Source organism: Shewanella seohaensis (assembly GCF_023283775.1).
Taxonomy (GTDB): Bacteria; Pseudomonadota; Gammaproteobacteria; order Enterobacterales; family Shewanellaceae; genus Shewanella; species Shewanella seohaensis.
This window is the reverse complement of the sequence record NZ_JAKILE010000010.1, coordinates 57672-173014: the sequence shown is the minus strand read 5'-3', so window position 1 is coordinate 173014 and position 115343 is coordinate 57672. Positions and strand designations below refer to the sequence as shown.

Sequence of the window (115343 nt, the reverse complement as noted above, 5' to 3'; positions counted from 1 at the left end):
TAGGCGTCCAAACGATATGATATTTACAACGCCAGTAAACATGTGATGAACTTCTGTAATCGCCCATGTTTCTCGTTTCCTCTTACTTGTGGTGAATAAGAAGGTCTCTTTTAACATGGGCGTTATTCAGGCTATAGCCTTAAGGGACAATCACCACCGCCAGAGGCGGTGGTTTTGGGATGACAATAAAAAACGCCATCGAACGATGGCGTTTTTGTTTAAGATAAGTCAGCAACCGCCTTAATTCATTAGGCTTTTTTCGCGTTGGTGCTCTCAAAAATCTTATCGGCTGATGCGGCCACGAATCCAGTGTACAGCTCGCCATTCGCCTTGGGGTAACGCAGGGCAAATTCATAGAAGCAGCTTGGGATCTCAACTGTTGCATCGCTAAATTCTACGGCGATTTTATCGGCCATGGTCGATGACTGTTCCAGTAACACCTCTGGCGAACCTTTGATTTCGCCACCTGAACTATTGAGCACAAAGCCCGCTTGCTTTAGCGCCTCATTCACAGACTCTAATGTATCGAAGCCCTCGAGGTGATTGATAGAGACTGTAAAATGGTTGGCGCGGTAACCAAAGGCCGCCACCCAAGCCGCATATTCACTCTCTTCGAGCAGCGTCTCATAGGTCTTAGCATCCAGTGACCAATGGCGACCCGAATAGATAAAGTTATCCGCTTTAGTTGCTTGCTCATCCACTTGGGCAATTAAGCCTTGGATAGTGCTTTGCAGTGATGGACTAAATTCTTCCACCAATAACTCAGAAATAAACACCTTAGGTTGAGTCGCATCTGGGTGCTCAAAATGCTTAGCCACCAGCTTTTTCTGTTCAAACTTATAATCACCACAAGCCACATAACCTAAAGAGGTAAAGTGCTCGGCCAATACGGCTAAATTCACCTTAGCGATGTTAAAAGTACGCAGGGCGATATGGTCGTTGATAATCGGCTTACCGTGACCGAGTAGCTCGTGCACCTTGGCCGCAGATGGGGTCATTTTAATATAGTCTTGCCAAAGGGCGGCAAATAACGCATTGATATCTGTGTGCATAAAAACTCCTTTTATTGTGCTGCGACTATAGTGCGTATTGTTTTGCCGCTCGCACTCAATGTAACGACCCTAGCCACTTGCTGCACAACGGCGCTCAGTAGCAGCCCAAGTAACGTTACTGCTTGTGATGAAAAAGGAAGAACCTAGGTTCTTCCTCAATGATGTCACTCTAAACTTAACCCTGGACTTAAACTTGCGGGTAGGCTCACCACATCCGCCTCAACGGAGGCAACGGGATACGCACAGTAATCGGCGGCATAAAATGCACTCGCCCTGTGGTTACCCGAAGCGCCTACGCCACCAAAGGGCGCAGCACCCGAAGCACCAGTGATCTGCTTGTTCCAGTTCACAATCCCCGCACGAATGCGGGCGAGGAAATACTCATAATCCTCACGGCTATCGGCCAAGATACCTGCGGATAAGCCATAACGGGTTTGGTTAGCAAGCTTAATCGCCTGGTCAAAATCGCTGTAGCGCACTAATTGCAGCAATGGCCCGAAGTATTCCTCATCGGGTAACTCGCTCACCGCAGTCACATCGATAAGCCCGGGTGAGACTAAACCCGTTCCCGCCTGCAAATGAGTGAGTTCAACCAGCGACACGCCGCCTAAGCTCTGCAAGTTAGCCTGCGCCGCGACCATACCTTTCGCTGCGCCTTCGGAAATCATTGAGCCCATAAATGGCTGTGGCTGCGCGTTCCAAGGACCGACTTTAATCTGCTTCACCGCTTCAACCAGCTTGGCGACTAAGGCATCGCCCTGCTCGCCTTGCTCAACATAAAGCCTGCGGGCACAGGTACAACGCTGGCCAGAAGATATATAAGCCGATTGCAGAATATCGTGCACTGCCGCTTTAATATCGGCGACGCCTTTAATAATCAGCGGGTTATTACCGCCCATTTCTAAGGCGAGGATCTTACCCGGATGACCCGCATATTGCTGATGCAACAGGTGACCGGTGCGAGAGCTGCCGGTAAAGAATAAGCCGTCAAGTTGTGGGTGCGACGCCAGCGCCTTACCCGTATCGACTTCACCTTGCACTAAATTGATAACGCCCGCGGGCAGACCCGCTTTTTCCCACAGAGAGACCATTAACTCGGCCACTTTTGGGGTTAATTCTGAGGGCTTAAACACCACGGTATTGCCCGCAAGCAGCGCTGGCACTATATGACCATTGGGTAAATGTCCAGGGAAGTTATAAGGCCCAAACACAGCAACCACACCGTGCGGCTTATGGCGCAGTACCGCACGCCCTGCTGGCGTGTCATTGGCCTCAGTGCCGGTACGCTTGTTGTAAGCTGTGGCCGACAGGCCAATCTTACCAATCATGGCAGCGACTTCAGTTGCCGTTTCCCATTGAGGTTTACCGGTTTCTTGAGCGATCGTTTCGGCTAATTCGGCTTTGTTCGCTTCAAGTTGGCTGCGATAGGCTTCGACTATCTTTAAACGCGCATCAAAACCTAACATAAACCAATCGAACTGAGCTTCACGGGCGGCATCGACGGCGGCGTTGACTTGCTCAGCCGTTGCCGTTTGGCCGCGCCAAATGATTTCGCTATTTGCTGGGTTGCTAGAGGTCACATCATGACCCTTGCCAGCTTGCCACTGGCCTTTAATAAAATGTGTCATTTGCTATTCCTACATTGCCAAAATACGGATTTGATCGCCTTTTGCGAGTAACAAACCCTCGGCGAGTTCTGGACTAATTACCACCTGCTCAGTTTTGTCATCGACAGCAAGACAAGCGGAGGTCGCACGGTAATTGGCTAATTGAGTGTTAGAGACAATAAATTGCTTATCGGATTCAGGCATTTCACCAATATCTACGGTCAGCAGACGGCTCTCTCGCACGGCGCGGATATCCGTGAGACGGCACTCCACCGTTGGACCGCCATCGAAAATATCCACATAACCACGGCATCTAAAGCCTTCCGCCTGCAACAAACTTAGGGCCGGACGCGTATTGGTGTGTACTTCGCCAATCACTTTTTGCGCTTCTTCGGGCAGCAGGCAAACATACACAGGGTTGCGGGGCATCATCTCCGCCATAAAGGCTTTTTTGCCTAGACCCGACAAGTAATCTGCCTGAATAAAATCAATGCCTAAGAAGTTTTTCTGCAACCAGCAGTAGAAGGGAGAATTGCCATCGGAATCACTCACGCCACGCATTTCGGCAATCACTGTCTCACCAAAGCGTTTAGCGTGTTGTGCCAAAAACAGAAAACGACTGCGGGACAACATCCGGCCATTGTTCCCTTTGCGATAACCCTCACGCAAAAACAGGGTACAAAGTTCGGCGGCGCCAGTGTAATCGTGGCACAGGGTTAAGGTTTCCACCTCGTTGCGAACTTCGATTTGCTCAGAATGATAGACCTCTGTCCCGAGGCGATAGTGGTAGAAGGCATCTTCCATACCCACGGCGGCTTCAATGGCACAGGTACCGACCACTTCACGGGTCGCGGTATTCTCGAGCACCATCAAATAGCCTTCATCGAAGGGCTTATCAATCACCTTAACGAATGAGGCTTCTGCGCGGGCAATTTTATGCCTAAGCAAATCGGCATTGACTGGCAATGAGGTAAAGCCATGGCCAGATTCTTCGGCGATTTGATATAGAGATTCAAAATCGCCTGCCTGAATAGGACGTATGATTAACATCTTAGTGTCTCCTCACTTAAGCTTGCTGTGCAACAAGGCGCCTATCTTGAAAAAGACAGGATGGATGCACGCAAGTATTCCCTGACAAAAAAGGAGTGCGAATAAGATTCAGCACTCCTTTGGTCGCTTAGGCAGCAGCGATGCTCGCCACAGCACGCTCAAAACGTGCTAGGCCTTCTGCAATATCTGCCTCAGGGATCACCAGTGAAGGAGCAAAACGTACCACGTTAGCACCCGCCATCAGGCTCATTAAGCCTTCAGCAACAGACGCTACTAAAAAGTCACGTGAACGACCTTGGTACTGTTCGTTTAGAACCGCCCCTAACAGCAAGCCTTTACCGCGAATTTCAGAGAAAACATGATATTTTTCATTAATTTTGTTCAGACCATCGCGTAATAACTGCTCGCGATGTTTCACACCATTCAAGACTTCTGGTGTGTTAACCACGTCTAATACCGCGTTACCGATAGCACAAGCTAATGGGTTACCACCGTAGGTTGAACCGTGAGTACCCACTTTCAGGTGCTCAGCAATTTCAGCGGTAGTCAGCATAGCAGCGATAGGGAAACCGCCGCCCAGCGCTTTAGCAGTGGTCAGGATATCCGGCACTATGTCGGTGCCCATGTAAGCGTAGAGTTCACCAGTACGGCCGACACCAGTTTGTACTTCGTCGAAAATCACCAGTGCGTTGTGCTTGTTGGCCAGTTCGCGAACCGCTTTTAAGAATGCAGGATCGGCATCGATAATACCACCCTCACCCTGCAGTGGCTCAAGCATAATGGCGCAGGTTTTATCCGACACGGCCGCTTCTAATACCGCAACATCGTTATAAGGTAAGTGGGTGATGCTTTGTGGTTTTGGACCAAAACCATCTGAATAGGCCGCTTGACCGCCAACGCTCACGGTGAAGAAAGTACGACCGTGGAAGGCTTTATCGAAGGCGATGATTTCATCTTTCTCTACGCCGAATTTTTCTAAGGCGTAACGACGGGCTAATTTCAGTGCCGCTTCGTTGGCTTCGGCACCAGAGTTAGCAAAATACACACGCTCAGCAAACGTGCTGTTAACCAACTTAGTTGCAAGCTCAAGCGCTGGCTCGTTGGTCATCACGTTAGACAGGTGCCATAATTTTTCGCCTTGCGTTTTTAAGGCATTCACTAAGGCGGGATGACAGTGACCTAAGCAATTTACCGCGATACCACCGGCAAAATCGATAAACTCGTTACCCTCTTGATCCCATACTCGGCTTCCTTCGCCACGTACAGGGATCACGGCAGCAGGCGCATAGTTAGGCACCATAACCGCATCAAACTGGGCACGATTCAACTTCATATCAACGCTCATTCTTCTTCATCCTTTGTTTAAATGTAACGGCCTCGGGAGCCGTCTGAGTCCCCAACGTATCTTTATCTTGAGTTAGTGATACAGGGTATGCTTGTGTCTATTAATAGCCATTATTAGCGAAATTGTGATCAAAATACCAGTTTTTCACAAACAACATTCGCCATGCTTTGGGTCAAAGTGCATAAAGATTGTAGTTTAAGAACTATACAAGCGTTTACGCCAGAGGCCTTTAGCATATTTAGTCAGAAAAAAAGTTATTTACCCCTATTTTTGCTAGCTATTCACTGAATATGAATAACTACACAATTTTAACGAATCAGCTGTGAAAGCACAAAATCTGCAATTTGCTCCCTCGCCTCAATCGCTTCTGGCAACAGATGGAACAGGGGAAAAACATGGGGCATGTTGTGATAAAAACGCGATTCTACCGTGCCACCACAGGCCTTAATTTGCATAACCAGTCGTTCTGAGTCCTGTAAAAGCAACTCGCGCGTACCGGCAATCACTAAGAGTGGTGGCAAGTCAGCCAAGTTCCCCTGCAAAGGCGAAACCCGTTCAGACATAGGATCCGCCCCAGCAAGATAAGCACCGCGCAGCCGCAAAAGCGACTCAATGGTAAAGAACGGATCATCCGCCCCTAAAATCAGCTCGGTATCGCCGGTAATGGCTAAATCGAGCGCGGGTGACAACAATACACAGGCTTTAGGCATGGGCAGATGGCGCTTTTTCAGTTCGAGCAACAGACTCAAGGCTAAATTACCGCCGGCAGAATCGCCCATCAACACCAGATTATCGCTGCCTTTCAACTCAATTAAGTGCAGGTAAGCCTCGAGCACATCGTCACAGGGCGCGGGATACGGATGCTCCGGCGCTAAACGATAATCTGGGATAAACGTATCGAGGCGACAACGCTCACTGATATCGGCCACCAGTCTCGCGTGGGCATGGGGAGTTTTAAAACAAAATCCGCCGCCACGAATGTAAAACAGATTGCCCAAACGCGGCGTGTCATTCAGCAGCACATAATGCAACAGCGTGGAATGTTGTAAGGGAATCGAGGCCGTAACGAGTTTTTCAGGCCACGGCAACCAGCGCTTATCCAGTTCTAATAAGCGTTGTCGCACTTGATTTAGGGGGAGTTTAGCCTTACCGCGGCTAATGGATGGCCGTGCCACATAGGATAAAATAGTATTTAATACAGATGCTTGCCAGCTTGGCATTTCCCGTCCTCCACATCAGTGCCGCAATAGGACACCGATGGGGACGGCGTGCAGATCACAGCAGATCCAACTTCCGATAATTCTGTGCTTTTAGGCGCAGCACTTCCTGTTCGCTCAACTCGTAATAATCGAACATTAAGCGTTTTTCCTGCGGCTCGATTTGGCGCATCTCCTCGAGCAACAGCACCTTAGCATAACAATTCGCCCGTGCCACTATAGCGGCAGGCATCGAGAGTTCGCGGTAAGTTAAGGTTTGGTCTAGTTCCTTTAACAACAGGGTTAAGGGGCTATGCTCAAATTTCAGTAACTCTAACAACTGCCAATTGAGTTTGTGCCCGTGAGCCAGCACTTGCTCAAATACCGCATTGGCCGGAAACTCAGTGGCAATCACCGCATCGTACACTTCTTTATCGCGACTCGAGCTGGCCTCACGGATCCAATTGCCCCAAGTTTTATCAAATAAACGCGCACTCAAGCTAAGCACAACCGACGTGCCTAACTGATTCATTAATGCACCACTATAAACTAAGGCTGAGTCAGTATTATGAAGCTGCGCTAACGCATTCGCTGCTATTCCGCTGACGATGCTATAGCGCCACAGCTTGCGGGTGGTCCAGAGTAACTTAGCGTTGCCACTGGGCAGCCAATTACGTAGGCAAAAATAAGGAATAATGGTGCGCAGGTTTTCGATGCCAATGTAATTCATCACTAATTTGATATCAGTGACGCGCACATCTGAACTTTGCGGACGCCGTGCCCGAAATGCCGGGCTATTGACCATATTGGTTAAATCGCGGCATAACCAGCTCAAATTACTGATTAAAGGTCTTAACCGCGTCGCATCTAGGTTTTTGGCCAGCAAAAGCTCGAGCAACAGGATCTGTGACTCGTTAATCTCCGACTTAGCCAGCACTAACTCTGGGGATGCCAGTTGATGCTCAATGGCATTATTGACTGTTTCGGTGAGTTGATTTGAGATGGCCTCAAAGACTTCACGGGCCTGAATTTGTTTGAGTAGCCGCGACAGAATCGCCTCTCGCTCGACATCGAGCTTATTGGCATCGGCTTCAAGCTCTCGGTCTAAATCATCCAATAAGGTAGGGCCGGCCTTTTGCTTACCGAGAATAAGTTGCTGATAGAGCCTATGCTCTATCTCTATAATTTTGCCGGGTCTAACGCCGCCCGCTACCGATATCGCCACAGTTTATCTTTCCTATCTCGCCCGTGCTAAGTGGCGCGCATACGCTAAAATCGTTAAAAACATGACAATTTCAGCATATAGGTTAAATCTTGGCAATAAGCAAACCGCTTACTATTTTACAGTCCAGATTGGATTCACAGACGCTGAAATCCACACAACAAAAAGGCCTCATATTGAGGCCTTCATATTGTCACGAGATTTACTTAAGCTCTTGTTCAAAGAGCTTATAAATACGGCGATATTCGTCCAACCAGCTCGATGGCTGACGGAAACCATGGGGCTCAACCGGATAAATAGCCGTTTCGAACATCGGTTTTTCCAGCTCGATAAGGTGCTGCACCATGCGCACGCTATCTTGGAAGAACACGTTGTCATCCATCACGCCACTCATGATCAGTAGCGGCTTAGTCAGACCTTGGGCATGCTCGATAGGCGAGCTACGCTCATAGGCGATAGGGTCAACATCCGGTGTGTTTAAAATGTTGGAGGTGTATGGCGCGTTGTAATGCGCCCAATCCGCCACAGGGCGCAGTGCTGCACCTGCTTGGAATAATTCCGGCTCAGTAAACAAGGACATAAAGGTTAAGAAGCCGCCGTAAGAACCGCCATAAGTACCAACGCGCTTAATATCCACGTTGGCATTTTGGCCCATCCAAGTCACGCCGTCTTTTATGTCTTCAACTTCAGGGTGACCCATGTTGCGATAAATCGCCGTGCGCCAGTCGCGGCCATAGCCTTTCGAACCACGGTAATCCATGTCCATCACCACATAACCTTGTTGAGTCAGTAGGTTGTGGAACATAAACTCACGGAAGTAACCACTGAAACCATAATCGGCATTCTGTAAGTAGCCCGCACCATGGTTAAAGATAACGGCGGGGTATTTCTCGGCGCGGGATTTGTCGTAACCCTGCGGCAAATAAACCCGCGCATACACTTGGCCAGCACCATGGTTAGAAGGTACGGCGACCACTTCGGGCGCTTGCCATGGATATTGCTTAAAAGCATCGCTGGTGTATGACGTGAGTTGTTTTAACTCACCGCCAATAGGTTGAACATACAGCTCATTCGGCTGAGTACGGCGAGAGGCATTCAGCAGCAACTTAGTGCCATCGGGGCTTAAGCTGTAATCTAAGTTACCGTCCCACTGGGTTAATTGCTCATTTTTGCCCGAGGCGATATTCACACGATGAACGTTGTAAATACCTGGGTGACTTTGGTTAGCCTTGTAGTAGATGTAGTTTGCATCGGGCGAGAGAGTAATATCGCTCACCACAAACTTACCTTGAGTCAAAGTGCGGGGCTTTTCGCCGCGGGCTTTGATATAAAGCTGGGAATAACCTGTTTCTTCAGAGAGATAGTACAGGGTGTCTGTTCCTGGTAACCAGCCGAATTGGTTATAGTCGTAGTTCACCCAGGCATCATCATGCAGGCGATGCTCGGTGATAAACTTACCCTTTGCCAGATCGACGCTGGCAATCCAGCGGTCTTTGTTATCGGTCGCTTCGACCATCACCGCCAGCTTGTCCTCAGACTCATGCCATTGAATCGCGCTTTGAGTCCAGCCCCAATCCTGCATCAGCTGGATTTTACGGGGAGCCTTAGTACTTTGATACGATTCACCTTTTGCCTTAGCATTTTCACTCTTAACCTTAGCTAAAACGTCCTCATCGAAGCCGGTTAAACCTTCGATAGTCACATCAATCTGTTTATGCTCATTGAGATCGAGTACCACAAAGCGTTGGCCAGGCGGCGTATCTTCTGCAACACGGGCGCGGACTGGCACAGGATCGATATAGCCTTCACTACCGAGGTAGTTTGGCATGATGTCGTGTTCACTGCTGCCGGTGTAATTTTTATCGGTTAGGGCCACAAACAAATAACGCCCGTCTGGCGACAAACTTAGCTCAGATACCACCTCGGCATCCCCTAGATACCAAGTGTTAGCGGCGAGGGTTGGATCGCTCTTTTGCAGATCGTTCTTAAACTGTTCTTTGGCTTTGGCATTTTCTTGCTGCAACGCCACATATTGAATAAGTCTGTGCTGCTGCTTGGCTAAGTAGCTGCTTGGCTCTTTCACGCCCTCGGGTGCTTTCGCCATTTTGATTTCAGCCAGCTGCTCCACTAATCCACTGTCTTGATGGATTTGGAAAACATTATCCCCTTGCCAATAGGCGATATCGCCATTGTTCAGGTAACGCAGGCCACTGATGGCAGTGCGCTGACGGGTAAGCTGGGTGATTTTGCCAGAGCTTAAATGCTTAACAAAAATATTGCCTTGGTAGAGATACGCCTTATTGGCCTTAGCACTGTCTAACACACCAAACTGTTGGTCCGCCGCGTGTAGTTTATCTATGGCCAGTTCAACGGCGCGGCTGTCATTAATACCCTGCTGATAATAATTGCGTAGCGGCGATGCGCTAGGTTGGCGGGCGAAGAAAACGCTCTGGCTGTCATCGCTCCAGTAGGCTTCCTTAGCGAAAATCCCCATCCAATCGGGGTTCGCCATAATTTGATTCAGCGTAAGGGGTTGTGAAACTTGGGGAGGCTGAGCTAAAGGGACTTGATAAGCCTGTGGTGTGGTCGCGGGAGTCGCCGTTTCAGTTGAGGTTGCGGCGCAACTCGTCAATACCGCAACGGCTAACGCACTTAAACCCAAATTTCGCATTACGCTGTTCATTCGTCCTTCCTTTTATTGTTATCGCAATCCTGCAAACGCAGCGGACTATCCCCACAACGCTCGCAGCTAGACGTAGTTTGGCGGCATTTATATCACACTTAGGCGACATGTTTGCTTAAAAGGAGGAGAAATCTTGTAACAAAGCTTAGGGCGTGTTGACGTTTCGAAATTAAATTTTGTTCGCTCAGGCAAGCTCGTGCTCGCGAAACGAGGAATGATATGTAGTTATTCTACTCAAATGACGAGCTGCTCTAATTACCGCAAGTAAGAGCAAGGGCTTGCCAGACAAACCCTTCGGGCAGCGTTTGGCGGGCGTTTCTGCCGCGTTATCGTCCGTTTATGTAGAATAACTACACTACACGGACTTTGCCTTGCATAAACGCACGCCACATAGCTGCAAAAATAACCCTGAAACGTAAACACGCCCTAGAACTGAATGGATCTTTTCGATTAAGCCAAAGCCGATTGCGACAAGAAGTTTGCCAACAATTCATGGCCTTGCTCGGTCAAAATTGACTCGGGGTGAAATTGCACACCAAAGAGTGGCAGCTGCTTATGGCTCATGGCCATAATTTCGCGCCCATGGGTTGGGTCGTCAAACCAAGCATCTAACACAAATCCCTCAGGGACAGCATCGACCAACAATGAATGGTAGCGTGTTACAGTTAATGGTTGATTTAACCCTTTGAATAAGCGCTCGCCTGTATGGCCAATCGCACTGACTTTGCCATGCATCACTCGTTGCGCTCGCACAACCTTAGCACCAAACACCTGCGCCATGGCTTGATGCCCTAAACACACACCTAGGATAGGTAAACGCGTAGCAAAATGCTCAATCGCCACGAGGGAAATCCCCGCTTCATTGGGCGAACAAGGCCCGGGAGAGATAACTAAATGGCTCGGTGCCAGCGCCTCGATTTCCGCTAAGCTGATTTCATCATTGCGTTTAACCACGATCTCTTGCCCTAACTGCTGAAAATACTGCACTAAGTTAAAGGTGAAAGAGTCGTAATTGTCGATCATTAGCAACATACAAAATCCATTGGCTCAAATGGTAAGTCGATGCATTCCACGGCTGAAATGCGGCGCAAATGCTATCACAGGCCTTTGCGCGGATTAAACCTTTATCCAATAAAAAAGCCAGTCAACAGACTGGCTTTCAAGAGTATAGAACAGGGCGTAATTAACCTATTTAACTAAGGTTAAATGACTGCGACGTTTAGGAGGCTCATCCGTAGGTTCGGTTGGCTTCTCGTTTGTCTCGATAACAGACAAAGTCGATTCGGCTTCCTCTTCGACTAAGTACGCGTCTTCAATATCGAAGACAGTCCCTGCACCATTTTCACGGGCGTAAATGGCCACAATCGAGGCCATTGGCAATAATACCTGTTGAGGTACACCACCGAAACGCGCATTGAACTCCACAAATTCATTACCAATTTGCAAATTGCCCACCGCGCTGGCCGCGATATTTAATACGATCTGGCCATCCTTCACGTACTGCTGTGGTACTTGGGTGCCTTTCACAAAGGCATCCACGACAACGTGAGGCGTTAATTGGTTGTCCATCAACCAATCGTAGTAAGCCCTGAGTAAATAAGGACGATTTGGAGTCAACGCTTTCATTACATTCCCATGCGCATTTCGCGTTCAGCTTCAGTCAACGAAGCTTTAAATGATTCACGCTCGAAAATACGTGTCATGTAGGCTTTGATGTCTTTCGCTACGCGGCTGTCTAACTCGATACCTAATACAGGTAAACGCCATAATAATGGGCCGAGGTAGCAATCCGCTAAACCGAATTCTTCGCTCATAAAGTAAGGCATTTCACCAAATACTGGTGCGATTGAAAGTAAACTTTCAGTCAGTTCTTTACGGGCCGCTTCAGCGCGATCGCCTTTGCGAATACGGTCAACGAGTGAGTACCAGTCAGTATCGATGCGGTGCATCATCAAACGGCTTTGGCCGCGAGATACTGGGTAAACAGGCATCAACGGTGGATGAGGGAAACGCTCATCCAAGTATTCCATGATGATACGTGATTCATACAGAACGAGCTCACGATCTAACAAGGTTGGCACTGAGTTATAAGGATTTACTTCAAGTAAATCTTCAGGCATTTCGTTTGGGTCGACCTGTAAAACATCAACAGTAACCCCTTTCTCAGCTAACACGATACGCACTTGATGGCTATACAGATCATCAGCACCTGAAAACAGTGTCATGACAGAGCGTTTGTTGGCAGCAACAGCCATTGATACCCTCCAGAGTCGAAATAAAACAAAAGTAAACGAGGGGCAAAGCCCCCCGTTTACACTATGCGGATACTATATTTTACCCGTTATTGGTGCCTAGTGTACATCTTTCCAGTACTCTTTCTTCAAGAGGTAGGCCACAATAAAGAAGATAAACAGGAATCCAAGTACCCACCAACCTAGCGCTTTACGCTCTAACTTAACAGGTTCAGCCGAATAGACTAAGAAGCCAGTGATATCACGAACTGCTTGGTCGTACTCTTCTGCATTTAACTTACCACCAGAGACCACAATAGTGCCATCTTCTTGCTTAACAGGAGTGCCTTGCAGTTCTTCAAGAACGTGTGGCATGCCCACAGATGGGAAGACAGTGTTGTTTACGCCGAATGGACGGCTTGGGTCTTTGTAGAAGCCTTTGAGGTATGAATACACCCAATCTTCGCCACGAACACGTGCTACTAAGGTTAAGTCTGGTGGAGTTGCACCGAACCACTTAGCCGCATCTTTGTGTGGAATCGCGTTTTGCATCAGCTCACCGATTTTGGCATCGGTAAACATATACTTGCTACGCATATCATCGGCAGAAATACCGATATCGTTCGCCACACGCTCATAGCGTTGATACTGAGTGCTGTGACAACCAGAGCAATAGTGTTGGAACATATCCAGACCACGCTCTAAAGAAGCCTTATCATGCAGATCAACATTGGCTTTTTCTAAATGTACATTGTGTCCACTCGCGGCCATTGCCAGCGTCGGGATCAATGTAACTAATGCAATCAGTAATTTTTTCATTAGTGTGTCAACCTCGCTGGAACAGGCTTAGTTTTCTCATTTTTGCTGTATAACCACAGTAATAAGAAGTAGCCGAAATACGTCACAGTGAAGATACGTGCAACAATAGTCAGCTCTGGTGTTGCAGGTACAGCGCCTAAGTAACCTAAGACGATGAACGATACAGCGAACTGAGCGATGTTCAACTTGTGCAGCGTGCTGCGGTAGCGAATTGACTTCACTTTACAACGGTCTAACCAAGGCAACACGAACAGTACTGCAATCGACAGACCCATCATTACCACACCGCCCAATTTATCGGGAACAGCACGTAAGATGGCGTAGAACGGAGTGAAGTACCATACAGGTGCAATGTGCTCTGGTGTCTTCATTGGGTTAGCCGCTTCAAAGTTTGGCTTCTCAAGGAAGTAACCGCCGCCTTCAGGGATGAAGAACAGCACGTAACAGAACACGATCAGGAAGCCCGCAACACCCATAATGTCTTTAACTGTGTAGTATGGGTGGAATGGAATACCATCAACTGGCCAGCCATTCTCGTCTTTGTTCTTCTTGATTTCGATACCGTCTGGGTTGTTTGAACCCACTTCGTGCAGAGCGATTAAGTGTAAGAACACTAAAACCACTAACACTAATGGCAGTGCGATAACGTGCAGAGCGAAGAAACGGTTCAGTGTCGCGCCAGAGATCACGTAGTCACCACGGATCCACAGGGTTAAGTCATCACCGATAACAGGGATAGCACCGAACAGAGAAATAATTACCTGCGCGCCCCAGTAAGACATTTGTCCCCATGGCAGCAAGTAACCCATAAAGGCTTCAGCCATCAGCACGAGGAAAATCAACATACCGAATAGCCACAGTAGCTCTCTAGGCTTTTGATATGAACCGTAAATCAGACCACGGAACATATGTAAGTAGATCACCACGAAGAATGCAGACGCACCAGTTGAGTGCATATAACGCAATAACCAGCCGTACTCTACGTCACGCATGATGTATTCAACAGAGGCGAACGCACCTTCTGCTGTTGGTACATAGTTCATGGTCAACCAGATACCCGTCAGTAATTGGTTAACCAATACCAACATGGCTAATGAACCGAAGAAGTACCAGAAGTTAAAGTTAGTTGGCGTCGCATACTGACCCACGTGACGGTTATAAGTCGCCGTCATTGGGATACGCGCATCGATCCAATTAATTAAATTCTTAACCATTACGCCACTCCTTTATCTACACCGATGATAACGGTGCCATCATCAACGTATTGATGTGGAGGGATAACTAGGTTCAATGGAGCTGGAACGCCTTGGAATACGCGGCCCGCCATATCGAACTTAGAACCATGACATGGACAGAAGAAACCAGAAGTCACGCCTTGAACTTGCTCACCAAATGAATCTGGTAAATAAGTTGGTGAACATCCTAGGTGGGTACAAATACCGACGGCAATAAAATACTCTGGCTTAATAGAACGCAGAGGATTTGTTGCATATTCAGGTTGTTGCATTTCTGCAGACGCTGGATCTCTTAGCTTATCGTCGTGTGTTGGCAGTTCATTAATCACTGCTTCTGTGCGACGGACAACCCATACAGGTTTTCCACGCCATTCAACACGGATCAGCTGACCTGGCTCAATTTTACTGATATTTACTTCTACCGGTGCACCTGCAGCTTTCGCCTTGGCACTCGGATTCCATGACTTGATGAAAGGAACCGCTACAGCGACGGCACCAGCACCACCTACTACGGCGGTTGCGGCTGTCAGGAATCTGCGACGTCCGGTATCGACTGGCGCATTGCTCATCCACTTATCTCCCAGAGGGTGTTGGAATTTTTGTTTTTCAAAGACTTTCTGCCCCCTAGTTATCACCATGGGCAAAAATCGAAGTTTGAAGCGGGGCTCATTATAGCTAAAAATTAGAAGCAGATCATAGTGAAAACACTCAACTAAGTTAGGGAGATTGCGTGTTTTTTATAAAATGGACAAAAAAGCACAACTATTAAGCGATTTTAATCGTTTTGATATACTTTTTGAGCAAATGGTCTGTGAGGTCGGCATAATCCATGCATCGCTAATATAACTCCAACTCTCATTTTGCAACTTTACGTTTTCCTGCAGATAAAAAAATGGGCCCTGTTTTCAGGACCCATTTCAATACATTTCTGATTGCTTACTTCTTAGGTGAAGTGCTCTTCATATATTTGAAGAACTCGCTATCTGGTTCTAACACCATCACATCAGAGTTACCTGAGAAACTCGCACGGTATGCATCTAAGCTACGTAAGAAGCTGAAAAACTCAGGATCTTTACTGTAAGCGTCAGAATAAATCTTCGCGGCTTGCGCATCACCTTCACCGCGGATGGTTAAGGCTTTACGCTCGGCTTCTGCAATCTTCACGGTCACGTTGGCATCAATCGTGGCGCGAATGATTTCAGACTGCTCTTTACCCTGTGCTCTATGTTCTTTGGCAACCGCTTGACGCTCGGCACGCATACGTTGGTAAATACTGTTACTCACGTTTGCGGGTAGGTTGATTTGCTTCACGCGCACGTCAACCACTTCAATACCTAGGTCTTTAGCGCTTTCAGAAGCATTTTCTAACGCATCATTTTGCAGCTCATCGCGTTTACCAGAAACGATTTCCTTGATAGTGCGACGACCAAACTCGGTACGTAAGTCGTTGTTGATCTTACGTTGCAGTAAGGTCTCTGCATTCGACTTAATCCCGCCGTTAGTGGAGAGGTAGTATTTTTCGAAGTCTAAAATACGCCACTTCACATAGGAGTCGACCATCAAATCTTTTTTCTCAGAGGTGACGAAACGATCGGCCGCACCATCTAAGGTTTGGATACGCGCATCGAGTAACTTCACTTTATCGATCACAGGCACTTTAAAGTGTATGCCTGGGGCGAAAACGCGGGTCACTGGTTTGCCATCAACGTTGTCTTTAACGATTTCACCGAAACGCGCCACAATCGCACGCTCGCCTTCGTTAACGACCATCACAGATGACAGACCTATGCCTAATACGATGGCAATCAGAACAATACCTAATCTACCCATGGATTACTCCCTCCCTTGGCGAGCACGGTCCTCGCGAGAAGGGCGTCCACTCAATGGCTCACCAATGCGAGTCGTTGACATAGATGAAGAATTGACGTTCTGCTGAGCCTTATGCTCAACCTCTGGCGTAGTCACAGGCTTCTCTTTCATTAACTTGTCTAAAGGCAAATACATTAAATTGCCATTGTTCTTGGCGTCGATAAGCACCTTGTTGGTATCTGTCATCACCTGCTGCATTGCATCGAGATACAAACGCTTGCGGGTCACTTCAGGTGCCGCTTGGTACTCAGGTAACAGCAACTCGAAACGAGCCACTTTACCGCGAGCTTCAAGAATTTCACGCTCTTTATAGGCATTCGCTTGTTGCGCCATACGCTCAACTTCACCGCGCGCTTTAGGCTCGACTTCACGGGCATAAGCTTCGGCTTCACGGATAAAGCGTTGTTCGTCTTCTTGCGCCGCAATCGCATCGTCGAAAGCATCTTTCACTTCTTCAGGTGGACGAGCTGGCAAAAAGTTAACGTCAACAATGGCTAAGCCTAATTTGTACGGCTCAATGATGCGCTCGAGTTCTTTCCAAGTATCGCGACGAATAGCATCACGACCTGTGGTCAGAATATCGTCCATCTTGTTGTGGCCAATGACATAACGCAGCGCACTGTCTGTGGCTTCACGTAAGCTGGCATTCGCATCAACGGCACTGAACAGATAAGAGTACGCATCTAAAATACGATACTGTACGTCCAACTCGACCTTCACGACGTTTTCATCTGAGGTCAACATGCTGCCAGAAGCAGGAATGGAGCGAACAGACTGCACATCAACGGGATAAATCTGGTCGATAAACGTAGCCTTCCAATGCAGACCAGGTCCCACCTCACCAATGTGCTGACCAAAACGCAGCGCAACACCACGCTCAGCTTCTTTAATGGTGTAAAAACCCGAGAGTCCCCAAACAACAAAAGCGATGGCAAGAATGATGATTAAGCTGAACGAACTAAAGCTCTGGCCTGATGAGCCATTGCCTTTGCCGCCAAAGCGTTTTGAAAGATTACGAAAAACCTCATCAAGGTCCGGTGGTCCTTTGTCGTTACCACCTTTATTTCCCCAAGGATCATTACCCTTGTTACCGGGCTCGTTCCAAGCCATTTAGCACTCCATAAGTGGATGAAATAAATTAGATTATTAACAAACAGCCTTTTCTGTCGACGGATCGAAGATAAAGGTTTCTAACTCACCCTGACTCTGTTTAGCTAATCGGCGCCAATCGGCATCCGATAAACGAACAGACAAAATACAGTTCCCCAGATCGTCGTACTCTTTCTGCTGTATCGCATCCAGTCGATAAAACTGGCCAAGATAATGTCCAGCAGTTGCTGGAATCTTAAGTGTAAACTCATGAATAACTTCACCAATCAACTCGGTGATCGCCTTCAGGAGCAGATCAAATCCCAAACGTTTTTGTGCCGAAAGCCAGACGCGTACCGGCTTACCACGTTCATCGTATTCAATGCGCGGCGCGACATCCTCAAGCAGGTCGATTTTATTACAAACGACCAACTGCATCACTTCGGCAGCATCGATATCTTCGAGCACGTTTTGCACCTGCTCGAAGTTATCCGCCATGTTTTCATCAGCACAATCAACAATATGAAGCAGCAATTCCGCTTGACGCGTTTCCTGCAATGTTGCCTTAAACGCGGCAACCAGATCGTGTGGTAAATGGCGAATAAAACCTACAGTATCCGCTAAAATCACGGCACCGTCGGGCAGATCTAACTTTCTCAATGTGGGATCGAGTGTGGCAAATAGCTGGTCGGCTGCATAAACATCAGATGAGGTTAAGGCATTAAACAGCGTTGACTTGCCCGCGTTGGTATAACCCACTAATGAGACTGTTGGCATGTCACTACGCTTACGGGCGCGGCGACTCTGCTCACGTTGTTTATCAACACGCTCTAAGCGTTTATTGATATTTTTAATGCGGCCCCTGAGCAAACGTCTATCGGTTTCGAGCTGGGTTTCACCCGGACCACGTAAACCGATACCGCCTTTTTGGCGCTCAAGGTGAGTCCAACCACGCACAAGACGCGTCGACATGTGGCGCAATTGCGCTAGCTCCACCTGTAACTTACCTTCATGGGTCCGAGCACGTTGAGCGAAAATATCCAAGATCAGCGTGGTTCGGTCCAATACTCGGCACTGACACACCTGTTCAAGGTTTCGCTCTTGAGCAGGACTCAAGGCGTGATTGAAAATAACCACATTAGCCTCGGTTGCAGCTACTAATGCAGCTAACTCCTCGGCTTTACCAGAACCAATAAAAAACTTACGGTCTGGTGAGCGTCGACTTCCAGTAATGACCCCGACTGAGCGTGCTCCAGCTGACTCGACTAATAGCTGTAACTCGACTAAGTCTTCTCGGCGTTCCTCATCGGAAAAGTCGATATGGACAAGAACCGCTGTTTCTCCCGCCTCATAACGATCAAACAAGAAGCAAACTCCTCAAACTAAAACTTATTCGCCACTTGGCATATCGTCTTGCGCGCCATAACCGCCCTGGGCATTTTGATGGCCAGCAACGTTAAATGGACGAGCAGGTACTACGGTAGAAATAGCGTGTTTGTAAACCATTTGGCTCACTGTGTTTTTCAACAGAATGACAAACTGATCAAACGACTCTACCTGTCCTTGGAGTTTAATGCCGTTTACCAAGTAAATTGATACAGGAACGCGCTCGCGGCGTAGTGCGTTCAAAAATGGGTCTTGTAAAGATTGCCCCTTAGCCATTTTATTATTTCCTTTTTAATTTATATAAAAATAAATCGTTATCAGTGAAGTTTTTTGTTTAGTTTTAGTATTATACAGCAAGGGCTAATAAGCTAGCGGCATTGACGCATAAGTGTAACTAAATTCCCCTCAGCACCACTTTCAAGCCAATTCAACTCTGGCCAACTACGCAACCATGTTAATTGACGCTTGGCTAATTGCCTAGTAGCGGCAACGGCTTTTTCGACCATAGTATCATAGTCAAATTCACCATCGAGATACTGCCAACATTGTCGATATCCCACGCAACGCATTGAGGGCAAATCTAAATGTAGGTCACCTCTCGCTTTCAGCTGGGCGACTTCATCAATAAAACCTTGCTCTAACATTATCCGAAAACGCTGCCCGATTAACTCATGCAGCACTTTGCGCTCACGGGGCGCAATGGCAAATTGCACCACATCGTAGGGTAAAGGAGCCGACTTGGTTTGAGTTAACTCGGTCAGACTCTTACCGCTTATTCTATATACTTCTATCGCTCTTGAAAGCCTTTGTGGATCATTAGGATGAATTCTTTCTGCCGATACGGGATCTATCTCCCTTAATTGCGCGTGCAGTGCTTCCCATCCGTTTGCGTCCGCTTCGGCTTGGATCTCGGTCCGAATCGCCTCATCGGCACTCGGTAACGGCGATAATCCTTCTAATAGCGCCTTAAAGTACATCATGGTGCCGCCCACTAATACGGGGGTCTTTCCCATGCTAATAATCTGTTCAATCTCGCGCAGCGCATCGGCTCTAAAATCGGCGGCGGAGTAGCTCTCTGCCGGATCGCGGATGTCGATCAGTCGATGCGGACCTCGTACTAATTCCTCGGCAGAGGGCTTAGCACTGCCAATGTCCATGCCACGATAGATCAATGCTGAATCAACCGAGATAATCTCGCAATTATGCTTTTCGGCTAATTCGAGTGCTAAAGCGGTTTTTCCGGACGCCGTTGGTCCCATCAAAAAAACCACTTTTGGCTGTAATTCTTTATTCAATTGCTTGCTCTTCTAGCCACGATTGCCAAGGTAAGGATACTGCTTTATCGGCAATTTGCTGTCTTTTCTCTTCAGTTAACTGACTATAGGCCGCCCAAATATCCGCGGCCGAGGTAAATCCAGTTAAACTCTGCTCTGCCAGCCACACAGCCAATGCATTAGGTGCTGGCGCTTCAAAACGTAGCGATTGCAACCACTCGGGGATCACCTTCGCTAACTGGCTATCCCTGAGATATGGGGGCACTTTTTTGATTATCAACTGCTGATAGCGAATTGTTAGTTCTAATCCTAATTGCCGGATAAGTGTTTCATGTTCTTCGAGTAATGCTGGCCAATCCGTATCGGCGGCTATCGACACTGGCATCAATAATGGCTGACCTATCAAACCAGTTGCCAGCTTTGTTTCTATCTCATGGCTACGTGTCGCTAACGCCACAGATTGAATTGGCAACAGACTCAGGTTTTGCCCTTGCGCTAATACCCAATATTGACCATTGAGTATGGCGGGCATTGCAAGCACGGGTTGATACGGCTTGTCCTGCACGCTATAGGATGGCGTTTGCAATAATTCGCCGTAACTGGCGATAGCCGCCTTAGAAGGAAGCTCGGCTCGGGCACGATTTTCCCCAGCCGAACCACTACGTGACTCCCGCGGAACCGCCATACTGCCGTAGGTATTGCTCTGCACGCCAGCGTACGGACGCGTGCTAGCAATATCCCGAGTAAGCTCAGCTAGCTGAGAATCCCGTGATATCTCGGCGCGAGAAGTATCAGCACGCGAAGCTGCATCCCAATTTGAATGCGTTTTAGATTCAGGCGATTGCAGCTCGAAGGCATGATGCTCAGTTTGTGCCTGCACCCTAGATTCGGAGAGAGAGACCTCATCCCTAACCTGTGGCGAACTTGGCTCGAAAGGACGCTCAAAACCCAGCTCGCTCGCTTCTTCGAGCGCCGATTGCAGTGCCTGCAGAATATAATCATGCACATAACGGCTCTGATGAAAGCGCACTTCGTGTTTCGCCGGATGCACGTTTACATCTACCTGATGGGGATCGATATCCAGCATCAACACATAACCCGGCTGTTCGACCTCGGCTTTTTGGGCAAATGCTTGGCGCACCGCATGATTGACTAAACGGTCGCGCACTAAGCGGCCATTCACATAAAAGTAATGGGTGTCGGTTAACACCGTTGACCAAGGCGACTGTAAATAACCACTTAAACGTAGGTCATCGTGTTGGCATTCGACCCGCAACGCCTCATCGGCAAATTGACGTCCAGCAACCTGAGTCAATCGCTGCAAATACTGCGGCTCATTCATCGCCGGACGATAGTTACGTACGGTTTTGCCATTGTGGGTCAAAGTAAAGTGGATATCCCCACGCACTAACGCAATGCGTTTTAACCATTCATCGATATGGGTAAATTCGGTTTTATCGCTTTTAAGAAAACGTCTACGGGCGGGCGTATTAAAGAACAGGTCGACAACTTCGATAGTTGAACCAACAGGATGCGCGGCCGGCATGACCTTAACCGCCATGTCGACGCCTTCGGCATAAGCCTGCCAGGCTTCCGTTTGCTCAGCGGTACGCGAGGTCAAGGTTAAGCGGGACACTGAGCTGATACTCGCCAATGCCTCGCCGCGAAAACCAAAGCTGAGGATGGCTTCAAGGTCGTCAAGAGAGTGCAGTTTCGAGGTGGCATGCCGCGACAAGGCCAAGGCCAGCTCATCCTTTGGGATCCCCGAACCATTGTCGCGGATCTTAATCAGCTTGCTGCCGCCCTTATCGATTTCGATATCGATACGCGTCGCCCCAGCATCTAGGCTGTTCTCGACAAGTTCCTTCACCACAGAAGCCGGCCGTTCGACCACCTCGCCGGCGGCGATTTGGTTGGCTAGTTGCGGCGGAAGGATCTGAATCCCCATAGACTTCATCCTATTAACTCTCAGGAATGACGAGTGTTTGCCCGAGTTGTACCACATCCGTCTTCATGCCATTGGCGCGCTTAATGCTGGCCATAGGCACTTGATAACGTTGAGCAATAGCCGAAAGTGACTCGCCGCGGCTCACCTTGTGTTTAATATTTCCAGAGGATGATTTCGCGCTCGTGCTGGCCGTTGTGCCACCGCTATTACGCTTCGCGAGCAAGGTGTCAGCTGGCGGGTTATTGTGGAAATAACGGCTAACGCCCTTATGGATAGCGGTTGCGATACTTTCCTGATGGCGACTGCTGTTGAGCAAGCGCTCTTCCTTCGGATTCGAGATAAATCCTGTCTCCACCAGAATGGAGGGAATATCGGGGGATTTTAATACCGCAAGGCTCGCAGACTCAGGGCGACTCTTATGCAGCTCAGTCACAGAGCCGAGATCCTTCAAAATATCCCCAGCAACAGAGTGACCTATGGCCATCGAACTGTTCATAGACATGTCGAGCAGAGTCATTGCAAGATACTGTTCATTATCGGTATTTTGGATAATTTCCCCGGCACCACCCAAGAGTTCTGAGTGTTTCTCTTTTTGCTCTAACCAACGACCAATTTCACTGTTCGCGCGGCGCATCGACAATACCCACACTGACGCCCCCTTTGGCTGGGGCGAGGTAAAAGCATCGGCGTGGATAGAAATCAGTAAATCGGCCTTACTGTTACGGGCGAGCTCGGAGCGCTTGTTCAAATTCACAAAGTAATCGCCAGTACGGATCATCACGGCGCGCATACCCGGCGTGTCGTTGATCTTACTGGCCACTCTTTTTGCTATTTCCAGTGCGACTTTTTTCTCGTAAACACCTGAAGGCCCAATAGAACCAGGATCATCACCACCATGACCCGCATCAATGGCCACCACAATATCACGGGACGATTGCGCCGATTGAGTAACCGTTTTAACGGGAGTTGAGCTAACGACAGCTGTCGCCGTGGTTAAGGTTTTATCCTCGAGATCGACCACCAGACGATTACCATAGGGCGCCGTCACAGGTAGAGAAAACAGGTTAGCATTTAATGGCTTAACCAGATCGATCACCAAACGTAAATCACCTTTAGTGGGTGATTTGCTGACGCGAACCCCTTTAACCAATTTACTGTTGTTATCGATATTTTTCAGGCTCAGTTTTGTCGAAGCCTTTTTAAGATCGACCACTAAACGATTGGGTCCATCGAGGGAAAAATAAGTGTAATTAGGCGCTTCGCTCAAATCGAACACCACCCGGGTCGACTCGGGGGCAGCCCAAATACGCACGCCCTCAAGCTGGTTAGCCGCGTGGGCTGCTACAGCAAAAAAAGCGCACAGAAAAAAAGTAATAGTTTGAAAGTAATGCTTATTTTTAGTCATCTTTGTTTTTATTTTATTGCGGCTAATAGCTTTTTACCTGATTCTGTTAAGGCTCGAATTTGGATTTCACGTCCTTGGTTAACATAATTTAAATGCAGGTGAATATCGGCATCGGGCAAGAGTCCATGACCTTTGTCGGGCCATTCCACAATGCACAGGCTGCTATCGGTAAAGTAATCACGGATCCCCATGAACTCGAGTTCTTCAGGATCGTTTAAACGATACAAATCAAAATGATAAACTTCGACACCGTCTAGCTCATAAGGTTCAACTAAAGTGTAGGTCGGGCTCTTTACCGCTCCTTTATGCCCTAATCCTTGGATTAAACCGCGGCTCAGAGTGGTTTTACCCGCCCCTAAATCCCCCGTCAAATACAGAGTCAAAGGCGCTTGAATATGGCGGGCCAGTTTTTGCCCAACCGCAATAGTCTCGTCTTCGTTATTTAATTGAAAGGTTAACTCTGTCATTTCCGCTTTTATCACTGCTGTTATGGATGGAGGAGGCAACTTAAGCGCGGAAATGTCCTGCGCTTAAGTTTTACAGCGCCTAGAGTAAATCACTATTTACTAATTGGCGAATAAAAGGCATCAAATCGCTGGCTAACATACCCCGTTCACCCTGCACTGCAGCCAGATCCGCCGCGCAGCCATGAACGACAACCCCAACAACGGTCGCCTGCATGTTATCCATTCCTTGAGCCATAAGTGCGCCTATAATACCAGATAACACATCGCCGCACCCACCACTCGCAAGCCCAGGATTACCAACAGGTGCCACGACCATCTGTTTTCCATCAAAAATGACAGTGCCCGCGCCTTTGAGCAGCACCACGCCACCATATTTTTGCTGCAGAGCACGCACGGCAGCAAATCTATCCTGCTCAATGTCGGCGACACTGCATCCCAAGAGCCGCGCAGCTTCCCCGGGATGAGGCGTGAGTACCCAGTTAGTTTGCCTGCGCGGTTCTTGGCTGAGCAGATTCAGGGCATCGGCATCGAGCACACAGGGTTTATCGCTTAAGCCCGCGGCTTTAAACAAGTTATAACCCCAGTCGTGTTTTCCTAAACCGGGGCCAAGTACCACCACCTGTGCCCAACCTAGGCGCAGATAGACTTCCATATCGACCAGTTCACAGCCCCAAAACATCAATTCGGGGCGCGAGACGTTTACTGTCAGTTGATGCTCAGGCCTGCTGATCACAGTCACCAATCCGGCGCCCGCACGTAAACAAGCTTCACTGGCGAGGCGAATGGCTCCAGCCATACCAAAGTCACCACCGATCAGCGTTACCTTACCCGATTGCCCCTTGTGGCTGTCCCGTGCTCTTGCGGCAAAATGGCTTTTTAACATTTCACCGCCGACTCGCGTTGCACTCTCAGTATCGAAGAAAGGCGTTAATCCCAGATCGGCAAAGGCTAAATGGCCGCAGTGGTGTCTCGCCTTGCTGGTCAAAAGCCCCTGTTTTAATCCACCAAAGCACAGAGTGACATCCGCCATCACGGCGACCTGAGCGACAACGCCAGTATCGGCAACGATCCCCGAGGGCAGATCTAAACTCAGCACCCAAGCCTCACTCTGATTGACGGCATGGATCAGTGCAGCAATATCCTCACGCACGGCGCCCTTAACTCCCGTGCCCAGTAAACCATCGATAATGACTGGCGCCTGCAGTATCGCTTCGATATTTGGGGAATCGATAACACCGCCCTGGTTTAGATAGGCAGAAAGTGCCTGCTCGAATTCAGCAGTGCCTTGGGTCTTGAGCAAGTACACCTTGACCTGATGCCCTGCTTCTAAGGCTAGGCGCGCGCAGACTAGCGCATCGGCGCCATTATTGCCGCTGCCCGCCAATACCAGTAAAGGCATTCCTTCAAGCTGAGGATGCCGTTCACGCTGCTGAGTAAAGCACTCAAATGCTGCTCGACCAGCACGTTCAACTAATTGATATAAAGTGGTTTCCCCTTCTGAAACAGCGAGCAATTCGGCGGCTCTCACCTGCTGCTGCGTATAAAGCGCCGTGGGTAAACTCGATAAATCTTGTGCCATAGAGGATCTCCTGCGCGACAAATAATCAAAAGGACAGCTCACCTAACACCCCCCTGTGATTGGTGAGAACCAAGCATTACAAGGTCAAATCAACCAATGAGATCAAGAAAGTAGCAAAAAACGCCCCAAAAAATTATGACGTAAATCAGTTGCCATGCAAAAAGCGTCCAAAGTGAAAAATACTCATCCGGTAGAGACAACAAAGCCAGCATTACGCTGGCTTTGAAAGGTCATTCTGAATCGGATTAGATATCGTCCATCCGAATTGTGCTATGCACTAGGCGTTGCTGCTGAGTTTTCTCCACTCGGATCAGGCCCTCTAATGCGGTGCGGGCATCCTCGGCAGTAGTTGAGTTAACGGTTTTTTCCAATAAGCCAATCAGTCGATTTTCTAAATCGAGGTGCAGATTCAGCACATCATCTTCGTTCATATTGGCGGGCAGCATAGTGTCTTGGCAGCGTTTGGTAAAGTCTTCAAATACAAAGTCTTTATACCAAGTATCTAATACTCTAACGGGCGCCTCATCCATATAATCACGCAATTTTTCAGCCACATGTTTTTGGTGAGACTCAAAATATTCCAGCATCATCTTCACGCGGGCAGAATCGGCCTGATTGTTCAGTCGGCCATAGAGTTGCGCCATATCTAAGCGGCAGTTCGCCACATACTCAAGTAAATCACGCAATTGTTGAATACGCATATAATGCACTCCAGTGTTAAGCCAACTACTTGGCGCTATTAACTTTGTCTGGATTCATTATGTAAGTAAAAGCGTTGCGAATATTTGAACAAGGTCATAATTTAACTTTCGCAACGCCATCTAATTTAGGAAATCTTGAAGAAACAAGGCGCAGATCACGCATTAACCTTGCTGTTTTATTTTTTACAAAATAGAAAACATCAGCGACAACAGCCGCAGAACAGGCAAAGTTTGCCCATACTTCACCGCATTAGCATTAAAAATAACCGTGCAAACAAAGGTTAATAAATTGCAGCGAGGGGAAATAGCTAAAAAGCGCTTGGAGTAATCAAGAACGAAACAGACATGCTAAGCAAACAGAAAAGCAAAATAGCACTGCGTAAGTTGCGATATATCTGTTTGAAATGAAGAAGATTCTATGAGGGAATGACGAGAAAAATTGGAGCGACATATCGGGTTCGAACCGATGACCTATACCTTGGCAAGGTATCGCTCTACCAACTGAGCTAATGTCGCATAATTATCGCTGTCACATCCGCCTTCAAGATTCACAAAGGTATCGTCTATCAACCTTTATCAACTGAGCTAATGTCGCATAATTTTGTATTTAATGACTTGGTGAATCACTAAATTTGTATTTGGAGCGACATATCGGGTTCGAACCGATGACCTATACCTTGGCAAGGTATCGCTCTACCAACTGAGCTAATGTCGCATAATTATCGCTGTCACATCCGCCTTCAAGATTCACAAAGGTATCGTCTATCAACCTTTATCAACTGAGCTAATGTCGCATAATTCTGTATTTAATGACTTGGTGAATCACTAAATTTGTATTTGGAGCGACATATCGGGTTCGAACCGATGACCTATACCTTGGCAAGGTATCGCTCTACCAACTGAGCTAATGTCGCATAATTATCGCTGTCACATCCGCCTTCAAGATTCACAAAGGTATCGTCTATCAACCTTTATCAACTGAGCTAATGTCGCATAATTCTGTATTTAATGACTTGGTGAATCACTAAATTTGTATTTGGAGCGACATATCGGGTTCGAACCGATGACCTATACCTTGGCAAGGTATCGCTCTACCAACTGAGCTAATGTCGCATTTACATTTTAAGACTGTAACCGTCTGAAATTTGGAGCGACATATCGGGTTCGAACCGATGACCTATACCTTGGCAAGGTATCGCTCTACCAACTGAGCTAATGTCGCCTTTTGTATCGCTGCCACATTTGCCTTCAACATTCACAAAGGTATCGTCTCCTAACCTTTATCAACTGAGCTAATGTCGCAATCACTTATATGAGCAGCGCTTCGTGTCCGCATCAAAAAGTTGAGGCCGCATTATATGAAAAATTTATGCGGCTGCAACCCCTTCTTGCAGATTTATCTGCTGATCGGTCAAATTTTAAATACTTTGCTGCGGTAATACTGTAATTCCGCGATCGACTCTTGGATATCTTGCAGCGCTTGGTGGGTATTTTGCTTTTTGAAACCCGCCATGGTTTCAGGGCTCCAACGCTTCACTAACTCTTTTACCGTGCTCACGTCGAGATTACGATAATGGAAGTAGTCCTCCAGTTCACGCATATAACGATTTAAGAAACGACGGTCCTGACCCACGCTGTTACCACACATAGGTGAGGCACCCTTAGGCACATATTGCTCTAAAAATGCGATGGTTTGTGCAACAGCCTGTGCTTCATTCACTTGGCTGGCACGCACTCTATCGATCAGACCCGATTCACCGTGGTGTTTTTGGTTCCAATCATCCATGGCCGCCAGCACATCATCCGATTGATGAATAGCAATCACAGGCCCCTGACCGATAATATTGAGTTCTTGGTCTGTTACTAAGGTAGCAATTTCAATGACTCTATCGACATCGGGTTCTAACCCTGTCATTTCGAGATCGATCCAAATGAGATTATTCGCGTCCGCCGCCATAATTCAGCCTTATCATGTCAGTTAGCCTAAATTCAGGCTTTTTTATTCAAGAGCGTGTATCATACTGCTTTTTTCAGACACAAAAAATCATCTAATTGACGAAGACAAATCAGTGAGTAAAAAGAAACCCCTAAGCCAAGGCCAATTACGCCGTATGCGCGCCAATCACGAGAAACGCCTCAATCGTGACAATGGTGATAAAAATGCGCCTGAGTTACAGGATAGCTCACTCGGCCCAGAACAGAGCGGAACCGTGATCTCCCGCTTTGGCCAACATGCCGATATTGAAACCGAAGATGGCCAAATCGTGCGCTGCAATATTCGCCGCACGATTAAGAGCTTAGTCACCGGCGATAAAGTGATTGTTCGCCTCGCCATTGAAACCCAAGCCAACAGTGGCATTGCTGGCATTGTAGAAGCGGTACACCCAAGACGCTCTTCCCTCTCGCGTCCCGACTTATACGATGGGGTGAAAATTATCGCCTCGAATATCGACCAAATTTTGATTGTGTCGTCCGTACTGCCTAGCTTTACCACCCAGATTATCGACCGCTACTTAGTGGCAGCCGAAGACACGGATATTCCGCCGATCATCATTTTGAATAAAATTGATCTGCTAACGCCAGAAGAAGCCCCCGCCATCGAAGCCGCCTTAAAGCGTTACGAAGATATCGGTTATCCCGTGTATAAGGTCAGCAGTAAATTAGGCGAGGGTTTAGATATCATTAAAGCCCTGCTGAAAGATAAAGTGAGCGTATTTGCAGGCCAGTCCGGTGTAGGTAAATCTTCACTGGTCAATGCCTTACTGCCCGAAGCCGAATTATTGGTGGGCGATGTCTCCGACAACTCGGGGCTGGGTCAACACACGACCACCACGGCTAAGTTGCTGCATTTACCTAGCGGTGGTGATTTAATAGACTCTCCCGGAGTGCGCGAATTTGCTCTTTGGCACTTACCCGCCCAACGTGTCGGTTGGTGTTTTATCGAATTTAGAGACTTTTTAGGTGGCTGCAAATTCCGCGATTGTAAGCATGGCGATGACCCGGGCTGCGCCTTAAAAGCCGCTGTCGATGCGGGTAAAATTAGCGAAGATCGCTTTAATAACTACCATCGTATTATCGCAAGCCTTGATGAACAGCGTCACGCTCGGCAATTTCGCGCCCAAAGCGATGAATAAACAAACCATCGCCTCGCACAAAATTAACGTAAAACAAGTCTCAACCTAAGTTGAGCAACATAAAGGAAAGGAACATAAATTGGATAAAGTTAAAATTGCGCTGCAGTACATGCTGCCAAAGCACCTGTTATCTCGCTTAGTCGGTAAACTTGCCGCTTCCGAAGCTGGCGCATTAACGACTGCCGCGATTAAATGGTTTATCAAGCAATATAAAATCGATATGAGCGAAGCGGCTCAGAGCGAACCCGAAGCCTATAAAAGCTTCAACGACTTTTTTACCCGCGCACTTAAGCCTGGCATTCGCCCAATTAATACTGCGGCCAACATCATGGTGCATCCTGTTGATGGCGCCGTCAGCCAACTCGGCCCCATCAAGGATGGCCGTATTTTCCAAGCTAAAGGGCATCACTATTCTTCACTCACTTTGCTTGGCTACCAAGCCGAAGATGCCAAACGCTTCGAAGGTGGGGATTTTGCGACGATTTATCTGGCTCCCAAGGATTATCACCGCATCCACATGCCGATTAAGGGCACGCTGTCGAAGATGACCTATGTACCGGGCGAGTTGTTTTCCGTTAACCCCTTAACGGCGCGCCATGTACCTGGCCTGTTTGCTCGCAACGAACGTGTTGTGGCAATTTTTGAAACCGAGCTTGGCCCGCTAGCTATGGTATTAGTGGGCGCAACCATTGTGGCCAGTATCGAAACCGTGTGGGCAGGCACAATTACGCCGCCAACGGGTAAGCAAGTGTTCACATGGGAATACCCAACAGTAGGTCCAGACGCCATTACCTTAGATAAAGGCGAAGAAATGGGCCGCTTCAAGCTTGGCAGTACCGTCGTCATGCTGTTTGCTAAAGATGCTATCGACACCTTCGCCGAAGGCGTTGAACCCGAAGCCGTAACGCGTATGGGTCAAGCCTTTGCTAATCTCAAAAATCAGGCGTTAGCCGACTAACTACGGCGACCCAATTGAGCCAGACCGCTAAACCTTCGGGATTAATCGAATTACACTTAGCTGTGCTGATGTTTGGCGGCACAGCTTTGTTTTCAAAATTAATCCCCTTAAGCGCACTCGATATCACCTTCCTACGATGTGTTGTCGCGGCCTTGGTCTTGGCATTACTCATCAAATTCCGTGGTAAATACTTAAGCCTTGCCAGCAAACAGGATTATCTGGTTGCTATCGGCTTAGGTGTGATAGTCAGCTTGCACTGGGTCACCTACTTTGCCGCGATGCAACTCTCATCGGTCGCCATCGGCATGATTGCCTTCTTCACCTATCCAGTGATGACAGTCATTGCCGAGCCGTTATTAACAGGCAATAAAATCAAGCTGATGGATATTATCAGCGGTGTTTTAGTGCTGATAGGCGTAGTGCTATTGATCCCCGAAGCCAATCTTGGCAACGATACAACCTTAGGGATTGCGGTCGGGATTGTCTCGGCGATGCTATTTACCGCCCGTAACTTACTGCAAAAACGCTATTTTTCCCAATATAGCGGCCCCCATGCCATGTTTTATCAGACCTTAGTGGCGGCAGTGTTTCTTATGCCTTGGCATCAAACCGAGTTACAGACTATCTCCCTCGAGACTTGGGGCTTGATTGTGCTGCTCGGAGTGGTATTTACCGCCGCGCCCCATGCACTCTTCACCTCAGCATTGCGCCAATTAAGCGCTAAAACCGTCGGGTTAGTCTCCTGCCTACAGCCCTTCTACGGGGCCATGTTGGCATTAGTGATCTTAGGCGAAGCGCTGAATCTCAACACCCTGATAGGCGGAACCATCATAGTCGCCACCGCCATCTTCGAAACCCATCAATCCCACCAGTCACAACGGCGAAAAAAGAACGTCTGAAACATACCAATCTTGGCCTAAGTTGGCTAAGATGAGTGCGTCTTTCGCCCCTAATTGCTTTTGCTTATATGCCACGTATTTTATTGTTCGTTATTGCTTTTTTCTCTTTTTCTCTCAATGCCAATTCGCCACTGCAATTGGATAAGCGACTTGGCCTAAACAACCAAAATCAGCAACAAAATATTAGCATTGACGATCAAATTGTTGAGCTTAAAAACAACATTGATAGATTGGCAGCGAATGCGAGCAGTTTTCAGCAGGCTCAGCTCGATTTTGAAGAAAACAAAAAGGTCATCGACCACGGCTTAAAAGAAGCCGCCAAGCCCTTAAAGCTGGATAAAGCCACAGATCTTAACCAGCAAGCCTCGATGGCTTATTTACGACTGTCGGAATTAAAAGAGAGCGAAACGGCCCTTGGCAATCAAGTCAGCGAACTGTTGCAACGCCACAATCAGCTGCCCTCCGTCATCGCCAACGCAAGACAGAATGTGCTGCAAAATAAGAAAACCGACTTGGCCCCACTGGATACGCCAACGGGCGAGTTACAGCAAACACAGCGGATTTTCTTCGAACAAAGCCTCGCCACTAACGAGGCCGAGCTTGCCAGCAGCCAAAAGCGCATCGAACTCACCCAGCTACAGTTACAGTTGGTTCGCCAGCAATTGAGCCAACAGGAAGCCTTTATTGAAACCATCAATAAGGCGATGAATAAACAGCGTCAACAACAAACCGATGCAACCTTGGCGAAAAATTTAGTGGATACCGCCAAGGTCGTGGATCCTGTGACCCGCAATATTGCCGACACAAACCAGATCTACGGCCAAAAACTCCAAACCTTAACCTTGCAAATCAACAATGTGGTTGAACAGCAAGAGCAGGCCGAACTGCAATATCAATCCCAAGCCAAACAGCTGGCGAATATCCAAGAGCAAATCACTTGGGTCAAAATGAATTCCGCCTTTGGCGAGCGTTTTTTGCAGATGTTGCAATCTCTGCCTAAACCGCCAAACCATGAGAAGCTACAAACTCTGATCGCCGATGCTCGCCTCGATAGGTACCACCTCGAGCAACAACAGGCACTCAACGAACAAGAGTTAGAACAAACCAACCTCTACAACGAGGGACAAATTAAGCTATTGCGCTCACAACAAGCGCTGCTGACGCAGTTGATGCAGAGTTATGATCAATATTTGAGTGAGCTTGGCAAACTCAAAGTCAATTATCAGCAACTTAGCCAACAACACCTGACCTTAAAAAACACCCTCAACGAGCACTTGTTTTGGGTACCCAACGCCGCCAGCATGAACAAACTCTGGCTCACCGATGTGCAGCGCAGCGCTCTATGGCTCATCCAAGAGGCGCAGTGGGGACAATTGGGCAAAGCCTGGCAGGAGCAAAATGACTACTGGTCCTGGTGGATCATTCTGTTAGTGCTTTGCTTGGTCATCCAAGATTTAATCCGGCCTAAGTTCAAACGCTTACTCAGCCACTATGTCACCTACGTGGGCAATGTGACGCAGGATAAATTTATCTACACCTTTAAATCCTTAGTCCTGAGCCTTGGTTATGCCCTGATCAAACCGCTACCCATAGTGGCGGCGGGATGGATTTTCTATCAATCCGAACGTAACTTTGTGCAGGCCGTCGGCATGGGGATTTTGGCGATAGGATTAGTTTACCTATTGTATCGCTTGATATTTATTCTCGCCCTCGACAAAGGGGTCTTGGTTGGCCATTTCAAACGCCCTTCTAAACTTATCCAAGCAGGTCAGCTCAGACTCAAACACTTTGTGTTTGTCGCCAGCCCCCTGCTCGGCATTATGGGCTTTACCGAAGTCCTCGACGCATCCCTAATCCGCAATAGCATTGGCCGTGGTGCATTTATCTGTTTTTGTGTGGTTTTATTCTTGTTATACAAGGATATCTTGGTGCTAAGCCGCCAAAATAGCGACACTCAAAAGGATGGCAAAAACAAACGACTGCTGCAAAAAATGCTCTGGGCCCTATTGATCTCTGTGCCTCTGCTCAGTGCCGGACTCGCCTTCAGGGGCTACTACTTCACCGCCTTCCAAATGCTGTTGCAGTTACAGCTTTCCATCGTATTGGGATTAAGTTTCTTACTGCTTTATCAATTGATTAAGCGTTGGATGTTGATCGAGCGCCGCCGTATTGCCTTCGATCGTGCCAAGGCCAAACGGGCCGAACGGTTAGCGCAGCGGGAAAAGGGCGAGACTCACCATGTTTCTAGCGATGGCCTCGATACCTACGAAGAGCCAGTCGTCGACCTCGAAACCATTTCGAGTCAGTCCCTCGGGTTAGTGCGCTCCCTATTGCTATTGGCGTTTTTGGCGAGCTTGATTGGCCTGTGGACGCAAACCCATACCGCGCTATTTTCCTTCTTGGATGGCATCACCCTCTGGACGACAAATACCAGCGTCAATGGTGTCGAGCAGCAGCTGCCTATCACCATGAAATCGCTGTTATTGGGCTTAGTTATTGTTGGCTTCTCACTGATGATTGCGACCAATTTACCCGGTCTGCTCGAGCTGATGATCCTACAACGGCTCGATCTGACACCCGGTACCGGCTTTGCCATCACCACGGTAAGCCGTTATTTAGTGGTGTTTTTAGGACTGCTGATTGGTTTTTCGAATCTCGGGATGGAATGGTCAAAACTGCAATGGTTGATTGCCGCCTTGTCACTGGGTCTAGGTTTTGGTTTGCAGGAGATTTTTGCCAACTTTATCTCGGGCCTGATTATTCTGTTTGAAAAGCCAGTACGGATTGGCGATACGGTGACGATCCGCGATCTGACGGGAACCGTGAGTAAAATTCAGATCCGCGCCACCACCATTATCGACTGGGACAGAAAGGAAATTATCATTCCAAACAAGGCCTTTATTACCGAGCAATTGATTAACTGGTCACTATCAGACCCCATCACACGGGTGATAGTGCATGTGTCGGTTGCCCGCGACTCAGATCCAGCTAAAGTCGAGGCCACCCTGTATCAAGCGGTGCAGGAATGCGAAGATGCGCTGCCGAATCCAGAGCCTGAAGTCTGGTTTGCAGGCTTTGGTAAACATACCCAAGATTACGAAGTTCGTGCCTATGCAAAAGAGATGTCGGCCCGTTGGCCGCTACGCCACGATCTGCATAAACGCATCACCCGTAAGCTTAAAGAAAACAACTTAGAACTCGCCTATCCGCAAATGGAAATCCATCTTAAAAATGGCCAGAATCGCGATCAGGTCGGCATTATCCGCAGTTAATAGGACGAAAATCAGATGCTTATTTTTGCTCACCGTGGTGCCAGCGGTTATGTGGCGGAAAATACCTTAGCCGCCATGGCCAAAGCCATTGAGTTAGGTGCCACAGCCATTGAGCTGGATGTGCATAATGTCGAAGGGGAGTTAGTGGTATTTCACGACCGCAGACTCGACAGTAAGAGCTCGGGCCAAGGTATCATCCACTTAGTCAACAAAGAGTATTTGGGCAAGATCACTGTCAAAGGTGAACCGATTCCCACACTCTGGCAAGTGCTCGAACTGGTTGCTGGCCGCGCCACAATCAACATCGAACTTAAAGGGGTGAATACGGTAGCGCCGCTACTCGAGCTTTATCCTAAGGCGATTGCCGAGCTGGGATTCAGCGCGGAGCAATTGCTGATCTCATCCTTTAATCATCCCTATTTACAGCAAGTCAAACAGGCGTTGCCACAGGCATTAGTGGCGCCCTTACTGGCCAGTATTCCCCTCGATGGTGCGGCGGTGGTGAGCGAGTTAGCCGCCTATTCCCTGCATTTAGACGTGAGTTTTATCAGCAAGTCCCTAGTGGATGACGCCCACCAGAGGGGCGCTAAGGTGTATGTTTACACTGTCGATCATGGTGATGATATCCATGCCCTTAAGCAGTTAGGGGTCGATGGTATCTTTAGCAATTACCCCGACCGTGCCATGCAGGCGCTGTTACAACCCACCAATACCAATTATTGCGGCTACTTCGAATAACCCCATGGCGTGGATTTAGCGGTTTAGGCTTGGCTATTTCGCTGCGCCCAATAACCGATAAAAATGAACATGGCGACGATCAGCAAAAACATCCAATGGGATGGCATGGCAACGATTTGCCTTGCCACCCAAGGCGTAGCTTTAACGATAAGCAGCCCATAGCCAAAGGCATTCACAATAATAAAAACAAAGGTTCGCAGGATAAACGAATGGCCCAGTAAATGCCGTCTGAGGATACGATTCACATCGGCTGAAAACACTAAAATCAAACACACGACCATGGCCGTGGCGATATCGAAGGACCAAGGGCGAAGCATATTTCCTAAATGGCCAATAATGGCGACTAACTGATCAAACATAATCACTCAACCTAAAATGACGCTGCAAAATCAAAATAACTACAGCAGCGTATTGAAAAATAACGACAACCAAGCATAAAGGGAGACGACATGGGGCACAAGTTACTCTTACTGACCAAAGCGAATGAGCAGTATCGCCAGCTCATTGAGGCGCAGCAGTTACCAGGGCTTGAGTTGCTCGATGATAATCCCGCGAATATTGCACAGGCCAATATTTGGCTTGCCGAACCTAAACTTGCCGCGCCGCTGCTGCCCCATGCCAAACAGCTAAAATGGCTGCAATCCAGTTTTGCAGGCATTGATGCCCTGATGGGCCCAAGAGCAAGAAAAGATTATCAACTCACTAACATTAAAGGTATTTTCGGCCCCTTAATGAGTGAGTATTTGTTTGGTTATCTGCTTGCCCACGTGCGAGGACACCAGTTCTACCAAGCGCAGCAAAGGCAAAAATCTTGGCAAGTGCAAAGTGCTACGCACAGCAGCTTGCAAGGGATGCGATTATTACTCTTAGGCACAGGTTCTATCGCCCAGCATGTGGCCAAGACAGCTAAGCACTTCGGCATGCATGTTACTGGGATAAACCGCAGCGGCCGTGAGGTCGAAGGCTTTGATGCGATCCAGCCGCTCTCGCAGCTCGGGCAATGCTTAAGCCAAAGCGATGTGGTAACCAATTTACTGCCCAGCACCCCTGAGACACGTTTGCTGTTAAATGCAGACATGCTCGCCACGCTCAAAGCCGATGCCATTTTAGTGAATGTGGGCCGTGGTGATGTGCTCGATCTCGATGCCCTCAATACCCAGTTGATTGCGCATCCTGAACAACAGGCCGTTCTCGATGTGTTCACGCAGGAGCCACTCCCTGCGAGTCATCCGATTTGGGAAAGACCCAACGCCATCATCACGCCCCATATCTCGGCGCCGAGTCATCCTGAACAAATCGTGCGTATTTTTAGCGACAACTATCGCCGCTATATCGCTGCTGAGCCGCTGCAGAATCAGGTCGATTTTATTCAGGGTTATTAATTTTGGAACGAGTTTGGCGGTTGAATGAAAAGCGGAAAACCCCAACTCTCACAGGAAAAAAACAAAAGGCAATCAGACGACTGATTGCCTTTGGATTAAGGATTCTTGCGATAAAAGTTAGACTTTAAAACTGCGCTTTAAAAACTGCCCAACCAGCACAGTATGGGAGTCCATTTCACCTATCACTTCATCGTTGAGACTCACCATTTCGCAACCGAGTTGATGACTGGAATGGGTAAATTGCGACACATTCACTACGCTGCGATTCATCTCATTCGCCACGCTCGATTGTTCCTCCACCGCACTGGCAATATGGTGGGTCATATCCGTGATGGTAGTGATCGCTTCACGTATGGTACGTAGCGCCGCGCCCGCAAGATCCGCCGTGGTAATACATTCGCCAGCCGCATCAACGCCCTCCTGCATACTACGCACGGCCTTGTGAGTGCCCTGCTGCAACAGATTGATCATTGTGTGGATTTCTTTGGTGGCATCATGGGTGCGCTGCGCTAATGCCCGCACCTCATCGGCAACCACGGCAAAGCCTCGTCCTTGCTCGCCCGCCCGCGCCGCTTCAATCGCCGCGTTCAGCGCCAATAAATTCGTTTGCTCGGCAATGCCTTGGATCACATCCAGCACTGTGCCTATGTCTCGGCTGTGCCCTTCTAACTCAGTGATCACCTGCGAGGTTTCCTGCAACTGCTGCGCCATGGTCTGAATCGACTGAATGGTGGTGACGACGGTTTTATCGCCGTTGATTGTCTGCTGCGACGCCATTTGCGAAGCATTCGCCGCATCGGCGCAGTTTGAGGACATATCCCCAAGCGTCGCCGTCATCTGTTGCATAGCTGTGGCAACCTGTTCAATCTCAGCGAGTTGTGACTGACTTGTTCCTTGAATTTCTTCGCCTTTTGCCGCGGAAATCTTGGCTTGTTTACTCACCTTATCGCAGGAGTCACGGGCGCGGCCCAACACGGACTTTAACTCTGAGGTTTGCATTTGCAGCGCCAGATCGACAGCGCCTAAATCGTCGGATTGCCCCGTATAGATATGTGCCATCAAAGGGTTATCGTAAATTTTCTTCGCCTTAGCAACCAGCGCCCGATAACGCCCTAAGATCAGATTACCGCCGATAAACAGCACGAGGGCACTGATGGCAAACGCCACAAATCCCACCGCCCCAATCTGCAACGCCAAATACAACATGGGCAACAGGGCGACGAAGGCGAGCAGCATCAACTTAGTCGGCATATCTAAGGTGTGTTTTAACGCTTTAACATTACCGCTTTTATTCAATTCGGCGTAGGCGGCTTCTGCTCTGTTGATCTGGTCACGGCTGGGTTTAGTGCGTACCGATTGAAATTCGGCCACCTGACCATTGACCATAATCGGCGACACATAAGCGTCGACCCAATAGTGGTCGCCATTGGCGCAGCGATTTTTGACTATGCCCTTCCAAGGCTCGCCTTTACGGATGGTTTTCCAAAGATCTTCAAATGCTTGGGGAGGCATATCGGGATGGCGCACCATATTATGGGGCTGTCCCAACATGGCACTCAGCTCGTATCCCGCCACGGTGCAAAACGATGGATTGGCGTAGGTGATATGACTCTTAGTGTCCGTAGTAGACAGTAAAATCCAATCGGCTGGATAGTCATATTCCCGCTGTGTCACTGGCAAATTCTTTCTCATGATAACCCTTGGATCTATTGTAAATTTATTATTCCATCGTCCATGAGTTATCCATCCTTGATCGCGTCCAATGACCCGTAATCGCTAAATCATCCCTCTTTTTCTTGTCTTCTGAGCACTGAGCATAGACTAGAAAATGTGCGATGTGTAACAAAACAGGAAACCAGCACAACAAGTTTACTACTAGGATTGCATTTGATAAGCGTTTTCATTTAGAATTAGCTCAATTCGTTTTGGAGTCCAAAAAATGTACGTTTGTCTCTGCCATGCCATCACAGATACGCAAATCAAAAACGCGGTAAGTCAGGGTGACTCTAGCCTTGCTGACGTTAAAAAGCGTTTAGGCGTTGCCGATCAATGCGGCAAGTGCGCAAGAATGGCCGTACAAATTATTCAGAACCAATTAGAAATTGAACCTAATTACTACGAAGTGGCTTAACTTCGAGCCTCCAGCTCCTTTTCTGTCAAACTAAACCTGTATTTCAATGCCTGTTCCTTGAGCGATGCCATCGCCTTAAAGGGGTTGTCGCAAATCTCAGCGCAGATGCCTATTTTGCGATAATTGTATGACCCCTTAATGACACATCCCACGTCCCCAAAAGCATTAATTCTTTGAGTTCAATGGGATGCATATTTTTACCGGCGAATTATCTGCGTGTTAATAAATACGCGGCTTCATTCAGCCAAGGGACTTCTTTCTTAACGAATCTCGGATTGTCCGCAAGCACATCCTGACAATCCAAGAGCTGGATTTCAAAATCGTCACTTATATGTGTTTCGACCCAAGTTGGCGACACCGCAAATGGCGGCCCACTTAAAGCGTCCTGCGGGTAATCTAAAGTCACCAATAAACCCACACTGCCCGAAGGCAATAACTGCGCTAATTGCTTGGCGTATTGCGCCCGCATACTCTCAGGCCAAGCAATCAAGGCGGCGCGATCATAAAAACCACTTACCTTGGCCGTAATCGACTGGGGTAAAGTGAAGATATCCCCTTGATATAAACTGACCTGCTCAGTGTAGTAATGCTGATGATCGCCCAGCGCACTTTGCTGCATAGGTAATTGGTTATCTTCGAAAAACTGCTGCACTGCGAGTTCATTTAACTCACAACCAATCACTTGATGCCCCTGCTCGGCTAAAAAGCACATATCTAAAGATTTACCACACAGGGGAACGAAGACTTGAGCCTCGGCGGGTAATGCCAAGGTATGCCAATACTTTACGAGAAAGGGATTGATATCTTGCTGGTGAAAACCAATCAGCTGTTGCTGCCACTTCTCATGCCAAAAACCAGGTTCCATAGGTATATCTCAAATGACTAAAGTTATCCTTACTCTAATGGCATTCACGGGTGGATGCAAAATCTCAGATACCGTATGTTAATCATAGAGATGTAAACAGTTAATGACTAAGCCAATGCCGTTTGTACCCGGCGGAGCCAAACGCAATTCTCACACTGGCATTGGCGGCGCGACAAATGATGCGGACTTAAGGATGAGTCGATAAAGTCAACGGCGATCAGCAACTGCTGCTTCAGTTCGGCAACGGATTTTTGCTCGACGGCCACCAACTCATCGTTCTGGTTCATCCAGATACATTCCATACCCTGGTGGCAAGTGAGACACTGCTCATCGCGATCATTAAAAAATACCGCATGTGGACAATGGGTCACCTCCATTGACTGCAAAATTCGCTTACGCGGAAACTCTAACAACTCGATCAATAAAGCCTTATCTTGGGCGGGCATATGCCCTCCTTTCATCCACTTTGTCCACGGGAAATTTAACAAAAATGTATCCCATCCAATGTGCTTAAGATTACCTAGACTCCATACGATTTAACTTGATATAAATCAAAGTCAGCGACGAAATGATGGGATAGGTAAGCCCTAAAAATCACAAGTTTATCGCAGGCAACACCAGCCACAGCATCCTAAGCCGATTTGCTTATCAGCCTCGCTTACTGTTTAAATAACCAAAACAAGGAGTCGCGCATTGCAAACACCCCAATTACAACATTTTTACATTTCCGAAGAGCAATCCATTTACTTGCTCAAAGCCAACGATGCCCGTAAGCACAAGGCGTGGATCCGTTTATGTAAACAACAGTTAAGTAAGTTGGGTTATCGCGACATTGAGTTTATCGGTAAGGGGGCTTACGGCTTTGTGTTTGCGGGGATTAATCAGGCCGACGAAGCCCATGTATTTAAATTCTCAAGAATTAATCTGCCGCAGCATATTCAAGATCGCTTAGAGGAAGAAGCCTTTATGCTGTCCTTACTCAAACACCCTAACATTCCGGGAGCGATCAAATTTGAGCGGGTCGGCAAACAAGGGATCTTAGTGATGGAGCGTGCTAAGGGCGAAGATCTCGAGCAGCTTTGTCGCCGTTTAGGCGCCCTGCCCCCTGCCATGGTGATGAGTATTGCCCGCCAACTGGCCGATATTCTCTACTATCTGCGAACGGGCAAACCCTTAGTGCATGGCGACATTAAGCCCTCAAACCTTGTCTATGATATTGAAAGCCAACATTTATCCTTAATCGACTGGGGCTCGGCGGTATTTGCGCAACGGGATGAATATAACAAGGCCGTAGAAGACAATGTGATGACGTTGATGTCGAGCGATCAACAGCATACTAACGCCCGCATGGGGGACGTGTATTTTATCGGTGAAGAGCAGCTAAATGGCGCACTCTCCAGCCCGCGTTTCGACGAGCAAGGCGTAGCAGCGACCTTGTATGCCTTGGCCTCAGGACAGGCGAGTCGCTTCGGCGCGCAGGTGATCCCGCCCACCAGCATAGGCTTACCCATGGAGTTGGCGCGCACCTTGGAAGGTATGCTCAGTAGCGATGCCGTGCAGCGCAATCTGGCGGGGGATTATTTTCTCAAAAGCATGCGCCACAGCCATAGAATACACTTACCCGAGCTGCCCAAAACCGAACTACTGGGTGAAATCCCAGTCTGGGTACAATCCCGCGAAAAAGATGTCGAAACCGTCAGTTACAGCTCGCGTAAATCCTTTTTAAAGGAACATAACGCGCAGGATCCCATCGCTAAGATGGATGACATTCAGCTCGAAAAATACTATCGCAACTTCTTAGCCGGCATGGGCGATACCGAAAAGGGCTTTATCGCCGCCGTGGGTCGCCTCGGTCAATACCCTATCGTGGGTGGCCTTGCTATCCATTGGCAAGAAACTGGCGTGTTTATCGACTCCAACCTTGCCATCTACGATGCTAAACAAAAGAGCGCCCTCATCATCGCCGTTAATAATATGGTCACGCTCGCGCGGGGGATTAAGCGTATCGGGGTGTTTAAGGCCTGCTTCTTTAACGCTAGGGACACGCTGCATATCGAGCGCGAAAACACCAGCGAACCCTTTGTCGCCAGTGCTGATCTCCAACTGCCCTTCGAAGTCGGAGATGTGCCGACTCTCGAAGATAAATCGCGGCTGCACTCCTACTTTGAAGACGGTAAAGATCCGGATGAAAACCTCGAATTACCGAGTGAAATCATGGAGGAATTGGCGCGTATCAACCAAATCCACCACACGGGCTGCATCATTTTTGAGGCGCTGCCGAATCACTTAAAGATCCACAGCTACTTAAAACTGCTCAATCCACGTAAACAGGCGGCGTTTCGCGCTAGCCTCGACCGCATTTTGCATTATGTAGGTAAAATTCAAGGCCATGGGGTATCGGGCTTTATGAAACTGCCCTATAAAAATACTCGCCGCTTTAACCATATTGAGCGTAAAGCCGAACATTTTTATCCTAGAAACCCAAAAGAAATAGGCGCATAACGAATCACCTCGTTAGCGCCTATGATGCTGAAAACCAAACTTAGATAGGTGAACCTGGCGGCAATCTCAAGGGTTTTGGAATGAGTTTGCTGTTGGCATCCGTGAGTCCTGTACTCAGCCCCTGTTGCAACCAAGTGTAGTGGGAGGCCACCTTAGCATTCGCCCGATTCGCTTTGGCTTTGAGCTGTTTAATCACGAATTGGGCGCGTTCGTAAATTGCCGCCTTCACCTCTGCTGAGGTTTGCGGATTGTGATACGCAGACAAGAGTTCATCAATCACCACCGCATTTACCCGCATCCACACACCTTCAATCAGAGCGAGCTTATCTTCTTGATAAAGGGTCGCGGCAAACAGCTTGTTGAGTAAGGTTTCAACCGAGAGCTGTTCATTATCCGCCATCGCCCCTTGGCTGACACGATTTAAGCGCTGCGGCATCAATAACTGACCCACAGTATGGCGCGCTAACACTTCCGCCATACCGAGGGGATCGCTCACCACCCCAAGCCCTGACTCGAAGGACTCCCGCGTCGCTTGATAATTGCCCGCTTTAGGCACCAGCGTATCGAGTAAGGTTTGCGGAACCGTTAAACTGGCCGCATCTAAGGTGCTGAGCAGCGCATCGAGGGCCGACATTTGTAACTGAGGCGCTATGTAGCTCCAGCGACTACCCTCACCGATAGACAGATAGTTGTAGTCAGTGCCGCCAATAAACTTAGTGACCGCATCGATTTGATAACGGTTAAGCAAATAGATTGGCACAAAGGCATCGGCTAACTCACCCAGTGGCTCGCCCGGCAACAGGGCCGTGCTGCTAAAACCTTCGATCGCCTTAGCGCGAATACGATTCAAATCCAGCAGCTGCGCGATAGGGTCGTCACCGCTATCCCATAAACTCGCATAGGCTTGGCTGGCATCCGCTTGGCGTGAATCGGCTTCGCCAATATAGCGCAGCCCTTTTCGAGCCACTTCGGCCAGTAACTGATTTTGCAGCGCCTGCTGCGCCGTGGCATCGCCTTCATCGCTATAGCCGTAAGCGATAGCAAAGTTATCCCATGGCCCGACACCAACGCCATAAGGTGCTGATATATCAATGTCATTGCCTTTCAGCATGATCTTAGGATGGGGATAATCCATCACTGAGGCATCCTGATTGGTCGAGGCGGCAAAGTTATGATCTAAACCTAAGGTATGGCCGACCTCATGGGCGGCGAGTTGGCGAATACGCGCTAAGGCTAAGTCATTAGCCGCTTGCTCGGCGGCGCTTCTATCACGCCAGCCCGCAGTTAAACCTTTGGCAATCAAGTAATCTTGACGCACCCGCAAGCTACCTAAGGTCACTTGGCCTTTGATGATTTCGCCGGTACGCGGATCGGTTAGCGCCGCGCCGTAGGACCATCCGCGCGTGGCGCGGTGTACCCACTGGATCATGTTGTAGCGAATATCTTGCGGATCGGCATCGGGCGGCAAGAGTTCAACCTTGAAGCCGTTGATAAATCCCGCTTGGGTGAAGGCCGTTTCCCACCAGCGAGCACCATCAAGTAGCGCCGAGCGGATAGGCTCAGGCACACCTGGGTCGAGGTAATAGGTGATGGGCTTGACAACTTCGCTCGGTGCCGGGCCAGGATTCACCTTTTGCAGGCGGTGGCGCAAAATAAACCGCTGCACCAATGGCGCCGAAAACGGCGTGGCATAGTCGCGATACTCATCGGATAAATAGCCGCTCATAGGATGATAGGCGCGGGGTTGATAACCCTCATCGGGCAACTCGACAAAGGAGTAGCGCATCCGCACCGACATTAAGGTGCCATCGGGCGTGACCTTAGCCACTTGCTCACCCGCCGCATCGGCTTTAAAGGTAAGCTGCACATCCACATCACTATTCTTTTCAAAGGATTTCACCCCGGCGGGTAAAATCGCCGAGCGGGTTAAATCGAGGCGATAATTCCCCTGCCCGCGATGCAGGAGAGCATCCGCGACCCCGTGCAGATCGTTGAGTACCAACTCGCTGATCGCCACCATATCTGGCTTACCATCGAGTAACTTACCCTGCCACAATACCGAATCGGCAAAGGCCTCATCCACGGCGCGCTTTTCGGCGGCGTCTTGGGTATTAGCGCGATATTGGGTATTTAGTTGCTTAAGTTGGATGTAGGGACCTTGGCGCTCAAACTGCACCATGCGGGTTTGACCTAATTGACCACGGTCGAGACCGATATCGTTAGAACCGACCCCTTCAGGCAAGCTAGTCACCAATAAAAAAGGCTGATTTAAACGGCTCACCTCGAGGTATAACTCCCCCTCGCTTGGCTCATAGTAAAGATTAAGAAATCCCTTAGCGGCTTGGCTCTGCTTAACGACTTTAGTGCTCGGCAGATCCGCGGCGACACTCAGCGCGGGTAAACCTAAGAGTAGGATGGCGAGGGCTAGGCTATGGGGTTTCATCTTTCCTCCTGATTGGGCTGTCTACGTGGTCATGTTACACAAAACTAAACCACGCGGGGCCATCATTGGCCCCGGGCAAACAATTAATGATGATTATTCTTGTGTTTTATCCAATGCGATAAGGTTTCAAACAGTTCAGTTAACACTATCGGCTTAGTAATATGGGCATTCATCCCAGCGGCGAGACTCTTTTCCCGATCGCCCGACATCGCATGGGCCGTCATGGCGATAATAGGCAGCACGTCGGCACTGAAGCGTTCACGCAGTGCCCGCGCCGCGGTTAACCCGTCCATTACTGGCATTTGAATATCCATTAATACCGCATCGAAGGGGCGTGAGTCGATAATATCGAGGGCAATTTGGCCATTCCCAGCAACAACGACTTCGTATCCTGCGCTCTTTAGTAGCTCAGTCGCCACCTGTTGGTTGATAAAGTTATCTTCCACCAAGAGCACAAGCCCTGTGTGTTCGCCCTCTTCTACCGGCACTTCATCAATAGGCTGCACCACATTAAGCCTTGGCTCATCGGCAAAGGCGGCGATGATCTCATCGAACAGACTCGATGCCTTAAAGGGTTTTTGCAACACGGCAAACACATTGGCACTGTCGACTTCGTGCTGTAAAGGTTCTGCCGCATAGGCGGTCATCATGATGATAATGGGCCGTTTTGCGATGCGGCCTTCGGCCACCATGGTATCGATGGCGCTGATCACATCGCCACCATCCATCTCTGGCATCATCCAATCGAGCAACAATAAATCGATAGGATCCCGCGACAACTTATACAGCGCCTCGGCGCCGCTCGCGGCCGTATCCACCTCGAAGTGGAAATCGCGCATCAACGCCGAATAAATTTGCAGCGCCGTCGGGTTATCATCCACTACAAGTGTGCGTAAATTATTGAGTTTTTCAGGCACCACTAAGGGCTCAACCTTGGCCTCTTCGGCAATCTCAAAGCTGATGGTAAAGCTGAAGGTACTGCCAACGCCTAACTCACTCTGCACCTGCATCTTGCCGCCCATCATGGAGACCAAATGCTTACTGATCGATAAACCTAATCCCGTGCCACCGTACTTACGGGTCGTCGAACCATCGGCCTGAGCAAAGGCATCGAACAGTTTTTCCTGCTGATCTTTACTAATCCCAATACCCGTATCCCGTACCCAGAATTTTAAGGTAATTCGATGGTCGCGCTCGCCCACATCTTCGCAGCCCAGTTCAATCTCACCGGATTGGGTAAACTTCACCGCGTTCGATAACAGGTTAATCAGCACTTGGCCTAAGCGCAGCGGATCGCCCTTAAGAATGAGGCCTGCCGTGACTGGCGCATACAGTAATAACTCGACGCCTTGCTCCTGCGCCTTGAGCGCATTGAGATCGAGGGCATGGTCGAGCACTTTATCCAGCGGGAACGGCACCCGCTCCAGCTCTAATTTACCCGCCTCAATCTTAGAGAAGTCGAGAATATCGTTAATAATCCGCAGCAACGACTGCGCCGAGAACCCGGCCTTTTCGAGGTAATCCTTCTGCTGCGCCGTCAGCGAGGTGCGCTGCGCTAACTGCAACATGCCGATAATGGCGTTCATTGGCGTGCGGATTTCGTGGCTCATGTTGGCCAAGAACTCACTCTTATAGAGGTTCGCCAGTTCTGCGTCCTGCTTCGCCTCCAGCAGTGCCACTTCGTTACTCTTATGGCGTGTGATGTCCTTGTGGGTACCGACCATACGCTTAGGCTGACCATCGGCGGTAAATTCCACCACCCGGCCGCGGGAAAGCACCCAGTGATAGCTGCCGTTTTTGCCTAAAATCCTAAACTCGATCTCATAGGCATCGACGGGATTTTGCAGATACTGATTACGATATTCTTCGACCCGAATTCTATCATCGGGGTGCGTCAGCTGGTCGATAGCCGACAATAACGCAGGGAATTCATTGGGTTTATAGCCCAGCATCGAATAATAGGATGGGTTACAAATAATATGCTCCGAATCCAGATACCAGTCCCACAGACCATCTTCTACCGCGTCCATCGCTAAATGGTAACGCTCCTCCGACAGGCGTAACTGCTCGGCGGACTCGTACTCACGCGTCACATCGCGCCACACGGCAATCAAGCCTTGTAGCTCGCCACGGCGGTTATAGAAAGGCAGTTTCAGAGTATCGAGCAACACAGGCTTGCCCGCTAACTCAACCTTCTCTTGATAACGCAGTGGCGTGCGATCTTTTAAGATCTGCTCATCCTCGGCGCGAATACGAATGCCCATCTCCGGTGAGGTTAAATCCTCTGACGACAGACCAATCATCTCGCTTTCGGTGTAACCCAGCATCCGCTCGGCGGCTTTGTTACAGCCGAGGTAATTGCCTTCTTTATCTTTAAAGACAATGGCTTCAGGGATGGAGTCGAGTAAGGAGCGCAACAACGCATATTCCCGCTCGCGCCGCTCGGTCGCATCTTTTAACCGCTCGGTGCGGCGCGCGACCAGTTTGTCGAGTCGCTTATTCTGCTCGGCCAAATGATGGGTGTATTGCTTGTTTTCCTCAAAGATGCGGCTCACCAGCAGGAACCAAGGTTCCCACCCCGGAGTGATTTTTTCCGGCGGTTTACGCGGCTCTTGGGAACAGCCCTCTAAGTGCGACAACAGGCGCGATGCGGGGCTCACGAAGGAGCGGCGCGTTTGCCAGTGCACTATGGTTACCAGCACCGACAGGGCAATGACAACGAGGATAAAGGTCAGCTGCAGTTTTTCGACCGAGTCTTGGAACAGGTCGTCTTCATTTTGCAGATACAACAAGCGCCACGGCGCGTTATGCAGCGCGACCGAGTGAATATAGTAACCGTTGCGAATAATGCCTTCGTGGGCATCGAATAATTCGGACTCGGGTAGCGAATGCAGCTCCGATGGAATGCGCTGACTGATGTGATATACCCGATTGATATCTGAGCCATCGAAGTCGCTGTGGGACAAAATATTGTTCTGCTGATCGAGCAGGATCACAGTCCCCGGCATCTTGAAGTACACCCGAATTTGCCGCGCCAATGAGGCCAAGGTCATATCGAGGTTGATCGAGCCCATAAACTCATCATCGAGATAAACGGGCACGCCTAAGGTGGTCAGTAAGCCTTTACCCGTCGAATCGACATAGGCCTCACTCCAAAACACACTGCGCTGCGGGTTCATCGCCGGGGTAGCGTATTGGAATTGTTTCTTATTGAGCAGCTCGTCCCTAAAACGCTGGTCGCCGTTGGTCCAAGGGAAGTAGGACATCATCCGCTGGCGCGATAAATAATAAATCGCCGAGGCTTTAGGTGCCGCTTCTTTGGCGACGGGGAAAGACAGTGACAACTCGAACAGCATTTCCAGCTCTTGGTAGAACTTATCGCTGCGGCCATCGAGGGAGCCTGCACCTGTAATCCGCCCCATGTTGGTAAAGGGTTTGCCGCCCTTGGCGTAGTTAGGCTCTAAGGTAAAATACTGACCACTTTCGTTAAATTTGCCGTATTGCGGTAAACGCTCTTTACGCACTAACTCACCTAAGCGCAGGTGATCCACGGCCACATCCCGCAGACTCTTCACCGCACGGATGCTCGATTCCAACAGCAAGTCGATTTGCAATACGTGGCGCTCGACCTGTTCTTCGCGCTGCTCCATCTGCTGGGTTTTCTGGCGATCGAAAAACATCCATGCCGTCAGCAACGACAGGACAATCACGCCGATATAGGTATAAAAAACGGCGCGGTTATAGTTCTTTTGGATCGGCGATTTTAATTGGAGATCCGGCTCACTCGATTTCATCCACTACCCTTGATTGCAGCGCTTGATTTTAGCCATCGGTGGCAAAAGTGACTGAGTACATTTATGGCTTCATATATTAGCAGGAAGAAACCCCGAGTCGCATCAAATAATTGCCGTACGAAGGCTGTCAAAGTCTATGATTAGTTGATTGAAAAATCATAGAAATGCCTAAAAACAAAGGTCCCACGAGTGAGACCTTTTGTAACAATAAAGTAAATAGTTAGAGATGTTCTTCGGCGTATTCGGCCAAGCGTGAACGCACCACCCCATTCAAATACAGGTTGGCACTGCCTTCAAAGTCTTTAAAGCGTTCGACTATGTAGGTTAACCCCGAGGTCACTGCGGTGAGATAATTCGAATCGATCTGCGCTAAGTTACCGCAACAAATCAATTTTGTGCCTTCTCCCATCCGAGTGATCATGGTTTTGATCTGCGACGCCGTCAGGTTTTGACATTCATCCAAGAGCACGATGGAGTTTTGGATCGAGCGGCCGCGCATAAAGTTGATCGACTTAAATTGGATATTGGCCTTCTCCATGATGTAGTTCAAACTGCCGGTCGGATTCACATCATTCTTATGTAGCACTTCTAAGGTATCGGTAATCGCCGCCAGCCATGGCATCATCTTCTCTTCTTCGGTGCCGGGTAAGAAGCCGATGGACTCGGCAATTTCTGGCGTATTACGAGTCACAATCACCTTATCGTAGCGATTGCGCTCCACCACCAGCTCAAGCGCCGCCGCCATTGCCAGCAGGGTTTTACCGCAACCGGCTGGTCCCGTTAGGATCACCAGATCGATATCGGGATCGAGCAGCGCCTGCAACGCCATCCCTTGGTAAACATTCTTAGGTTTAACTCCCCAAGCCTCGAGGTTTTTTAAGCGCTCGCGGCCCAGATCCAAAATATGCAGATGGGTATCGCTACGCTCGGTGACACGACCACAAAAATCAGATTCGGTATCAATCAGATATTGGTTAATGTAGAAGGGTTCGTTATCTAAATCTTTCAGGGGGACTTCGTGAATCGTATGTCGACCATGGCGCTCGGTGGATACCTTGTTTAAATGCTCCCAAAAATTCCCTTCGAATTGATAAAAACCCTTGCTGAGGAAACGAATATCATCGATCAGCTGGTCGGTTCGATAATCCTCAACCAATTGAATGCCCGCGCCCTTGGCCTTAAGACGCATATTGATATCTTTGGTCACTAACACCACGGTACGTGGATGGTGGAGGTTTTGCAGGTGCAGAGCGGTATTGATAATGCGGTTATCGTTGCCATCCCCCGGCAGGGCGCCTAGGGTAAAATCGACAAGATGGTCAGGGAAAATAGACAGCGCCCCTATCGCATCGGCATGCCCTTCTCGACTCGGTAAAGGGACACCATTAATGATTTGTTCCGGTGTTGTATCACCGCCTAGGGTATCTTCCAGCGCCCGTATGGCAACCCTAGCATCCCGACTCACATCACTCTTTCGATCTTTAATCTGGTCTAGCTCTTCTAGCACTGTCATCGGAATGACCACATCGTGCTCTTTAAACGAATAGATCGCCAAAGGTTCATGTAGTAACACATTGGTATCCAGTACAAACAACTTTCTGTCGTCTTGTTCCATGGCGCCTCCAGAGTGCTCGATTGTTTTTATGCTACATCTCTTTCCCGGTGAGTGGATATGGCTCCTATGTCAGTTGGCGAGCTAAAGAATGATCTTAAAGTTCAAGCCTCTACTTAATAAAGACGGCTAGCGGCTTAAACTAATATTGGCACCATTCTCCCTGAATGCCAACCGAACGAACCTGTGTTTAAGTCGGTGACTCGAGGGCAGTGTAGGTCCCTCGATATGACAGTAGCATGACAAATCATCGTACGACTACAGAGAATTTTCTTCACTGTTCAATTTGTAATCTAGTGTGTGGGGAATTAGGCTCTAACGGGTGAGAGGGCGATTCAAATATCCCTAGTATTGATATAACATACGCGCCCTTTGTTAGAGTCCGCCCAGAGATGAGAATTTAAGATGCCGTTTGCCTTAGGACAACGTTGGATAAGTGATACCGAGTCAGAGCTTGGTTTAGGAACAGTCGTACAAGTTGAAGGCCGTATGGTCACAGTGTTATTCCCTGCGACTGGTGAGAATCGTATGTTCTCGCGTAACGAAGCCCCCCTGACCCGTGTCATATACAACCCTGGCGATACGGTTGAAAGCCATGAAGGCTGGAGCCTCTCGGTTGAAGAACTCACCGAAAAAGACGGCCTCGTCGTCTACCACGGAATCCACAGCGAAACAGGTGAGCAAGCCAGCCTGCGTGAGACCCTGTTAAACCACAACATTCGCTTTAACAAACCGCAGGATCGCCTGTTTGCCGGTCAGATTGACCGCCTAGACCGTTTCGGTATTCGTTACCAATGCCAGTTACTGCGTCATCAACTAGCGACCTCAGATTTACTCGGCTTACAAGGTCCACGCGTCGGCCTTATCCCCCACCAGATGTGGATTGCCCATGAAGTGGGTCGCCGTTATGCGCCGCGTGTATTGCTGGCCGACGAAGTGGGTTTAGGTAAAACCATCGAAGCGGGTCTGATTATCCATCAACAACTGCTCACTGGCCGCGCCGAGCGGGTACTGATCATTGTGCCGGATACCCTACGCCATCAGTGGTTAGTGGAAATGCTGCGCCGCTTTAACCTGCGCTTCTCGGTATTTGATGAAGACCGTTGTGTCGAAGCCTTTGCCGACCATGACAATCCTTTCTACACCGAGCAGTTAGTGATTTGTTCCCTCGAATTACTGCGTAAAAAGAAACGTCTCGACCAAGCACTCGATGCCGACTGGGATCTGCTGGTCGTCGACGAGGCTCACCACTTAGAGTGGACCGAAGAAGCCCCGAGCCGAGCCTACCAAGTGGTTGAAGCATTAAGCGAAGTAGTGCCTGGCGTATTGTTATTAACGGCAACGCCGGATCAACTCGGCCATGAGAGCCACTTTGCGCGCCTGCGCCTACTCGACCCGGATCGTTTCTACGACTACGATGCCTTCCTCGCCGAAGAAAACAGCTACAAAGATGTCGCCGTTGCCGCCGAAGCCTTAGCGGGCAACGGAAAATTATCCGATGCCGCCATCAACAGCCTCACCGAATTACTCAGCGAGAAAGACATAGCGCCGAGCATTCGTTTAATTCAAGCCGAAGATATCGACAGCGAGTTGCAACAAGCGGCCCGCAGCGAACTGCTGCAAGAGTTACTCGACCGCCACGGCACAGGTCGCGTGCTTTATCGCAACAGCCGCGCCTCGGTAAAAGGCTTCCCGAAACGTATTTTCAACGCCTATCCCCATGCAATGCCTGAGCAGTATCTTACCGCTGCCCGCGTAAATGAGATGATGGGCGGCCGTAAGACCTTAGAAGCGAAAGCGGCACAAGCCCTAAGCCCTGAAAAACTCTACCAAGAATTTGAAGACAACAGCGCCAGTTGGTGGAAGTTCGATCCTCGCGTGGATTGGTTAATCGAGTTTTTAAAGTCGCACCGCAGCAAGAAAGTGCTGATCATCGCCAGTGGCGCCGATACCGCCCTGAGCTTAGAAGAAGCCCTGCGTACCCGTGAAGGCATCCAAGCCACCGTATTCCACGAAGGCATGTCGATCATCGAGCGCGACAAGGCGGGTGCCTACTTCGCCCAAGAAGAAGGCGGCGCCCAAGCGCTGATCTGTTCTGAAATCGGCTCCGAAGGTCGTAACTTCCAGTTCGCCAGCCACTTAGTGTTGTTCGATCTGCCATTGAATCCAGATTTATTAGAGCAACGTATCGGCCGATTAGATCGTATCGGGCAAAAGAACGATATCCAAATTCACCTGCCTTATCTGCAAGATACGGCGCAGGAGCGTCTGCTCAACTGGTATCACCAAGGTCTGAATGCCTTCGAGCTGACCTGTCCAAGTGGCCATGTGCTGTACAGTGAATTTGCCGAAGATCTGTTGAATGTTCTCGTCGGTGGGGATGAAGATGAGCTAACCAATCTGCTCAACCACACCCAAAGCCGTTACAAAGAACTGAAACACGCTATGGAGCAAGGCCGCGATAAGCTGCTGGAAATCAACTCCCACGGTGGCGATAAGGCCAAGGCGATTGTCGAGCGTTTAGCCCAAAGCGATCAGGACACTAAGCTGATTGGTTCGGTGATCCGCTTGTGGGACATTATCGGTGTTGATCAAGAAGATAAAGGTGAAAACTCTATCATCCTGCGTCCAAGCGAACACATGATGTTCCCAACCTATCCGGGTCTGCATGAGGATGGCGTGACGGTCACCTTCGACCGTGATACCGCGCTCTCCCGTGATGATATCGCCCTGATCACCCAAGAGCACCCATTAGTGCAAACAGGCTTAGATCTGATCACCGGCTCTGACACAGGCACGACGAGCGTCGCGATTTTGAAAAACAAAGCCTTACCCGCCGGCACCCTGTTCTTAGAACTGATCTACATGGCGGATGCTTCGGCGCCTAAATCGAGCCAGCTATATCGTTATCTGCCACCAACGCCTATCCGCGTACTGCTGGATAAAAACGGTAACGATTTGTCCGCTAAGGTGGATTACACCAGCTTTGACAAACAGTTAAGCGCGGTTAACCGCCATATTGGCAGCAAGTTAGTCACAGCATCCCAACCGATTCTGCATCCGTTATTTGCTAAGGGTGAAGAATATGCCCAAGCCGCGGTGAACGAGTTAGTGGCGCAGGCGCGTGAGAAAATGACCAGCCAACTGACGGGCGAATTAGACCGTTTAGAGTCCTTGAAAGCGGTTAACCCGAATATCCGTGAGGAAGAGTTAGAGTACCTGCGTAATCAGATGCAGGAACTGAGCACTTACCTCGACGCGAGTCAGCTACAGCTCGACGCGATTCGTATGGTTTTAGTTAGCCATGTCTAATCCGCAATGACGGTAAGCTAGAGCCTCCTTAGGCTCGCTTAAGCGAATATGCAAACGCCCAGCCAATCGCTGGGCGTTTTTATTTTATCTTCACGATAAGTATGGCTGTGGGCTGTGGGCTGGGCCTAGGCGCAGCTGTGCGCGGTCGCCGTCACGAGCTCAAGCAAAAATTGCTTCTGCTACGCCGCTTCAGGTTATACTCTAGCTAATTGAATTTATGAGACTACACAGGTGGTTATCAATTCTATGGCGCGTATTATCCCCTCGTTATTGAGCCTAGCCTTAGCTCTCGCCAGTGCGAGCTTATTCGCCGCCGATCCCAGCACTCAAGCGCCAGACCCCAATACTCAGGCGTCAGAAACAAGTACTCAAGCACCTGAATCTGCACCTGAATCCAGCCCGCAGGCGCCAGAATCTAATGCTCAGGCGCCAGAGACAACTCCCCAAAACGCCGAGACGAACCAAGCGAGCAAAGCGCCCAATGGGCAAGCTGCGGCGAAAAGAATAAGCAGTTATTTACCCGCGAGTGAAATCAAGCAGATCACCATAGATGATCAACCGCTCGAACTCTTAGTTCGTTCATGGGAAGGCCGCAAAAAACTCGGCGCTGCGATTATCTTACCCGCCACCAATGGCACCGCCGATGCGCCCGGATTAATGGCGTTTGTCAGACGTAATATCAATGCTGCTGGCTGGGCCAGTTTAAGCCTTACCCCGCCCACAGAGCCGCCCGCCCCCAACTTTGCCACCCCAGCAACCGAAGTGACCTCCGCAGGGGCGGCGCAGTTAAGCAGTCCTTCGAATAAACCGAGCCAAAAAGTGAAACCCGAGCAGAGCAATAAGCATTTGCTTGAGCAGGAAGACTTTTTAGTCAAAAGCATGTCACAGCTCGACAGCGTAGGCACCGACTTTCCCGGTAAACGGGTACTGATCACCGCCGATCAAAGTGCGGGATTATTGATAAGCCTATTAAGCCAAAAGAAAATTGCCGATCCCGATGTATTAATCGTCATCAACCCCTACAGCGAAGATGAGGCGCGTAACCAAGTCATTGCCGAAAAACTGGCCAAGCTCACTATGCCAATACTCGATATTCAATCGCCCGATGGTCACCCCGCATCGTTAGAAACGGCGGAGCAACGCAAAAGCCTCGCCGTAACGTTAGAGGCGCCGAATTATCGGCAAACGACATTAGCATTAAATCTGGATAACGAGAGTGCATGGCAGAACTGTTTGAGCGCCATAAGGGGATTCGCCGCCCGTATGAGCGGCGCCAATTGAGGTGCAAGCCTTTCTAAAGCTTAAGTAATCCGTTATGGGGCGTAATCGAGATAGAGTTACGCTACTACCAACCCGATTGGCGATCTTGATAGGCTTTGTTGGGATCCTTTAGCTGACGCGTCGCCGCAATCGCGCGATTTTTACCAAGTAACAGTCTCACTTGGCTCCACGACTCACGGCAAAGAAGTGCACGAATCGAAGCCGTCCAGCTACGATTGATGCTCAACTTGATCGCCGCTGCGGCATCGGGGGAGGTATTGAGAAGCTCCTGAGCCAATTGCTGCGCGCTTAACATAGGATGATCACTTAGCTGAGTCACTAACCCTAAGCGACTCGCCTCTTCGCCCGACAACACTTTGGCCGTAAGGCTGAGTAACATCGCCTGATCCTTGGGCATTATTTGCCTCAGCGCCACTAAGCCTGCCATGTCCGGCACTAGCCCCCATTTGGCTTCCATAATAGATAACTTGCTGTCTGGGCTCGCTATTCTAAAATCAGCACCTAAGGCGATTTGCATGCCACCGCCATAGCAGCAGCCTTCTAACACCGCGATGACAGGCACGGGTAAACCTTGCCAACCAAGGGAGACTCTCTGCGCTAAGTTGGCATTGCCAGGCAGCCATTTAAACAGCAATTTGAATGCTTGCATCGGTGCCGACATCACGCTCTTTACGTCCAGCCCCGAGCTAAAATGGCCTCCAGCTCCAGATAAAATAACCAGTCGAATCCGCGAATTTGATTTAATACGTTTGATCGCTCTGTCCAACTCGCTAAACATTAAATAATTAATTGCATTATATTTTTCTGGTCGATTGAGCTGGACATATGCAATGCCATTCTCAATCGTTACTTGCACACAAGGCTCACTCATGAAATATTCCGTTACTGGTCAGGCCAGAACAAATGTTAACACGTTTGGAATAATTCACCAAAGGATGTAACATAAGCCTAAATTTTGACATGCGTCAAAATACTGTCGACTGTCATTAAGTTTTACTGGGTGAGTATGCTAGGCTTGCGCTGAAGCATGAGAACCTCAAAAGTATTAACCCCTTATGTTCAACCATGGGTGCAACTTGTCGTTTTAACGAGTCATCTTCTCTGAACATCGGTTGCATCACCAACGGCACTGCTTACCCACAAATTTGCATAATCGTGTCGAGATGGGTCCCGTGGGGAAACAGCCTATTGCAGGATTGAGCATCGAGCTATTCGCAAAAATCGATGCCCTGCTTACGACAAATTCGCGAAATTTGATTTAATTCTCCAAGGCTTTTTACTGCCAGCGCCTCGCGCTCGAGAGATAAATAAATTGAATTAACAAATAAAATCTATAGGTTACATATAGATGTTATAAATCAAACTTGCCCGAAGAGCTTAATTCGTCATTCAAAGATTTAGAATTAGTGTTATCTTCAATAAATGGGCAATTAAGGATCAGTAGTCAGCATGACAATCTCTGTACTCATCTGTGACGACTCCGCCATGGCGCGCAAACAAATGGCTCGCACCCTACCGAAAGAATGGGATGTCGAGATCACCTACGCCACCAATGGCGCCGAGGGTTTAGATGCCATTCGCGCAGGTAAAGGCGAAGTTGTCTTCCTCGACCTCAATATGCCAGTCATGGATGGTTATGAAGTGCTGCAAACAGTGCAGCAAAACGATCTCCCCGCGCTGATTATTGTGGTCTCGGGTGATATTCAGATCAAAGCCCATGAAAGAGTGAAAGCCTTAGGGGCATTGGATTTTATTCAAAAGCCCGTCAGTGCCGACGCCATCAGTAATATCCTGCAGGAATACGGCATCCTCACCCTAACGCAGAAAGATCAAGCGGAAGAAACGCCGATGATCAAAGTCGATATGCGTGACGCCTGCCAAGAGATCGCTAACGTAGCCATGGGACGCGCCGCCGATCTATTAGCCAAACTTCTCGATGTTTTTGTCCTCTTACCTATTCCAAACGTGAACGTGCTCGAAGTCAGTGAGCTGACGATGGCGCTCAAAGCGACGGAAGAAAGCTCAACGGTATCAGCCCTCTGCCAAGGATTTATTGGTGCGGGCGTAGCGGGTGAAGCCCTGCTGCTATTCCACGATTCGAGCTTTCAAGACATGGCGAAACTCATGGGGCTAGCCAATCCAGAGGACATTAGCACCGAGATTGAAGTCTTGATCGACACAGGCAACGTATTGATTGGCGCCTTCCTAAACGGGATCTCAGAGCAGCTCGACATGAAGTTCAGCCAGGCTCACCCTGTCGTGCTAGGCCGCCACTGTACGGTGAACGATCTTATCCATGATAACTCGGAAAAATGGCACAGAACCTTAGCAATGGAGATTAACTATCGTATTGAAAATCATAATGTCCAATGCGATTTGTTACTGCTATTTACCGAAGACTCTATTCCGACGCTCAGTTATAAGCTCGGTTATTTACTCGATTAATCAGTTGGATTTTACCTTATGTCAAACGATCAAAGCGCAATGAACGAACTCCATTGGCTTATCGATATGGTGCAAACCATCGAAGTGGGTCTAGTGGTATTAGATCGCGATTATAATATCCAACTGTGGAACGGCTTTATGGAAAACCATAGCGGCGTATCCCCTAATTCGATTAAAGGGCAAAACCTGTTCACCCGTTTTCCTGAGCTACCAGCGACTTGGTTAAAGCAAAAGATGGAATCGGTTTTTATGCTGAAAAATCGAGCCTTTATCAGCTGGGAACAAAGACCCTACGTGTTTCAGTTTAAAAACTACCGCCCCATTACCGGACGGGCCGATTTTATGTACCAGAACGTGACGCTGTTGCCTCTGGCCTCATTAACCGGAAAAATCACCCATATCAGCGTGATTATTTATGATGTCACCGACATCGCCGTTAACAAGCTACAGCTCAAGGCCGCCAACGAGCAGTTAGAACGCCTCAGCCAGACCGATGGCCTGACACAGCTCCATAATCGCCGCCATTGGCAACAATGTTTAGAGCATGAATTTGATCTCCACGCCCGTTATTCGGGGATGTCGAGCTTGGTCATGATAGACATAGACCATTTCAAAAGAATCAACGATACCTACGGCCATGTCGCGGGTGATAAGGTAATTCAGCATATCGCCCATATCCTAAGCCATTCATTACGGGAGACCGATTGTGTCGGCCGCTATGGTGGTGAGGAGTTTGCAGTGGTCATGCCCAATACTTGTGGCGCCGATGCCCTCAACTTTACCGAGCGTTTGCGGGAAAGAATTGCCGACTCCACCATAGTGTACGAAGGGCTGAAGATAAAAGTCACAGTAAGCCTAGGCGTGTGTGAAATTGGCAAACATATCACTAGCAGCTCTGGCTGGATTTCATGCTCAGACAAAGCCTTATACGAAGCCAAGCAAAAGGGACGTAACTGTAGCGTCCTGCACACCGAACAAACTAGTGGTTACTAAAACCAAAAAGCCCATCGATGATGGGCTTTTTGTTACTGAAATATCAATGGTCGCGAATTAGTGCGGGAAACCGTCATCTTCTTCGTCGTCACCTTCTTCATCGTCGATATCGTCACCAACGAAGTAAGTGCCCCAACCGTCGTAATCCACTTTCTGCTTAGCCGCGAGTTGCAGTAACTGCTCGGTCGCTTTATCCAGTAAAGCCACTTCCAGCTTGTGGTAAGCGATAGCATCAAAACAGAAAATCACTGAGCCATCTTCCAGCTCCATCTCTTCGGCGTCGTTGACTTCAAAACCGAGTTTGAATGCATCAACGGCGGCTTTTTCTAAGCGGTCGAAGTTGCTAGATGAGAAATGGTGCTCAATGGTGTATTCCGCATCTGGCTCTGAGCCATCGTCAAGCAGGGCTTGCACTATGTCACGATTCTCGGCAAGTTGGGCTTTTAATTGACTTTCAATAGACATGGATTTGTCTCCGTTAAGGTAAAACTGGCTCAAATTGGCGCTATTATACGTCATCGCCTTCGAGAGTTTTACCCATTAATGTTGCCGCTTCACGATTTATCTCGTTAAATTTTGCAGACATAGTCTCATACACTTGGGCAGAAAAGGCCTTCACATCGGCTTTATCTAACCCTTCGGTCGGGATAGGCGCCATCATCTCAATGATCACCACCCCGTTATCCCAACGGTTTAAATTAATATGGCTCTGACAAGAGGCAAGCACTGGCACTATCGGCACCCCTGCGGCAATCGCCGTATGGAACGCGCCAGCCTTAAAGGGGAGCAAACCGCGGCCACGTGAGCGGGTACCCTCAGGGAAAATCCACACAGATAAACGGTTCTGTTTAATCTTTTCTGCGGTTTTAGCCATGGTATCGAAGGCACTGTTGCGATTTTTTCTATCGATCAGAATATTGCCCGATAACCAGTAGATCTGCCCGAATAGCGGGATCCACACTAAGCTCTTTTTGCCTAAGCTTACGGTGCTTTTCGGCACGGCTTTAGTATGAGTGAACAGATCGAAGTTATTTTGATGGTTCCCTAAAAAGATATAAGGGCCATCCTGAATTTCTTTATGCCGACGCACTATGACTTTAAGCCCTAGAATAGGGGCGACGGATGAGAAGATCTTGGCGAACATATGTACATTGTCACGGTGACGGGGCCGCAACAAGCAGACCAATCCCCCAAAAATAAACGCGAGTAACAATGACACAGCCAACAACACAGATCTGACGAGTAACAGCACGACATACTCCAAGGATGAAAGTGGCGACAGTATAGCCACCCAGCCCTAGGGACTCAATATAATGTTTACATCTGTAAGCTGAGTTGCTAACAATCCAAACAAAAGCCCATCGGTACTCGCGCAATCATGCACGACGATGGGCTTTTAAATCAATATCTAAGCTTAAACGGCTAAGCTAAAAACCTAGTTTGCGACCTGGCGCACTGCCGCAGTTTGACTTAAGCCTAAACGGAAGACCAAGGCACTAAGGGCCAAAGTCGCGACAATTGCCGCGCCGCTCGGTAAGTCCAACGTTGCTGAGAGCACCAGCCCCAGCAAGTAACCCATAAGGCCGACCAGATAAGCGTAAAACAAGCCGTTTTTACCTTGATACTTGTTGAGCGCAAGTGCTGGCAAAATGAGTGTGCTAAACACTAAATAGACCCCAACCAGCTCTACCGACAAGGTGATCACCAGCGCAAACAGCAGATAAAATCCCGCACCGTTTAAGATCTGTGGCCGCAGAAATATCACCGCTAACACAGCAGAATAAACCACGGTCGGCAACACTAATTGCGACCAACTCACCCAAAGGATCTGGCCCGACATCAATTGCTTTAACAGCTCAGCCCCGTGGGGATCGTTCGCCAGCAATAGCATGGCCGCCACCGCCGACAATACGTAAAAGCACCCTATCATCGCCTCTAGCTCACCCGCCATCCGCTTAGATAACCAAGCGATAAAACCCGCCCCTGCAAGGGCGAATAAGGCTGGCATCCACACATTAGAAAATGGCATCTCTTCTAACCTGTGGTCCATGTGTGCCACAATCGCCCCCAACGCGGCGACTTGAGCAATGGCTAAATCGATAAAGATGATCCCACGCTTAAGAACTTGTTTGCCAAGTACAATATGCGTTGAGAGCACTAAGATCCCCGCCGCCAGTGCTGGCAGCAGGATCGACATCAGTTCCAGATCCAACATAGGCTTATTTCACCCCGTTTAAGAGGGCAATCGCGCTGTCATAGAGGCTGAAGAGATCTTGACTCGCATCATTGCCACCTACCGACATTGGCAACATAAGCACAGGTAGATTAGCCTTTTCACCCAACCACTTAGCGCCACGCTCATCCTGATAGGACGCCACAACTACCGCCAGAATATCGCCCTGCTCGGCGCGGCTCAGCAAACTCGCTAAATGGCCGCTAGTCGGTGCCAGACCGGGTTTAGGCTCAAGATCAGCAGCTTGTTCAATCCCCAACCAGTTGAACAGATATCTAAAACTGGTGTGATAGGCGATGACCTTTTTGCCTTTTAACGCTTTGGCCTGTTCTTCCCAGCGGGGGATCGCCGCCTGCCAACGAGTACTAAAGTCCGCTAATGCCTTTTGGTAATTCGCCGCCTCACTCGGGTCGAGTTGGCTCATCTTAGCGCTGAGCGCATTCGCCACGCTCAGCAAACGCGTCGGATCGAAGTGGATATGCGGATTTCCCTGAGCATGCACATCACCCATGCTGCGGTCCACATTCGCTAACTTATCTAAGGTATCGATTTGATCGGCGGCGAAAAACAGCCCCTGATCGGTAGAGCGAACCTTAGCGTTAGCCGACTTCATTTGCAGCATTGGCAGCCAACCGATTTCTAAATCGGCGCCCGCACAGACCACCAGATCTGCTTGGCGCATTTTGGCGATCAAACTCGGACGCGCCTGCACTTGATGCGGATCCTGTAAGGCCGTGGTTGCCGAATAAATGCTGGCGTTTGGAGCCAACTCTTTTGCCAATGCGGCATATTCAGGTTCACAGGCAAACACATTCAGCTTTGCATGGGCAAAGCCTGAACAGGCGAAAGACAGGGCCGCTGCGGCCGCTTTAACAACATTAGAATTGATGCGCACCGTGAGCCCCCAGAGACATAATGTATTGAACAGTGAAAACATTGTCGTCTTCGATTCCATCGAAGTTAGTTCCATTCTGATTGGTGTACTGGAAACGTACCGTCGAGAAATGGCTCGAATGCCACGCCAGACTCACCTCAGATTCCTTTAACTTCTGTCCATGGAAATGATCGCCATGGAGCTCTTGGGTATCCACCTCGCCGTAACGCACACCCGCAGACCAGCTAGGCGTGAATTGATATACGCTGCTCAGATACCAACCTTGATGATAATCCTTGCTCGGCGCATCTTCGGGATGAAGGTCGCTCGGCACAAAGTCAGTTACACGATAATACTCGCCGCTCAGGGTCAGGTTTTGGTATTTATAGTTACCATTTGGCGCCCATTTATACACAAAATCAGCACCATAGGTGTTTTTACCTGTGTAAGATGCCGCATGGCTGTGGTCATGGCCTTCCTCGGCGGTTTCATCTTCGTGCTCATCGCCCTCTTCATGGGCTGTGACTTGGCCATTTTCGTTACGTAGGTAACTTAAGCCCGCCTGCCATGAACTGTTATCACCAATGTCACCACCAATTTTGGTGTAAAAGGTGTATACGCCCACATTTTTAAACTCACGTTCGCCGTGTTCATCGGCAGCACGCATGCTGTCGCCCTTGAAGGCTTCGGCGCCTAAGGTCCAATACAGATCCGTTGGCGCCACAAAGTTTAAGCGCACACCGTCGTCAAAGTAATGGCCACCGAAAAAAGCACGGTAAGCAATCGGGCGATCGGTGAATGAATCTGTGTGTAAATGCTGGTTATTTAAATAACCGATATCCGAGAGGAAACGTCCGCCACGGATTGAGAACCCCGCAGGCATCGCCATGGTTTGGATAAAGGCTTCTTCGAGATTAAGCTCAGTTTCACCGTCGTGCATCTCAACGACGGCGGTCACTTTGCCGTAGAACATGTCGTCAATGTTGGCGCTCATCGCCAGCTCAGTTTCGCCTAAACCAAATCCTTCGGCGGTTTCGGCCAATGGACGCTCGGCCGTTTGATAATAGCCATTCAGCACTGCGCTGATCGCCGGATTGGTTAAACTTGAATCAGCGGCAAATAACGTCGGTGAAGCAAATGCGCACGCCAAAGCCACCAAAGAAATTCGGTTGTTAAAAACAGTCATGATATCTCCAAAATACAACTAGCGCTCGATGACTCATCCAAGTCATCAAGAAATACAATAAGTTAAAATGTAAAAGTTGATTTAGCGGAGAACGGGTGGCGCGCGACTTAGGTAAACACTGACGTGTTTGGAGAAGCTAACGGGTAAGACAAATTCACAGACATCGAACCGCTGTACCGCTAAATCGAGCTTAAGCGGTTGGGTGAGCAGAATTTTATTCAGCTGATGTTGATGGAAGCACAAGGTACAGTGCGTCTTTGCCCCATCATCAAGGTGGGTCACACTATGGGCTGAGGCAACAAAAGACAGCAACACCAATACGGCGGCAAGCCATATCGAAATTGTGCGTCTTATGTGACTGTGCAGTCTCACTCAGTCGTCCCCATAGTAAAAAAGTGGCACAAGTTTAAGTCAGGCCACTAGCAAGTTGCAATAAGGTAATAGGCGCCCAATGCGTTACAAGATATTTACCATTGCAACTTTAGGATGAAAAACGAACAACAAAAAACCGACTCAAGTTGGCAAAAAGAGTTATTTAAGATTAGCTTAAGTCAGTAAAACTATGATGTGCCCAGTGTAATACTGGCTAATATGTCATTCTATTCAATCCAGCAAAAGGCAACCAAAATGCTAGCATTCTTTCGTGAAAACTTAGGATTAATCTTAGGGATAGTGATTTTCGGCGCAGTAATTTTGGGCGGGATTTATTACGTAGAACACTCACTCGAGAGCCAAGAGCAGGTTATCCAATAACTCAGCCCTAGCCTTAACCAAGTTGAGCCTGTGCGATACCCCCTGCGCGGCTCGACTCGGTTAATCTAACGCCCTCACCTCTAGCGATACTTTTGCCGTTGATCGCTATCGTCTTGCTTCTCTGGCGCCTCAATCGTTTGTAGTTGATCCATAAAATGGCTCACCAGCAGTAACATCACACAGAAGATCATCACTGGGATCAAAAAATGCCGCGTCGAGGCATCAAAATAACTGTATAAACCTGTCAGCACACTCGCATAAAAGCCAAATAATTTTAACTTCAACAGTTTAGGATTGTGTCCCAGCCACGCAGAACAATGGGGACATTGCACTTGAGCGTTAAAGCCCTTTCCGCGCTGTTGGGTGATTTGGGCAATTTTGATCGACTGATGGCAATGGGAGCACAGCATTTAGAGTAGGTTCCTCGACATGGGGCGCTAAGTTTATCAGAATTTCCCACCACTCAGTCGAACTAATTAGCGTAGTGGTTTCAAAACCTCACACCCATAGCGAAAGCTGCAAACCAGCGCACAAATTTTATACTCAGATAGCATTTTATGCGGTTCTAATTTTACAGTGTTTAGCGCAGCTCCTATTATGTACCTACCTATTTTTATTGAAGATAACGCCTATGCGCCGCTCACTCATATTCATGTTCGCTCTCAGCTTTCCCCTGCTATTGAGTACCGAGGTTTTCGCGACGGATGCAGCCGAACCCGTTACAGCCACTCAAACCGCTGCCATCCCTAACGAAGCCCAAAACGAATTAATTACGCTAAAGTCAGCGATTAAAGAGGATATTGCGCGCTTATCCCTATCCCAAGGTGAGTTGCGCACCATTGTTGAATATCGCATTCAAAACAAGACATTGCAGTTACGCAATAAGATTAAAGTGCTGTTAGAAGATGAGAACTACGATAAAGCCTTTATGTTGGCATTGGTGCAAGAGCAGCTGACATTTAATCTTAAAATCAACGACTACTTCAATGATATCGTGACCAAGTTGTCCCATAAACTCGGCACGGCGGATGACGAGTCGACCTTACTCGAAATCTCTAAACGTGAGCTCGATAAGGACAACAACTACAAACAACGACTCGAAACCTTAAACTGGCTCGGCCAAATGGGCGAAGATGTCGCAGCGCAGAAAGCGGAGCTGACCCAAATTCTCTTAAGTCGCGCCGATAACTTCGATAGCTTTGTCACTTTTACCCAGCAGCAGTTACAAAATGCAGTTAACGCCGCCACTAATGCCGGTAAAGATGTGACCGCCGCGCAAACCAGTCGCGTCATGCAGCTAAAGGACAGATTGGCGCTCAATAGCCAGAGCCTTAGCATAGATATCGACTTACTCGATGCGCTCGAGCAAAACACCGCCTCGCTGAAAAAGACCCTGTTCAGTATCTCAGGCGATATCACTCAGGATGTCTTGAGTATCGATGTGGCCTCAAGCCTAGTCGAACAATGGCTGCATACGGCCAAAGAACAGTCCATCAACCATGGCCCGACTTTAGTCTTTAAGCTATTTATCTTCTGTATGATCCTGTTTGTCGCAAGCCTTGCGGGCAAACTGGCGAAGAAGATTGTGAGCAATACCGTCAGTAACTCTAAGTTAAATTTCAGTAAGTTACTGCAAGACTTCTTTACCTCGCTCTCGGGCAAAGCGGTTTTCACTATCGGTGTACTGATAGCCCTCTCCCAGCTTGGGATTGAGTTAGGCCCGTTATTGGCAGGCTTTGGTATCGCCGGTGTGATCATCGGTTTCGCCCTGCAGGATTCACTCTCGAACTTTGCCTCGGGCATGATGATTTTGATCTATCGTCCCTACGATGTGGGTGACTTGATTAGCGCGGCTGGTGTAACTGGTCGAGTTAGCCATATGAGCCTAGTCTCCACCACAATTAAAACCTTAGATAACCAAAGGCTTATTATTCCAAACAACAAGATTTGGGGTGATACCATTAACAATATCACCGCCGAGCACCAACGCCGCGTCGACATGACCTTCGGCATTGGCTATGGCGACAATATTGAGCACGCCGAAGCCGTGCTTAAGTCGATTGTGGAAGCGCATCCTAAGGTGCAAAAAATCCCTGCACCGCTCATTAAGCTGCACGTTTTAGGGGAGTCATCGGTCGACTTTATCGTCCGTCCTTGGGCTAAACCCGAAGATTATTGGGATGTGTATTGGGATATTACCCGCGAAGTGAAAATGCGCTTCGATGCCGAGGGCATCAGCATTCCTTTCCCGCAGCGCGATGTACATATTTACCAAACCAGTAAATAACGCTTCGCCAACGTGAGCAGTAAACAAAAGGCGCGATCCTAGATTGCGCCTTTTTCATGATATTCAAACAGTTAATCTATTAACCTAAACCGGTAATCTCACCATCGGCGCCGATATCAATCTTTAAATAGCCCGGAACTAATCCAAGCCCTGGCATAGTCATCACATTCCCCACCAGCGCGGTAATAAATCCGGCCCCTGCATTTAACACTAACTCGCGCACAGGCACGATAAAACCTTGCGGTACGCCTTTAAGTTGAGGGTCATGGCTAATGGACAAGGGTGTTTTTGCCATGCAGACAGGTAAATCGGCGTAGCCAAGGGCACTGAGTTCTTGTAATTGCAGCTTAGCCGCCTCGGATAAACTCACCCCAGCAGCACCATAGCCGACTTCAGCTAAGGTCGATAATTTAGCCTCAAGCGCCATGTCATCGGGATATAGCAGGGTAAACTCACTTGGCTGCTCACAGGCGCGCATGACTGTTTGCGCCAAGGCCAATGCCCCCGCCTCACCTTGGCTGAATGCCTCGCTAAGCTCGCAGCCAAAGGCGGCAGTGCCCGCAACGGCCTCAATCAACCAGTTAAGCTCGGCATCCGTATCACTTGCAAAGCGATTAATAGCCACCACAACTGGAATACCGTAACGCGCCACATTGTTGATATGCCAGTTTAAGTTGGCAAATCCCGCCTCGAGACGGGCTTGGTCGGGCGCATTGATATCCGCATCCGACGTTAAGCCGCTATTGGCCTTCAATGCCTTTAAGGTGGTCACTAACACCGCGGCGCTAGGGGTTAATCCCGACTGGCGCGCCTTGATATTACAAAATTTCTCAAACCCCATATCGGAGCCAAAACCGCCTTCTGTCACCACAAAATCAGCCAGCTTTAAGGCGATATCGTCGGCAATCACCGACGAGTTGCCATGGGCAATATTCGCAAATGGCCCTGCGTGGATAAGACAAGGCGCACCGTTTAAGGTCTGCATCAGGGTGGGTTTTACCGCATCCGCCATGATCGCCGTCATCGCGCCGGCAACCCCAAGATCTTCCGCGCTAATAGCCGCACCTTGGCGATTGACTGCCAGCACAAGCTTGCCAATACGCACGCGCATATCCGCCAGATTACTACTGAGTGCAAGAATCGCCATTAACTCAGAGGCGGCGGTAATATCAAAGCCAGAGGTGTAAGCTGGGCCATTATTTTCACCCAGCCCAACTTCAATTTCACGTAAGCAGCGATCGTTATGATCGACCACCCTGTGCCAACGGATGCCGTTAGGCGCTATATCCAGGTAATTCTGCCCGGACTGCAGCTCAAATTCGGCCTTACCTAAGCGTCTTTCATGGTACAGCCGAGAAGCTATCGCCGCCGCGCCAAGATTATGGGCGCTGCTGACAGCATGAATATCACCCGTTAAATGCAGATTCAGCTCCTGCATGGGCACCACTTGGGCGTAACCGCCACCAGCAGCGCCACCTTTCACCCCAAAAACCGGGCCCATACTGGGCTGGCGAATACAGGCGCACACCTTGTTACCGAGCGCTTTAAGGGATTGGGTTAAGCCAATGGTGGTGACAGTTTTGCCTTCGCCGTGGGGCGTAGGTGTCACGGCGGTGACAATGATCAGTTTACCCTGTTGCTGCCCGGCTAAGCGCTGCTGCACACGTAAATCGACCTTGGCTTTAGTCTTGCCAAATAGCTGCATCTCATCGGGCAATAACCCAAATTCGGCGCCAAGCGCTGCGATATCTTTTAGGTGCGCACGGCGCGAAATATCCATATCGGTTAGCATGGGTCATCTCTCCCTTGGGTATTTTGGTATCCACGCTCGGCATGCGAGCAGGGAATACAAAATAGGTATGCAAAATCGGTAAGTATCAGCAACGGCTGATTGAATATGGCGGATATTAGGTGATTAGCTTTAAGATATATAGCCATCGAAAGGGTTAATGAGCGATTCCTTAATCTACATCAAAAAATCGACTCAGGTCCTTTCCCCTACAAAATACAGATTCCCAAAAGAGAAACAACATGAGCGGATCCCCTTTTAGTTTTTCAGAGTTTGTTGCCGGCTTTTGGCGAATGCACAGTTGGCAAATGTCACCCGCCAAACGGCTTAACCTGATAGAACAATATTTAGACCTAGGTGTGACCACTATGGATCACGCCGATATTTATGGCCAATACCAGTGCGAAACCCTATTCGGCGAGGCGTTAGCGCTAAAACCCGCCTTAAGGCAGCAGATGCAATTGGTCAGCAAATGTGGCATTAAGCCCGCCTTCGATTGTCGCCCCGAGCGCTATGTAAACCACTACGACACCTCCAAGGCGCATATTATTGCCAGTGTGGAGCAATCACTAAAGCAGCTGAAAACCGATTATTTAGATCTGCTGCTGATCCACAGACCCGATCCTTTAATGGACGCCGATCAAGTGGCCGAAGCCTTTGCTGACTTAAAACAGGCCGGAAAAGTGCAACACTTTGGGGTATCTAACTTCACCAACGCGCAGTTTTCATTATTGCAGTCGAGATTGACTGAGCCCTTAGTCACCAATCAAATCGAAATTTCACCGCTAACAATGGCGAGTTTGCACGATGGTACTCTCGATTTATGTCAGGAGCGGCGCATTCGGCCTATGGCTTGGTCATGTTTGGGCGGTGGTAAGATCTTTGATAATAGCCATCCGCAGGCCATTCGCCTGCAACAAACCTTAGCGGTCATCGCCGATGAGATTGGTGCCCAAGATATCAGCCAAGTGATTTATGCCTGGGTACGGATGTTGCCGAGTCGGCCCGTGCCGATTATCGGCAGTGGCAATATCGCGAGGATAAAAACGGCGGTGGCCGCACAGTCACTCACCCTAGACAGGCAACAATGGTTTAGTATCTGGCAGGCATCAACCGGACACAGCGTGCCTTAGCACTGCAAACAACACCAACAAAAACGGCGCCTTAGGCGCCGTTACTCTTCATGCTTAAAGCTGCACTTCACCACTGAGATGCGGTCTACGACCTTTACTGTCACGCAGCTCAAACACCCACTTGTCTTGTGATTTTTCGTAACCAAATCCCACTTCTGCGGGCATCAGTAACGGCAGCTTAAAGGCCACATCGACCACAAAGGGGCGTTCACCAATCTCAGGCATTAATTCCGCTAAGCAGCGCGCCTTAGACCACATACCATGGGCCAGCACACGGTCAAAACCGAAACGTTTGGACAGCACGGGATGCAGGTGGATCAGGTTATAGTCGCCTGATGCTTTCGCATAACGACGACCTAAATCTTCACTCAATTCCCATGATTGGGGTGAATCCCAAGCCATCTCGAGCGCCTTAGGAGGACGAACGCGGCGGCCCGCGGTCTCGATACGATAGAGATAAGTCGACAGCGATTCCCACACCAGCTCTTCGCCCACAAAGGCCTTAGAGACAAATTCAAACTCTAAGCCTGAATCGGTTTCACGGCTGGTGGTTAACGCGCATTCGAGGGAGAACACTTCATCGACTGTCGTCGGACGATAAACTTGGATACGGTTCTTTAAATGGATCATCCCCAGCAGCGGGAAAGTAATACCATCGTGGGTAAAAATCACCGCGTGTAGGCGAAATGCCATCACATACAAATAGGTTGGCGGTAATATTTTACCGTCGAAATTAAAGCCACACACTTGGGCATATTGGCTAACTTTGGCCTCAGACACTTGCACATTGGGCGCCGACACCTTGATATAAGGTAAGGGCTGTTGGTCCCAACCGGGTTTACGACCAAAGAAAATCTTGCGATAAAGAGAAAACAGCGAGGGCATCGCGTTCAATTCAACACAATATGCATTATTCAAGTCTGAGTACCTTTTAATTAACTATCCCTACGCACGAATAACCAGAAATACCCCGTACAGATGCATAACATCTGAAAAATCAAAAAGCTCACGAGTGTAAAACAGGCAAAACTGTGTCTAAAAAGGGCTGATGCTGACTCACCGAATGGACAGCTAAAGAGTCAGGTTTATCGAAAACGGCGTGATTATACCCCAGCGGATAGAGTTCTGGATATCCCCAACTTTACTGTGATTTTTTATCCCATTAAAAATCAATACATTATAAAATTATGGCCCTGCATTACTTTGCCTTATCCACACTGCGAGTGCGAAAATATTACGCCTGTGCCACACTATCGCCCCCAGTCTTTAACTTAGTTAACCCGTGCAAGATAAGAATTTCGATAAACTCGCGCAAAAGTTCGCGAAGAACATTTATGGCACCCCTAAAGGTGAAATCCGTGCCGCCGTGTTATGGCGCGATCTCGCTCCCGCCTTGGCGCAATTGGGCGATAAAAAACTGCGGATTTTAGATGCGGGCGGCGGCTTTGGTTATTTCAGCCAAAAGCTGGCACGTCTGGGCCATGAAGTGGTGCTGTGCGATATTTCCGCCGAAATGCTCGCCCAAGCGAAAGCACAAATCGATGCCAGCGACACGCCATTAGCAATCCGTTTGGTTCACGCACCGATTCAGGACCTCTCCGTCGCCGAACATGGCAAGTTCGATCTTATCCTCTGCCATGCCGTGGTCGAATGGCTGGCCGATGCAAAAACCACCATGGAAGGCTTGCTGACCATGCTTAAGCCCAATGGGCTGTTTTCACTGATGTTTTACAATAAAGAAGCGATGCGCTTCCATGCGTTAGTGTCGGGTAATTTCGACTATGTTGCCGCCGATCTTAAGGTGAAGAAGAAGGTGCGCCTCACGCCCACGCACCCGCTGTATATTCATGATGTTAAACAATGGTTTGCCGAATGGCACATGACCCTGCTGCGCGAATCTGGCGTGCGAGTCATTCACGACTATTTGAAAAAACATCAGCCTGCGGATTTTGACTATCAAAAGTTGCTGACGATGGAGCTCGAATATTCCCAACGCGAGCCCTATATTTCGCTCGGTCGTTATGTGCATTTTCTGGGGCAAAACGCCGCAACCGACACATCCGCATAAGCTCTCGAAACAATAAAGGACGCTAAGGCGTCCTTTATTGTTTAAAAGCCGTTGATTAGACTCTAGCTCTGCGCACTAAATGTGTTCAACCCTAGTGCGTTCAACCCCAGTGTTTTCAACACCAGAGTGCCAACCCGATCATCCGTCACACAGCAATATCAGTCACATTGCTCACGCCAACAGGCGATTACGGTGGCGCCCTTCTTTTTAAGTAACTGCACCACGCTTTTATCACCCACCACATGGCCGGCGCCTACTACCACGAATAATGGCTCACTGGCGGCTTCTGCGGTCATCAATCTCATCATGCCATCGGCCATGACTTTATTACGCTGCCAGAGAATTTTGTCCAGCATCAAGGTATCACCCTCACCGCCGAGCTGCTCCTGCATCAAGGCATCTAGCGCAGTTTCATCACCGGAGCGCCACGCCTCAACCAGTGAGAGTAGTTCGGCATCTGAGGCATTAATGGCTTCGCGCACCATAGACCACTGAGCTTGGCTATCGAAGGAGGCCAGCAATTGGAACTGCGACTCAGCCGTCTCTAACTGATACACAGGCTTACCCGCACGGCCAAGCAACTGCATATCGACACCATAGTCGGTGCTAAATCCTAAGCCATTGTAGCGTAGTAAATTAAGTTGAGATGCCTGCAACCAAGGCGCAAAGGCTTGAATCGACTGGCATAGACTTGCCTTGTCTTCACAATAGTGGCGCATCACCTCTACCGTTTGTTTGTCTCGGCTCTGCCAATCGAGCCCCTGTTCATTAGTCGCCATACCATACTTTTGCAATAGGGCGCGGCTGTCGATTTTATTAGTATCGATTTCAACCACTAATCCCTTCGATTTGGTAAATGCCGCCTCCACTTGCGCTGGCATAGGATAAAAATCGGCACGGCCAATATGGATTGAACCCAAAAGGTAAGCGGATTTCCCTTGCCATTGCACCTGATAAAACGGCGGTTTATCCGTTTGCGCCGCCCAACTCGGCCCACTGGTAAACATTGCGACGCAGCACAGCGCCAGTAATAGTCGCCACCGACTTGTTGCCATATCCTTTGCCCCTTATAATTCCTGCAAATTTTGCAATGAGACGCTGTTATGCCACACACTAAGGTTATAGAGCAACTGAAAGAAAACCTTCAAATCGCCTATCGCCAAGCCATAGACGCTGACACTAAGTTAGATGAGTTGAAAAAAGCGGGCCATGGGAAATTCACTAGCATTTTCACAGCCGAACAGGGTTTTATGGTGTCGAGCAACCGCTTTTTGCCCTATGTACAAGAATTGGTGGACGACCTCACTAAGCTGCAACAACAGAGCAGCCTAGATCCCGTAGCACTGGAAACCTTAGTGCGCCAACTGGCCACCCTACTCAAAACCTTGCACGCTTTTAAAAAGCAGAGTTAATTCAATAAACGCTGAAATATCATGTATTTCAGCGTTTACTCTCATTTCCAACCCATGGATTTTCGGCAAACAAAATTGTCATCATTTTGTCATTTCTAAGTCATAGACTCCGCAAACATTGTCGTGGGGGCTGAAGTAATGACGAGTTTAGATCTGGCAAAAGAGCTTGATAAGATAATCGCAAAAGGGGCAATCAGCCCGCTTTTTCAGCCTATTTTCAATATCTTGGAACACAAGATCCACGGATTTGAAGCCCTGAGCCGTGGGCCAGAGCACAGCCCGCTCTACTCACCCATTCCGCTGTTTAAAACCGCGGAACATCAGGGCAAATTGAGCGAACTCGAGACCTTATGCCGCCGTATTTCGCTGGAACAATTTAAACTGCGCCAGTTCCAAGGCCGCTTGTTTATCAATATTTCCCCTAAGGCCCTGCTCGATCCCACCCATCCTAAGGGCATGACGCTGCAACTGTTACAGCAGCTTGGGATCTCGCCTTCGCAGGTGGTGATTGAGTTATCGGAGCAATATCCCGCCGACGATATCGACTTACTGAAATCTTGCCTGAATCACTATCGCAGCCAAGGCTTTATGACCGCTATAGATGACTTGGGTGCGGGCTATTCGGGTTTGCGGCTCTGGTCTGAGTTATCGCCCGACTATGTGAAAATCGATCGTCATTTTATTCACCAAATCGATTCGACCCCAGTTAAACAAGAATTTGTGCGCTCGATTGTCGAACTGTGCCAGAGCCTCACCTGCAAAGTGATTGCCGAAGGGATTGAAACCCAAGAAGAACTCGCCGTACTCAAACAGCTAGGCATAGTCTATTGTCAGGGGTATTTGCTCGGACGCCCCGAAGCGCAGCCAAGCCGCGCAATGAAAGCGACCTTAGTGCCGAATAGTACCCAAGTTCAGCCCAGATACAGCGAATCCGCCGAAAGCCTCTGCACCAGCGCCATTACTGTGGTACCAACACTTAAGCTTAAGCACTTAAGCGACACCTTTAGCTCTCAACCCGCCTTACAGGCCGTGGTAGTGGTGCAAGATCAACTGCCGCTAGGGATTATTAGTAGAGCGACTTTGCTGGAGCTTTTTAGCACGCCCTATGGCCGAGCCCTGCATGAAAACCACGCCGTCAGTGAAGTGATGGACCCGCAAGTGTTGCAGATTGAAGCCAACGAGCCCCTGTCGATTGTGAGTCAATTACTGACCTCGGAGAGCGCCAATACCGTCGCCCAGCAATTTATCATTCTGCGCCGTGGCAAGTTGCTCGGCATTGGCCACACTAAAGATTTGCTACAGCGGATCACCGAGCACAGGATCAAGATGGCAAGGCATGCCAATCCGTTAACCGATTTACCCGGTAATGTGCCAATCCAGGAAGAGCTCAAACGCCTCAGAACCCAACAAAAGCCCTTCTACTTGGCCTATTTTGATCTCTGTCAGTTCAAGCCCTATAACGATATTTACGGCTTTTGCCGCGGCGATGAGGTGATCTGCGAGGTCGCAAATCTGTTAGTTAAATACAAGACGGACAACTGTTTTATCGGCCATGTCGGTGGCGATGACTTTGTGGTGATCAGCACCTGTGAGCAACTTATCGACCGCTGCCAACGGATATTGACGGATTTTGAAGCCAATAAGTCGCTCTTTTATAGTGCAGAGCACTGGCAAGCCCAAGAAATGCTTGCCGATGATAGGCAAGGACAAGCCTGTTATCACAAGCTAATCAGCCTCTGTGTCGGCGTTCTTACCCCCGCCCACACCTATAACTGCAATGAACATAGCCTATCGACCTTGAGTGCCAAGGCAAAAAAACAGGCAAAATCCGCGAGTAACGGATTTTGCCTGTTAGAAGAACTCAATATGACCCAAGCCCTAAGCGCTTAGGCGAGAGTCGTGACAGATGCGCCTAGAGTTTAGGTGCGACGGTTTTCTTTAACCAATCGCGCAGCATCTCTGTCTCATACATAAATGGCTTGTCAGTGATAGGTTGAATGCCCGTCATAAAGCCCATGTCTGACAGCTTTTCATCCCCTGTAATGATGACTTTGTCATTCTCAAGCACTTGATAACTAAAGGTCATGCGCGGTGGATAAATCTCTTTAATCACCCGTAAATCATCGGCTGTTGCACCAAAGGTTGGGCGCATATCACCGGCTAAGTCGACATCGGTCACCGTCATCTCTAATTTTTGATTCGGTTTTAAAACCTTTGTCGCTTCTTTATTGATATTGGTGGTTAAGGTATCGAATAAACGCTTTTCATAACGGGACTGAATTTCACCCGATGATTTAATATCACGGAAATCCTTTGGATTTTGCCAAACAATCTTAACCACCCCATCTTCTGTCACTGGGTCGGTTTTCGCCTCGTCTGCGGCCCATACAGCACTGCAACTCAACACGCTGGCGAGTAATAAGAACTGAACTTTCATATTTGCCTCCTAGGCCTAGTTGTTTCTGCCATATACCGTACAAAATCTAACCTGAACTTCAGCTTAATGTAAAACAAAATTCAATACAGCATCATAAACGTAAGCTTTTGTATAGATTAGTAAATATTTTAGATAATGTCAGGGGAACTCGTATCTTTTTGTATCCAATACCCCATAAGGGATAAAGTTATTAATTTGTGATCATTTAACGCGCATATTACGCCAAAAAGTATTATCCTTCGCACACTATTTTATGACCACGAATGAAAAATGAAATTCCCCGTTGTACCTGTGTTTGTGTTAATCCTGTTCACTTGTTTTGCCAGCGCTATTTGGTTTATCTCCTCGGGAGAGAAAGATACACGCCCCGAAACCTGGTCATCTTTTATTTATACTCATGGTTATGATTCTGGGAAGTATAAGAAAATGGATAATTTCGACAGCTACGAAGCCTGTCGGGATTATGCCAAAGAGCAATCTTCCTTCTACGATGATGTGCCTTGGGAATGCGGTTTAAAATGCGGTTTTGATGCCCGTAAACAGGGCTTTCAATGTCAAGAAATGCGAAACGAGCAGTAAGATAGCGGTTCAGCCAAGGTTCAAGATCCCTCCGGTAAGCTTAATTTTTCAGCAATACCTTTGGTTTTGTTTGTCATGGATGCACGATGAAAGCCAAACGACGATTTAAAAATCGACCGAATTCCGGTGATTTTAATTTGGAGTTATCTATGAAACTAACAACCGCAAATCTACAGCAACCTTTAATGGCAAAGTTCGCCTTACTGGCGCTCCTCACCCTAGGCACACTTATCAGTTTACCTAGCCATGCCGCTACCCTCAGTGCTGCGCAGCAACAAGTAGTAAAGTCTCACTTTGATAAACTGGCTCAGTCACAACAGCAGGCAGAAGAGCGCATGACTGAGCAGCTCGATCAAGAATTTAGCCGTCAATTAGCGGAGCAAGAGCATCAGCTGATGCGCCAAGCTTGCCCTCGCTATGGCATGACCTTCGATATTAGCAGCAATGCCTGCTTACGCTCTTAAGCCGAATTAAAACGGAAAACGCGCACTAAGCTCAGGATATTGCTGCTTTAAATCTTTGGGCTTAGTGCTAAATTTTTTACCCACTGGCGTCGCCTTACCCGAAGGCATAAAAGGCAACTCCTTACCCGTTCTGTCTTCAAATAGTTGACCCGCGATCAAGTCGTAATCTTCGATAAAAGGATAGGCGTAGCCGTCCTTCTCAGGCCATGCCGTTAACTGCGCCAAAGTGTCAGGATTGGCAATCACCGCCTCGTAACGGACCTGCCCAAGTGAGATCAGAAACGCGCGAAATTCAGCAAAAGCATAATCGGAATCACAGCCAGTGATAATATAAGCCGCTCCCCATACCGACCATAAGTAGCTACGACGCATCTGTTGGCCAAACAATTTATCGAAGGCTTTTAACTCCTCGTCACTCAGCTCTGCCAACTTTTGCTTTAATGCCTGCGCTAAAGATTCCTGGGATTGCGCGGGTTCACTGCGGGTCACTAAGTCCCAAAATTCTACTTCTGTCATTACTTAACCTAATATGGAATGCCTAAGCAAAGGCGTATTCTACATGATAATACGGTTATGCTGGACTCAGTTCAGGGCTTTTCCTACACTTGCTCCACTTAAAATCAGCCATAAACGCTAACCCTATGCCTAAACGCCTTATTCTACTGATTGCCCTCTACACCCTGTTTGCTGTGGTAGCACTACTACGTGCCGTTACTACCGGTTCGTTCGACCTCTTTAGCTTAGGTGTATTGCCGGTTTTGTTTGGCATACTCACACAGGCACCTTGGTCTAGCTTAGTGCTGAAAATTTATATTGGATTACAGACCTTAGGCCTTTCGGCACTGGGGATTACCGCGATTATCGCCTATCAAATTACCCCGCAAGACGTCAAAGTGGTGGTTGAAGGTCACAACATCCCGATGTTGCCCTTAGTCTTAAGCATCATCGCCTTGTTGTTAGTGCAGTATTGGGTAGCCTTTTCCCGCATCACCCATCATTATTTAACCGCAAAGGTAAAAGCGTAAGCTTGTTTATTGCTAAGCCCTTGTTTCTAGCCTAAGTTAACGGCTCCCTAAAAGACCTGATAAAGCCAGCCACTATGACTCATTTATCGCCTAGCGAACTCTCGATTCTCATTGTTGAGCCATCGGAAACCCAGCGCCGCATTATCATCAAGCGTTTACAGCAAGAAGGCATTATCAGCATTCAAAATGCCGCAAGTTTGACCCAAGCAAGGGAGTTGATTGCCCGCCACAAGCCGGATCTCATCGCCAGTGCCATGTATTTTGAAGATGGCACCGCGACCGAGTTTTTAAGCTACCTGCGCACCAACAGCGAATATAAAGACATCCAATTTATGTTGGTTTCGAGCGAATGTCGCCGCGAGCAATTGGAGATTTTCCGCCAGTCTGGCGTAGTCGCGATACTGCCAAAACCTTTTAATGCCGAACACTTAGGCAAGACGCTGAATGCGACCATCGATTTGCTCAGCCACGATGAACTCGACCTAAGTCACTTCGATGTGCATGACGTGCGTGTGCTCGTGGTCGATGACAGCCGCATGGCGCGTAATGTGATTAAACGTACCATTGGCAACCTTGGGATCAAGCAGATCACCGAAGCGGAAGATGGCGCTCAAGCCATTGAGTTAATGCGTAATAATATGTTTGACCTGATCATTACCGATTACAATATGCCCAGTGTTGATGGCCTAGCACTCACTCAATTTATCCGCAATGAAAGTCAGCAATCCCATGTGCCTATCCTCATGGTGTCTTCGGAAGCGAATGATGCTCACCTGAGCAATGTCTCTCAGGCGGGAGTCAATGCCCTGTGCGATAAACCCTTCGAACCCAAATTGGTGAAGCAGCTCTTATATCAACTGCTCGAAGAATAAAACCTAAGTCACGAATGGGGTAAATATTCTGCATTTTTGTTACTTATAGGACACAAGCCCGCAGCAAAGGGCTTTCCAATGGCTAAACCTTGTGGCATGTTAGGCACGCTGACTTAATAAATCTACGGAAAGAAGAGACAATAAAGATGAACAAAACTGAACTTATTGCCAAGATTGCAGAAAATGCCGATATCACTAAAGCTGAAGCAGCACGTGCATTGAAATCTTTCGAAGCAGCTATTACTGAATCAATGAAAAACGGTGACAAGATCTCTATCGTTGGATTTGGCTCTTTTGAAACCTCCACTCGCGCAGCTCGTACTGGCCGTAACCCACAGACAGGTAAAGAAATTCAGATCGCTGAAGCCACTGTGCCTAAGTTTAAAGCGGGTAAAACCTTGCGTGATAGTGTGAACTAATTTGCTCGACATTGATTTTATAAAACGCCTCCTCTGTGAGGCGTTTTTTTGCCCTCACGAAAGCATGAAAGATGATTTTTTGCACAAACACAGTGCGTCCACCGCTCCATTTTTGAGCATTTTAAAACATTTTATTAACACACGTTGTGTAACCAATTGTTTTTAATGATGTTCAAATAATGGCATGTGATTAGCAATTCCCTTATCAGAAAAAACCATGATGCACCAATGTCACCCACTCTGTGGTGGCATGAGTGAATCGATAAATAAGTCAATCGAGGGGATGAGAATGAGAAAATCACTGTACAGCGTTTTGGCATTATCGACGGGATTGTTATTAACGACCAACGCCTTTGCGGCGGTGTCCGGCAATATTGGCGGCACCTCAAACTATCTATGGCGCGGGGTCACTCAAACCAATGATGCGGTCGCCATCCAAGGAGGCATTGACTATAGCCATGACTCCGGATTCTATGCCGGCACTTGGGCCTCAAATGTCGACTTTGGCGACGATACCAGCTATGAGTTGGATCTCTATGCAGGCTACGGCGGCAACATCACCGAAGACCTCAGCTACGATATTGGCTACCTCTACTACGCTTACCCCGATGCCGAAGGCAGCATCGATTTTGGTGAACTGCACGGTGCCATCACCTGGAAATGGTTTGAACTCAGTTATTCCCACGTGATCAACGCCGGTGATGATGTCGCGGCCGAGCCATTAGATAACAAAGATATGAGTTATCTTGCGGCCACTGCATCTTTCCCACTGACGGATAAACTGAGCCTGTCATTGCACTACGGTTATTCTAGCGGCGATGTGGTCGAATCTTGGTTCGATGAGGATAACTACGCAGATTACAACGTCACACTCAGTGCCGATACCAGCATGGGCACTGTCTCATTTATGGTGTCGGATACGGATCTGCAGGGTGATGATGCCAAGGTTGTTTTAGGCTATTCCTACGGCTTTGATTTATAAAATTAAACGCTAAAAAAACGCCGCGATTATCGCGGCGTTTTTGTTAGGCTATCACGGCGCGATTCGATTTACGCGCTAATACCATCTTCTCAATATATTCCACGATAGGCTCAGTCACCGAAATCCCCGTGGTCTGCTCAATGCCTTCAATACCGGGCGCCGAGTTCACCTCTAGGATCAAGGGGCCGCGATTCGATCGTAAAATATCAACCCCCGCCACCACTAATCCCATGGCTTTCACTGCGGCAACCGCCATCTTGCGCTCTTCGGGCGTAATTTTTACTTTCTCGCCGCAGCCGCCTAAGTGCAGGTTAGAGCGAAAATCCCCTTCAGGCCCTTGGCGCTTCATCGAAGCCACGACTTTATCGCCGACCACAAAACAGCGAATATCGCTGCCGTTGGACTCCTTAATATATTCCTGCACCATGATATTGGCTTTCAGCCCTAAAAAGGCTTCAATCACGCTCTCGGCGGCGGTTTTAGTTTCGGCTAACACCACGCCAATCCCTTGGGTGCCTTCCAACAACTTAATCACTAAAGGGGCACCGCCCACCATGTTAATCAAGTCTGGAATATCATTGGGTTTATTGGCAAATCCCGTCACTGGCATGCCGATACCTTTGCGGGAAAGCAATTGCAGCGCGCGTAACTTATCCCGTGAACGTGCGATTGAAATCGAGTCGTTGGCGGCAAACACGCCCATCATTTCAAACTGGCGCACAACGGCACAGCCGTAAAAGGTCACACTGGCGTGGATCCGCGGAATAATGGCATCGAATCCAGTTAACTCTTGGCCTTGATAATGAATGCTCGGCTTGATGGAGTTGATATTCATGTAGCAATTCAAGGTATTAATAACCACGGCTTCATGGCCACGGCTCTCGCAGGCCGCCACTAAACGTCGGGTGGAATACAACTCAGGGAACTGGGATAAGATACCTATTTTCATTGCCAAATGACCAAATTAAATACTGTGATTGAAGCTCTGAGCACACTGCATCAGAAAGGGGCGCAGATATTTGTCTATTGCTGAGTGTAAAGCAAGAAAATATTCCTCACCAGACGAAAACCTCGGCACTAGCCAAACGTAAGATAATCTTCACAATTTGGATTCGTTATTTAGGAAGTAAGGGAGTGATGTACTTAGCTTCAAATTCACTCGCCTCTATGGGGCGTGAGAAAAGGTATCCCTGCAACACATTGCAATGCCTTTCGGTGCAAAACTCGGCTTGCTCCACGGTTTCAATCCCTTCCGCAACTGCGGTGACGTTAAAACCATAGGCAAAATTGAGTAATGCGGCGAGTAAACGAGTGTCTTTTTCGTCCTTATCGTAGGAGGCAATAAAGCTCTTATCGATTTTTAATACACTGATTGGAAAGAGTTTAATATGTTCTAATGATGAAAAACCTGTGCCAAAGTCATCGAGGGCAAAGCGCACCCCGAGTTGCGCAATTTTATCCAGCACCTTGGCATGCTCATGGGGTTCTTCAATCAAGCAGTTTTCAGTGATCTCTAACTCCAGCGCCGTAGGTGCAAGCCCAGTTGCATCTAGGGTTTTCACAATCTTCTCGTATAAGTCGATATGACCAATTTGCGAGGCGGACAGATTCACCGCCATAGTAAAACTGCGCCCGGTCGGCGCTAAGAGGCTCAACCATTGCTGCGCCTGTCGGCACGCCTCAAGCAGGATCCAATCCCCAATCTCCTCCATCAGTCCAATTTCTTCGGCAATGGGGAGGAACTGATCCGGTGAAATCAATCCATCTTGGGGATGTAACCAACGGATCAGCGCTTCCATACCGATCACTTGGTGGGTTTGGGAGTCGACTTGTGCCTGATAATAGACTTTTAACTGGTTCTGCCTTAGCGCCATTCTCAGGCTAGACTCGATATGATTGCGATAGCGCACCTCACGATCTAACGCTTCGGAATAAAACTGGATCTGGTTACGGCCCATTTTTTTCGCGCGATACATGGCAATATCGGCACATTTCATCAGTTCAGAGCTATCGGATGCGGCCTCGTTATAAAAGGCCACCCCAATACTGGCGCCAATCATCACGTCGTTATCCCCAAGCTCAAACACTTCTTCAAAGGCCTTGAGCAACCGATTGGCGACTATCATGGGGAAATATTTGTAGTCATTGTCGGTCACCAGCACCACAAACTCATCCCCTCCTAAGCGGGCAATCACGTCACCATCGCGCAATACCGAACTTAACCTCGACGCCACCTTTACGAGTAAGATATCACCCGTTTGATGCCCTAAAGTGTCGTTAATCGCTTTAAAATCATCCAGATCGAGCAAGATCACCGCTAAAAAATCGTTGCTGCGTTTCGCCCTCGCGATGGCGCGATTGAGGCACAACTCAAATCCATAGCGGTTCATTAATTTTGTGAGCGAATCGTGCTCGGCGAGTTCTTTGAGTTTTTGGTGACTGTTGCGTAACGCCAGAGCCATAGAAGCCCGTTGCTTAGCGTAACGAATTGAACGGCTTAGAATTCTTGAATTGACTTCATCCTTCAGTAAAAAGTCCTGTGCGCCCAGCTCGATACAGCGCTGCGCCAGTTTTTCATCTTCGTAGCGACTTAGCATTACCACCACAGTTTGCTCTTGAGTCATAGAGTTAAGCTTGATCAACACTTCTAAGCCGTTAGCATCGGGCAGCAAATAATCGAGTAAGATACCGTCAAAATGACGCTCTAACGCAAGATTTAAACCATCAAATGCACAGTTAGCCTCAATGACATTAAAGGCTAATTTCGACTGCCGCAGCGCCCGAATAATGGCAGTTCTATCGACTTCATCATCATCGATCAGTAGTAAATCCATATACACACCCTATACGCTTGGAAGCTCCACTATGCGCCAGTAGCCTTCCAACATATTAAAAATGTTATTAAAACCGTCTTTAATATCCGTTTTCACCATGTAGCCTGCAACGTGATGACTGTACGCCCTCATTCTGTCCTCATCAGCGCTCGAGGTCGTGAGCATAAAAACCACAGAGGAGGACAACACCGGATTGGAGCGAATATGCTCGAGAAATTCGAACCCATTCATGCGGGGCATATTCAGATCGAGCAAAATTAAATAGGAACCTTTAATCGCATCCGAATGAGTCAGAATAGAGAGCGCTTCGAGCCCATCCCTCGCCCGAAGGAGTGGATTCAGTAAGCGCAGCTGCTTCATCGCCCTCTGTACTGCCATATAATCCACATCGTCATCATCCACTAATAAAATGGTGACTTGTTTATAGTCATGACTATTGCTCATATCCCCTCCTTGTTGACTATGTGCATTGGCCAGCTAAACCGGAAACAACATCCTCGCCCTTCTGAGTCTAGTTGAATTTTTCCGCCAAGACTTTCTACTGTCTTTTTAACTAATGACAGGCCTAAACCACTGCCTTCAACTTCATCTCTTGGTCTAAGGGTCTGGAACATTTGAAACACCTTTCCATGGAAACTACTGGCAATCCCAGGACCATCATCAATCACGCTAAACCAATAATGATGATCCGAGGTTTCACATATCACTTTGATGACACCTTCACCTTTATCATGGTGTTTAATCGCGTTGCTGATTAAGTTGCGGATCACCAGTTCTAACAAGGTTTTCACTGTCTTAAGCGTTGGGAAATTCCCTTCAAGCACTAAACTGAATCCCTGTGGCGGGGCCACTAAGGCAAACATATCTTCCACAAGCAGCCGAGTGTCGACTTCAACAATCTCGGTATCGACTCGACCAATACGCGAAAACATCAGTAATCCGTCGAGTAGCAACACCATCCGCTGAATACGGCTTTGGATTAAACCTAAATATTTTTGAACATTTTCGTCGGTGTTCTCGGACAGATCTTCACTGAGCCAGTTAGTTAATTGCTCTATGCCGCGCAGTGGTGACTTCAAATCATGGGAGGCAATGTAGGCAAACTGGTCAAGTTCCTTATTGATACGCTCAAGCTCCTTAGTATGTTCAATGCGCTGCGCTTCTATACGCTTACGCTCCGACACATTGTTTATCGTCGCCAATATCGACACGCCATTACTGAAGTGAATTGGTGTTAGCCCGACTTCAATCGCCAGCCGCGTCCCATCCTTACAGCATCCGAACAAGTCATCCCGCAGCGACATGTTTTTCGCGATCGGTTGGGCAAGATAAGCACCCATATGCTGTTGATGTATCTCCCTCACCCCTTCGGGCAGTAACATATTGATTGAACGACCGAGTAACTCATCACGCGCATATCCAAATAGGCGTTCGGCATGGGTGTTCACTAAGGTAATGACGCCACTTCTATCCACCATAAAAAGCGCACTAGGTGAAGCTTCAATCACGAGGCGGAAGCGTTTTTCATTGGCAATTAACTCTGCCGTTAATCGTGACTCTTCATAGCGATTTCGCGCCATCGTCAGCACTGAGTAAAACAAGGCTAAGATAAACGCACTCCCAATCACCTGTAGCCACACACTCTGGGTTTGTTCCGCACTTGAGATAAAGCGTGACTCAGAGGACACATCTAAACGCCAAACTTGGCCTTCCATGGTTTCTAGCTGGGATTGATAAAACACATCATTTGTAGAAGGCAAGGCTTTATGACTGCTAAACATCAGGCTCTCGTTATTGGCCTCCATGCCATCGTAAATCGCCAGTTTTAATCCCGAGAAACGTTTTCCCATAATGCCTTGCATCAGATCATTCATACGAAATGGGGCGTACACCACGCCGATGGCCTGCTGCTTACGCTCTTCCTCCGTCATCGGCTGACCACGGTATAAAGGGACATACATTAAAATGCCGGCCTGTGCATCATCCGGGGTTTCTTGCACTAAGGTGACCTTACCCGATGCGGTGGGAAGCCCTGTGGCAATGGCATGTAAGATGGCCGTTTTGCGGGTAGGCTCTGAGCACATGTCAAAACCAAATGCCCGTTGGTTGCGCCAGTCAAATGGCTCTAGATATTTGATGGCGCAGTAGAACTCCCGCTCACCAGCGGGAGTGACTCGATAATCGCTAAAACCTTCCTGTTGCACCTCTTGCGTAAAGGAATCTAAGTTGGCTGGAGTTAAGAGCTGCGCGAAGCCTAAACCTTGAATCCCTGGGTAATACTCGGATAAGCGCGCATTAGAAACATAGAGTTGCCATTCATGGCGCGTCACCCCATCAGAAGCCAGAAATAATCCAACTCCGCCGCGTAATACTTGCTCATAGGCGGTCATGCGACCGCTGACGGCAGCAATAAGATCTTGAACATTATTGTTAAAACGCTCTTCACCCCGGTCTCGTAAATATTCTTCGAGGACATACCAGGATATCCCCATAAAAAAAACGGCGGCGAGTAACATCAACCAACTGGAACTGATTACGCTGGCATAAACATTTTTTGAGGGGCTGAAAGAATCGGGGAAACTATCCATGTCCATACACGCTAAATCCCTAGCACCAAGTTGATGATAATGACTTCTCCAAGTGTTGTTGGTGTTTTAGGCAAATTCAAGTCAATCCGACTATTTAAGTAGGAATTAACTTAGAAAATAAAAATAATGAGTTATGCGCTTAATCACAAAATTCAGCACTCGCTGAAATAGCCCAAAATAGCGCGATAATATGACAAGCCTACGACGTCGCGTTTCGGCACCACGGGAAGAAAATTTTACGTTGACTCGCAAAATTTTTTGCTTTTCTGCCACACTCTTTTTAGATAGAAAGGCGTTAGGAACAACATGAGGAATTCGTTATGGCTCATATTACTGAAGTCGTGCCCAACGATACTGAAATTGAGGCAATGACCACCCCTAGAAACAGCAAAGCAGCCGAGGCAATGCAACATAAGCGCGAAATTAAGAAGCGCTTAGAAGATTACCTTGAACGCGCCGAGTTAAGACGTGCATTAGGAGATGACGACTTTTTCTAAGCTGCCCGTTCCCTTAAGGCGTTAGGTGACTCAAACCCGACGTTTTTCTAAAAGCCTCACCCAGCTCCTTGGGGCTGGGTGTACAATTTACTATTCTTTTGATGCTACTTTTTGCCACTCTTATAAGCCTGAGTTTTGATCAGCAGCCATTCTGCTTTTGCCCCGAGATACACATAAGCCCCTAACCCGACTAATAAGCCTACCACGGCCAGCATCATCCAAATCGCCGGCTCGATATATTGTTTCTCGCCCAGTGATGCCTTAAACATGGTCAATAAAGACTCAATCGAAATGGCGATCAAAATCGTTGAAACAAAGCGAGTGATGGTTCGGCGGGTGGAGCTGTGGCGAAAAATATCCTTATGCATTAACACTTCTTCCTCGAGAATGGTTTTACCAAGGTCAAAGATCGCTAACGCTAGAGTCATAAAGATAATGATCCCAAAGGGTTGCAATGGATCTTGCCCGACATGATCCACCACAAATAACCCATAAATATCCCTAAGCGCTGTCCAAAGTAGCACCATCACCAGCACAAAAAGCCCTGCGACTATCAAGCCATATACGGCTTTAAAGGCTGGCGTTACTCGCCGACGAGCACTGTCGCCCATCATAAACTCAATCATTCGCGTCAAATCCACATCGACGACCAGATAACCCAGCTTTTGCTCCTGCTGCACAATGGCTAAGGAGGCTGATAAACATAAGTTCCCGCTGGCATTGGATAGATAAGGGCGAGTGATATTGACGCCATCGGACTCATCCCGATTAGTAAAATAGGGCCGCTGACTGCGGTCGCGATTACCGCCAAGGGGCACTAACTTGATCTGCTGATCGACCACTGTGATATTTTGGCTTATTTGCACTCCTTGGGTATCGAGCAAATACATCAGCTCGACAAAGGGGTAACTGCCCACAATGCCTTTCATGGCCTTGATATCGACTTTAGGTTGGTGAAATAAGTCCGCATCGGCAATCCCCGTTAAAATGGACTCCATCAGCTCATGCACTGTGGCCTCGTATTCGTGATAACGCTCAATCACACTCAAATAGCTCATTGCAGCCATAACTCTCTCCCATCGACGTTATCCCATTGCTCAAACACCCAAAGCAGCTTTGATGCCAGATAAATAAGTTAATGTTTAACAGTGGGTTATGAGATTAAGTTAACGCTGTCTCGCGCTAAAATAAGCCGCGTTGCACCAAAATGATTCATTAAATCGATAGTGTTCAAGGTATTTAATCGACAATATTCAATTGCTTGGGGGAAGAAACCTATAAATACAGCGGCTTTACCGCTATGATTAAGCTAATTTTTATCGTCCAAGTAGCAACAGGATTACGGGAATGTCAGAGTCGTTAGCCCAGTATCAAGAAGATTTACGCCGCCTTTCCGATGAGCTTATCCGCATCCAAACGCCGATTAAAATTTTAGATGCCATCAAATGGCCACGGGAAATGGAAGAGCGCTTTCTCTCCAGTAAAGGCACGGTTCTGCCAGCGATTAGCCAAGATTTTTATCAAAAAATTGCCTTGCCCTTCGATCCCGTTAAAACCCAAGCCGAACTGCTTGCCTTAAAACAAGAAATCCACCGCCGTTTAGGTAAAAAAGACAAGCTGGGTAAGATCTTAGTTGCTAACGTCGACCAATATCGCTTAGTGGTCGATATGCTGGGTCATCGAGGAACCCCTGTCTTTGGTCAGCTGAGCCAAGAACTCTACGGCAGCGCCAGCCATAGATTACATGGCGATCGCCACACCCTGCGCCAATTAGGCGATAAGCTCAGTTATATTTTCTCATTGCCCGCTGCGCGGCATATGAATAAGCATCACCCTAAAATCATCAGTGCGCCCGAAGCCGTGAATGTACTGAGCCAGCGATTGGAAAAATACTTCCACAGTGATGATATGCGGGTGCGGTTGAGTGACGGGATTGTGTCTGACGCCGCTGTGGGTGGCGATACGGTCAAACTCAACAGCAAAGCCATGTTCAGCGAGTCAGATCTCAATGTGTACGAAGTTCATGAAGGTTGGGTGCATGTAGGCACCACCCTCAATGGTCGGGCTCAACCCCATGCGACTTGGCTCAGCGTCGGTTCTCCCCGCGTAGCCGCCACCCAAGAAGGGCTTGCCGTCTTACTCGAAATGCTCACCCTAAGCTCAAACCCAGGCCGCGCCCGCCGCATTAGCGACCGTGTCGCTGCGGTAGATATGGCGGAAAATGGGGCAAACTTTATTGAAGTATTTAACTATTTTAGAGAGTTAAATCTTAGTGCCAAGGACAGTTATCGAGTCACACAAAGGGTGTTTCGTGGCGGCATGGTCGAAGGCGGCAGCTTTTTTACCAAAGATATTTCCTATGTGCGTGGTTATGTCGAAAACATAAACTTTATCCGCAGCGCCATCACATCGGGTTTACCCGAACTGATCCCTATGCTGTTTTTAGGCAAACTCGCCATTGAGGACATCCCGGTGCTCTATCAAGCTTGCCAAGAAGGAATTCTGACGCCGCCTAAGTATTTGCCGCCGATGTTCGACAACTTCAGCGGCTTGTATGCTTGGTTTGGTTTCGCCTCAGGATTAGCAGGAATCGATCTGAAAGGAGTGCAACGTCACTTCACCCGCTTATTTAAAGACGTGCCCAGTATCGACCCAAGCCTCGAGTTACTCGACGACACTGAATTTGATAATAACTCTGACTAAACCCCCATTAACATTGAAGGCTCACAAACAATGTGAGCCTTCAATGTTAAGACAGAGTTTTTAAGGTTTAGTTTTCGATTTCGAATCCTTCACCATTGCACTCTAAATACTGCTGGCAAGCAGGATAGATCCCCTTGCCACACTCGTAGAAAATAATCGCATTACCACCTAATTTCTGTACTTGAAGCTTTAAATCCTTTTTCAAATCATCAATATCAACTTTTACCGTTGGGTCGATCTCACTTTTACAATAGGTTGCAGACACTTCACCCAATCCTACGTATTTATGTCGCGATAACTCCGCCATTGTGTACACTTCCACAGTGCCTGCAATCGCATTATTTAACGCCACGGATCCGACATTGGTTCTAAACGTTGCCCCGCTACATCCGGCAAGTAAAAGAATACATACGAGCAAATAGCTTTTTCGAATTATCATTATTTCAATCCATTGAGCCTGTCTATCATAGCGAGATACAGTTGCTATAAGTAAAGAGCTTAAAGGTGTAAACCAAGCATGCTTCAATGTCAATAATGCAGCAAAATTAACCAATTAATAACATCATCTTGTCTAGTTAGTCACCCAAACTAATTTGGGTAAGGCATTTAAATCCAACATATCACCACGGGTGGCGATGGCCAGCGCTTTAGGTTTGGTGTTCGTGTCTTGATTCATCACCGCGACTAATCCCTGCTGCGCTTCGGGTTCGCCGTGAACAAGCACCAAGGGCGGCTGCGCTTCAAAATGTCGATACCAACGTAATAACTCCGCCTGATCCGCGTGGGCCGATAAGCCACCGACAGTGTGTAATTTAGCGGCAACTTTGATGCTATTACCATGGATAGTGAGTTCCTCAGCCCCATCGACTAAGGCGCGTCCTGGCGTACCAAGTGCTTGATAGCCGCAGATAATCACATCGCATTCTGGGCGCCATAGATTGTGCTCTAAATGACTGCGGATACGGCCACCGTTACACATGCCGCTGCCCGCAATAATGATCAATCCTTTGTGCACATCGTTAAGAGCGATAGACTCCTCAGTCGTTTGAATAAATTCTACATTCGACAATAACGGATGTTGCCCCGGATGCTGGCGCGTAAAGCGCTTAAAATCATCGTCCATTAAGGGATAGTTATTGACATACACCCGCGTCGCCTCAATCGCCATAGGGCTGTCGAGGCAGACTTTCCAGCGGGAGAGATCCCATTCTTTGGCATAGAGATGAAATAGGTACAAAAGCTCCTGCGCACGCCCCACGGAGAAGGCCGGCAACAGAATATTGCCGTGGCTCTCGGTCACCGCCTTGGCGAAAATCGCCTTTAACTCGGCCAGTGTATCGGTCCAACTACGGTGGAAACGATTACCGTAAGTGCTTTCCATTAGCACTAAATCGGCGGTGTCGACTAAGGTGGGATTACGTAATATCGGCATGCCAGCACGGCCAAGATCGCCACTAAATACCAGTTTTTTCTGTGCCTTTCCTTCTCCCAACCAAAGCTCTACCAGTGCCGAGCCTAAAATATGCCCCGCATCCGATAAGCAAATATCCACATGGGGGATCACTTGGGTGACTTGGCCATATTCAAGCGACACAAACTGAGTAATGGCCTGCTCCGCATCTTCTACGGTAAATAGCGGCTCTAAAGGCTCCAACTCATGCTTAGCACGCTTTTTATTGGTTCTTTCGGTATCGCGCACCTGCAACATGGCGGCATCTTTCAGCATGATGGCACACAGATCTGCCGTCGCTTTATGGGTAAAAATCGGCCCGGTATAGCCCGCCTTAACCAACAGGGGTAAGCGGCCCGAATGATCAATATGGGCATGACTCAAAACAACGGCTGAAATCGCAAGGGGATCGAAGCTAAAAGGTTCGTGATTACGTAACTCATCGGCCTTGCCACCTTGGATGAGGCCGCAATCGAGCAGCATTTGCTTACCTGCCACTGTGAGTAAGTGGCACGAGCCAGTCACTTCCTCGGTTGCGCCCAAAAACTGCAATGTCATCTGCATAGCCTGTCTCCAGCATATTTATCTCTTTTAAAGATAGACTATGCCCTTATTCCTAAAAGAAAAAGGAATAATTGGTAAAGCATGATCAAAGCCAACTTTCGATGTAAAACCTTGGGGATCAATAACCTAACAGTGGGTACAACTGGCCCTGACGAACTGCTTTATCGGCTTGTGTCAGCGTGCCATCCCGCTGCCATTGCTCCAGCAGTTTCTGCAATATAGGCAGCACTTCGGCGGCCGTCATACCTGCGCGAATATCCGCACTGTAGAGCAGTTTCAGCAAAATATAATCCAGCCCAGTGAGCAAATCCTGCGGTGTTTTATCGTTAAAAATGGAAGGAAATACTTTTACCGAATCATTGGGTAGGCCCAGCACTTGGGTGATTTCTTCCACCACGCAGGCCACCAATTTGCCATGCATTTGCGCTTGGTCGACGGGGATAACCACCCAAGCACGCTCAATCTCATTCTGGGAATTAAGCGCAAATTTGCCCATACAAACAGAGCCATGAATATTACTGGCTGCACTTGCCCCCATAAGACGCATCACCACATCGGCCCATTGGGATTGACGGGTAAAGACTAAGTGTAAATTGGCCTCTTCGAGCGAATCTACCTTGACAATACTGTGGCCAGTGATTTGTGCCAGATGGCTTAAATGCATCTGCACCAATTGTGCATGCAACCCATTATCGCCCACTTGATGCTCAACAAAGACGCGCACGGGCTGACGCCATTTCCGTACCCGATGTTTATCTTTATCGTATTCATTTTTAAGGGCTATCTCATCGAAGGCTTGGATAATATAGGCGGGATTTTTCCAATTTCGAATAGGTTTTGGCACCAGGTTAAGTGTTGCATCGGACGTTATCGCAGCGCCTAGTTTCGGATCGTTCGCAGCCTTCGCTGGCACGCTAATTAATGGCAAAAACAGGGCGATTAAGCCAATAACAGCAGACCTTGTGAAACGCTTTAACCCCGAGAGCATCCTATTCCTATCCTTGTCGAGGCAGCTTGATAGAGATTAGTGCCGTCATTGCAATAAAGACCGTCGAAATCCACAAACAGGCCACCAACCCATAACTCTGATACACCCACCCCGAAAGCACGGTTCCGACTAAACGCCCCATGGCATTGGCCATATAATAGAATCCCACATCGAGGGATACTGCCTCTTCACTGGCGTAACTCACGATTAAATAGCTGTGCAGTGAAGAGTTAATCGCAAACAGTCCGCCAAATAACATCAGCCCCAAGATCAGACTGAGCTGTGGTGAGAAATCCAAATATAAACAGAGCGCAATTAATGCGGGAATAAAAGCTAATAAGGTCGACCAAACTAAGGCGGTATAACCATCGGGGATACGCTGCAAAGTGCCAGCTTCCGCTTTGCTCGCACCGGTAATCTTCGGTGCTAAGGTTTGCACTATGCCGTAGCCTATCACCCAGAGCGCCAAAAAGCCGCCCACGGCCCAATGATCCCAGCCCCATTGGCTCGCCAGATACACGGGCAAAGCCACCACAAACCACACATCCCTTGCGGCAAACAAAAACAGGCGCGCCGCCGAGAGAATGTTTACGCTGCGGCTCTTCGAAAAAATCTCGGTAAACTTAGGTTTGTTCTTCGCTTTCCCCAGATCTTTTTTCAGCAAGGCCAGACTCATTAACCATACCAGCGCAAGCACGGCCATCATGGCGGCAATCGCCATATTGAAACCCAATCCCGCCAGCAAGGCGCCACCGAGGAAAAAGCCCGCCCCTTTGAGGGCATTTTTAGATCCGGTTAACAGGGCAACCCAATGGTAAAGCTTGCCCTGCTCGCCCTTTGGCACCAGCAATTTAATCGCGCTTTTTGCGCTCATCTTGTTGAGATCTTTAGCAATGCCCGAAAGCGCCTGCGCCGCCATCACCCAGGGCACGCCCGCGAGCCACAGCGGTAAACTGGCCGCTGGCACCAATAACATCCCTAATGCCAACACCTGCATGCCAAGGCCTAGATTCATGGTGCGATTGAGCCCTAGGCGAGCGCCGAGATAACCGCCCACCAGATTGGTTACGACACCAAAAATCTCATAGAACAAGAACAACATCGCAATCGCGAATGGCGTATAACCGAGATCGTGAAAATGCAGTACCACCAACATCCGCAGCGCACCATCGGTTAAGGTAAAACTCCAATAATTGAAGGTGATCAGCAAATATTGCCGCACAGCCGCGGGCAATTGCATCAGTTGTTCAAATAGCTTGGCGGCAGGCACAGTGCTCTCCTAACGCGGCAAATCAAGCTGGCCGACTAAGCGGGCGAGCTCTGCAGTACGGTTGGCGTATCCCCACTCATTGTCGTACCACACGTAGAGTTTTAGCTGAGTACCATTCACCACCATGGTCGAAAGCGCATCGACAATACTCGAACGGGGATCGGTTTTATAATCAACCGAGACTAACGGCCGCTCCTCATAACCTAAAATGCCCTTGAGTTCACCTTCGGCGGCGGTTTGTAGCAGTGCATTCACTTCCGCTTCGGTCACGCTGCGCTCCAGCTCAAATACACAGTCTGTGAGGGATGCGTTGGCGAGCGGCACCCGTACGGCATGGCCATTCAGCTTACCCTTAAGCTCAGGGAATATATGGGTAATTGCCGTTGCACTTCCCGTAGTAGTGGGGATTAAACTTAACCCACAGGCGCGGGCGCGGCGTAAATCCTTATGCGGTGCATCCAGAATCGTTTGGGTGTTGGTAATATCATGGATAGTGGTCATGGAGCCGTGCTTGATGCCAATCTGCTCATGGATCACTTTCACTACCGGTGCAAGACAGTTGGTCGTGCAGGAAGCCGCGGTCACAATCGGATGAATTGCCGGATCGTATAGTTGATGATTCACGCCCATCACCACATTTAACACACCTTCCTCTTTAACTGGCGCCGTTACCACCACCCGCTTCACGCCTTGATCTAAATAGGCTTGCAGTAAGGCTTTGGTTTTCATCACCCCGGAGGCTTCAATCACTACATCGCATCCCGACCAATCGGTCTCGGCAATCGTTTTATTGCGTGTGGTGCGAATGGTTTTATCTTGGATTTGAATGCCATCGTGATTCGCCGTTACCGGATTGCGCCAGCGACCATGGACTGAATCGAACTCAAGCAAATGGGCCAAGGTAGCCGCATCCCCAGCGGGATCATTAATCTGCACAAACTCAACATCATCCCATTCCCACGCCGCACGCAGAGCTAAACGTCCCATGCGCCCAAATCCATTAATTCCGATTTTAATTGCCATGATTTATAAATACCCAATTAACTTACAATTTGTTGATTTAAAATATAATTATTTTGAAAACAGATTAAGTCGCAAACCAATGGCGGGTGCGATTGGCAAAGTACACCAAAGACAACATCACAGGCACTTCGACCAACACGCCTACCACGGTCGCAAGCGCCGCCCCCGAATGTAAACCAAAGAGCGAAATCGCCACGGCCACAGCTAATTCAAAGAAGTTAGAAGAACCTATCATGCTCGCGGGCGCGGCAATCGCATGGGTCAATTTGAGCTTTAGCGCCAACCAGTAAGTCAAAATAAAAATGCCATAGGTCTGAATAATCAAAGGGATAGCTATGAGTAGAATATTTTGTGGCTGTGTCACTATAGTTTTGGCCTGAAAACCAAATAACAGCACAACAGTCGCCAGTAGCCCTATCACAGACCAAGGTTTGAGTTTAGCTAATAGCTGCGGCACCGCGCTGGCACCATGGCTTGCCTCTAGGCGTTTTCGAGTTAACACGCCTGCGACTAAGGGCAATAAGACATACAACACCACTGAAAGCAGCAGGGTTTCCCACGGCACTTGAATATCACTCACCCCCAGCAACAACGCGCAGAGCGGCGCAAACAAAAACACCATAATGATATCGTTAACAGAGACTTGCACTAAAGTGTAGTTAGGATCGCCCTTCGTCAGTTGGCTCCAAACAAATACCATGGCGGTACAAGGAGCGACGCCGAGCAGAATCATCCCCGCGATATACTCACCCGCCGTTTGCGGGTCGACCCAAGGAGCAAACACCCATTTGAAGAAAAACCAACCGAGCAAGGCCATGGTGAAGGGTTTAATTAGCCAGTTAATAGTGAGTGTCAGCAACAACCCCTTGGGGTTTTTACCGACATGTTTAACCACCGAAAAGTCAATCTGCACCATCATGGGATAGATCATCACCCAGATGAATAACGCAATAATCAAATTCACATGGGCCAACTCGACAGCCGCGATAGCGGAAAATGCCTCTGGCGCCAGATTCCCAAGCATGACTCCAGCAAGAATACTCAAGCCAACCCAGACACTTAAATAACGTTCAAAGATCCCCATAACAACCTCGACTCACAAATTGCATTGTTTGCGACTCAGCAACAGGCTTTAGCGCGTTCGGGACGAGCCCCCATGCTGCACAGGTTCTGCATACTTTCAGCTAAAAACGGGCTATTAGCCTCACAACTTTGCGCTAATACTTGCTGACACCAAGCACTCAACTCGGGATTGATTTGATAAAAAACCCATTGACCTTGGCGCCTATCGACTAAGATCCCTGCTTTTTTTAACTGCGCTAAATGCCGGGAGATCTTAGGTTGGATCTCCGACAGCGCGGCCATTAATTCACAAACGCACAGCTCCCCTTCCCGCTGGATCAGCAGTAAACATTTCAGCCGAGTCTCATCGGCAAGAGCCTTAAAAAATGCCACGGGTTGCATCGAGTGCTCCCAAAATGATCAGATCACATATGGAATAAAGCATATATGAAAAAACATATATATATAATCATCATAATCAAAATAAATTCTGTCTATAGCCTATTTAAATTTAAGAAGGATATTGTTTGAACAAGATCACATCAGCTAAATGGATATAAAAACCATCAATTGCAAATGATAATGGTTGCCATTAAAATCCGTACTAAGCTAAAAGTTATGGTGCAATATGTTGTTTTCTCTCCTCTACCACATCATCAAACCAAAGCTCTGTAATCATAAAAACATTAGATAATTGCCAAACTCCGGAGCCAATCCATATGTCTACTAAAGGCATTTTTCGTGTATCCCTTATTCAAATCGCCATTTTAAGTGTGCTTACTCAAACAGTTTATGCCGAAGAGTCCACGCCCAATATCGAACACCTCGAAGTCAAAGGTATTCGCCAACCATTTCGAGGGGATGTGCCACTGAAAGCTCAGCCACAGGCGGTAGAAAGCCTGTCGATGGAGCAAATTAGCGATGCAGGTATATCGACGCTGATGGATGCGCTGGATTTATCGAGCTCAGTCAATCGTCAAAATAATTTTGGTGGTATGTGGGATAGTTTCGCCGTGCGCGGCTTTGTGGGCGATGAAAACGTTCCCTCGGGTTATCTAGTTAATGGTTATGATGCGGGACGTGGTTTTGGTGGTACCCGTGATACTGCGAACGTAGAAAGTATCGAGATTATGAAAGGTCCAGGATCTGCTCTTTATGGCCGTGCAGAACCTGGCGGCACCATCAATATCATCACCAAAAAACCTAAATTTTTCCAAGAAGGCTATCTGCAAGCCAGTGCTGGTCGCTGGGATAATTACCGTCTTGAGGGGGATTATACTAACGCCATTACCGACGATTTAGCCTTTAGGGTTAATGGTGCATATGAAGATAAGGGGAGCTTTCGCAATCCTGTTGATTCGGAAAAACGGATTTTAACCCCCTCTTTGCTTTGGGTAGCCAGCGATACTACGCGCCTAAGCTATGAACTGGAATATGCAAACCAAAAAGTCCCCTTCGACCGCGGGATTGTGGCTATTGACGGCGACATTAAAGCCTTACCCATTGATAGATATCTAGGTGAAGCCAGCGATGATGCAACCCAAATAGATTTGTTAGCCCACCAATTTACCTTAGAACATGACTTTGGTAACTGGAGTTTATTATCAGGTATTAGCTACCGCGACACAGGACTTGAAGGCTACTCGAGCGATCCAGAGCTGGTGAAAAGTCGCCAAATGCTCAACATCGACGGTGAAACCCTAAGCCGTCAACATAACTACCGTAACTTCACCTCAACGGACTTATCGGGCCGCATTGAGTTAAGCGGTAAAGTCGAGACTGGCGATATTAGCCACCACCTTCTCATTGGCGCAGACGGTTATCACTTCCATTTTGACAAATATTGGGAGCGCTTCCGCCCAGCAGCTGGCGATACCACTTACAGCATCAATGTTTACAATCCAGTCTATGGACAAATTGCGCCCGAAGGCGCCCTGCTCTACAACCAAGTAGAGACTCAGGATAACTATGGGATCTATCTTCAGGATCAACTCGATCTCAGCGAAAAATGGAAACTCACCTTAGGTGGCCGCTTTGACAGTTTCGAGCAAAGCATTGAAAACCATAAAAATCAGACAGAATCCAATCAAACCCAAAATGTCTTTAGTCCAAGAGCTGGTATCGTTTACGAATGGCAACCTTGGTTAAGCCTCTATGGCAGTTACTCTGAAGGTTTTCGCCCTAACACAGGTTCTGATTATCGCGGTGTCGCATTCGAACCCGAAGAGAGTAAATCCTATGAGCTAGGTACTAAGTTTGAGTTAGAAAATCTGACAGGCTCTATCGCCCTCTTCCGCGCCGAAAAGAGTAATGTGCTAACTGCAGACCCTGTGAATTCAGGTTTTTCAGCGGCACTAGGTAAAGCCGATAGCCAAGGGGTTGAGCTGGATTTGGCTGCCTACCTAACAGCCAATACTCAGCTGTTGCTATCCTACGCCTATACCGATGCCAAGACAGCTAACGATATTCTCAACGCAGATTGGGGCGTGAGCATTCCCGAAGGCAGTCGTTTAATCAACATTCCAAAACACAATGGTCATCTCACGCTAAAACATGATACTTCATTGTTTGGTTCCGATGCCTCCGCGGGAGCGACAGTGCTTTATGTGGGCGATCGCTTAGGTGAAACCATTGATCCAAACTACATACTGCCGGCATATACCTTAGTGAATTTATTTAGCACCTACGCGTTAAATCAGGATGTTAGCCTGCAATTTAATATCACTAACCTATTCGACGAAGTTTACTATCAAAGCTCTTATTCATCGATGTGGACTATGCCTGGCGAGCCACGCAGCTACAAAGTCAGCGTTCGTTATAATTTCTAAGCACTGCTGATCCGTTTCCAATAAAAAAGCCCCAGCATCTTCCTGGGGCTTTTTACTCGGCCTCAATTACAAACCCCGCTGCCATTCCTGCCTTAAGGGAATGCTGCGCGGCGCGTTAATCGCCTGCTCGACTTGTGCCAGCAATTTGGCCTTGTCCTTACCTAATACTCCTTTTAGCACAAGGTAATTAGAGGCATGATCGGAGCGAAAAATCGTTTGCTCCAGCTCTAAATGGCTAAGCAGGGTTTGCATTTCTTGGAATAATCCCAATTGGTCCGGCAACTGAAACTGGCCATCAAACACGGCATCCATCCGCTTTGTACCGAGCGGCAAAGTAACCACCAATGTGGATAAATAATCGGGCTGGGCAGCATTCATCAACTTGGCTGAGTTGATAGCATGTTGCTGCGATAATGCTACGCCACCTAAGCCATTGAGGATCATGACAGAAGACTTCATTCCCGCCGCACGAATTTTTTGTAATGCCGCCAGCGATGACTCGAAAGTTTCGCCTTTTTTAATCTTGGTCAGCACTTCGTCATCACCACTTTCGCAGCCAACGTACAGTAGACTTAGGCCTAACTCCCGCAGCCGAGCGAGCTGCTCAGGGGTTTTATTATTCAAGTTACGCGGCAAACAATAACTGCTGATCCGCGTAACCTGTGGTAAGTGCTTATGGATTAACTCGCAAATCGCCTCTAGCCGTGCAAAGGGTAAGCTCATAGCATCACCATCGGCCAAAAACACCCGCGATACTGGCATACCAGTTTGGGCTATTGCGAGAATATCTTGTTCAATCTTATCGAGTTTTTGTGCTCTAAAGGCTTTTTGCGGCTGGGTGTACATATCACAAAAACTGCACTGATTCCAACTACAACCGTTAGTCACTTGCAGTATTAATGACTTCCATTCTGATGGCGGTCTAAATACAGGTTCAATGTAGTTAATTAACACTGCAAACTCCTGTTAAGCCAGATAAATTAAGCGATGACTTGATGGTAAGTTTCCACATGGAAAGACTCGACTAACTCGGGCATCACCTGATGGAAATAATGCTGAATGGCATCCTTAGCGCAGTGCTCATCGAACGCCGCGATATCGACAAACTTCTCCACAAAGGTCACGCGGCGCGGTTCATCACGGCTGACATTGAGCTCATAACGGATGCAGCCTGCTTCGCGGCGCGTGTCAGGAATAAGGCTCGCAAGCGCGGCGATCAGCGCTTCAGTTTTGCCCTCTTTAGCCAGAAAACTTGCCACGCAGGCAATTTGTTGTTGATTGATTTTATAGTCCGTTGAAGTTGTCATTTCGGTTCCTTAATTGGCTTAATTTGGATGCTTACACGCATTGCTTATATTGATCGCCGCTTACGCTGGCTGATAGCGCATATCTAAATGGGGAATGCCATCTTCCAAATACATGTCGGAACAGGCGTTAAACCCAAGTTTTTGGTAGAAGTTTTTCAGATAATCCTGAGCACCAATTTGGATACCTGCAGCAGGCCAAGTGCTGAGTGCCGATTCAATCGCCTGTTGCATCAAAGGCATTGCCAGCCCTTTACCTCGTCCCGCTGGAGACACGACGACTCGGCCAATACTAGCCTCGGGATAACTCAGCCCCGGAGGCAAAATGCGGGCATAGGTGAGCAACTCGCCTGCTGGCGATAGGCCGATTAAATGCAGGGTTTCAGGGTGTCTATCTTTATCGTCAAGCTCTGGATAAGCACAGGCCTGCTCGACCACAAACACATCGACTCTCAGTTTGAGAATCTCATACAAAGTGTTAGCAGTTAATTGATTAAATTTAAGATTTTGCCATTCGACTGAATCTTGTATCGACATAAAAAGGCTCTGCGTACAACCGGAAAAGAGTCCGAGTCTATCACAGCGGTCGCCGCATAAAAAAGCGCCTTAATCCTGGGGGAATTAAGGCGCAAGGGTTACGCATTGCGAAAACGAAATGAGTCAGTCTTATTCAATTACCGCATCGTGGGCGACTGGCCCTTGAGGTTTACGGATAAGCAGCACAGCCACCACGGCAATTAACAACAGGGCACCCATAATCAAAAACACATCGTTATAGGCTTGAATATACGCCTGCTGACTCATGGTTTGTCCTAACAGAGCCTTGGCCTGCATGGTGGCGGTATAGGGATCCGAGCCGCCCTGTTGCAACATACTGGCGCTCTGATTCAAATAGTCCTGCGCCTGTGTGCTGACCGCAGGCAAAGACTCCTTAACATGGGCCAAATGGCTGCGGGCCAAGTTATCAGTTAAGGTCGCCACCAGCGCGATACCAAAGGCACCGCCTAAATTACGCATCACGTTCAGTACGGTCGAAGCCGAAGGATTCTCATGGGGCTTTAAATGGGCCGTCGCCAACATGCCAATCGGCACTAAGATAAAGGGCTGGCCTAAGGCGCGCACCACTTGGGAGGCGATCATTTGCGGCCCCGCGTAATCGGCGGTCATTTGGCTATTCATGTAATAACTGAGGGCAAACATAAAAAAGCCGAAGGCGGCTAAGTATCGCCCGTCGAAACGTTGCATTAAACGCGGCACTAATGGCAATACCAACAACTGCGGGAAGCCCATCCACATAATGACTTCGCCGATTTCCAGCGGCGTGTAATCATGCACTTGAGACAAATAAAGTGGGATCAAATAGATAGCACCAAAGAGTGCCATCCCCAGCAAAAAGTAAGCTATGGTCGAAAGCACAAAATCGCGTTTACCGAGCAGGCGTAAATTCACTAAAGGATCTTTACGTTTAAGCTGGATCCACACAAACAGCACTAAATTCACCGCGGCAATGATGGCGAGATTGCGGATCAGATCCGAGCCAAACCAATCCTTGCGGTTACCTTCCTCAAGTACCACCTCGAGGCAGCCCATACCCAGCGCCATAGTGACAATGCCCGCTAAGTCGGCATTTTTCAGCTTGTCCCACACCACGGGGCGCTTTTCGAGACCATAGGCCAACATCGCCATCACCAGCAATCCGGGCGGCACGTTGATATAAAACAGGTAATGCCAACTAAAATGCTCAGTTAACCAACCACCTAAGGTTGGGCCAATCGAGGGTGCAAACGTCGCCGTCACCCCGAATAACGCCATCCCCACGGCACGTTTATTCTCGGGTAAAAATTCTAAGATCAGCCGAAAGGCTAGCGGGATCAACGCGCCACCAAAGAAACCCTGCAACGCCCGAAAGGCGATCATGGCCTCGAGGTTCCACGAAATCGAGCACAGGATAGAAGCAAAGATAAAGGCAGCTGTGGTCCACAGCAGATAACGCCTGACCGAAAGCCCTGTGCTTAACCAACCCGAGAGCGGGATCGCAATCATCTCGGCAACCAGATAAGCCGTTGAAATCCAACTGCCTTCCTCCAGCGTTGCCCCAAGACTGCCTTGGATTTCCTTCATCGAGGCATTAGTGATTTGAATATCGAGGATCGCCATAAAGGCGCCAATCAAACCACCGAAAACAGCAATCCACGAACGGCGACTACCACGCTCATATTCGCTCGGTGTTGCCCCCGCGGCGATAGCCTCAGGTGCCGCAGCAATTGTGCTCATGTTAACGACCTACTTAGCGACCGACGTTAGCAGCGATGGCTGTCGTCGGGTGCGACGCAGTATCGACCTTGACCACGGCACTTAAACCGGGGACGACACGCGCCTCTTCTTCTGAGAGATCTAAACGGATCCGCACCGGAATACGTTGCACGATTTTAGTGAAGTTACCCGTGGCATTTTCGGCGGGCAGCAGACTGAATTTGGCTCCGGACGCCGGCGACAGACTATCGATAACACCTGTAAAGGTTTTGTCGGGAAACGCATCGAGACTGACCTGCACCGACTGCCCAGGTTGCATATGTTGGATTTGGGTTTCTTTAAAGTTCGCCGTGATCCACACAGCCCCATCCGGAACCAAACTGTAGAGAGCCTGGCCGGGCTGCACATATTGCCCCACCATGGCGCCGCGTTTACCAATCACCCCAGAGAAAGGCGCGGTCACGCGGGTATCATTAAGCTGAATTTTAGCCAGCTCCAATGCCGCATTCGACTGCTCAACCACAGAGCCAGCTTGATTAAGCTGGGCATTGAACACGGCAAGCTCACGCTCTTTAGCCACTAACAGTGCCTTGGCTTCATCCAGCCCAGCGGCGGCAGAATCAAAACCTGCCTGCAATTGGTCGACATCGTCCTGTGAGCTGTAGTTGCTGACTTTTAACTTTTTAGCACGAGTTAACTGTTGCTCGGCGCGCAGTTTGTCGGCCTGCGCCGCGACCACGCCCGCACTCGCTTGACTGATCAACGCATGTTGTAATTCCACCTTAGCGGCTAAGGTTTGCAGATCGGCCTTAGCACTGGCGAGTGACGCCTCGGCTTGGCTGACTTTGGCGCTAAACTGGTTATCTTCAAGTTGCGCCAATAACTCGCCCTTGCGCACATGCTGGTTATCGGTCACATCGGATATCACCACATAACCTGGGACCTTCACACTCACATGGGAGATATCGGCCTCAACATAGGCGTTGTCAGTGGTTTCGATAAAACGTACTTGCGTCCACCAGTAATAGCCGCCCCCCGCGACAGCGGCGAGTATCAGTGGAACGGCGATGATGAGCTTACTTTTGGACATGAATGACTCCTTGATTAGTGAGTGCTAGTGTACTACTGTCTCATCACGTTTATTAGATAGTTAAAAATCAACCCACTGTTTCACAGGCGTAACAATCATGGATCTCAATCGTGTGCAGATATTTGCCCAAGTAGTCGAGCAAGGCAGCTTTACTGGCGCCGCCAAGGCCCTGGGTTTAACTAAGGCCACCGTCAGTCGCAAGATTGCCGAACTGGAGTCCGATACTGGCACCCAATTGTTATTCCGAACGACCCGCGCCCTCAAACTCACCGAGGCGGGATCGAGTTACTACAATCGGATCAATAAGATCTTGAGCGATCTGCAGAGCGCCGAAAATCAGCTCAGCGCCCACCAGCAATTGATTAAAGGCAACCTAAAAATTGTGTGCCCCATCGAGTTAGGCCAATTGTTTCTCGGGCCTATCTTCGCCCAGTTTTTAACCCTTTATCCCGATATCACCATTGAGGCTGAGCTCACTAACCGCAAGGTCGATGTGATAGAAGAAGGCATCGATTTGTTATTCCAAATCGCCGACTCGAGCGATACTCGTCTGCAGAGCTATTCCTTAGTTAACGCCTACAAATCATTGATGGCAAGCCCAAGTTATTTAGCCGAACACGGCACACCCAAAGTGCCGCAGGACTTGGCCAAGCATAAAGCGATTCGCTTACAGTCGGCGCATATTGAAGGGGCGTGGAAGCTGTTTGATGGCCAGTCTTGGGTGGTGATTGAACCCGTCACGCAGCTAACCGTAAACAATGTCACCATTGCCCGCGAAGCCGCCATTGCAGGGCTTGGCATTACGGCCGTGCCGTCGATTATTGCGCAGGAAGCGATAGAGAAAGGCTATTTAGTGCCGCTCCTCGACGATTATCCTATGGTGCAAACCAAAGTGGTGCTCAGTTATCCCAAACGGGCGTATTTACCACGCAAATATCGCGTCTTTATCGAATTTATCTATACCGCCCTGTTCAAACGATGGGGGTCACAGGTATTAGAAGTACCAGAATTTATCGGTCAGCAAGAGCAGCCTTCCCCACGTCAAACTTAACAATTGTAACTTTCAGAGGGTGAAATCAGACGGCGAAGGATAAATCCCGAATGTCAGAATTGCCTTAATCCTTAAGCCCCTATAAGCTTGGCAAGGTAACAGGCAGCAAAAGACCCTTAGGTTTTCCTGATACAGATAACACAATAAAATTTAACATTTCATTTTTAATTTCGGAGGAAACCTAATGAGCTTAATTAAAGAGTTCAAGGCTTTTGCGTCCCGTGGCAATGTGATCGATATGGCGGTGGGTATTATCATCGGTGCCGCTTTTGGCAAGATAGTCTCATCCTTTGTAGCCGATATCATTATGCCGCCAATTGGGATCATCTTAGGTGGCGTGAATTTCAGCGATCTGAGCATAGTGTTGCAAGCCGCCCAGGGCGATGCGCCAGCGGTAGTGATTGCTTACGGTAAATTCATTCAAACCATCATCGACTTTACCATTATCGCCTTCGCGATTTTTATGGGCTTAAAAGCCATTAACAGTCTAAAACGCAAGCAGGAAGAAGCGCCGAAAGCGCCACCTGCACCGACCAAAGATCAAGAGCTGTTATCAGAGATCCGCGATCTACTTAAAGCGCAGCAAGAAAAATAAGCTAACGCCATTTTTATCTTATTGATTGCAATAAAAAACCCATCGACTTCGATGGGTTTTGTTTTTGTTCAAGCGCTTAGCTTACTCGGGCACGTCGTGCACTGTTTCGCTATAGTCTTGCACTACTTCGGCAACACGGATGCGATAAGCGTTAAATAAGCAAGGCACAATGCCAGATTGCTCAGCAATGCTGTGGGCCATTTGATTACGCCATTGGGTAATAGAGGCCATATCATCCCAAAACGATAAGCTCAGCACCTTGCCATCGTCGGTTAAGCTCTGAAACCGTTCAATTGAAATCAGCCCCTGACGCCCTTCTAAATATTGGCGCATCTCAGCTGCCACGTGCAGATATTCTTCCTTGCCTTCTTTCGTGGGCACGACTTCAAAAATGACTGCGATCATAATGCTCTCCAGAGATAGTAATCCTTAATACCAGAGCTAAGCCTAGCCTAGATCGCGCACTATAGCTCACTGATTTTTAACTTTAACATTGAGCCTTGCCACAAAATGATGCCAAGGCTCAACATCCCACTAGGCGGGCGACTTATCGTGGCGATATAACCAGCGATACAGGGTCGGTAACACCAATAACGTCAGTGCCGTAGAGCTAAACAGCCCGCCGATAATCACCACCGCCAGCGGCTTTTGGATTTCACTGCCCACACCCGATGACACTAAGATGGGGATCAAGCCCAAGGCCGAAGTCAAGGCCGTCATCAGCACTGGGCGTAAACGGCCAACCGTGCCTTCGTAAACCGAGTCATAGAGCGACTCGCCGCTCTGCCTGCGCTGATTAATCGAGTCCACTAACACCACACCATTGAGTACCGCCACCCCAAACAGCGTGATAAAACCAATGGAGCTTGGCACCGATAGATAAGTGCCGCTGACAAACAGCGCCACGATACCGCCGATCAATGCCAGAGGCACGTTTGCCATGATCAATAAGACCTGCTTCAGCGCACCAAAGGAGAAGTACAACAGCAAGGCAATCAAAGCGATAGAGATAGGCACCACCAACATCAGCTTTTGTTGTGCCCTCTGCTGGTTCTCGTACTGACCACCCACAATTACCGTGTATCCTGCGGGCAAATCGGCCTGAGACACTAGCGCATAGATATCTTTGACCACAGATCCCATGTCCCGCCCCGCCACGTTGGCTTGCACCACCACGCGGCGCTGCACATCATCACGGCGAATATTCGGCGGCGCCATTTCCACCTCAACGCTGGCCACCTCACCTAAACGCACTGTGGCACCATTACTGCCGCTAAGGAGTAAATCCTTAATCACATCCGGGCTGCTGCGATACTCGGCTGCGAGGCGCAAATTGATGTCGTATCTCGCGTTACCGTCGATTACCTGTCCGGCACTGGCACCGCCTATCCCTTGGCTGACTAGCGACATCACTTGGTCGACACTGATGCCATAACGGGCAAGCTGCGACCGGTCTGGCCGCACTACCAGCTGCGCCTCACCACTGACCTGCTCGAGTGACACATCCACGGCGCCGGGAATTTTCGCCACCAGATCGGTGAGCACTTGTCCCTTTTCTGATAAGACATCTAAATCGGGGCCAAAAAGCTTAATCGCCAACTGCGCCTTTACCCCAGAGAGCAACTCATCGACCCGCGTCGCAATCGGTTGTGAGAAGGTGAGTAGCAGTCCGGGGAAGACACTGAGCTTTTCTTCCATTAACCGTTGCAGCTCCAAACGCGAGCTAGCCGATTGCCATTCTTCGATGGGTTTAAGGCCGATATAGACTTCGATATTGCTGACAGGCTCAGGATCGCCGCCTAATTCAGGCGCACCGATACGGCTCAAGGCATATTCCACCTCGGGGAACTCCAGCAACATGGCCTCAAGCTTTGGCGCTACATCTAAAGAAGTGCCAAGGCTCGCGGTCGGTGCCAGCGTCACCCTAAGGTTAATCGTACCTTCCTCTAGCTCGGGCACGAACTCGGTCCCCAGCCTGGGCAGCAAAACCATACTCATGGCAAACATCAGCAGCGCGCTGATCATCACCAACTTTGGCCGAGCAAGTGTTGCACTCAGCAGCTTGCGATAGGCGGAGTCCAAAGGTGCTAAGACAACGCTCTCCTTGAGCACGACGCCACGCTTAAACAGATAAACCGCCAGTGCAGGCACGGCAATCAAGGCCACCAGTAAAGCGGAAATCATCGCCAAAATAATGCTGACCGCCATCGGCTGAAACAGTTTGCCCTCAACCCCTTCCAGCGCAAATAACGGCGCAAACACCACAATGATGATGGCGGTCGCGAAGAAGATCGGACTGCAAACCTCTTTCGCCGCCAGCATAATGCGCACGGCCATGCTGTTATCCGCGTCTAAAGCATGAGCACAGCCATCCTCATCGCCATGATATGGGTCAACTTCGCCATCGGCGCGGCTTCTCGCCTGGGCTAAATGGCGACGGTCTGGCTGAGTTAAATGTTTGAAAATATTTTCAACCATCACCACAGAACCATCGACCAACATACCAATGGCCACCGCTAATCCACCGAGAGACATCAAGTTGGCAGACAGGCCATAGTAAGACATCACCATTAGCGCCAAACCAATGGATACAGGGATAGACAGCAGCACTAACAGGGTGGCGCGGATATTCACAAGGAACAGCGCCAAGATCACCACGATAAACACAAAGGCCATCAGCAGCGCATCGCGCACTGTGGTAACGGCTTTATCCACTAAGTCCGCTTGGTCGTAAAACACCTCAAAGGACACGCCCTTAGGCAGCGCCTGCTCAATCAGATTAATCCGCGCATCGATATCATCAATCGTCGCCTTAGTGTTGGCGCCCATGCGCTTAAGCACGACGCCCGCCACCACTTCGCCCAAGGCTTGCGCCTGACCCGCTTCATCGCGGCGCGTCATAGTCACGGCCCCAACACGGATCTCACTGCCAAAATCGACCTTAGCAATGTCGCCCACTCGCACAGGCGTGCCACGGACTTCAGTCAGCGGAATTTGGGCGATCGCGGCAAGCCCTGCTTCACCCGCGGGTAACATGCCATAACCCCGCACCACCAATTGCTCCTGGCCTTGGTCCATAAACCAGCCACCAGCGTTGCGGTTATTGCTCTCAAGCGCCTCACTCACCTGCGCCATCGACAAACCATAGGCTCGCAGCTTGTTAGGGTCGACCTGCACTTGATACTGGCGTACCTCGCCGCCAAAGGATAAAACATCGGTCACACCGCCCACCGGCATCATGATCAGTTTAACGAGGTAATCGTTAAGGCTACGCAGCTCGGCGGCATTAATGCCAGAGCTAGGGTCAGCCCGCAGAATGTACTGATAAATCTGCCCCAAACCTGAAGTGTTAGGGCCAATTTCTGGCACGCCCACTCCGCTTGGGATCATCTCCCGCGCCGCCTGTAACTGCTCAAACACTTGCTGACGGGCAAAGTAAATATCCGTGCCCTCGGCAAATACCACGGTCACAATGGACAAGCCAGTACGTGAAAGTGAGCGCACCTCGGTCACCGCTGGCAAGGCATACATGGCCGATTCGACCGGATAACTGATGAGCTTCTCCACCTCTTCGGCGGCCAAGCCCTCGGCCGCAGTATTGATGGTCACCTGTACGTTGGTCACATCGGGAAAGGCATCCAGATTCAATTTAGGCAACATGGCGACACTAGCGGCCACCACAGCAAGTAGTGCCAGCACTACTAATAGCCGATTTTTAATCGCGGCTTCGATTGCTTTTTGCAACATATAAATTCCTCGCGCATTCGCCCTAAGCCTTTAAAAAGGCGTAAAAATAGGGCTTGATAAGGTTCGACTCATCGGCATTAGTGGGCATGAATATCAAAGCCAGCTTTGGCCTGCTCCGACGCTAAGAAAAATGCGCCTCCCACCACCACTTTTAGTTGTGCCTGTCGTGCCTTATCCAACTTGTCGCCGCGCACTAGGCTTAAGCCACGCTGACGCTGCACCAGCTCCACCTCAATGGCTTCAAAACCATCCTCGTCTTGAATAAAGATCTGCCAATCGCCATCCCCGCTGCGGGTAAGCGCCGCATCGGGCAAGACAATTCCTGAAGAAAAGCCTGATGATAAGTCGCTGCCCTTGGGCGCATCGGCAAAATACAGCTCGGCAAATTGCCCCGCGTGTAACACATGTTCAGGGTTGGGCATACTGACTAAAATTTGCTCGGTGCGGGTCACGCTATCTAGCTCATGGGAACGGCCAATAATCTTGCCCGCCAGCGTTTTATCCCCCACTTGCACTAACGCCGGGCCGCCGACATTCACATTGGCCGCCTGCGCCGGGGTTAATTGCGCTTCCACCCAAAGGTGCGACTCATCGGTCAACTGCATTAATGGTGTGCCAGCGGTGAACACTTGGCCTAGCATGGCAATATCCTGCTGCACACGGCCATCGATAGGCGCTAAAAGTTGATAGCTACCGATAGCTTCTGGAGTCGACTCTAAGGTACGGATCTGTGCATCCGTCATCTTGATCGCCTCCAGAATTGCTCGCTTAAGTTCAGCATCGACCTGCGCCTGCATTCTGCGGCTCACGCTCACCGCGCCCTCGCTCATCCGACGCACTCGACTCCACTCGGCGGCGGCATTGATATATTCCGCCTGCGCCTTGGCGACTTCTGCACCGCCCAAGGTCAGTAAGGGCTCACCTTTTTTCACCTCTTGGCCGGGCACCACATGGCGCGCCTGCACCCGCACATCCAGCTGCGGCGCTAAGGTCGCGGTTCTATCACGGTCAACCACTAAAGTCGCCGTCGCCCGAATATCGAGATTAAGATTGCTAAGACTTAAGCTGTCGCTGTTCAAGGGCAACAGGCGCACGCCGGCAAGTTCCAACTGCGCAGGCGTAAAAGTGAGCGCCTGCTCACCATGGTCATCTTCTGTTGCACTTACGCTCTTTTCAGCGGTATTGGCCACCTTTTCGGCGCCGTGGTCATGGCCTTCACCCGCGAAGGTGGGGGTCGTAATAGTTAACGAAGTAAGCATCAGCGCCAGCGCTAAACGAGAAGGAGTAAATAACGACCTTAAGCCCGCAGCAGACACTGTGCCCAAAGTATGGAAAGACGATTTTTGAGTAAATGAATTCATAGTGTTACCTCACGATTACTTTGCTGGCACGGCATTTGTGGAAGAAGTGGAACTTGATTTGTCGACTAAATTGTCGATCACAGACAGCAGCTGACCGCTGTCCCCCATCCAAGTTAACCAACTCTGATAAATTGCCGTTTCGAGGTTTAAACCGACCAAATAGCTGGCCGCGAGTTGTCGCCGACTCTGCAAATACTCGCTAGTACTCACATCCCCCGAACGCCACTGCTCACTTAAGGATTTAGCGGCTTTACTCCCCGAGGCTTCGACTCGCTCACGCCAATCTTGATAGCGCGCCAGTAAACGGGGTAACGCATTGGCAAATTGTGCCTGTTTGGCCGTAAGTACTCGCTCACGGGCTAAGTAGTTCTGCTCCGCGATAGCGATGCCTTTATCGGCAACCGACTGTAACTCGCTGTAGTTATTCCGCACCTGCAAAGGGATCGCCACGCCGACGCCAAACTTGTTGTCATCGCCTTCCTTTTCAACACCGAGGTTGATGGTGGGATCGGCCGCAGTGTCCGCCTTAACCTTCATGGCATTGGCCTTGGCCAGCAACACCTGTTGATGGGCACTGGTCAATGCGGGTAAATCCGCTTTTGGGGACATCTTAGACACCCATTGGCCAATCTCGGGGATAAACTCCCGAAATCCCAGCTTATCGACGCCAAGTAATTCGATGACTTTGCCATCGGCCACTAACGCCGCTTGTTCGGCCAGCGCATAGTCGGCGGTATTGCTTGCCAATTCGAGTTTAAGCAGTTGCAATTCAACATCGGATAAATCCCCAGCCGCAAAGCGCTGCTCGGCAATATTGAGCTGTGCCTGCGTAAACCTTAATTGCTGCTCGGCGAAGGTCAGCGCCTTATTGCTCTGCGCCTGCTCGGCCAGCGCCAATAGCCGCTCGGCCAACATCTGACTGCGCTCTAACTGTATATCTGCTAACAGGATTTGCGCCTCGAGCTGGGCAAGGCGAGTCGCTACGCCGCGCTTATCGCCCCAATCTAGGGTTTGGCTCAGCCCTAGGCTGTAGGTATCTGTGTCGGCGTTTTGATAATTGAGTCCAAGCTCAGGGTTATAGATGGCGCGATCCGCAGCCGCAATGGCAAGCTCTGCCTGTTGCTGCCGAGCAATTTGCGCCTGCACTTCGGGTAACTGATTAATTCGCATGAGTAACTCAGGCAACCACTGATTAAGTGAGGCTTGAGTCTCAGGGGCTAATAGCTTGTCTGGTGCCAATTCAACCGATGAGACGATTGAATCGTCCTTAAGCACTTTGGATTCGAGGGCTGAAGTTGCTGCAACGGCAGAGTTAACCTGTCCGCCGACGAGCACTAAGCTACTCATGAGGGCAAACAAGGTCTGGGCGATAATGGTTTTATTCATCGCAATTCCTAACAATATCTAATATTGATTGGCCCACGCCATAGGCATACGGATACCAATCGAACACTCCCCAGAGGCGTTAAATATCGAATAAGCTCAAAGCGCTAGCACGAGCCATGGCCGTTTTAGACCCATCATCGATGCTGTGGGGATAAATAAAGGGCTTATAGCGACACGCAAAAACGCTGCGATACGCGATAAGCAGATATTGAAGGTTAAGCGATGGGAGGGCGGTACTTAGGTAATTGATCTGCCGAGAAATAAGCTAAATCAGCCGGCACATAGGCCATATCAAACGCGATAGCCGTTTGGCTCTCGGTATGGGATAACAACGCCACATGACCGCCGTGACATTGGCAATCGAGGCAGAGGTCAAAATCTTGAATTTCAGTGGTTTGCACTAAGTGTGAATGGCCACTCACGCTCGCCGTTGCTATGCCCGACTTGAGTGCCGTTTCGCCAAACGCCTCGGCACTGAATCCGAGTGCCTGCTCATTGGGGCACACACAATCCACACATTGGGCCAAGGTGGTCACGGGCGCACTAAATTGGAGATGGGGATGATTCTCGGCTTCTTCGGCACCATTACCCGCATGTAACTGATGCGCACCCAAATTCGCGCCCGCAAATTGCAGCACGATAATGGCTATCAGTAGGGTGACCATTCGGCTAAAGAATGGCTTGGCGGTCGAAATCAAATATCACCTTTGGACAATTCAGTAGGTTGTTAAGCAATAGCTTGTGCAACTTCAGACAGGGATTCTAAGCATAAGTTCACAGCTTGCAACTAAAAAGAAGCCAAGCTGTGACGCTACTCGCTTGAAAAGCTTATTTAAACACGCAGTGTTTTGCGTAATCGGCGGCTTCGTTCGCCGTCCAATCGCCAGATGGTTTATCCTTCATTTGCTTACACCAAGCTTCACTGCCCACCTCTGGCGCACAGGCACTTAAGCCTGCGGTAAAGGCCAACACTAGGGCGATAGCGCCTAATTTAGCGGTCGGTTTGGCAGTCATAGTTTTCAACAAAGACATAGTTAATTCCTTATAAGTAATACCCACCATGGGCCGTTAAAAAGTTGAACGTTTCGCAATCCAGTCGATAGCTTTGGCTTTTTGTTCTAAGGGGAACCAAGCCACTTCGCCCTGCATAAAGGGGCCGAGTAAACGCACAGCGTTACCCACCCAATCTGGGCCACCAACAAATACTAAGGCTTCAAAATTAGGGAGTTGGACTTCGCCGCTGCCCGTTAGCGACTCAAATTCCCAGCCTTCGAGTAAGACGTCCGCCTCGATATACAGGCAAACTTGTCCCCAATCCTTGCGGTAACTCTTAATGGCCGGCTGTAAACGGGTCCGATAATCGGTTGATGAGAGTCTACCACTGGCGAAAAGACTGATAACACCCTTAGCAATATCGGGGATTTGGCATAACATAAAGGCACTCCGAAACGAGAACACTATTTTGCAAACGGGCAAACACGCCTGCCCAGCAAGAATGCGCCGATGATAACAAATCTATTGAAAAGCCATAAGCAGTTATTGCTCGCTTCTCAAAGCAATTGGACAAAACCCTAAGTCTGCCATGATAAAAATCTCAAACCGTGTGGAACTTCCGGAAAATGAAATCGAGTGGCAATTTATCCGCTCAAGCGGCGCTGGCGGGCAGAATGTAAATAAAGTCTCCACCGCCGCCCAATTGATTTTTGATATTAAAAACTCGTCATTACCCGAGTTTTATCAGCAGCGCCTGCTGCAAAAAGCCGATCATCGGATTACCGCCAGTGGCAAAATCATTATCAAATGTCAGGCGAGCCGCAGCCAAGAGGCGAATCGGCAAACCGCATTGGAGCAATTTATCGCCCTAGTTGCCAGCGTGGCCGAAGTGCCCAAAAAACGCATTCCAACCCGCGCGACCAAAAGCAGCCAAACCAAACGCTTAGATGCGAAAAAACAACGTGGCGCCACTAAAGCCATGCGACAGATTAAGTTTGATTAACCCCGCCGACAGCGCGGTGACATTCATAATGCAAAATCCGCCCGAACAGGTTAAGTTAATGGCATTCAACCCGTTAAGGCATGTCGTAAAAGGAAAGCGTAATGAATCATAAAGTTCTGCTCATCAATGGCCCCAATTTAAACCTCCTTGGCCGCCGTGAGCCCAGTGTTTACGGTCATCAAACCTTAGCCGATATCGTTGCCATTTTGAGTGAACAAGCTCAAGCAGCAGGTGTTGAACTTGAGCATATTCAATCGAATGCCGAATTTGAACTGATCAACGCTATCCATGCCACCGATGCGCAGATGATCATTATCAACCCCGCAGCCTTTACCCACACCAGTGTGGCCCTGCGTGACGCACTGCTTGGGGTAGATATTCCCTTCTTTGAAGTGCATTTATCCAATGTCCATGCCCGCGAGCCCTTCCGCCACCACTCCTATTTGTCCGATAAGGCCATTGGGGTAATTTGTGGTTTCGGCGCCCAAGGCTATGAGTTTGCCCTTGCGGCGGCGATTAAGAGATTGAAGGCATAAACGCGATTAGCGTGAGTACAGGGAGCCACAAGCCATGGCGGTTGACCTTCGAAAGATCAAAAAACTGATTGAATTAGTGCAGGAATCTGGGATTGCAGAACTGGCGATTACCGAAGGGGAAGAGTCTATTCGCATCACCCGCTACGGCCCGCATCCCACAAGCGCACCTGAAGGCGCGCACAATCCTGCGCCCTCTTCTGCACTCACGCCAAAGCCAGCCAAAGCCCGTGACGCCCTGCCTGTGATTGAAGGTTTTGTGCAGCTATCGCCCATGGTCGGCACCTTCCATGCTTCGCAAGGCCAAACCGAAGTGCCCTTGGTGCGTGTGGGTCAAAGTGTGGCCCGCGGCGACACGCTTTGCATTATCGAAGCCATGCGAATGCAAAATCCCATCGAGGCCGAGCGTGACGGTATAGTCGGCGCTATTTGGGTGAAAGACGGAGACGAGGTCGCCTTCGACCAGCCGCTGTTCACTCTTATCGAAACCTAGACTTCGAAATAGAATTTAGAGGTAAAGATGATACTGATTACTGGCGCAAGCAGTGGCTTAGGCGCAGCATTAGCCGCCCTATATGCCAAGGATAACCAAGCACTTACACTGACGGGACGCGATGCCAACCGTCTTCATACTGTGGCTAATGCCCTCAGCCCATTTTCGAATCAAAGCATTAGCGCCATCAGTGCCAATTTAGCAGACGAAGCGAGTGTCGAAGCGCTATTCGATGGCCTCACCGATACTCCCAACACGGTTATCCACTGCGCTGGCAGTGGTTACTTTGGCGCACTGGAAACCCAAGGCACGAGTGAAATCCAAGCACTGCTAAATAACAATGTTACTTCGACGATTCTGCTGGTACGTGAATTGGTGAAACGCTATAAGCAGCAAGCGGTTAAGGTGGTGATCGTTATGTCCACCGCCGCCCTCGCCGCCAAAGCGGGTGAATCGACCTACTGCGCCGCCAAGTGGGCGGTGCGGGGCTTTATCGAATCGGTACGTTTGGAGCTCAAGCAAAGTCCAATGAAGTTGATTGCGGTTTATCCCGGCGGTATGGATACCGGCTTTTGGCCAAGCAGTGGTAAGAGTCTAGATACCTCAAGCTTTATGTCCGCCGATGAGGCCGCAGGCATGCTAAAACAAGCACTGCTCGCCACTGAACATGGTTATATCGCCGATATCACCATACAAAGAGGTTAAGAAGTTTACTTAAAGGCGGCGCAGATATAGATCTGCGCCGTCATGGTCAGCTTAATCAATGCAGTTTGCAGTACAAAGATTGTCAGCGCGGCGACTCTCCCTATGGGTTAACCACCACATAACTAAACCACCGAGGGATAACAGCGCTGCGGCATAGCCAGTCGCGGCGATGCCTTGGCCTGATAAGATCACTAAGCTGCCAACCCAAGGGCCAATCGCATTGGCAAGGTTAAAGGCACATTGTACTAAAGCGCCCGTCATGGCCTGCCCATCCGGGGCCACATCCATTAATCGCGCCTGTACTATGGTTGCCAGACCAATCCCCGAACCTACAAAGAATACAATCGGCATTAATGCCCAATAAGATCCCGTCAAACTCGGATACAGTGCCAACACTAAGGTGCTTAACACCAGCGACCAAAATGCCGCCGCCAGCGCCGACTTATCCGCCGCCCAGCCACAGACTAAGGTGCCCAAGGTGGCGCCAATCCCAAAGACCGCCATCATCACCGGGATTTTAAAGGGCTCGACCTGAGTGACTTGGATCAGCGTCTCGGCCAGATAGGTATACACACAGAAAATCCCGCCAAAACCGATAGCCGCAATGCCGAGCGTGAGCCAAACTTCACGGTTCTTCAGGGTTTGCAGCTCTTTTTTCGGGCTGGCATTTTGCGGTACGGCGACATTCGGCGCGAGAAAATACAGCATCACGGCAGTCACGGCGGCAATAATCGCCACTATGCCGATACCAGAGCGCCAACCGACGGTTTGTCCCATCCAAGTCGCGAAGGGCACACCAACGATAGTGGCTAAGGTTAAGCCGATAATCACCCGAGAAACCGCTCGAGCCTTCATCTCGGGAGGCACTAATGACGCCGCCAGTAACATAGCCACCCCAAAGTAAGCCCCATGGGGCAAGCCACTTAAAAAGCGGAAAAAGACTAACCAATTCAAGCTGGGTGCTAGGGCGCTTAAGCCATTGGCAACCGCCATCATGGCGGCCAAGGCGATTAACAGCGTGCGCCGCTTAATCCTCACCCCCAGCACCATAATAATCGGCGAGCCCACCACCACCCCAAGGGCATAGGCACTGATGGCATAACTCACATGGGCGACATCAACACTTAAATCGCTGGCGATATAAGGCACTAAGGTCATAGCGGCAAATTCTGTGGTGCCTAAGGCAAAGGTGCCTAATGCCAAGGCGAGTAACACCCAAAGCGCGCTGCTTTGAGCCTGAGTCTGGGGTTGAACTGCTTGCAAACGATTTCTCCGCGATTCTATAAAACGACAACTGGCTAAGAAAAAAATAGGAGCCCACTCGGGGCTCCCGTCGATAAGGCCTAAAACAATATTACTTCACTAACTGTTCTTGATAGGTTTGGCTATTCCAATCGAAGGCGTAAAGCGTACCTTGCCACTCATATAAGGTACGGCCATCCTGTTGCACTATTCTGGCATTGCTCGGCAGGCTCGACACACTGCGCGCCGCCCGTGCACGGGGCACATTGGCAATTTGCTCCGCCGAGGCTGATGATGCCCTAGCCGTCGATGCACCTGTCTGTGATATCACAGTCGCACTATTCGTTGGCATATTCGACACCATACGGCCTTCGCTCGGCGAATATTGCATACTCGTTGTGACTCGCACAGGGGGCGAAACCGCCACTGGCGTATCATCATAGGCCATAGGAATAGACAAGCCTATGCCCGAATAGGGTGAATTCCAATAACGCGAGCCATTCCAGCCCCAATCGTTCCAACCGTTATTGTTCCAACCATAGCCGAGATTCCAACCCGTGCCCCAACCCGTCGCTAAGCCGACACCTAGGCCCAATCCCCACGGATAATAAGGACGATAATGGCGATGGCTATCCCCATGTTTATGGTGATTATTGTAGTGATTATCGTGGCGACCATGACTCTCGCTATGGCGATCATTGCCGCGATCGCGCGCCGCCGCCAGATTCGGCACGGCTAAACTGCAAATCAGTAAGGCGCCCAGTAAGGACAAGGCAAAGCTTGGTTTATGCCAAGGCTCAGCCGACTTAGGTAAGCAAACTGATTGAAGTTGAAGATATTTATCTTTAACAAGGCATGGAGAGAGTGTCATATAAACCTCGAAATACCGGGCGCTGGTCAAATAAACATCGACCTAGGACAAGCATTTTACGCTTCCAAAGCTGGAAGATCACTGAATAGGTTAACCCTAAAACAGAAAAATGCTATAGTGCGCGCCACACGGATTTCCACTGCAGAGGCTATTTCCACATGAGTTTTAAGGATTTACGCAGCTTTATTGATCATCTGGAAGCCAATGGCGAACTCAAACGCATTAGCTACCCCGTTGATCCTCATTTAGAAATGACAGAGATCGCCGATCGCGTTCTACGCGCCAAAGGCCCTGCACTCCTATTCGAAAATCCAACGAATCATTCAATGCCAGTGCTGGCCAACCTCTTTGGTACCCCAAAACGCGTCGCCATGGCGCTGGGTAAAGAAGACCCGCTCGCGCTGCGAGATGTGGGTGAGCTGCTGGCGTTTTTAAAAGAACCCGAGCCACCACGCGGCTTTAAAGACGCGATTTCAA

At 48.9% G+C, this 115343-nt stretch carries 105 protein-coding genes and 5 tRNA genes (2 of these 110 cut by a window edge); 34 read left to right on the top strand and 76 right to left on the bottom strand.

What is annotated here, in order from left to right; all coding sequences use genetic code 11:
* The 30 genes from tnpA to orn form a co-directional block, all read right to left on the bottom strand.
* Positions 1-67 carry the beginning of an IS200/IS605-like element ISShes4 family transposase gene (gene tnpA, locus L2713_RS13350; protein ID WP_011623097.1) on the bottom strand. It extends 371 nt beyond the left edge of the window, so only the first 67 of its 438 coding nucleotides appear in the window; it begins with the start codon at positions 65-67; its stop codon lies beyond the left edge, outside the window.
* Positions 68-248: 181 nt separating this feature from the next.
* On the bottom strand, positions 249-1052 hold the full coding sequence (locus L2713_RS13345; RefSeq protein WP_248968225.1) for a DUF1338 domain-containing protein: 804 nt from the start codon (positions 1050-1052) through the stop codon (positions 249-251).
* A 164-nt stretch (positions 1053-1216) separates the two neighbouring features.
* A complete protein-coding gene (gene astD / locus L2713_RS13340; RefSeq protein WP_248968224.1) occupies positions 1217-2680 on the bottom strand; it encodes a succinylglutamate-semialdehyde dehydrogenase in 1464 nt (487 codons plus the stop codon).
* 9 nt (positions 2681-2689) lie between these two features.
* Entirely contained in the window at positions 2690-3709 is a 1020-nt protein-coding gene (gene astA / locus L2713_RS13335) for an arginine N-succinyltransferase (protein ID WP_248968223.1), read from the bottom strand.
* Positions 3710-3836: 127 nt separating this feature from the next.
* Positions 3837-5054 (bottom strand): aspartate aminotransferase family protein, encoded by a 1218-nt coding sequence (locus L2713_RS13330; protein WP_248968222.1) that lies wholly within the window; start codon positions 5052-5054, stop codon positions 3837-3839.
* A 308-nt stretch (positions 5055-5362) separates the two neighbouring features.
* On the bottom strand, positions 5363-6274 hold the full coding sequence (locus tag L2713_RS13325) for an alpha/beta hydrolase (RefSeq protein WP_248968221.1): 912 nt from the start codon (positions 6272-6274) through the stop codon (positions 5363-5365).
* 55 nt (positions 6275-6329) lie between these two features.
* Positions 6330-7475 (bottom strand): HDOD domain-containing protein, encoded by a 1146-nt coding sequence (locus tag L2713_RS13320; RefSeq protein WP_248968220.1) that lies wholly within the window; start codon positions 7473-7475, stop codon positions 6330-6332.
* Positions 7476-7674: 199 nt separating this feature from the next.
* A complete protein-coding gene (locus tag L2713_RS13315; protein WP_248968219.1) occupies positions 7675-10155 on the bottom strand; it encodes a S9 family peptidase in 2481 nt (826 codons plus the stop codon).
* A gap of 450 nt (positions 10156-10605) precedes the next feature.
* Positions 10606-11187 carry an anthranilate synthase component II gene (locus tag L2713_RS13310; RefSeq protein WP_248968218.1) on the bottom strand — a complete coding sequence of 194 codons (582 nt, stop codon included), beginning with the start codon at positions 11185-11187 and terminating at the stop codon, positions 10606-10608.
* 156 nt (positions 11188-11343) lie between these two features.
* Positions 11344-11781: a ClpXP protease specificity-enhancing factor gene (locus L2713_RS13305; protein ID WP_011715796.1), complete on the bottom strand. Its 438-nt coding sequence runs from the start codon at positions 11779-11781 to the stop codon at positions 11344-11346.
* On the bottom strand, positions 11781-12410 hold the full coding sequence (sspA, locus tag L2713_RS13300) for a stringent starvation protein SspA (RefSeq protein ID WP_011715795.1): 630 nt from the start codon (positions 12408-12410) through the stop codon (positions 11781-11783). The genes L2713_RS13305 and sspA overlap by 1 nt, the downstream gene beginning before the upstream one ends.
* Before the next feature lie 96 nt (positions 12411-12506).
* Complete coding sequence (locus tag L2713_RS13295; RefSeq protein WP_109287562.1) at positions 12507-13205, bottom strand: cytochrome c1; 699 nt, start codon at positions 13203-13205, stop codon at positions 12507-12509.
* Positions 13205-14419, bottom strand: coding sequence for a cytochrome b (locus L2713_RS13290; protein WP_011715793.1), 1215 nt, complete (start codon positions 14417-14419; stop codon positions 13205-13207). Before L2713_RS13290 ends, L2713_RS13295 begins: the two co-directional genes overlap by 1 nt.
* The gene (gene petA, locus L2713_RS13285; RefSeq protein WP_011715792.1) at positions 14419-15009 is read right to left on the bottom strand and encodes a ubiquinol-cytochrome c reductase iron-sulfur subunit; all 591 of its coding nucleotides are present in this window, start codon (positions 15007-15009) and stop codon (positions 14419-14421) included. Before petA ends, L2713_RS13290 begins: the two co-directional genes overlap by 1 nt.
* A gap of 367 nt (positions 15010-15376) precedes the next feature.
* On the bottom strand, positions 15377-16270 hold the full coding sequence (gene hflC, locus L2713_RS13280) for a protease modulator HflC (protein ID WP_248968217.1): 894 nt from the start codon (positions 16268-16270) through the stop codon (positions 15377-15379).
* Positions 16271-16273: 3 nt separating this feature from the next.
* The gene (gene hflK, locus L2713_RS13275) at positions 16274-17419 is read right to left on the bottom strand and encodes an FtsH protease activity modulator HflK (protein ID WP_011715790.1); all 1146 of its coding nucleotides are present in this window, start codon (positions 17417-17419) and stop codon (positions 16274-16276) included.
* Between the two features lie 36 nt (positions 17420-17455).
* A complete protein-coding gene (gene hflX / locus L2713_RS13270; protein WP_086904174.1) occupies positions 17456-18763 on the bottom strand; it encodes a ribosome rescue GTPase HflX in 1308 nt (435 codons plus the stop codon).
* A gap of 24 nt (positions 18764-18787) precedes the next feature.
* Positions 18788-19060, bottom strand: coding sequence for an RNA chaperone Hfq (gene hfq / locus L2713_RS13265; RefSeq protein ID WP_011070934.1), 273 nt, complete (start codon positions 19058-19060; stop codon positions 18788-18790).
* A 92-nt stretch (positions 19061-19152) separates the two neighbouring features.
* Positions 19153-20079, bottom strand: a complete 927-nt coding sequence (miaA, locus tag L2713_RS13260; protein ID WP_248968216.1) for a tRNA (adenosine(37)-N6)-dimethylallyltransferase MiaA — start codon at positions 20077-20079, stop codon at positions 19153-19155.
* The gene (gene mutL / locus L2713_RS13255; RefSeq protein ID WP_248968215.1) at positions 20072-22006 is read right to left on the bottom strand and encodes a DNA mismatch repair endonuclease MutL; all 1935 of its coding nucleotides are present in this window, start codon (positions 22004-22006) and stop codon (positions 20072-20074) included. The genes miaA and mutL overlap by 8 nt, the downstream gene beginning before the upstream one ends.
* A 13-nt stretch (positions 22007-22019) precedes the next feature.
* Positions 22020-23411, bottom strand: a complete 1392-nt coding sequence (locus L2713_RS13250) for an N-acetylmuramoyl-L-alanine amidase (protein ID WP_086904172.1) — start codon at positions 23409-23411, stop codon at positions 22020-22022.
* Positions 23412-23419: 8 nt separating this feature from the next.
* The gene (gene tsaE, locus L2713_RS13245) at positions 23420-23878 is read right to left on the bottom strand and encodes a tRNA (adenosine(37)-N6)-threonylcarbamoyltransferase complex ATPase subunit type 1 TsaE (protein WP_011621395.1); all 459 of its coding nucleotides are present in this window, start codon (positions 23876-23878) and stop codon (positions 23420-23422) included.
* Between the two features lie 79 nt (positions 23879-23957).
* Positions 23958-25457: an NAD(P)H-hydrate dehydratase gene (locus tag L2713_RS13240; RefSeq protein ID WP_248968214.1), complete on the bottom strand. Its 1500-nt coding sequence runs from the start codon at positions 25455-25457 to the stop codon at positions 23958-23960.
* 245 nt (positions 25458-25702) lie between these two features.
* On the bottom strand, positions 25703-26158 hold the full coding sequence (locus tag L2713_RS13235) for a ferritin family protein (protein ID WP_248968213.1): 456 nt from the start codon (positions 26156-26158) through the stop codon (positions 25703-25705).
* Positions 26159-26598: 440 nt separating this feature from the next.
* A tRNA-Gly gene (locus tag L2713_RS13230) sits at positions 26599-26674 on the bottom strand.
* A 123-nt stretch (positions 26675-26797) separates the two neighbouring features.
* Positions 26798-26873 (bottom strand) — tRNA-Gly (locus L2713_RS13225).
* A gap of 123 nt (positions 26874-26996) precedes the next feature.
* Positions 26997-27072 (bottom strand) — tRNA-Gly (locus L2713_RS13220).
* A 123-nt stretch (positions 27073-27195) separates the two neighbouring features.
* Positions 27196-27271, bottom strand: a tRNA-Gly gene (locus L2713_RS13215).
* Between the two features lie 33 nt (positions 27272-27304).
* Positions 27305-27380, bottom strand: a tRNA-Gly gene (locus L2713_RS13210).
* A gap of 189 nt (positions 27381-27569) precedes the next feature.
* The gene (gene orn / locus L2713_RS13205) at positions 27570-28115 is read right to left on the bottom strand and encodes an oligoribonuclease (protein WP_086902935.1); all 546 of its coding nucleotides are present in this window, start codon (positions 28113-28115) and stop codon (positions 27570-27572) included.
* Between the two features lie 112 nt (positions 28116-28227).
* Here orn and rsgA point away from each other — a divergent pair, with 112 nt between their 5' ends.
* The 5 genes from rsgA to L2713_RS13180 all read left to right on the top strand — a co-directional run bounded on the left by rsgA (position 28228) and on the right by L2713_RS13180 (position 35159).
* Entirely contained in the window at positions 28228-29292 is a 1065-nt protein-coding gene (gene rsgA, locus L2713_RS13200; RefSeq protein WP_248968212.1) for a small ribosomal subunit biogenesis GTPase RsgA, read from the top strand.
* A gap of 79 nt (positions 29293-29371) precedes the next feature.
* Positions 29372-30250 (top strand): archaetidylserine decarboxylase, encoded by an 879-nt coding sequence (gene asd, locus L2713_RS13195; RefSeq protein ID WP_248968211.1) that lies wholly within the window; start codon positions 29372-29374, stop codon positions 30248-30250.
* 14 nt (positions 30251-30264) lie between these two features.
* The gene (locus L2713_RS13190) at positions 30265-31149 is read left to right on the top strand and encodes a DMT family transporter (RefSeq protein ID WP_088211790.1); all 885 of its coding nucleotides are present in this window, start codon (positions 30265-30267) and stop codon (positions 31147-31149) included.
* 68 nt (positions 31150-31217) lie between these two features.
* Entirely contained in the window at positions 31218-34421 is a 3204-nt protein-coding gene (locus L2713_RS13185; RefSeq protein ID WP_248968210.1) for a mechanosensitive ion channel domain-containing protein, read from the top strand.
* Positions 34422-34436: 15 nt separating this feature from the next.
* A complete protein-coding gene (locus tag L2713_RS13180) occupies positions 34437-35159 on the top strand; it encodes a glycerophosphodiester phosphodiesterase (protein ID WP_248968209.1) in 723 nt (240 codons plus the stop codon).
* Between the two features lie 23 nt (positions 35160-35182).
* On the opposite strand, the gene L2713_RS13175 is transcribed toward L2713_RS13180, so the two are convergent.
* Positions 35183-35518 (bottom strand): DUF3392 domain-containing protein, encoded by a 336-nt coding sequence (locus L2713_RS13175; RefSeq protein ID WP_011621386.1) that lies wholly within the window; start codon positions 35516-35518, stop codon positions 35183-35185.
* A 90-nt stretch (positions 35519-35608) separates the two neighbouring features.
* On the opposite strand from L2713_RS13175, the gene L2713_RS13170 reads away from it, so the two are divergent.
* On the top strand, positions 35609-36541 hold the full coding sequence (locus L2713_RS13170; protein WP_248968208.1) for a D-2-hydroxyacid dehydrogenase: 933 nt from the start codon (positions 35609-35611) through the stop codon (positions 36539-36541).
* A gap of 117 nt (positions 36542-36658) precedes the next feature.
* Here L2713_RS13170 and L2713_RS13165 read toward each other — a convergent pair whose 3' ends face one another.
* Entirely contained in the window at positions 36659-38233 is a 1575-nt protein-coding gene (locus L2713_RS13165) for a methyl-accepting chemotaxis protein (protein ID WP_248968207.1), read from the bottom strand.
* A 247-nt stretch (positions 38234-38480) separates the two neighbouring features.
* On the opposite strand from L2713_RS13165, the gene L2713_RS13160 reads away from it, so the two are divergent.
* Positions 38481-38672, top strand: coding sequence for a bacterioferritin-associated ferredoxin (locus L2713_RS13160; RefSeq protein WP_011715776.1), 192 nt, complete (start codon positions 38481-38483; stop codon positions 38670-38672).
* A 208-nt stretch (positions 38673-38880) separates the two neighbouring features.
* Here L2713_RS13160 and L2713_RS13155 read toward each other — a convergent pair whose 3' ends face one another.
* Both L2713_RS13155 and L2713_RS13150 read right to left on the bottom strand, forming a co-directional pair.
* Entirely contained in the window at positions 38881-39537 is a 657-nt protein-coding gene (locus tag L2713_RS13155) for a thiopurine S-methyltransferase (RefSeq protein ID WP_248968206.1), read from the bottom strand.
* A gap of 107 nt (positions 39538-39644) precedes the next feature.
* Positions 39645-39983, bottom strand: coding sequence for a hypothetical protein (locus L2713_RS13150; RefSeq protein WP_086902944.1), 339 nt, complete (start codon positions 39981-39983; stop codon positions 39645-39647).
* Between the two features lie 247 nt (positions 39984-40230).
* Between L2713_RS13150 and L2713_RS13145 the strand changes: the two genes are divergently transcribed.
* Positions 40231-42039: a protein kinase domain-containing protein gene (locus tag L2713_RS13145; protein ID WP_248968205.1), complete on the top strand. Its 1809-nt coding sequence runs from the start codon at positions 40231-40233 to the stop codon at positions 42037-42039.
* Between the two features lie 40 nt (positions 42040-42079).
* On the opposite strand, the gene L2713_RS13140 is transcribed toward L2713_RS13145, so the two are convergent.
* The 3 genes from L2713_RS13140 to L2713_RS13130 form a co-directional block, all read right to left on the bottom strand.
* Entirely contained in the window at positions 42080-44482 is a 2403-nt protein-coding gene (locus L2713_RS13140) for a zinc-dependent metalloprotease (RefSeq protein WP_248968204.1), read from the bottom strand.
* An 83-nt stretch (positions 44483-44565) separates the two neighbouring features.
* Positions 44566-48276 (bottom strand): response regulator, encoded by a 3711-nt coding sequence (locus L2713_RS13135; RefSeq protein ID WP_248968203.1) that lies wholly within the window; start codon positions 48274-48276, stop codon positions 44566-44568.
* A 220-nt stretch (positions 48277-48496) separates the two neighbouring features.
* Positions 48497-49891 carry a PhoH family protein gene (locus tag L2713_RS13130; RefSeq protein ID WP_011627270.1) on the bottom strand — a complete coding sequence of 465 codons (1395 nt, stop codon included), beginning with the start codon at positions 49889-49891 and terminating at the stop codon, positions 48497-48499.
* Positions 49892-50293: 402 nt separating this feature from the next.
* Between L2713_RS13130 and rapA the strand changes: the two genes are divergently transcribed.
* Both rapA and L2713_RS13120 read left to right on the top strand, forming a co-directional pair.
* Positions 50294-53200, top strand: coding sequence for an RNA polymerase-associated protein RapA (rapA, locus tag L2713_RS13125; RefSeq protein ID WP_248968202.1), 2907 nt, complete (start codon positions 50294-50296; stop codon positions 53198-53200).
* A gap of 246 nt (positions 53201-53446) precedes the next feature.
* Positions 53447-54481 carry a DUF3530 family protein gene (locus L2713_RS13120; RefSeq protein ID WP_248968234.1) on the top strand — a complete coding sequence of 345 codons (1035 nt, stop codon included), beginning with the start codon at positions 53447-53449 and terminating at the stop codon, positions 54479-54481.
* A gap of 64 nt (positions 54482-54545) precedes the next feature.
* On the opposite strand, the gene L2713_RS13115 is transcribed toward L2713_RS13120, so the two are convergent.
* Complete coding sequence (locus L2713_RS13115) at positions 54546-55352, bottom strand: crotonase/enoyl-CoA hydratase family protein (RefSeq protein ID WP_248968201.1); 807 nt, start codon at positions 55350-55352, stop codon at positions 54546-54548.
* Positions 55353-55930: 578 nt separating this feature from the next.
* Here L2713_RS13115 and L2713_RS13110 point away from each other — a divergent pair.
* Both L2713_RS13110 and L2713_RS13105 read left to right on the top strand, forming a co-directional pair.
* The gene (locus L2713_RS13110; RefSeq protein WP_011621374.1) at positions 55931-56926 is read left to right on the top strand and encodes a response regulator; all 996 of its coding nucleotides are present in this window, start codon (positions 55931-55933) and stop codon (positions 56924-56926) included.
* A gap of 18 nt (positions 56927-56944) precedes the next feature.
* Positions 56945-57919: a GGDEF domain-containing protein gene (locus tag L2713_RS13105; protein ID WP_126512386.1), complete on the top strand. Its 975-nt coding sequence runs from the start codon at positions 56945-56947 to the stop codon at positions 57917-57919.
* A gap of 57 nt (positions 57920-57976) precedes the next feature.
* Here L2713_RS13105 and rraB read toward each other — a convergent pair whose 3' ends face one another.
* The 6 genes from rraB to L2713_RS13075 form a co-directional block, all read right to left on the bottom strand.
* Positions 57977-58384 carry a ribonuclease E inhibitor RraB gene (gene rraB, locus L2713_RS13100; RefSeq protein WP_011715766.1) on the bottom strand — a complete coding sequence of 136 codons (408 nt, stop codon included), beginning with the start codon at positions 58382-58384 and terminating at the stop codon, positions 57977-57979.
* Between the two features lie 43 nt (positions 58385-58427).
* Positions 58428-59171, bottom strand: coding sequence for a 1-acylglycerol-3-phosphate O-acyltransferase (locus L2713_RS13095; RefSeq protein WP_041412535.1), 744 nt, complete (start codon positions 59169-59171; stop codon positions 58428-58430).
* 183 nt (positions 59172-59354) lie between these two features.
* Positions 59355-60134 (bottom strand): metal ABC transporter permease, encoded by a 780-nt coding sequence (locus tag L2713_RS13090; RefSeq protein WP_248968200.1) that lies wholly within the window; start codon positions 60132-60134, stop codon positions 59355-59357.
* 4 nt (positions 60135-60138) lie between these two features.
* Entirely contained in the window at positions 60139-61047 is a 909-nt protein-coding gene (locus L2713_RS13085) for a metal ABC transporter solute-binding protein, Zn/Mn family (RefSeq protein ID WP_248968199.1), read from the bottom strand.
* Complete coding sequence (locus L2713_RS13080; RefSeq protein ID WP_248968198.1) at positions 61031-62212, bottom strand: porin family protein; 1182 nt, start codon at positions 62210-62212, stop codon at positions 61031-61033. The genes L2713_RS13085 and L2713_RS13080 overlap by 17 nt, the downstream gene beginning before the upstream one ends.
* 81 nt (positions 62213-62293) lie before the next feature.
* Positions 62294-62584, bottom strand: coding sequence for an ABC-type zinc uptake system zinc chaperone (locus L2713_RS13075; protein ID WP_086902952.1), 291 nt, complete (start codon positions 62582-62584; stop codon positions 62294-62296).
* 255 nt (positions 62585-62839) lie between these two features.
* On the opposite strand from L2713_RS13075, the gene L2713_RS20530 reads away from it, so the two are divergent.
* The gene (locus L2713_RS20530; protein ID WP_011621366.1) at positions 62840-62965 is read left to right on the top strand and encodes a hypothetical protein; all 126 of its coding nucleotides are present in this window, start codon (positions 62840-62842) and stop codon (positions 62963-62965) included.
* 80 nt (positions 62966-63045) lie between these two features.
* Here the strand turns inward: L2713_RS20530 and L2713_RS13070 are convergent, their stop codons facing one another.
* Positions 63046-63375: a hypothetical protein gene (locus tag L2713_RS13070; RefSeq protein ID WP_248968197.1), complete on the bottom strand. Its 330-nt coding sequence runs from the start codon at positions 63373-63375 to the stop codon at positions 63046-63048.
* A 221-nt stretch (positions 63376-63596) separates the two neighbouring features.
* Here L2713_RS13070 and L2713_RS13065 point away from each other — a divergent pair, with 221 nt between their 5' ends.
* On the top strand, positions 63597-65252 hold the full coding sequence (locus L2713_RS13065; RefSeq protein WP_248968196.1) for a mechanosensitive ion channel family protein: 1656 nt from the start codon (positions 63597-63599) through the stop codon (positions 65250-65252).
* Positions 65253-65331: 79 nt separating this feature from the next.
* Here the strand turns inward: L2713_RS13065 and L2713_RS13060 are convergent, their stop codons facing one another.
* Positions 65332-67044 carry a formate--tetrahydrofolate ligase gene (locus tag L2713_RS13060; RefSeq protein WP_248968195.1) on the bottom strand — a complete coding sequence of 571 codons (1713 nt, stop codon included), beginning with the start codon at positions 67042-67044 and terminating at the stop codon, positions 65332-65334.
* A 239-nt stretch (positions 67045-67283) separates the two neighbouring features.
* On the opposite strand from L2713_RS13060, the gene L2713_RS13055 reads away from it, so the two are divergent.
* A complete protein-coding gene (locus tag L2713_RS13055) occupies positions 67284-68174 on the top strand; it encodes an aldo/keto reductase (protein WP_248968194.1) in 891 nt (296 codons plus the stop codon).
* 54 nt (positions 68175-68228) lie between these two features.
* Here the strand turns inward: L2713_RS13055 and L2713_RS13050 are convergent, their stop codons facing one another.
* Positions 68229-69059 carry a MaoC/PaaZ C-terminal domain-containing protein gene (locus L2713_RS13050; protein WP_084796712.1) on the bottom strand — a complete coding sequence of 277 codons (831 nt, stop codon included), beginning with the start codon at positions 69057-69059 and terminating at the stop codon, positions 68229-68231.
* A gap of 397 nt (positions 69060-69456) precedes the next feature.
* Between L2713_RS13050 and L2713_RS13045 the strand changes: the two genes are divergently transcribed.
* Positions 69457-70242 carry a methyltransferase domain-containing protein gene (locus L2713_RS13045; protein ID WP_248968193.1) on the top strand — a complete coding sequence of 262 codons (786 nt, stop codon included), beginning with the start codon at positions 69457-69459 and terminating at the stop codon, positions 70240-70242.
* A 158-nt stretch (positions 70243-70400) separates the two neighbouring features.
* Here L2713_RS13045 and L2713_RS13040 read toward each other — a convergent pair whose 3' ends face one another.
* A complete protein-coding gene (locus L2713_RS13040) occupies positions 70401-71297 on the bottom strand; it encodes a TraB/GumN family protein (protein WP_248968192.1) in 897 nt (298 codons plus the stop codon).
* 48 nt (positions 71298-71345) lie between these two features.
* Between L2713_RS13040 and L2713_RS13035 the strand changes: the two genes are divergently transcribed.
* Positions 71346-71654, top strand: coding sequence for a hypothetical protein (locus L2713_RS13035; protein ID WP_011621358.1), 309 nt, complete (start codon positions 71346-71348; stop codon positions 71652-71654).
* A gap of 138 nt (positions 71655-71792) precedes the next feature.
* Positions 71793-73544, top strand: a complete 1752-nt coding sequence (locus tag L2713_RS13030; protein ID WP_248968191.1) for a GGDEF domain-containing protein — start codon at positions 71793-71795, stop codon at positions 73542-73544.
* Between the two features lie 22 nt (positions 73545-73566).
* Here L2713_RS13030 and L2713_RS13025 read toward each other — a convergent pair whose 3' ends face one another.
* Positions 73567-74091 carry a DUF3016 domain-containing protein gene (locus L2713_RS13025; RefSeq protein ID WP_089068547.1) on the bottom strand — a complete coding sequence of 175 codons (525 nt, stop codon included), beginning with the start codon at positions 74089-74091 and terminating at the stop codon, positions 73567-73569.
* 270 nt (positions 74092-74361) lie between these two features.
* On the opposite strand from L2713_RS13025, the gene L2713_RS13020 reads away from it, so the two are divergent.
* Both L2713_RS13020 and L2713_RS13015 read left to right on the top strand, forming a co-directional pair.
* Positions 74362-74670, top strand: a complete 309-nt coding sequence (locus L2713_RS13020) for a hypothetical protein (protein ID WP_086902961.1) — start codon at positions 74362-74364, stop codon at positions 74668-74670.
* A gap of 149 nt (positions 74671-74819) precedes the next feature.
* Positions 74820-75134 (top strand): hypothetical protein, encoded by a 315-nt coding sequence (locus L2713_RS13015; RefSeq protein ID WP_109286901.1) that lies wholly within the window; start codon positions 74820-74822, stop codon positions 75132-75134.
* A 6-nt stretch (positions 75135-75140) separates the two neighbouring features.
* Here the strand turns inward: L2713_RS13015 and L2713_RS13010 are convergent, their stop codons facing one another.
* The gene (locus L2713_RS13010) at positions 75141-75650 is read right to left on the bottom strand and encodes a DUF4240 domain-containing protein (protein WP_248968190.1); all 510 of its coding nucleotides are present in this window, start codon (positions 75648-75650) and stop codon (positions 75141-75143) included.
* A gap of 125 nt (positions 75651-75775) precedes the next feature.
* Between L2713_RS13010 and L2713_RS13005 the strand changes: the two genes are divergently transcribed.
* The 4 genes from L2713_RS13005 (at position 75776) to L2713_RS12990 (ending at position 78432) form a co-directional block, all read left to right on the top strand.
* Positions 75776-76159 (top strand): hypothetical protein, encoded by a 384-nt coding sequence (locus L2713_RS13005; protein ID WP_248968189.1) that lies wholly within the window; start codon positions 75776-75778, stop codon positions 76157-76159.
* A gap of 74 nt (positions 76160-76233) precedes the next feature.
* Positions 76234-77031 carry a response regulator gene (locus tag L2713_RS13000; RefSeq protein ID WP_248968188.1) on the top strand — a complete coding sequence of 266 codons (798 nt, stop codon included), beginning with the start codon at positions 76234-76236 and terminating at the stop codon, positions 77029-77031.
* A gap of 146 nt (positions 77032-77177) precedes the next feature.
* Complete coding sequence (locus tag L2713_RS12995) at positions 77178-77450, top strand: HU family DNA-binding protein (RefSeq protein WP_011621350.1); 273 nt, start codon at positions 77178-77180, stop codon at positions 77448-77450.
* Positions 77451-77739: 289 nt separating this feature from the next.
* Complete coding sequence (locus L2713_RS12990) at positions 77740-78432, top strand: TorF family putative porin (RefSeq protein WP_109286898.1); 693 nt, start codon at positions 77740-77742, stop codon at positions 78430-78432.
* Between the two features lie 43 nt (positions 78433-78475).
* Here L2713_RS12990 and rimK read toward each other — a convergent pair whose 3' ends face one another.
* The 4 genes from rimK to L2713_RS12970 form a co-directional block, all read right to left on the bottom strand.
* The gene (gene rimK, locus L2713_RS12985; protein WP_011621348.1) at positions 78476-79381 is read right to left on the bottom strand and encodes a 30S ribosomal protein S6--L-glutamate ligase; all 906 of its coding nucleotides are present in this window, start codon (positions 79379-79381) and stop codon (positions 78476-78478) included.
* A 166-nt stretch (positions 79382-79547) separates the two neighbouring features.
* Positions 79548-81266: a putative bifunctional diguanylate cyclase/phosphodiesterase gene (locus tag L2713_RS12980; RefSeq protein WP_248968187.1), complete on the bottom strand. Its 1719-nt coding sequence runs from the start codon at positions 81264-81266 to the stop codon at positions 79548-79550.
* A 9-nt stretch (positions 81267-81275) separates the two neighbouring features.
* Positions 81276-81710 (bottom strand): response regulator, encoded by a 435-nt coding sequence (locus L2713_RS12975; protein ID WP_248968186.1) that lies wholly within the window; start codon positions 81708-81710, stop codon positions 81276-81278.
* Entirely contained in the window at positions 81707-83860 is a 2154-nt protein-coding gene (locus L2713_RS12970; protein ID WP_248968185.1) for a CHASE domain-containing sensor histidine kinase, read from the bottom strand. The genes L2713_RS12975 and L2713_RS12970 overlap by 4 nt, the downstream gene beginning before the upstream one ends.
* 314 nt (positions 83861-84174) lie before the next feature.
* Here L2713_RS12970 and L2713_RS12965 point away from each other — a divergent pair, with 314 nt between their 5' ends.
* Positions 84175-84351: a PA3496 family putative envelope integrity protein gene (locus tag L2713_RS12965; protein ID WP_011621344.1), complete on the top strand. Its 177-nt coding sequence runs from the start codon at positions 84175-84177 to the stop codon at positions 84349-84351.
* A 104-nt stretch (positions 84352-84455) separates the two neighbouring features.
* On the opposite strand, the gene L2713_RS12960 is transcribed toward L2713_RS12965, so the two are convergent.
* Positions 84456-85418, bottom strand: a complete 963-nt coding sequence (locus L2713_RS12960; RefSeq protein WP_248968184.1) for a PDC sensor domain-containing protein — start codon at positions 85416-85418, stop codon at positions 84456-84458.
* A 280-nt stretch (positions 85419-85698) separates the two neighbouring features.
* On the opposite strand from L2713_RS12960, the gene L2713_RS12955 reads away from it, so the two are divergent.
* Positions 85699-87054 carry a flavohemoglobin expression-modulating QEGLA motif protein gene (locus L2713_RS12955; protein WP_086902970.1) on the top strand — a complete coding sequence of 452 codons (1356 nt, stop codon included), beginning with the start codon at positions 85699-85701 and terminating at the stop codon, positions 87052-87054.
* A 67-nt stretch (positions 87055-87121) separates the two neighbouring features.
* Here the strand turns inward: L2713_RS12955 and L2713_RS12950 are convergent, their stop codons facing one another.
* The 7 genes from L2713_RS12950 to L2713_RS12920 form a co-directional block, all read right to left on the bottom strand.
* Positions 87122-87607 (bottom strand): hypothetical protein, encoded by a 486-nt coding sequence (locus L2713_RS12950; protein ID WP_248968183.1) that lies wholly within the window; start codon positions 87605-87607, stop codon positions 87122-87124.
* Between the two features lie 18 nt (positions 87608-87625).
* On the bottom strand, positions 87626-89068 hold the full coding sequence (locus tag L2713_RS12945; RefSeq protein ID WP_248968182.1) for an MBL fold metallo-hydrolase RNA specificity domain-containing protein: 1443 nt from the start codon (positions 89066-89068) through the stop codon (positions 87626-87628).
* A gap of 118 nt (positions 89069-89186) precedes the next feature.
* Positions 89187-90056 (bottom strand): DUF2927 domain-containing protein, encoded by an 870-nt coding sequence (locus L2713_RS12940; protein WP_248968181.1) that lies wholly within the window; start codon positions 90054-90056, stop codon positions 89187-89189.
* 7 nt (positions 90057-90063) lie between these two features.
* Complete coding sequence (arsJ, locus tag L2713_RS12935) at positions 90064-91326, bottom strand: organoarsenical effux MFS transporter ArsJ (protein WP_248968180.1); 1263 nt, start codon at positions 91324-91326, stop codon at positions 90064-90066.
* A gap of 9 nt (positions 91327-91335) precedes the next feature.
* A complete protein-coding gene (locus tag L2713_RS12930; RefSeq protein WP_248968179.1) occupies positions 91336-92349 on the bottom strand; it encodes an ArsJ-associated glyceraldehyde-3-phosphate dehydrogenase in 1014 nt (337 codons plus the stop codon).
* Between the two features lie 64 nt (positions 92350-92413).
* Positions 92414-93433: an ACR3 family arsenite efflux transporter gene (gene arsB, locus L2713_RS12925; RefSeq protein ID WP_248968178.1), complete on the bottom strand. Its 1020-nt coding sequence runs from the start codon at positions 93431-93433 to the stop codon at positions 92414-92416.
* Positions 93434-93468: 35 nt separating this feature from the next.
* The gene (locus tag L2713_RS12920; RefSeq protein WP_011627301.1) at positions 93469-93813 is read right to left on the bottom strand and encodes a metalloregulator ArsR/SmtB family transcription factor; all 345 of its coding nucleotides are present in this window, start codon (positions 93811-93813) and stop codon (positions 93469-93471) included.
* 317 nt (positions 93814-94130) lie between these two features.
* Here L2713_RS12920 and L2713_RS12915 point away from each other — a divergent pair, with 317 nt between their 5' ends.
* Positions 94131-96239 (top strand): TonB-dependent siderophore receptor, encoded by a 2109-nt coding sequence (locus tag L2713_RS12915; protein WP_248968177.1) that lies wholly within the window; start codon positions 94131-94133, stop codon positions 96237-96239.
* Between the two features lie 66 nt (positions 96240-96305).
* On the opposite strand, the gene L2713_RS12910 is transcribed toward L2713_RS12915, so the two are convergent.
* The 5 genes from L2713_RS12910 to L2713_RS12890 all read right to left on the bottom strand — a co-directional run bounded on the left by L2713_RS12910 (position 96306) and on the right by L2713_RS12890 (position 100886).
* Positions 96306-97193 carry a radical SAM protein gene (locus tag L2713_RS12910; protein ID WP_248968176.1) on the bottom strand — a complete coding sequence of 296 codons (888 nt, stop codon included), beginning with the start codon at positions 97191-97193 and terminating at the stop codon, positions 96306-96308.
* A 26-nt stretch (positions 97194-97219) separates the two neighbouring features.
* Positions 97220-97546, bottom strand: coding sequence for a putative quinol monooxygenase (locus L2713_RS12905; RefSeq protein ID WP_248968175.1), 327 nt, complete (start codon positions 97544-97546; stop codon positions 97220-97222).
* A gap of 60 nt (positions 97547-97606) precedes the next feature.
* On the bottom strand, positions 97607-98080 hold the full coding sequence (locus L2713_RS12900) for a GNAT family N-acetyltransferase (RefSeq protein ID WP_248968174.1): 474 nt from the start codon (positions 98078-98080) through the stop codon (positions 97607-97609).
* Between the two features lie 129 nt (positions 98081-98209).
* Positions 98210-99817 carry a DHA2 family efflux MFS transporter permease subunit gene (locus L2713_RS12895; RefSeq protein ID WP_248968173.1) on the bottom strand — a complete coding sequence of 536 codons (1608 nt, stop codon included), beginning with the start codon at positions 99815-99817 and terminating at the stop codon, positions 98210-98212.
* Between the two features lie 13 nt (positions 99818-99830).
* On the bottom strand, positions 99831-100886 hold the full coding sequence (locus L2713_RS12890; RefSeq protein WP_248968172.1) for an HlyD family secretion protein: 1056 nt from the start codon (positions 100884-100886) through the stop codon (positions 99831-99833).
* A 97-nt stretch (positions 100887-100983) separates the two neighbouring features.
* Between L2713_RS12890 and L2713_RS12885 the strand changes: the two genes are divergently transcribed.
* Together L2713_RS12885 and mscL are read left to right on the top strand one after the other, a co-directional pair.
* Positions 100984-101937, top strand: coding sequence for a LysR family transcriptional regulator (locus L2713_RS12885; RefSeq protein WP_086902983.1), 954 nt, complete (start codon positions 100984-100986; stop codon positions 101935-101937).
* Between the two features lie 184 nt (positions 101938-102121).
* Positions 102122-102532 (top strand): large-conductance mechanosensitive channel protein MscL, encoded by a 411-nt coding sequence (mscL, locus tag L2713_RS12880; protein ID WP_011715722.1) that lies wholly within the window; start codon positions 102122-102124, stop codon positions 102530-102532.
* Positions 102533-102613: 81 nt separating this feature from the next.
* Here mscL and L2713_RS12875 read toward each other — a convergent pair whose 3' ends face one another.
* The 7 genes from L2713_RS12875 to L2713_RS12845 form a co-directional block, all read right to left on the bottom strand.
* A complete protein-coding gene (locus L2713_RS12875; protein ID WP_248968171.1) occupies positions 102614-102937 on the bottom strand; it encodes an antibiotic biosynthesis monooxygenase family protein in 324 nt (107 codons plus the stop codon).
* Positions 102938-103066: 129 nt separating this feature from the next.
* Positions 103067-106279 (bottom strand): efflux RND transporter permease subunit, encoded by a 3213-nt coding sequence (locus L2713_RS12870; RefSeq protein WP_248968170.1) that lies wholly within the window; start codon positions 106277-106279, stop codon positions 103067-103069.
* A gap of 77 nt (positions 106280-106356) precedes the next feature.
* Positions 106357-107640: an efflux RND transporter periplasmic adaptor subunit gene (locus tag L2713_RS12865; RefSeq protein ID WP_248968169.1), complete on the bottom strand. Its 1284-nt coding sequence runs from the start codon at positions 107638-107640 to the stop codon at positions 106357-106359.
* A gap of 15 nt (positions 107641-107655) precedes the next feature.
* The gene (locus L2713_RS12860; RefSeq protein ID WP_248968168.1) at positions 107656-109026 is read right to left on the bottom strand and encodes a TolC family protein; all 1371 of its coding nucleotides are present in this window, start codon (positions 109024-109026) and stop codon (positions 107656-107658) included.
* A 215-nt stretch (positions 109027-109241) separates the two neighbouring features.
* Positions 109242-109691, bottom strand: coding sequence for a hypothetical protein (locus L2713_RS12855; protein WP_248968233.1), 450 nt, complete (start codon positions 109689-109691; stop codon positions 109242-109244).
* Positions 109692-109854: 163 nt separating this feature from the next.
* Positions 109855-110058 carry a DUF3012 domain-containing protein gene (locus tag L2713_RS12850; protein WP_011621316.1) on the bottom strand — a complete coding sequence of 68 codons (204 nt, stop codon included), beginning with the start codon at positions 110056-110058 and terminating at the stop codon, positions 109855-109857.
* A 36-nt stretch (positions 110059-110094) separates the two neighbouring features.
* Positions 110095-110460 carry a SpoIIAA family protein gene (locus L2713_RS12845; RefSeq protein WP_011621315.1) on the bottom strand — a complete coding sequence of 122 codons (366 nt, stop codon included), beginning with the start codon at positions 110458-110460 and terminating at the stop codon, positions 110095-110097.
* A 148-nt stretch (positions 110461-110608) separates the two neighbouring features.
* On the opposite strand from L2713_RS12845, the gene arfB reads away from it, so the two are divergent.
* From arfB to L2713_RS12825, 4 genes are all read left to right on the top strand, one after another.
* Positions 110609-111022, top strand: a complete 414-nt coding sequence (arfB, locus tag L2713_RS12840) for an alternative ribosome rescue aminoacyl-tRNA hydrolase ArfB (RefSeq protein WP_248968167.1) — start codon at positions 110609-110611, stop codon at positions 111020-111022.
* 101 nt (positions 111023-111123) lie between these two features.
* The gene (gene aroQ / locus L2713_RS12835; protein ID WP_037428701.1) at positions 111124-111558 is read left to right on the top strand and encodes a type II 3-dehydroquinate dehydratase; all 435 of its coding nucleotides are present in this window, start codon (positions 111124-111126) and stop codon (positions 111556-111558) included.
* A gap of 34 nt (positions 111559-111592) precedes the next feature.
* Positions 111593-112048 carry an acetyl-CoA carboxylase biotin carboxyl carrier protein gene (accB, locus tag L2713_RS12830; RefSeq protein ID WP_248968166.1) on the top strand — a complete coding sequence of 152 codons (456 nt, stop codon included), beginning with the start codon at positions 111593-111595 and terminating at the stop codon, positions 112046-112048.
* Positions 112049-112075: 27 nt separating this feature from the next.
* On the top strand, positions 112076-112753 hold the full coding sequence (locus L2713_RS12825) for an SDR family NAD(P)-dependent oxidoreductase (RefSeq protein WP_248968165.1): 678 nt from the start codon (positions 112076-112078) through the stop codon (positions 112751-112753).
* A gap of 51 nt (positions 112754-112804) precedes the next feature.
* Here L2713_RS12825 and L2713_RS12820 read toward each other — a convergent pair whose 3' ends face one another.
* Together L2713_RS12820 and L2713_RS12815 are read right to left on the bottom strand one after the other, a co-directional pair.
* Positions 112805-114016, bottom strand: coding sequence for an MFS transporter (locus tag L2713_RS12820; RefSeq protein WP_240520042.1), 1212 nt, complete (start codon positions 114014-114016; stop codon positions 112805-112807).
* A 91-nt stretch (positions 114017-114107) separates the two neighbouring features.
* Complete coding sequence (locus L2713_RS12815) at positions 114108-114866, bottom strand: hypothetical protein (protein ID WP_248968164.1); 759 nt, start codon at positions 114864-114866, stop codon at positions 114108-114110.
* A 158-nt stretch (positions 114867-115024) separates the two neighbouring features.
* Between L2713_RS12815 and ubiD the strand changes: the two genes are divergently transcribed.
* Positions 115025-115343, top strand: partial view of a 4-hydroxy-3-polyprenylbenzoate decarboxylase gene (gene ubiD, locus L2713_RS12810; protein ID WP_011627318.1) — the start only. Its footprint extends 1163 nt past the window's final position; 319 of the gene's 1482 nt are visible here — the first part of the coding sequence; it begins with the start codon at positions 115025-115027; the stop codon falls past the right edge of the window.

Bases quoted from the DNA above. Each gene is read 5' to 3' on its own strand.
- L2713_RS13295 (WP_109287562.1), bottom strand. From the start codon at position 13,205: ATGAAAAAATTACTGATTGCATTAGTTACATTGATCCCGACGCTGGCA.
- L2713_RS12850 (WP_011621316.1), bottom strand. From the start codon at position 110,058: ATGTCTTTGTTGAAAACTATGACTGCCAAACCGACCGCTAAATTAGGC.
- astA (WP_248968223.1), bottom strand. From the start codon at position 3,709: ATGTTAATCATACGTCCTATTCAGGCAGGCGATTTTGAATCTCTATAT.
- L2713_RS12975 (WP_248968186.1), bottom strand. From the start codon at position 81,710: ATGAGCAATAGTCATGACTATAAACAAGTCACCATTTTATTAGTGGAT.
- L2713_RS13290 (WP_011715793.1), bottom strand. From the start codon at position 14,419: ATGGTTAAGAATTTAATTAATTGGATCGATGCGCGTATCCCAATGACG.
- L2713_RS13040 (WP_248968192.1), bottom strand. From the start codon at position 71,297: ATGGCAACAAGTCGGTGGCGACTATTACTGGCGCTGTGCTGCGTCGCA.
- accB (WP_248968166.1), top strand. From the start codon at position 111,593: ATGGCGGTTGACCTTCGAAAGATCAAAAAACTGATTGAATTAGTGCAG.
- L2713_RS20530 (WP_011621366.1), top strand. From the start codon at position 62,840: ATGCTAGCATTCTTTCGTGAAAACTTAGGATTAATCTTAGGGATAGTG.
- hflK (WP_011715790.1), bottom strand. From the start codon at position 17,419: ATGGCTTGGAACGAGCCCGGTAACAAGGGTAATGATCCTTGGGGAAAT.
- L2713_RS13110 (WP_011621374.1), top strand. From the start codon at position 55,931: ATGACAATCTCTGTACTCATCTGTGACGACTCCGCCATGGCGCGCAAA.
- L2713_RS13135 (WP_248968203.1), bottom strand. From the start codon at position 48,276: ATGAAATCGAGTGAGCCGGATCTCCAATTAAAATCGCCGATCCAAAAG.
- L2713_RS12970 (WP_248968185.1), bottom strand. From the start codon at position 83,860: ATGGACATGGATAGTTTCCCCGATTCTTTCAGCCCCTCAAAAAATGTT.
- L2713_RS12875 (WP_248968171.1), bottom strand. From the start codon at position 102,937: ATGATCGCAGTCATTTTTGAAGTCGTGCCCACGAAAGAAGGCAAGGAA.
- L2713_RS12930 (WP_248968179.1), bottom strand. From the start codon at position 92,349: ATGGCAATTAAAATCGGAATTAATGGATTTGGGCGCATGGGACGTTTA.
- L2713_RS13305 (WP_011715796.1), bottom strand. From the start codon at position 11,781: ATGAAAGCGTTGACTCCAAATCGTCCTTATTTACTCAGGGCTTACTAC.
- L2713_RS12845 (WP_011621315.1), bottom strand. From the start codon at position 110,460: ATGTTATGCCAAATCCCCGATATTGCTAAGGGTGTTATCAGTCTTTTC.
- L2713_RS12990 (WP_109286898.1), top strand. From the start codon at position 77,740: ATGAGAAAATCACTGTACAGCGTTTTGGCATTATCGACGGGATTGTTA.
- aroQ (WP_037428701.1), top strand. From the start codon at position 111,124: ATGAATCATAAAGTTCTGCTCATCAATGGCCCCAATTTAAACCTCCTT.
- L2713_RS13105 (WP_126512386.1), top strand. From the start codon at position 56,945: ATGTCAAACGATCAAAGCGCAATGAACGAACTCCATTGGCTTATCGAT.
- L2713_RS13155 (WP_248968206.1), bottom strand. From the start codon at position 39,537: ATGGAACCTGGTTTTTGGCATGAGAAGTGGCAGCAACAGCTGATTGGT.
- L2713_RS13080 (WP_248968198.1), bottom strand. From the start codon at position 62,212: ATGACTGTTTTTAACAACCGAATTTCTTTGGTGGCTTTGGCGTGCGCA.
- L2713_RS13170 (WP_248968208.1), top strand. From the start codon at position 35,609: ATGGGGCACAAGTTACTCTTACTGACCAAAGCGAATGAGCAGTATCGC.
- L2713_RS12860 (WP_248968168.1), bottom strand. From the start codon at position 109,026: ATGAATAAAACCATTATCGCCCAGACCTTGTTTGCCCTCATGAGTAGC.
- L2713_RS13015 (WP_109286901.1), top strand. From the start codon at position 74,820: ATGAAACTAACAACCGCAAATCTACAGCAACCTTTAATGGCAAAGTTC.
- L2713_RS13175 (WP_011621386.1), bottom strand. From the start codon at position 35,518: ATGTTTGATCAGTTAGTCGCCATTATTGGCCATTTAGGAAATATGCTT.
- L2713_RS13090 (WP_248968200.1), bottom strand. From the start codon at position 60,134: ATGTTGGATCTGGAACTGATGTCGATCCTGCTGCCAGCACTGGCGGCG.
- L2713_RS13020 (WP_086902961.1), top strand. From the start codon at position 74,362: ATGAAATTCCCCGTTGTACCTGTGTTTGTGTTAATCCTGTTCACTTGT.
- sspA (WP_011715795.1), bottom strand. From the start codon at position 12,410: ATGGCTGTTGCTGCCAACAAACGCTCTGTCATGACACTGTTTTCAGGT.
- L2713_RS13000 (WP_248968188.1), top strand. From the start codon at position 76,234: ATGACTCATTTATCGCCTAGCGAACTCTCGATTCTCATTGTTGAGCCA.
- L2713_RS12865 (WP_248968169.1), bottom strand. From the start codon at position 107,640: ATGAATTCATTTACTCAAAAATCGTCTTTCCATACTTTGGGCACAGTG.
- L2713_RS13025 (WP_089068547.1), bottom strand. From the start codon at position 74,091: ATGAAAGTTCAGTTCTTATTACTCGCCAGCGTGTTGAGTTGCAGTGCT.
- L2713_RS12885 (WP_086902983.1), top strand. From the start codon at position 100,984: ATGGATCTCAATCGTGTGCAGATATTTGCCCAAGTAGTCGAGCAAGGC.
- hflC (WP_248968217.1), bottom strand. From the start codon at position 16,270: ATGGGTAGATTAGGTATTGTTCTGATTGCCATCGTATTAGGCATAGGT.
- L2713_RS13240 (WP_248968214.1), bottom strand. From the start codon at position 25,457: ATGGCACAAGATTTATCGAGTTTACCCACGGCGCTTTATACGCAGCAG.
- tsaE (WP_011621395.1), bottom strand. From the start codon at position 23,878: ATGACAGAGTTAACCTTTCAATTAAATAACGAAGACGAGACTATTGCG.
- L2713_RS12920 (WP_011627301.1), bottom strand. From the start codon at position 93,813: ATGCAACCCGTGGCATTTTTTAAGGCTCTTGCCGATGAGACTCGGCTG.
- L2713_RS12870 (WP_248968170.1), bottom strand. From the start codon at position 106,279: ATGTTGCAAAAAGCAATCGAAGCCGCGATTAAAAATCGGCTATTAGTA.
- L2713_RS12915 (WP_248968177.1), top strand. From the start codon at position 94,131: ATGTCTACTAAAGGCATTTTTCGTGTATCCCTTATTCAAATCGCCATT.
- rraB (WP_011715766.1), bottom strand. From the start codon at position 58,384: ATGTCTATTGAAAGTCAATTAAAAGCCCAACTTGCCGAGAATCGTGAC.
- L2713_RS13130 (WP_011627270.1), bottom strand. From the start codon at position 49,891: ATGGAACAAGACGACAGAAAGTTGTTTGTACTGGATACCAATGTGTTA.
- L2713_RS13115 (WP_248968201.1), bottom strand. From the start codon at position 55,352: ATGAGTGAGCCTTGTGTGCAAGTAACGATTGAGAATGGCATTGCATAT.
- L2713_RS13005 (WP_248968189.1), top strand. From the start codon at position 75,776: ATGCCTAAACGCCTTATTCTACTGATTGCCCTCTACACCCTGTTTGCT.
- L2713_RS12940 (WP_248968181.1), bottom strand. From the start codon at position 90,056: ATGCTCTCGGGGTTAAAGCGTTTCACAAGGTCTGCTGTTATTGGCTTA.
- L2713_RS13070 (WP_248968197.1), bottom strand. From the start codon at position 63,375: ATGCTGTGCTCCCATTGCCATCAGTCGATCAAAATTGCCCAAATCACC.
- L2713_RS13055 (WP_248968194.1), top strand. From the start codon at position 67,284: ATGAGCGGATCCCCTTTTAGTTTTTCAGAGTTTGTTGCCGGCTTTTGG.
- L2713_RS12960 (WP_248968184.1), bottom strand. From the start codon at position 85,418: ATGGCTGCAATGAGCTATTTGAGTGTGATTGAGCGTTATCACGAATAC.
- L2713_RS13060 (WP_248968195.1), bottom strand. From the start codon at position 67,044: ATGCTAACCGATATGGATATTTCGCGCCGTGCGCACCTAAAAGATATC.
- mscL (WP_011715722.1), top strand. From the start codon at position 102,122: ATGAGCTTAATTAAAGAGTTCAAGGCTTTTGCGTCCCGTGGCAATGTG.
- L2713_RS13235 (WP_248968213.1), bottom strand. From the start codon at position 26,158: ATGCGTATTCAACAATTGCGTGATTTACTTGAGTATGTGGCGAACTGC.
- L2713_RS13140 (WP_248968204.1), bottom strand. From the start codon at position 44,482: ATGAAACCCCATAGCCTAGCCCTCGCCATCCTACTCTTAGGTTTACCC.
- L2713_RS13160 (WP_011715776.1), top strand. From the start codon at position 38,481: ATGTACGTTTGTCTCTGCCATGCCATCACAGATACGCAAATCAAAAAC.
- petA (WP_011715792.1), bottom strand. From the start codon at position 15,009: ATGAGCAATGCGCCAGTCGATACCGGACGTCGCAGATTCCTGACAGCC.
- L2713_RS13325 (WP_248968221.1), bottom strand. From the start codon at position 6,274: ATGCCAAGCTGGCAAGCATCTGTATTAAATACTATTTTATCCTATGTG.
- L2713_RS13050 (WP_084796712.1), bottom strand. From the start codon at position 69,059: ATGCCCTCGCTGTTTTCTCTTTATCGCAAGATTTTCTTTGGTCGTAAA.
- L2713_RS13030 (WP_248968191.1), top strand. From the start codon at position 71,793: ATGACGAGTTTAGATCTGGCAAAAGAGCTTGATAAGATAATCGCAAAA.
- L2713_RS13180 (WP_248968209.1), top strand. From the start codon at position 34,437: ATGCTTATTTTTGCTCACCGTGGTGCCAGCGGTTATGTGGCGGAAAAT.
- L2713_RS13150 (WP_086902944.1), bottom strand. From the start codon at position 39,983: ATGCCCGCCCAAGATAAGGCTTTATTGATCGAGTTGTTAGAGTTTCCG.
- L2713_RS13345 (WP_248968225.1), bottom strand. From the start codon at position 1,052: ATGCACACAGATATCAATGCGTTATTTGCCGCCCTTTGGCAAGACTAT.
- L2713_RS12895 (WP_248968173.1), bottom strand. From the start codon at position 99,817: ATGAGCACAATTGCTGCGGCACCTGAGGCTATCGCCGCGGGGGCAACA.
- L2713_RS13065 (WP_248968196.1), top strand. From the start codon at position 63,597: ATGCGCCGCTCACTCATATTCATGTTCGCTCTCAGCTTTCCCCTGCTA.
- rapA (WP_248968202.1), top strand. From the start codon at position 50,294: ATGCCGTTTGCCTTAGGACAACGTTGGATAAGTGATACCGAGTCAGAG.
- L2713_RS12905 (WP_248968175.1), bottom strand. From the start codon at position 97,546: ATGACAACTTCAACGGACTATAAAATCAATCAACAACAAATTGCCTGC.
- L2713_RS13330 (WP_248968222.1), bottom strand. From the start codon at position 5,054: ATGAGCGTTGATATGAAGTTGAATCGTGCCCAGTTTGATGCGGTTATG.
- mutL (WP_248968215.1), bottom strand. From the start codon at position 22,006: ATGGGGATTCAGATCCTTCCGCCGCAACTAGCCAACCAAATCGCCGCC.
- L2713_RS12890 (WP_248968172.1), bottom strand. From the start codon at position 100,886: ATGTCCAAAAGTAAGCTCATCATCGCCGTTCCACTGATACTCGCCGCT.
- orn (WP_086902935.1), bottom strand. From the start codon at position 28,115: ATGGCGGCGGACGCGAATAATCTCATTTGGATCGATCTCGAAATGACA.
- L2713_RS12965 (WP_011621344.1), top strand. From the start codon at position 84,175: ATGGCTCATATTACTGAAGTCGTGCCCAACGATACTGAAATTGAGGCA.
- L2713_RS12995 (WP_011621350.1), top strand. From the start codon at position 77,178: ATGAACAAAACTGAACTTATTGCCAAGATTGCAGAAAATGCCGATATC.
- L2713_RS13010 (WP_248968190.1), bottom strand. From the start codon at position 75,650: ATGACAGAAGTAGAATTTTGGGACTTAGTGACCCGCAGTGAACCCGCG.
- L2713_RS13185 (WP_248968210.1), top strand. From the start codon at position 31,218: ATGCCACGTATTTTATTGTTCGTTATTGCTTTTTTCTCTTTTTCTCTC.
- hfq (WP_011070934.1), bottom strand. From the start codon at position 19,060: ATGGCTAAGGGGCAATCTTTACAAGACCCATTTTTGAACGCACTACGC.
- L2713_RS13250 (WP_086904172.1), bottom strand. From the start codon at position 23,411: ATGACTAAAAATAAGCATTACTTTCAAACTATTACTTTTTTTCTGTGC.
- arfB (WP_248968167.1), top strand. From the start codon at position 110,609: ATGATAAAAATCTCAAACCGTGTGGAACTTCCGGAAAATGAAATCGAG.
- L2713_RS13165 (WP_248968207.1), bottom strand. From the start codon at position 38,233: ATGAGAAAGAATTTGCCAGTGACACAGCGGGAATATGACTATCCAGCC.
- L2713_RS12855 (WP_248968233.1), bottom strand. From the start codon at position 109,691: ATGGTCACCCTACTGATAGCCATTATCGTGCTGCAATTTGCGGGCGCG.
- L2713_RS12945 (WP_248968182.1), bottom strand. From the start codon at position 89,068: ATGCAGATGACATTGCAGTTTTTGGGCGCAACCGAGGAAGTGACTGGC.
- L2713_RS13310 (WP_248968218.1), bottom strand. From the start codon at position 11,187: ATGTTGCTAATGATCGACAATTACGACTCTTTCACCTTTAACTTAGTG.
- L2713_RS13035 (WP_011621358.1), top strand. From the start codon at position 71,346: ATGCCACACACTAAGGTTATAGAGCAACTGAAAGAAAACCTTCAAATC.
- L2713_RS13315 (WP_248968219.1), bottom strand. From the start codon at position 10,155: ATGAACAGCGTAATGCGAAATTTGGGTTTAAGTGCGTTAGCCGTTGCG.
- arsB (WP_248968178.1), bottom strand. From the start codon at position 93,433: ATGGGGATCTTTGAACGTTATTTAAGTGTCTGGGTTGGCTTGAGTATT.
- L2713_RS13120 (WP_248968234.1), top strand. From the start codon at position 53,447: ATGGCGCGTATTATCCCCTCGTTATTGAGCCTAGCCTTAGCTCTCGCC.
- astD (WP_248968224.1), bottom strand. From the start codon at position 2,680: ATGACACATTTTATTAAAGGCCAGTGGCAAGCTGGCAAGGGTCATGAT.
- L2713_RS12815 (WP_248968164.1), bottom strand. From the start codon at position 114,866: ATGACACTCTCTCCATGCCTTGTTAAAGATAAATATCTTCAACTTCAA.
- rimK (WP_011621348.1), bottom strand. From the start codon at position 79,381: ATGAAAATAGGTATCTTATCCCAGTTCCCTGAGTTGTATTCCACCCGA.
- L2713_RS12980 (WP_248968187.1), bottom strand. From the start codon at position 81,266: ATGGATTTACTACTGATCGATGATGATGAAGTCGATAGAACTGCCATT.
- L2713_RS12955 (WP_086902970.1), top strand. From the start codon at position 85,699: ATGTCAGAGTCGTTAGCCCAGTATCAAGAAGATTTACGCCGCCTTTCC.
- L2713_RS12825 (WP_248968165.1), top strand. From the start codon at position 112,076: ATGATACTGATTACTGGCGCAAGCAGTGGCTTAGGCGCAGCATTAGCC.
- L2713_RS12900 (WP_248968174.1), bottom strand. From the start codon at position 98,080: ATGTCGATACAAGATTCAGTCGAATGGCAAAATCTTAAATTTAATCAA.